The organism is Roseovarius sp. 10 (genome assembly GCF_033100315.1).
Taxonomy (GTDB): Bacteria; Pseudomonadota; Alphaproteobacteria; order Rhodobacterales; family Rhodobacteraceae; genus M30B80.
This window is the reverse complement of sequence record NZ_JAWLVH010000003.1, coordinates 232,493-347,835: the sequence shown is the minus strand read 5'-3', so window position 1 is coordinate 347,835 and position 115,343 is coordinate 232,493. Positions and strand designations below refer to the sequence as shown.

General features: G+C 54.6%; 106 protein-coding genes, 1 tRNA gene and 1 riboswitch (1 of these 108 cut by a window edge). Of the genes, 40 read left to right on the top strand and 67 right to left on the bottom strand.

Annotated elements, in window-relative coordinates:
* The 9 genes in view from puhB to bchF are tightly spaced (at most 30 nt apart) and all read right to left on the bottom strand, a layout consistent with a single transcriptional unit that may run on beyond the window.
* Window positions 1-53, bottom strand: partial view of a photosynthetic complex putative assembly protein PuhB gene (gene puhB / locus RYZ18_RS12120; RefSeq protein WP_317657114.1) — the 5' portion only. 586 nt of this gene lie to the left of the window's left edge; 53 of the gene's 639 nt are visible here — the first part of the coding sequence; it begins with the start codon at window positions 51-53; its stop codon lies off the left edge, out of view.
* A 30-nt stretch (window positions 54-83) separates the two neighbouring features.
* Window positions 84-845, bottom strand: a complete 762-nt coding sequence (gene puhA, locus RYZ18_RS12115) for a photosynthetic reaction center subunit H (RefSeq protein WP_317657113.1) — start codon at window positions 843-845, stop codon at window positions 84-86.
* A 26-nt stretch (window positions 846-871) separates the two neighbouring features.
* Complete coding sequence (locus RYZ18_RS12110) at window positions 872-2,293, bottom strand: PucC family protein (protein WP_317657112.1); 1,422 nt, start codon at window positions 2,291-2,293, stop codon at window positions 872-874.
* A complete protein-coding gene (gene bchM / locus RYZ18_RS12105; protein ID WP_317657111.1) occupies window positions 2,290-2,982 on the bottom strand; it encodes a magnesium protoporphyrin IX methyltransferase in 693 nt (230 codons plus the stop codon). Before bchM ends, RYZ18_RS12110 begins: the two co-directional genes overlap by 4 nt.
* Window positions 2,982-3,944 carry a ferredoxin:protochlorophyllide reductase (ATP-dependent) iron-sulfur ATP-binding protein gene (gene bchL / locus RYZ18_RS12100; RefSeq protein WP_317657109.1) on the bottom strand — a complete coding sequence of 321 codons (963 nt, stop codon included), beginning with the start codon at window positions 3,942-3,944 and terminating at the stop codon, window positions 2,982-2,984. The genes bchM and bchL overlap by 1 nt, the downstream gene beginning before the upstream one ends.
* A gap of 11 nt (window positions 3,945-3,955) precedes the next feature.
* Window positions 3,956-7,516: a magnesium chelatase subunit H gene (locus RYZ18_RS12095; protein ID WP_317657107.1), complete on the bottom strand. Its 3,561-nt coding sequence runs from the start codon at window positions 7,514-7,516 to the stop codon at window positions 3,956-3,958.
* A complete protein-coding gene (bchB, locus tag RYZ18_RS12090) occupies window positions 7,506-9,038 on the bottom strand; it encodes a ferredoxin:protochlorophyllide reductase (ATP-dependent) subunit B (protein ID WP_317657106.1) in 1,533 nt (510 codons plus the stop codon). Before bchB ends, RYZ18_RS12095 begins: the two co-directional genes overlap by 11 nt.
* Window positions 9,035-10,318 carry a ferredoxin:protochlorophyllide reductase (ATP-dependent) subunit N gene (locus tag RYZ18_RS12085; protein WP_317657105.1) on the bottom strand — a complete coding sequence of 428 codons (1,284 nt, stop codon included), beginning with the start codon at window positions 10,316-10,318 and terminating at the stop codon, window positions 9,035-9,037. Before RYZ18_RS12085 ends, bchB begins: the two co-directional genes overlap by 4 nt.
* Window positions 10,315-10,794, bottom strand: a complete 480-nt coding sequence (gene bchF, locus RYZ18_RS12080; RefSeq protein ID WP_317657104.1) for a 2-vinyl bacteriochlorophyllide hydratase — start codon at window positions 10,792-10,794, stop codon at window positions 10,315-10,317. The genes RYZ18_RS12085 and bchF overlap by 4 nt, the downstream gene beginning before the upstream one ends.
* A 412-nt stretch (window positions 10,795-11,206) precedes the next feature.
* On the opposite strand from bchF, the gene RYZ18_RS12075 reads away from it, so the two are divergent.
* From RYZ18_RS12075 to idi, 6 genes are all read left to right on the top strand, one after another.
* Window positions 11,207-12,025 (top strand): B12-binding domain-containing protein, encoded by an 819-nt coding sequence (locus RYZ18_RS12075; protein WP_317657103.1) that lies wholly within the window; start codon window positions 11,207-11,209, stop codon window positions 12,023-12,025.
* Between the two features lie 21 nt (window positions 12,026-12,046).
* Window positions 12,047-13,483 carry a transcriptional regulator PpsR gene (gene ppsR, locus RYZ18_RS12070; protein ID WP_317657102.1) on the top strand — a complete coding sequence of 479 codons (1,437 nt, stop codon included), beginning with the start codon at window positions 12,047-12,049 and terminating at the stop codon, window positions 13,481-13,483.
* A 98-nt stretch (window positions 13,484-13,581) separates the two neighbouring features.
* Window positions 13,582-14,496 carry a chlorophyll synthase ChlG gene (gene chlG / locus RYZ18_RS12065; RefSeq protein ID WP_317657101.1) on the top strand — a complete coding sequence of 305 codons (915 nt, stop codon included), beginning with the start codon at window positions 13,582-13,584 and terminating at the stop codon, window positions 14,494-14,496.
* Window positions 14,497-14,500: 4 nt separating this feature from the next.
* Window positions 14,501-15,793, top strand: a complete 1,293-nt coding sequence (locus tag RYZ18_RS12060) for a BCD family MFS transporter (RefSeq protein WP_317657100.1) — start codon at window positions 14,501-14,503, stop codon at window positions 15,791-15,793.
* A gap of 1 nt (window position 15,794) precedes the next feature.
* On the top strand, window positions 15,795-16,979 hold the full coding sequence (locus RYZ18_RS12055) for a geranylgeranyl diphosphate reductase (protein ID WP_317657099.1): 1,185 nt from the start codon (window positions 15,795-15,797) through the stop codon (window positions 16,977-16,979).
* Between the two features lie 14 nt (window positions 16,980-16,993).
* Window positions 16,994-17,515: an isopentenyl-diphosphate Delta-isomerase gene (idi, locus tag RYZ18_RS12050; RefSeq protein ID WP_317657098.1), complete on the top strand. Its 522-nt coding sequence runs from the start codon at window positions 16,994-16,996 to the stop codon at window positions 17,513-17,515.
* Here the strand turns inward: idi and dxs are convergent.
* From dxs to RYZ18_RS11985, 13 genes are all read right to left on the bottom strand, one after another.
* The gene (gene dxs, locus RYZ18_RS12045) at window positions 17,512-19,461 is read right to left on the bottom strand and encodes a 1-deoxy-D-xylulose-5-phosphate synthase (protein WP_317657097.1); all 1,950 of its coding nucleotides are present in this window, start codon (window positions 19,459-19,461) and stop codon (window positions 17,512-17,514) included. The genes idi and dxs overlap by 4 nt on opposite strands.
* A 165-nt stretch (window positions 19,462-19,626) precedes the next feature.
* Window positions 19,627-20,727, bottom strand: coding sequence for a photosynthetic reaction center cytochrome PufC (gene pufC, locus RYZ18_RS12040; protein WP_317657303.1), 1,101 nt, complete (start codon window positions 20,725-20,727; stop codon window positions 19,627-19,629).
* Window position 20,728: 1 nt separating this feature from the next.
* Window positions 20,729-21,730, bottom strand: a complete 1,002-nt coding sequence (gene pufM, locus RYZ18_RS12035; RefSeq protein WP_317657096.1) for a photosynthetic reaction center subunit M — start codon at window positions 21,728-21,730, stop codon at window positions 20,729-20,731.
* A 3-nt stretch (window positions 21,731-21,733) separates the two neighbouring features.
* A complete protein-coding gene (pufL, locus tag RYZ18_RS12030; RefSeq protein ID WP_317657095.1) occupies window positions 21,734-22,594 on the bottom strand; it encodes a photosynthetic reaction center subunit L in 861 nt (286 codons plus the stop codon).
* A gap of 139 nt (window positions 22,595-22,733) precedes the next feature.
* Window positions 22,734-22,889: a light-harvesting antenna LH1, alpha subunit gene (gene pufA, locus RYZ18_RS12025; protein WP_213674588.1), complete on the bottom strand. Its 156-nt coding sequence runs from the start codon at window positions 22,887-22,889 to the stop codon at window positions 22,734-22,736.
* 10 nt (window positions 22,890-22,899) lie between these two features.
* Window positions 22,900-23,052, bottom strand: a complete 153-nt coding sequence (gene pufB / locus RYZ18_RS12020; RefSeq protein WP_213674587.1) for a light-harvesting antenna LH1, beta subunit — start codon at window positions 23,050-23,052, stop codon at window positions 22,900-22,902.
* Between the two features lie 213 nt (window positions 23,053-23,265).
* The gene (pufQ, locus tag RYZ18_RS12015) at window positions 23,266-23,484 is read right to left on the bottom strand and encodes a cytochrome PufQ (protein WP_317657094.1); all 219 of its coding nucleotides are present in this window, start codon (window positions 23,482-23,484) and stop codon (window positions 23,266-23,268) included.
* Window positions 23,484-24,962 carry a chlorophyllide a reductase subunit Z gene (gene bchZ / locus RYZ18_RS12010; protein ID WP_317657093.1) on the bottom strand — a complete coding sequence of 493 codons (1,479 nt, stop codon included), beginning with the start codon at window positions 24,960-24,962 and terminating at the stop codon, window positions 23,484-23,486. The genes pufQ and bchZ overlap by 1 nt, the downstream gene beginning before the upstream one ends.
* A complete protein-coding gene (gene bchY / locus RYZ18_RS12005; RefSeq protein WP_317657091.1) occupies window positions 24,962-26,548 on the bottom strand; it encodes a chlorophyllide a reductase subunit Y in 1,587 nt (528 codons plus the stop codon). The genes bchZ and bchY overlap by 1 nt, the downstream gene beginning before the upstream one ends.
* Window positions 26,549-26,554: 6 nt before the next feature.
* On the bottom strand, window positions 26,555-27,559 hold the full coding sequence (locus RYZ18_RS12000; protein WP_317657089.1) for a chlorophyllide a reductase iron protein subunit X: 1,005 nt from the start codon (window positions 27,557-27,559) through the stop codon (window positions 26,555-26,557).
* On the bottom strand, window positions 27,556-28,491 hold the full coding sequence (gene bchC / locus RYZ18_RS11995; protein WP_317657088.1) for a chlorophyll synthesis pathway protein BchC: 936 nt from the start codon (window positions 28,489-28,491) through the stop codon (window positions 27,556-27,558). The genes RYZ18_RS12000 and bchC overlap by 4 nt, the downstream gene beginning before the upstream one ends.
* 133 nt (window positions 28,492-28,624) lie before the next feature.
* Window positions 28,625-29,776, bottom strand: a complete 1,152-nt coding sequence (locus tag RYZ18_RS11990; RefSeq protein ID WP_317657087.1) for a methyltransferase — start codon at window positions 29,774-29,776, stop codon at window positions 28,625-28,627.
* A 3-nt stretch (window positions 29,777-29,779) separates the two neighbouring features.
* On the bottom strand, window positions 29,780-30,652 hold the full coding sequence (locus RYZ18_RS11985; RefSeq protein ID WP_317657086.1) for a polyprenyl synthetase family protein: 873 nt from the start codon (window positions 30,650-30,652) through the stop codon (window positions 29,780-29,782).
* Window positions 30,653-30,784: 132 nt separating this feature from the next.
* Between RYZ18_RS11985 and crtD the strand changes: the two genes are divergently transcribed.
* Genes crtD through hslU form a run of 4 tightly spaced genes read left to right on the top strand, consistent with a single transcriptional unit; the run spans window position 30,785 to window position 35,109 of the window.
* On the top strand, window positions 30,785-32,317 hold the full coding sequence (crtD, locus tag RYZ18_RS11980) for a 1-hydroxycarotenoid 3,4-desaturase CrtD (RefSeq protein WP_317657085.1): 1,533 nt from the start codon (window positions 30,785-30,787) through the stop codon (window positions 32,315-32,317).
* Window positions 32,318-32,322: 5 nt separating this feature from the next.
* Window positions 32,323-33,198, top strand: coding sequence for a carotenoid 1,2-hydratase (gene crtC / locus RYZ18_RS11975; protein WP_317657302.1), 876 nt, complete (start codon window positions 32,323-32,325; stop codon window positions 33,196-33,198).
* 46 nt (window positions 33,199-33,244) lie between these two features.
* Window positions 33,245-33,799 (top strand): ATP-dependent protease subunit HslV, encoded by a 555-nt coding sequence (hslV, locus tag RYZ18_RS11970; RefSeq protein WP_317657084.1) that lies wholly within the window; start codon window positions 33,245-33,247, stop codon window positions 33,797-33,799.
* The gene (gene hslU / locus RYZ18_RS11965) at window positions 33,796-35,109 is read left to right on the top strand and encodes an ATP-dependent protease ATPase subunit HslU (protein WP_317657083.1); all 1,314 of its coding nucleotides are present in this window, start codon (window positions 33,796-33,798) and stop codon (window positions 35,107-35,109) included. Before hslV ends, hslU begins: the two co-directional genes overlap by 4 nt.
* A 3-nt stretch (window positions 35,110-35,112) precedes the next feature.
* Here the strand turns inward: hslU and RYZ18_RS11960 are convergent, their stop codons facing one another.
* Genes RYZ18_RS11960 through RYZ18_RS11950 form a run of 3 tightly spaced genes read right to left on the bottom strand, consistent with a single transcriptional unit; the run spans window position 35,113 to window position 37,317 of the window.
* On the bottom strand, window positions 35,113-35,697 hold the full coding sequence (locus RYZ18_RS11960) for a Smr/MutS family protein (RefSeq protein WP_317657082.1): 585 nt from the start codon (window positions 35,695-35,697) through the stop codon (window positions 35,113-35,115).
* A 3-nt stretch (window positions 35,698-35,700) separates the two neighbouring features.
* Window positions 35,701-36,636 (bottom strand): murein transglycosylase A, encoded by a 936-nt coding sequence (locus tag RYZ18_RS11955; protein WP_317657081.1) that lies wholly within the window; start codon window positions 36,634-36,636, stop codon window positions 35,701-35,703.
* A 21-nt stretch (window positions 36,637-36,657) separates the two neighbouring features.
* Window positions 36,658-37,317, bottom strand: coding sequence for a Tim44/TimA family putative adaptor protein (locus RYZ18_RS11950; RefSeq protein ID WP_317657080.1), 660 nt, complete (start codon window positions 37,315-37,317; stop codon window positions 36,658-36,660).
* Between the two features lie 146 nt (window positions 37,318-37,463).
* On the opposite strand from RYZ18_RS11950, the gene RYZ18_RS11945 reads away from it, so the two are divergent.
* Both RYZ18_RS11945 and secB read left to right on the top strand, forming a co-directional pair.
* Window positions 37,464-37,925 carry an FxsA family protein gene (locus tag RYZ18_RS11945; RefSeq protein WP_317657079.1) on the top strand — a complete coding sequence of 154 codons (462 nt, stop codon included), beginning with the start codon at window positions 37,464-37,466 and terminating at the stop codon, window positions 37,923-37,925.
* Between the two features lie 56 nt (window positions 37,926-37,981).
* The gene (secB, locus tag RYZ18_RS11940; RefSeq protein ID WP_317657078.1) at window positions 37,982-38,488 is read left to right on the top strand and encodes a protein-export chaperone SecB; all 507 of its coding nucleotides are present in this window, start codon (window positions 37,982-37,984) and stop codon (window positions 38,486-38,488) included.
* 3 nt (window positions 38,489-38,491) lie between these two features.
* Here secB and dnaQ read toward each other — a convergent pair whose 3' ends face one another.
* Genes dnaQ through RYZ18_RS11920 form a run of 4 tightly spaced genes read right to left on the bottom strand, consistent with a single transcriptional unit; the run spans window position 38,492 to window position 41,191 of the window.
* Complete coding sequence (gene dnaQ / locus RYZ18_RS11935) at window positions 38,492-39,178, bottom strand: DNA polymerase III subunit epsilon (protein WP_317657077.1); 687 nt, start codon at window positions 39,176-39,178, stop codon at window positions 38,492-38,494.
* Window positions 39,178-39,768 (bottom strand): dephospho-CoA kinase, encoded by a 591-nt coding sequence (coaE, locus tag RYZ18_RS11930; protein ID WP_317657076.1) that lies wholly within the window; start codon window positions 39,766-39,768, stop codon window positions 39,178-39,180. Before coaE ends, dnaQ begins: the two co-directional genes overlap by 1 nt.
* Window positions 39,765-40,598 (bottom strand): shikimate dehydrogenase, encoded by an 834-nt coding sequence (locus RYZ18_RS11925; protein WP_317657075.1) that lies wholly within the window; start codon window positions 40,596-40,598, stop codon window positions 39,765-39,767. Before RYZ18_RS11925 ends, coaE begins: the two co-directional genes overlap by 4 nt.
* The gene (locus tag RYZ18_RS11920) at window positions 40,595-41,191 is read right to left on the bottom strand and encodes a Maf family protein (protein ID WP_317657074.1); all 597 of its coding nucleotides are present in this window, start codon (window positions 41,189-41,191) and stop codon (window positions 40,595-40,597) included. Before RYZ18_RS11920 ends, RYZ18_RS11925 begins: the two co-directional genes overlap by 4 nt.
* 529 nt (window positions 41,192-41,720) lie before the next feature.
* Between RYZ18_RS11920 and rho the strand changes: the two genes are divergently transcribed.
* The 6 genes from rho to RYZ18_RS11890 are packed head-to-tail and all read left to right on the top strand — an operon-like array spanning window position 41,721 to window position 48,520.
* Window positions 41,721-42,992 (top strand): transcription termination factor Rho, encoded by a 1,272-nt coding sequence (rho, locus tag RYZ18_RS11915; protein ID WP_317657073.1) that lies wholly within the window; start codon window positions 41,721-41,723, stop codon window positions 42,990-42,992.
* 1 nt (window position 42,993) lies between these two features.
* A complete protein-coding gene (gene mnmE, locus RYZ18_RS11910) occupies window positions 42,994-44,295 on the top strand; it encodes a tRNA uridine-5-carboxymethylaminomethyl(34) synthesis GTPase MnmE (protein WP_317657072.1) in 1,302 nt (433 codons plus the stop codon).
* A gap of 19 nt (window positions 44,296-44,314) precedes the next feature.
* A complete protein-coding gene (gene mnmG / locus RYZ18_RS11905) occupies window positions 44,315-46,180 on the top strand; it encodes a tRNA uridine-5-carboxymethylaminomethyl(34) synthesis enzyme MnmG (RefSeq protein WP_317657071.1) in 1,866 nt (621 codons plus the stop codon).
* Window positions 46,177-46,803, top strand: a complete 627-nt coding sequence (gene rsmG, locus RYZ18_RS11900; RefSeq protein WP_317657070.1) for a 16S rRNA (guanine(527)-N(7))-methyltransferase RsmG — start codon at window positions 46,177-46,179, stop codon at window positions 46,801-46,803. Before mnmG ends, rsmG begins: the two co-directional genes overlap by 4 nt.
* Window positions 46,796-47,587 carry a ParA family protein gene (locus RYZ18_RS11895; RefSeq protein WP_317657069.1) on the top strand — a complete coding sequence of 264 codons (792 nt, stop codon included), beginning with the start codon at window positions 46,796-46,798 and terminating at the stop codon, window positions 47,585-47,587. Before rsmG ends, RYZ18_RS11895 begins: the two co-directional genes overlap by 8 nt.
* Before the next feature lie 9 nt (window positions 47,588-47,596).
* Window positions 47,597-48,520 (top strand): ParB/RepB/Spo0J family partition protein, encoded by a 924-nt coding sequence (locus tag RYZ18_RS11890; protein WP_317657068.1) that lies wholly within the window; start codon window positions 47,597-47,599, stop codon window positions 48,518-48,520.
* Here RYZ18_RS11890 and hemW read toward each other — a convergent pair.
* From hemW to rph, 3 genes are read right to left on the bottom strand one after another with little or no spacing between them, the layout of a single operon-like run.
* Window positions 48,517-49,680: a radical SAM family heme chaperone HemW gene (gene hemW, locus RYZ18_RS11885; protein WP_317657067.1), complete on the bottom strand. Its 1,164-nt coding sequence runs from the start codon at window positions 49,678-49,680 to the stop codon at window positions 48,517-48,519. The genes RYZ18_RS11890 and hemW overlap by 4 nt on opposite strands.
* Window positions 49,667-50,278: an RdgB/HAM1 family non-canonical purine NTP pyrophosphatase gene (rdgB, locus tag RYZ18_RS11880; protein ID WP_317657066.1), complete on the bottom strand. Its 612-nt coding sequence runs from the start codon at window positions 50,276-50,278 to the stop codon at window positions 49,667-49,669. Before rdgB ends, hemW begins: the two co-directional genes overlap by 14 nt.
* Window positions 50,278-50,991 (bottom strand): ribonuclease PH, encoded by a 714-nt coding sequence (gene rph, locus RYZ18_RS11875; protein WP_317657065.1) that lies wholly within the window; start codon window positions 50,989-50,991, stop codon window positions 50,278-50,280. The genes rdgB and rph overlap by 1 nt, the downstream gene beginning before the upstream one ends.
* 116 nt (window positions 50,992-51,107) lie before the next feature.
* Between rph and hrcA the strand changes: the two genes are divergently transcribed.
* On the top strand, window positions 51,108-52,172 hold the full coding sequence (hrcA, locus tag RYZ18_RS11870) for a heat-inducible transcriptional repressor HrcA (protein WP_317657064.1): 1,065 nt from the start codon (window positions 51,108-51,110) through the stop codon (window positions 52,170-52,172).
* A 10-nt stretch (window positions 52,173-52,182) separates the two neighbouring features.
* Window positions 52,183-52,755, top strand: a complete 573-nt coding sequence (locus tag RYZ18_RS11865) for a nucleotide exchange factor GrpE (RefSeq protein ID WP_317657063.1) — start codon at window positions 52,183-52,185, stop codon at window positions 52,753-52,755.
* On the opposite strand, the gene mutS is transcribed toward RYZ18_RS11865, so the two are convergent.
* Window positions 52,752-55,385 carry a DNA mismatch repair protein MutS gene (gene mutS, locus RYZ18_RS11860; RefSeq protein WP_317657062.1) on the bottom strand — a complete coding sequence of 878 codons (2,634 nt, stop codon included), beginning with the start codon at window positions 55,383-55,385 and terminating at the stop codon, window positions 52,752-52,754. The two genes, RYZ18_RS11865 and mutS, sit on opposite strands and share 4 nt — an antisense overlap.
* A 119-nt stretch (window positions 55,386-55,504) precedes the next feature.
* Between mutS and RYZ18_RS11855 the strand changes: the two genes are divergently transcribed.
* Entirely contained in the window at window positions 55,505-57,766 is a 2,262-nt protein-coding gene (locus RYZ18_RS11855) for an NADP-dependent malic enzyme (protein ID WP_317657061.1), read from the top strand.
* A gap of 30 nt (window positions 57,767-57,796) precedes the next feature.
* Here RYZ18_RS11855 and dnaJ read toward each other — a convergent pair whose 3' ends face one another.
* The 3 genes from dnaJ to RYZ18_RS11840 form a co-directional block, all read right to left on the bottom strand.
* Window positions 57,797-58,948, bottom strand: coding sequence for a molecular chaperone DnaJ (dnaJ, locus tag RYZ18_RS11850; protein ID WP_317657060.1), 1,152 nt, complete (start codon window positions 58,946-58,948; stop codon window positions 57,797-57,799).
* A gap of 76 nt (window positions 58,949-59,024) precedes the next feature.
* Window positions 59,025-60,923 (bottom strand): molecular chaperone DnaK, encoded by a 1,899-nt coding sequence (gene dnaK, locus RYZ18_RS11845; RefSeq protein WP_317657059.1) that lies wholly within the window; start codon window positions 60,921-60,923, stop codon window positions 59,025-59,027.
* 187 nt (window positions 60,924-61,110) lie between these two features.
* Window positions 61,111-61,932 carry an ABC transporter permease gene (locus tag RYZ18_RS11840; protein WP_317657058.1) on the bottom strand — a complete coding sequence of 274 codons (822 nt, stop codon included), beginning with the start codon at window positions 61,930-61,932 and terminating at the stop codon, window positions 61,111-61,113.
* Between the two features lie 131 nt (window positions 61,933-62,063).
* Here RYZ18_RS11840 and cysQ point away from each other — a divergent pair, with 131 nt between their 5' ends.
* From cysQ to RYZ18_RS11805, 7 genes are all read left to right on the top strand, one after another.
* A complete protein-coding gene (gene cysQ, locus RYZ18_RS11835; RefSeq protein ID WP_317657057.1) occupies window positions 62,064-62,861 on the top strand; it encodes a 3'(2'),5'-bisphosphate nucleotidase CysQ in 798 nt (265 codons plus the stop codon).
* A complete protein-coding gene (locus RYZ18_RS11830; RefSeq protein WP_317657056.1) occupies window positions 62,858-63,658 on the top strand; it encodes a 3-deoxy-manno-octulosonate cytidylyltransferase in 801 nt (266 codons plus the stop codon). Before cysQ ends, RYZ18_RS11830 begins: the two co-directional genes overlap by 4 nt.
* The gene (locus RYZ18_RS11825; protein WP_317657055.1) at window positions 63,655-64,848 is read left to right on the top strand and encodes a glycosyltransferase family 2 protein; all 1,194 of its coding nucleotides are present in this window, start codon (window positions 63,655-63,657) and stop codon (window positions 64,846-64,848) included. The genes RYZ18_RS11830 and RYZ18_RS11825 overlap by 4 nt, the downstream gene beginning before the upstream one ends.
* Window positions 64,849-64,984: 136 nt before the next feature.
* Window positions 64,985-65,878, top strand: a complete 894-nt coding sequence (galU, locus tag RYZ18_RS11820) for a UTP--glucose-1-phosphate uridylyltransferase GalU (protein ID WP_317657054.1) — start codon at window positions 64,985-64,987, stop codon at window positions 65,876-65,878.
* A 10-nt stretch (window positions 65,879-65,888) separates the two neighbouring features.
* Window positions 65,889-67,094 carry a glycosyltransferase family 4 protein gene (locus RYZ18_RS11815; RefSeq protein ID WP_317657053.1) on the top strand — a complete coding sequence of 402 codons (1,206 nt, stop codon included), beginning with the start codon at window positions 65,889-65,891 and terminating at the stop codon, window positions 67,092-67,094.
* A gap of 14 nt (window positions 67,095-67,108) precedes the next feature.
* Entirely contained in the window at window positions 67,109-69,379 is a 2,271-nt protein-coding gene (locus RYZ18_RS11810; protein WP_317657052.1) for a glycosyltransferase family 2 protein, read from the top strand.
* Window positions 69,380-69,382: 3 nt separating this feature from the next.
* Window positions 69,383-70,792: a nodulation protein NodH gene (locus RYZ18_RS11805; protein ID WP_317657051.1), complete on the top strand. Its 1,410-nt coding sequence runs from the start codon at window positions 69,383-69,385 to the stop codon at window positions 70,790-70,792.
* On the opposite strand, the gene RYZ18_RS11800 is transcribed toward RYZ18_RS11805, so the two are convergent.
* The 8 genes from RYZ18_RS11800 to RYZ18_RS11765 form a co-directional block, all read right to left on the bottom strand.
* The gene (locus RYZ18_RS11800) at window positions 70,789-71,253 is read right to left on the bottom strand and encodes a PTS sugar transporter subunit IIA (protein ID WP_317657050.1); all 465 of its coding nucleotides are present in this window, start codon (window positions 71,251-71,253) and stop codon (window positions 70,789-70,791) included. The genes RYZ18_RS11805 and RYZ18_RS11800 overlap by 4 nt on opposite strands.
* A gap of 39 nt (window positions 71,254-71,292) precedes the next feature.
* Window positions 71,293-71,859: a ribosome hibernation-promoting factor, HPF/YfiA family gene (gene hpf / locus RYZ18_RS11795; RefSeq protein WP_317657049.1), complete on the bottom strand. Its 567-nt coding sequence runs from the start codon at window positions 71,857-71,859 to the stop codon at window positions 71,293-71,295.
* Between the two features lie 204 nt (window positions 71,860-72,063).
* Window positions 72,064-72,825, bottom strand: a complete 762-nt coding sequence (gene lptB, locus RYZ18_RS11790; RefSeq protein ID WP_317657048.1) for an LPS export ABC transporter ATP-binding protein — start codon at window positions 72,823-72,825, stop codon at window positions 72,064-72,066.
* Between the two features lie 3 nt (window positions 72,826-72,828).
* Window positions 72,829-73,323: an LptA/OstA family protein gene (locus tag RYZ18_RS11785; protein WP_317657047.1), complete on the bottom strand. Its 495-nt coding sequence runs from the start codon at window positions 73,321-73,323 to the stop codon at window positions 72,829-72,831.
* 8 nt (window positions 73,324-73,331) lie between these two features.
* Entirely contained in the window at window positions 73,332-73,925 is a 594-nt protein-coding gene (lptC, locus tag RYZ18_RS11780; RefSeq protein ID WP_317657046.1) for an LPS export ABC transporter periplasmic protein LptC, read from the bottom strand.
* Window positions 73,926-73,934: 9 nt separating this feature from the next.
* Complete coding sequence (locus tag RYZ18_RS11775) at window positions 73,935-74,546, bottom strand: ribonuclease D (protein WP_317657045.1); 612 nt, start codon at window positions 74,544-74,546, stop codon at window positions 73,935-73,937.
* A gap of 150 nt (window positions 74,547-74,696) precedes the next feature.
* A complete protein-coding gene (locus RYZ18_RS11770) occupies window positions 74,697-75,074 on the bottom strand; it encodes a diacylglycerol kinase (RefSeq protein ID WP_317657044.1) in 378 nt (125 codons plus the stop codon).
* An 8-nt stretch (window positions 75,075-75,082) separates the two neighbouring features.
* Window positions 75,083-76,729, bottom strand: a complete 1,647-nt coding sequence (locus tag RYZ18_RS11765) for a phosphoethanolamine transferase (protein ID WP_317657043.1) — start codon at window positions 76,727-76,729, stop codon at window positions 75,083-75,085.
* A gap of 195 nt (window positions 76,730-76,924) precedes the next feature.
* Here RYZ18_RS11765 and RYZ18_RS11760 point away from each other — a divergent pair, with 195 nt between their 5' ends.
* The gene (locus RYZ18_RS11760) at window positions 76,925-77,449 is read left to right on the top strand and encodes a helix-turn-helix transcriptional regulator (RefSeq protein ID WP_317657042.1); all 525 of its coding nucleotides are present in this window, start codon (window positions 76,925-76,927) and stop codon (window positions 77,447-77,449) included.
* Between the two features lie 29 nt (window positions 77,450-77,478).
* Here RYZ18_RS11760 and RYZ18_RS11755 read toward each other — a convergent pair.
* Window positions 77,479-77,565 (bottom strand) — tRNA-Leu (locus tag RYZ18_RS11755).
* A 196-nt stretch (window positions 77,566-77,761) separates the two neighbouring features.
* Between RYZ18_RS11755 and RYZ18_RS11750 the strand changes: the two genes are divergently transcribed.
* On the top strand, window positions 77,762-78,742 hold the full coding sequence (locus tag RYZ18_RS11750) for a complex I NDUFA9 subunit family protein (RefSeq protein WP_317657041.1): 981 nt from the start codon (window positions 77,762-77,764) through the stop codon (window positions 78,740-78,742).
* Between the two features lie 3 nt (window positions 78,743-78,745).
* Here the strand turns inward: RYZ18_RS11750 and RYZ18_RS11745 are convergent, their stop codons facing one another.
* Window positions 78,746-79,549 (bottom strand): undecaprenyl-diphosphate phosphatase, encoded by an 804-nt coding sequence (locus RYZ18_RS11745; protein WP_317657040.1) that lies wholly within the window; start codon window positions 79,547-79,549, stop codon window positions 78,746-78,748.
* A 214-nt stretch (window positions 79,550-79,763) separates the two neighbouring features.
* Here RYZ18_RS11745 and RYZ18_RS11740 point away from each other — a divergent pair, with 214 nt between their 5' ends.
* The 3 genes from RYZ18_RS11740 to gltB are packed head-to-tail and all read left to right on the top strand — an operon-like array spanning window position 79,764 to window position 86,508.
* Window positions 79,764-81,197, top strand: a complete 1,434-nt coding sequence (locus RYZ18_RS11740; RefSeq protein WP_317657038.1) for an NAD(P)-dependent oxidoreductase — start codon at window positions 79,764-79,766, stop codon at window positions 81,195-81,197.
* 6 nt (window positions 81,198-81,203) lie between these two features.
* Complete coding sequence (locus RYZ18_RS11735) at window positions 81,204-81,911, top strand: hypothetical protein (RefSeq protein ID WP_317657037.1); 708 nt, start codon at window positions 81,204-81,206, stop codon at window positions 81,909-81,911.
* Window positions 81,912-81,969: 58 nt separating this feature from the next.
* Window positions 81,970-86,508 carry a glutamate synthase large subunit gene (gene gltB / locus RYZ18_RS11730; protein WP_317657036.1) on the top strand — a complete coding sequence of 1,513 codons (4,539 nt, stop codon included), beginning with the start codon at window positions 81,970-81,972 and terminating at the stop codon, window positions 86,506-86,508.
* Between the two features lie 42 nt (window positions 86,509-86,550).
* Here the strand turns inward: gltB and serB are convergent, their stop codons facing one another.
* Complete coding sequence (gene serB / locus RYZ18_RS11725) at window positions 86,551-87,426, bottom strand: phosphoserine phosphatase SerB (RefSeq protein WP_317657035.1); 876 nt, start codon at window positions 87,424-87,426, stop codon at window positions 86,551-86,553.
* A gap of 150 nt (window positions 87,427-87,576) precedes the next feature.
* Here serB and RYZ18_RS11720 point away from each other — a divergent pair, with 150 nt between their 5' ends.
* Window positions 87,577-89,082, top strand: a complete 1,506-nt coding sequence (locus RYZ18_RS11720; RefSeq protein ID WP_317657034.1) for an alpha/beta fold hydrolase — start codon at window positions 87,577-87,579, stop codon at window positions 89,080-89,082.
* Here RYZ18_RS11720 and RYZ18_RS11715 read toward each other — a convergent pair.
* The 16 genes from RYZ18_RS11715 to RYZ18_RS11640 all read right to left on the bottom strand — a co-directional run bounded on the left by RYZ18_RS11715 (window position 89,079) and on the right by RYZ18_RS11640 (window position 104,846).
* A complete protein-coding gene (locus RYZ18_RS11715) occupies window positions 89,079-90,155 on the bottom strand; it encodes a lipocalin-like domain-containing protein (protein ID WP_317657033.1) in 1,077 nt (358 codons plus the stop codon). The two genes, RYZ18_RS11720 and RYZ18_RS11715, sit on opposite strands and share 4 nt — an antisense overlap.
* Window positions 90,145-92,595, bottom strand: a complete 2,451-nt coding sequence (locus tag RYZ18_RS11710) for an ABC transporter permease (RefSeq protein WP_317657032.1) — start codon at window positions 92,593-92,595, stop codon at window positions 90,145-90,147. The genes RYZ18_RS11715 and RYZ18_RS11710 overlap by 11 nt, the downstream gene beginning before the upstream one ends.
* Window positions 92,592-93,260: an ABC transporter ATP-binding protein gene (locus RYZ18_RS11705; protein WP_317657030.1), complete on the bottom strand. Its 669-nt coding sequence runs from the start codon at window positions 93,258-93,260 to the stop codon at window positions 92,592-92,594. The genes RYZ18_RS11710 and RYZ18_RS11705 overlap by 4 nt, the downstream gene beginning before the upstream one ends.
* 64 nt (window positions 93,261-93,324) lie before the next feature.
* A complete protein-coding gene (locus RYZ18_RS11700) occupies window positions 93,325-94,077 on the bottom strand; it encodes a TonB family protein (protein ID WP_317657029.1) in 753 nt (250 codons plus the stop codon).
* Window positions 94,074-94,499 carry an ExbD/TolR family protein gene (locus RYZ18_RS11695; protein WP_317657028.1) on the bottom strand — a complete coding sequence of 142 codons (426 nt, stop codon included), beginning with the start codon at window positions 94,497-94,499 and terminating at the stop codon, window positions 94,074-94,076. The genes RYZ18_RS11700 and RYZ18_RS11695 overlap by 4 nt, the downstream gene beginning before the upstream one ends.
* Window positions 94,496-94,903 carry an ExbD/TolR family protein gene (locus tag RYZ18_RS11690; RefSeq protein WP_317657026.1) on the bottom strand — a complete coding sequence of 136 codons (408 nt, stop codon included), beginning with the start codon at window positions 94,901-94,903 and terminating at the stop codon, window positions 94,496-94,498. Before RYZ18_RS11690 ends, RYZ18_RS11695 begins: the two co-directional genes overlap by 4 nt.
* Window positions 94,900-95,514, bottom strand: a complete 615-nt coding sequence (locus RYZ18_RS11685; protein ID WP_317657025.1) for a MotA/TolQ/ExbB proton channel family protein — start codon at window positions 95,512-95,514, stop codon at window positions 94,900-94,902. Before RYZ18_RS11685 ends, RYZ18_RS11690 begins: the two co-directional genes overlap by 4 nt.
* Window positions 95,511-96,182, bottom strand: coding sequence for an adenosylcobinamide amidohydrolase (locus RYZ18_RS11680; RefSeq protein WP_317657024.1), 672 nt, complete (start codon window positions 96,180-96,182; stop codon window positions 95,511-95,513). Before RYZ18_RS11680 ends, RYZ18_RS11685 begins: the two co-directional genes overlap by 4 nt.
* Complete coding sequence (locus tag RYZ18_RS11675; protein ID WP_317657023.1) at window positions 96,179-96,943, bottom strand: ABC transporter ATP-binding protein; 765 nt, start codon at window positions 96,941-96,943, stop codon at window positions 96,179-96,181. Before RYZ18_RS11675 ends, RYZ18_RS11680 begins: the two co-directional genes overlap by 4 nt.
* On the bottom strand, window positions 96,940-97,929 hold the full coding sequence (locus tag RYZ18_RS11670; RefSeq protein ID WP_411567123.1) for a FecCD family ABC transporter permease: 990 nt from the start codon (window positions 97,927-97,929) through the stop codon (window positions 96,940-96,942). Before RYZ18_RS11670 ends, RYZ18_RS11675 begins: the two co-directional genes overlap by 4 nt.
* Before the next feature lie 5 nt (window positions 97,930-97,934).
* Window positions 97,935-98,714, bottom strand: coding sequence for an ABC transporter substrate-binding protein (locus RYZ18_RS11665; protein ID WP_317657020.1), 780 nt, complete (start codon window positions 98,712-98,714; stop codon window positions 97,935-97,937).
* Window positions 98,715-98,742: 28 nt separating this feature from the next.
* A complete protein-coding gene (locus RYZ18_RS11660) occupies window positions 98,743-100,569 on the bottom strand; it encodes a TonB-dependent receptor plug domain-containing protein (protein WP_317657018.1) in 1,827 nt (608 codons plus the stop codon).
* 142 nt (window positions 100,570-100,711) lie between these two features.
* Window positions 100,712-100,913, bottom strand: a riboswitch (cobalamin riboswitch).
* Between the two features lie 73 nt (window positions 100,914-100,986).
* Window positions 100,987-101,904 (bottom strand): metal ABC transporter permease, encoded by a 918-nt coding sequence (locus RYZ18_RS11655; protein WP_317657016.1) that lies wholly within the window; start codon window positions 101,902-101,904, stop codon window positions 100,987-100,989.
* The gene (locus tag RYZ18_RS11650) at window positions 101,901-103,079 is read right to left on the bottom strand and encodes a metal ABC transporter permease (RefSeq protein WP_411567116.1); all 1,179 of its coding nucleotides are present in this window, start codon (window positions 103,077-103,079) and stop codon (window positions 101,901-101,903) included. Before RYZ18_RS11650 ends, RYZ18_RS11655 begins: the two co-directional genes overlap by 4 nt.
* An 11-nt stretch (window positions 103,080-103,090) precedes the next feature.
* Complete coding sequence (locus RYZ18_RS11645) at window positions 103,091-103,882, bottom strand: metal ABC transporter ATP-binding protein (RefSeq protein WP_317657014.1); 792 nt, start codon at window positions 103,880-103,882, stop codon at window positions 103,091-103,093.
* A gap of 16 nt (window positions 103,883-103,898) precedes the next feature.
* Window positions 103,899-104,846, bottom strand: a complete 948-nt coding sequence (locus RYZ18_RS11640; protein WP_411567115.1) for a metal ABC transporter solute-binding protein, Zn/Mn family — start codon at window positions 104,844-104,846, stop codon at window positions 103,899-103,901.
* A gap of 181 nt (window positions 104,847-105,027) precedes the next feature.
* On the opposite strand from RYZ18_RS11640, the gene RYZ18_RS11635 reads away from it, so the two are divergent.
* Entirely contained in the window at window positions 105,028-105,834 is an 807-nt protein-coding gene (locus RYZ18_RS11635; RefSeq protein WP_317657012.1) for an alpha/beta hydrolase, read from the top strand.
* Here the strand turns inward: RYZ18_RS11635 and RYZ18_RS11630 are convergent.
* Window positions 105,831-106,265: a MarR family winged helix-turn-helix transcriptional regulator gene (locus RYZ18_RS11630; RefSeq protein WP_317657010.1), complete on the bottom strand. Its 435-nt coding sequence runs from the start codon at window positions 106,263-106,265 to the stop codon at window positions 105,831-105,833. The two genes, RYZ18_RS11635 and RYZ18_RS11630, sit on opposite strands and share 4 nt — an antisense overlap.
* Before the next feature lie 293 nt (window positions 106,266-106,558).
* Here RYZ18_RS11630 and RYZ18_RS11625 point away from each other — a divergent pair, with 293 nt between their 5' ends.
* From RYZ18_RS11625 to RYZ18_RS11615, 3 genes are all read left to right on the top strand, one after another.
* Window positions 106,559-107,713, top strand: a complete 1,155-nt coding sequence (locus RYZ18_RS11625; protein ID WP_317657008.1) for a phosphoserine transaminase — start codon at window positions 106,559-106,561, stop codon at window positions 107,711-107,713.
* A 78-nt stretch (window positions 107,714-107,791) separates the two neighbouring features.
* The gene (serA, locus tag RYZ18_RS11620) at window positions 107,792-109,387 is read left to right on the top strand and encodes a phosphoglycerate dehydrogenase (protein WP_317657006.1); all 1,596 of its coding nucleotides are present in this window, start codon (window positions 107,792-107,794) and stop codon (window positions 109,385-109,387) included.
* Window positions 109,388-109,524: 137 nt separating this feature from the next.
* Window positions 109,525-111,312: an ATP-binding protein gene (locus RYZ18_RS11615; protein ID WP_317657004.1), complete on the top strand. Its 1,788-nt coding sequence runs from the start codon at window positions 109,525-109,527 to the stop codon at window positions 111,310-111,312.
* On the opposite strand, the gene RYZ18_RS11610 is transcribed toward RYZ18_RS11615, so the two are convergent.
* A complete protein-coding gene (locus RYZ18_RS11610) occupies window positions 111,304-112,326 on the bottom strand; it encodes an asparaginase (RefSeq protein ID WP_317657002.1) in 1,023 nt (340 codons plus the stop codon). The genes RYZ18_RS11615 and RYZ18_RS11610 overlap by 9 nt on opposite strands.
* 173 nt (window positions 112,327-112,499) lie before the next feature.
* Between RYZ18_RS11610 and RYZ18_RS11605 the strand changes: the two genes are divergently transcribed.
* Both RYZ18_RS11605 and rlmN read left to right on the top strand, forming a co-directional pair.
* Window positions 112,500-113,030 (top strand): invasion associated locus B family protein, encoded by a 531-nt coding sequence (locus RYZ18_RS11605; RefSeq protein WP_317657000.1) that lies wholly within the window; start codon window positions 112,500-112,502, stop codon window positions 113,028-113,030.
* 73 nt (window positions 113,031-113,103) lie between these two features.
* Window positions 113,104-114,291 carry a 23S rRNA (adenine(2503)-C(2))-methyltransferase RlmN gene (gene rlmN, locus RYZ18_RS11600; protein WP_317656998.1) on the top strand — a complete coding sequence of 396 codons (1,188 nt, stop codon included), beginning with the start codon at window positions 113,104-113,106 and terminating at the stop codon, window positions 114,289-114,291.
* 63 nt (window positions 114,292-114,354) lie between these two features.
* On the opposite strand, the gene RYZ18_RS11595 is transcribed toward rlmN, so the two are convergent.
* Together RYZ18_RS11595 and RYZ18_RS11590 are read right to left on the bottom strand one after the other, a co-directional pair.
* Window positions 114,355-114,534, bottom strand: coding sequence for a hypothetical protein (locus tag RYZ18_RS11595; RefSeq protein WP_317656996.1), 180 nt, complete (start codon window positions 114,532-114,534; stop codon window positions 114,355-114,357).
* 148 nt (window positions 114,535-114,682) lie between these two features.
* Window positions 114,683-115,270, bottom strand: a complete 588-nt coding sequence (locus RYZ18_RS11590; protein ID WP_317656994.1) for a L,D-transpeptidase — start codon at window positions 115,268-115,270, stop codon at window positions 114,683-114,685.
* Between the last annotated feature and the right edge of the window lie 73 nt (window positions 115,271-115,343).

Below are 115,343 nucleotides of genomic sequence, written 5' to 3'. Positions count from 1 at the left end.
GGCTTTTCGGGCAAACCACGAACAGGCTCGGTCTGAAAGTCGTCATGTGGCATGGGTCGTCCTCCTTTAGAGGTGGTAAGAAATTACAAAAGCGGGTCTGTCCGCTCTTGGGAGGCGTAGAGCGTGCCGCCACCGTAGAAGCCTGAGATTTTATCTTCCTCAAGCAAGGTCACTTGATTGGGTGACTTGGTGACAGGGACTTTGGTGAACTGCTCTGCAAAGATCGAATTGACGACAACGCGGTCAGATTTGATCTTGGCCATCTGGATCGGAACCAAGCGGGCGGTTCCGTCAGCAACTTCAACCTCAAGATACCGCACCAATTGCTCGGGCGCATCGACCCACATATCAGTCACAGTGCCTGCTGCAGCGCCATCCCCCGCGATAACCGCAAGGCCACGCGGATCACGACCCGCTGAAACGCGGTAATCGTCCATCTGCCCCATAGGGACAATTTTCGGATGACCATGGCCGTCCAATTCGGGCAGGTCACGGCGCTTTGCCCAGCTTGCAGGGCCAACACCATCAACCATTGGATCGCCAGTGGGCTCAAACGGATAGCCATTCGCAGCATTGGTCTGACGCAGAGCCAGATTGTCACGCGCTTGCACATCCTTGCCTGGAACAGTGACTTCACCGCGGCCATGCATCAGTTTGAACGTCTTTTCCTTTGGCAAAGGAAAAGGCCCCTGATTGGCGGAAACGCTGCCATCATCATTCTCCAGCGGATAACCTTCCCGCATATTTTCAGTTTGCAGATAGTAAATCAGTAGGGCGAAGAAGATCCAAAACAGCCAAATAGACAGGCTGGCCAGATCAAAATTGCCGAAAAATGCATTTTCCATGGATTTTATCCTCCTAGGTTCGGCGGTTACGTGGGCAGGTCGGCGAGCCCGATCTTGCCGGCCTCCCCGCGCGAGTATGTGCTTTGCGTCCGCACAAGTGGGCCCAAAGCGACAAGGGTGAAAAACAGAAGCAAAATTTCAAAATGATAGACGACCGAATAGCCCGTGGCGGGGCTATTCAACGCCTCGCCCAAGCCGCCAGAGATGGCGATCTGGTTAATCGTGTCACGCAGGCCACCCCCGATTGCGATGGACAGACCTGCGGCCGTTGCCTGAGCCGCGCCCCATGCGCCAAGCGCCAAGCCACGGCCCGCGCTGCCCTCGGCGGGCATGGTCATTGCGGCGGTGAGCGTTGAAACTGAAAACAAGCCGCCGCCAAAACCAATGAGGCAGGCGCCCGAGAAGAACATAAATTCAGACGCCATCGGATTTGCAAAAATCACAGCGGAAAACGCGGCAAGCCCCGCCAATATCCCGCGCGCGCCCATCCGATAGGGGTTGATGCCATCTGACAGCCAACGCGCGGCCAACGCGAAACCAACTAAGGCCCCCGCTGACCATGTCGCGGTCAAAAGCGTTGTTTTTGATACGCTCAACCCAAGGATTTCGCCGCCATAGGGTTCGAGCAAGACATCCTGCATGTTGAAGGCCATGGTGCCAAGGAACACCACAACCAAAAGCCTGCCCGCAGGGCCACCGCGCGCAAAATCGCGCCATGCATCGCCAAAACTTGGCGCAGGCTCTTCCCGCTCGGCCTTGGTCATCGGGCGGACTTTTTCCTGCTTCCAAAGGGCAATCATATTCAGCACCAAGGTCGCAACAGCCGCGCCTTGCACGACACGGATCAGGGTCAAGCCCGAGAAATCGCGCAGCAGCCAGCCAATCACGAGGGCTGAAATCGCCATGCCCACCAAATACATGACATAGAGCAACGCCACGACCCGTGGCCGTGTGTCCTCGGTCGCGCGATCTGCAGCCAAAGCAAGCCCTGCGGTTTGGGTCATATGCATCCCCAACCCCGTCATGACAAAGGCAAGCCCCGCAAGAACCTCACCCGCAAAGGGCACCTCGTGCACAACATCACCGCCCAAAACCAACAGGCTTGCAGGCATGATCGCGAGACCACCAAACTGCCACAGCGTGCCAAACCACAAATAAGGTATCCGCTTCCACCCCAGCGCGCTGCGGTGGTGATCCGATTTGTGACCCAAAAAGGCACGAAACGGCGCAATCAACACAGGCAAGGCGACCATGATCGCCACCAATGTTGCGGGCAATGACAGCTCTACGATCATCACGCGGTTCAGCGTGCCCAAAAGCATGACCCCCGCCATCCCAACCGAGATCTGAAACAAGGACAAGCGTAGCAATTGTGCCAAAGGCAGCGCGTCACTTGCAGCATCTGCAAAGGGCAAGAATTTGGTGGAGATGCGAGACAAGGCGCTCATTTCACATACTCCAAACAAGAGGAGATATAAAACCCGCGCGAGACGCGCGCGACCTCGGAAATCGAGCCTGTTGCCCCTGTTTGTGACGTATGATGACGCAGATATTTCGCCGTGTGCGGGATCATCACAGGCGAGCGATCCGAGCGCGGGAACAATTTTCCCAAACCCCAAAAGGCCATCAAAAACGCTGTGCGCGGTGCAACTGTGAACACCACCTTACCAGAAACGCGCGGACAGAGCTGCGCCAAGGCGCGGCCCAAATCTGGCGCCTCGTAATAGATCATCGAGTCCATCGCGATCACATGATCAAAGCTGCCCAAATCAGGGGACAGCATATCGCCTGCGCGGAACTCGACCTGAGATTGCAAAGTTTCTGGAAGGCGTTTTTTCGCGATTTCAACCAAAGAGGGCGAGATATCAATCGCGACTACATATGCACCCCGCGCAGCCAGTTCAGCGGTCATCTGCCCCGCACCACAGCCCGCATCCAAAATGCGCAATCCCGTCAAATCCTCAGGCAATTGCCCAAGCATTATCGCGCGCATCTGATCACGCCCTTCGCGCACAGTTTGGCGCACGCGCGAGACAGGCGCGTCCGAGGTCAGCCGCTCCCACGTTTTGGTGGCGGTTCTGTCGAAATATTCTTCAACACGGGCGCGGGTCGCGCCATATGTCGGCGTTGCGACCATTAATCAAACCCTAGCAATTCGAAGATGCGCCGATCCTCCAAGGGTTCAGGCGCAAGTGGTTCTGTGCCGGCCCAAAGCGTTTCAGCCAAACGGATATATTCCGCACGGCATTGCACGATATCCTCATCATCGGGCATCTCGAACAATGTCTTTTTCTTGAGGCGGGAACGGCGAATGGCATCCACATCAGGCATATGGCCAATGCGGCGGAACCCGACCTCTGAACAGTAACGATCCACCTCATCGGTGTCGCGCGAGCGGTTCGCAACACACCCCGCAAGGCGGACGTTGTAATTCTTGGATTTGGCCTGCACTGCCGCAATGATGCGGTTCATCGCATAAATGCTGTCAAAATCATTCGCTGTGACGATCAAGGCACGATCTGCGTGCTGCAAGGGGGCCGCAAAACCGCCGCAGACCACATCGCCCAGAACATCAAACAAGACGACATCCGTATCGTCTAACATGTGGTGCTGTTTCAGCAGTTTCACTGTTTGACCCACAACATAACCGCCGCAGCCCGTGCCAGCGGGGGGGCCGCCTGCCTCGACACACATCACGCCATTGTAACCCGTGGTCACGAAATCCTCGGGGCGCAGTTCTTCGGCGTGAAAATCGACATCCTTCAAGATATCAATCACAGTCGGCTGCAAATGCCCCGTCAGGGTAAATGTGCTGTCATGTTTTGGATCACAGCCGATTTGCAGAACACGCTTGCCCAATTTGCTGAACGCAGCAGATAGGTTTGAGGAGGTTGTGGATTTGCCAATCCCGCCCTTGCCATAAACCGCAAAGACCTGCGCGCCTTCGATCTTCAGGCTTGCATCCTGATGCACCTGCACAGAGCCATCCCCATCCTCGCCCTTGCGCAAAATTGGGGGGGTGGCCAAGCCCCGCTTGGCCAGTCCTTCGGCCTCTCGCGCGTTCGCGCGGGCGGCTGGGGGATTTTTATGGTCAAGCATTGTGGTCTCTCCTATTCCGCTGCAACATCCAGGCCTTCGAGTCGGTCTTCCAACTCATCGGCACTGGCCTGAAGCGCGGCCAAAGTTTCATCATCGGGCTGCCAGTAATTGCGTTCAAACGCCTCAAGAAGGCGGTTTGCCATCCGCACAGAAGCCTGCGGGTTCAGCGCCGACAAACGCCGCCGCATCTCTTCATCCAGCACAAATGTTTCGGACAGGCGTTGATACACCCAAGGTTCGACCTGTCCCGTGGTCGCCGACCACCCAAGCGTGTTGGTCACTTGCGCTTCAATCTGGCGCACGCCTTCGTGGCCGTGTTTCAACATCCCTTCGAACCATTTCGGGTTCAGACTGCGCGACCGCGTCTCAAGCGCCACTTGGTCTTGCAGGCTGCGCACGATGCCCGCACCGCGGGTTTGATCGCCGATGAACACGGGCGCATCGCTGCCTTTTGCGCGTTTAACAGCACGCGAAATGCCGCCCAAAGTGTCGAAATAGTGATCAACCGTGGTGACCCCCAATTCGACCGATTCAAGGTTCTGATAGGCCAAATCAACATCGCCCAAAGCGGCCTGAAGGAGGCTCGCGTTTTTCTTGGCTTTCCCGTCACGGCCATAGGCAAAACTTTTGCGGGCCTCATAGGCATCGGCCAGTTCGTCCTCTTCACCCCATGCGCCACTATCAACCAAGGCGTTGACATTCGACCCATAGGCCCCTTCGGCGTTTGAGAACACGCGCAAGGCAGCGTCCTCGATATCGCAGCCCATTTTCTGTGCATAATCGAGGGCATGGGCGCGGATGAAATTTTCTGCGCAAGGCTCATCCGCCGTTGCGGCCTTATAGGCCGCTTCTGCCAACATCCGTGTCTGAAGGGGAAGAAGATCGCGGAAGATACCCGACAACGTCATCACAACGTCAATGCGCGGACGGCCCAATTCGGCAAGCGGGATCAAATCAGCCCCGCAGAGGCGCCCATATCCATCAAATCGGGGGGCAGCGCCCATCAGCGCCATCGCCTGCGCAATCGGCCCACCATCAGATTTAATGTTATCAGAGCCCCAAAGAACAATCGCCACCGAACGGGGTAAATCACCCGCCGCATCAAGCAAACGCTGCGCTTGTTTCGCACCGTCCTGCATCGCAAACGCGGTGGGCATACGGAACGGATCAAAGGCGTGAATATTGCGCCCCGTTGGCAAAACATCAGAGCTGCGGATGAGGTCGCCACCTGCAACAGGCGCGATATAGCGCGCCGATAGGGCGCGCATCAGCGCAGGCAATTCGTGATCCTCTTGCAGCAATTGATCGACCCGAGTCAGCGTTTCAGGGTCTGTTTCGGCCATCACGCGCAAATGTTCGGCCCGCTCCGCATCCCCCATGGGGCGGCCCATGACATGCAAGCCGTCTGGGATCAGCGCCGTTTCCGTCTCAAGCAGGGTCAACCACAGATGATCGGGGTCGCTGCCATCCAAATCAACCGCTTCGGCCTGCATCGCAATCAGCGCGGCAAGGTCGGCGCGCTCATGCGCATCAGGGGCAAGACTGCGATAGCGCGACAGGCTGTCTTTTAGCTCGGACAGGCCCTTATACAGACCCGAAGCCGCCAAAGGCGGGGTCAAATGCGTGACTGTAACAGCATTAGAGCGCCGCTTGGCCAAAGTTGCCTCGGACGGGTTATTTGACGCGTAAAGATAAATATTCGGCACTTCGCCAATCAAACGATCAGGCCAATCACGCGCGCCAAGCCCCGCCTGTTTTCCAGGCATGAACTCAAGCGCGCCATGCATGCCAAAATGCAAAATCGCATCTGTCTTAAACGTGTTGCGCAACCAAAGATAAAATTGCGCAAAGGCATGGGTGGGCGCAAAACCTGTCTCAAACAACAGGCGCATTGGATCACCTTCATAGCCAAAGGTGGGCTGCACACCGACAAAGACATTGCCGAAATGGGCGCCTAAAATGAACACACCGCGACCGTTTGATTGCACCTTACCAGGCGCGGGGCCCCACGCCGCCTCAATCGCGGCCAAGGGGGGCGTGTTGCGCAAGATCGTGTCTGCATCAACAATATCGGCTACATTGGCCTCTTGCCCATATTGCGCCGCGTTGCCCTTAAGAACCGCGGCGCGCAGATCATCAACCGAAGCGGGCAGGTCGACCTGATAGCCTTCGGATTTCAGGGTCGAAAGCGTATTATAGAGACTTTCAAAGACACTGAGATAGGCCGCGGTTCCCACAGCACCCGCGTTGGGCGGAAAGCCAAAGAGAACAACCGAAATCCGTTTGTCGCGGTTCGCCTTACGCCGCAAAACCGCCAGACGTGCGGTTTTTTCAACCAATGACGCGATACGCTCATGGCACGGTGCCATCGCCTTTTGACAGGCACTGGCTTGGCACATATGGCTGCACCCTTGGCAGCCGTCCGCACCATGGCGACCACCAAAAACAGTGGGATTTGTCGCGCCATCAATCTCGGGCAGCGCAACCAGCATCGTAGTCTCAACTGGGCCAAGCCCACCACCTGATGCGGCCCATTGGCCCAAAGTCTGAAATTCAATCGGATGCGCCGCGATATAGGGCAGATCGAGATCGCGCAGCACCTCAACCGCCGCCGCGCTGTCATTATAGGCGGGGCCACCAATGAGGCTAAAGCCCGTCAACGACACCATCGCATCCACGCGATCATTCGTGAAATACTCAGAAATTGCAGGGCGGCCATCCAACCCACCCGCAAAGGCGGGAACCACGGCCAAACCTGCGGCCTGCATTTGACGGATCACGCCATCATAGTGGGCGGTGTCAGACGCCAGAATGTAAGAGCGCATCATTAACAAGCCGACTGTCGCAATCGGATTTTCAGGCTGGGGCAAATCAGCGAGATCGGTGGTGATGCCATTATGCGGCAAGTCAGGGTGATAGAGCCCAAGTTCTGGGTAATCAATCGGCGCTTCAGCCTCTGCGCCATGGAGATCAGATTGGCTGGAATAGCGACCCACCAAGAAGCGGATCATTTGCTCGACATTATCATCCGAGCCACCCAACCAATATTGCATCGTCAAAAACCATGCGCGCAAATCCTGCGCCTTGCCGGGAATAAAACGCAGAATTTTCGGCAATCGGCGCAGCATGGTCATCTGCTTATGCCCAGAATTCGCGTTTGGTTTAGATGAGCCACGCAGCTTTTTCAAAAGCTTCATTGCGCCTGAGGCGGGCTTGAGCATATCCAACTCGCCCATACGGGTCAGCGATACGACCTCTTTAGCCGAGATCACCCCAATCATCGCATCACAGGCATCACGGCGGGCCTGCAAGTCGGGCAAGATTGCGGTGATATGTTCCTCAATGAACAAAAGATTGGCGACAATGATATCGCCATGGCGCACAGCCAAACGCGCCTCTTCCAAGGCGGCGGGGTTCTCGGCCCATTCGGCACTGGCATGGACGGAGACAGACAGCCCTGGAAACTCGCCCGACAACCGTTCGCTGACGCGAGCGGCAGGGCCTGCCGCGTGGCTATCCAACGTGACAATGACCACGCGATAGCCAGGGATATGATCGCCATCACCGCGCATAATGGGCCTTCGCCTCATAAAGCGTATCTACGCTGATCTCAGACATGCCGCGCTCGGCTGCGAATTTTTCGGTATTCCGCTTGGCCTTACCCCGCACAAAGAACGGGATTTTCTTCAATTCTTTTTCCGCACAAGCGAGCCAAACCATGACATCGGAGCCCGTGTCTTGTGCGCGCTCTTGAACCTCTGGCGTAGGGGCAGTGGGTGCCACAGCCTTACCCCCGTGGTGACTGGCGCCTGCGTCATCATGGAATTCGAAATCTTCGCGGAACATGGTCAGCAAATGTTCCTCAAGACCCATCACAAGCGGGTGGATCCATGTATCGAAAATGACATTTGCGCCTTCCCATCCCATTTGGGGCGAATAGCGGGCAGGGAAATCTTGCACATGAACCGGGGCCGAGATCACGGCGCAGGGGATACCCAAACGTTTGCCGATATGGCGTTCCATCTGCGTGCCAAGGATCATCTCGGGCGCGGCTTCTTCGATGGCTTGCTCAACGGCGAGATAATCGTCACTGATCAGGGCCTCTAGACCAAACTCTTTGGCCAAAGCACGGATGGGGCGGGCAAATTCGCGGTTGTAGCAGCCAAGCCCAACCACCTCGAACCCCATCTCATCACGGGCGATGCGGGCGGCGGCCTGCACATGGGTGGCATCCCCGAATAGAAACACGCGCTTGCCCGTCAGATAGGTGCTGTCGACTGACTTACTCCACCAAGGTTGGCGCAGGCGGGTTGTGTCGATTTTTGGCTCTACACCGCAGATTTGAGCCAGTTCATTCACGAAATCATGGGTCGCGCCTACGCCAATCGGCACAGTTTTTGTGTAAGGTTGATCGCAGACCCGCTCAAGATGCCGCGCCGCAGCCTCGGCATGTTCAGGATACATCAGGATATTGGCATGGGCCGCGCCCAATCGCGCGATATCCTCAGGCGTTGCACCAAATGGGGCAACAACATTCACGGCAATGCCCATTTGTGCCAGAAGATGTTTGATTTCTTCAATATCGTCTCGATGCCGAAACCCAAGCGCCAAGGGGCCAAGAAGATTGACCGAAACCTCCGCACTGCGCGGCATGGGTTTGGCCAAGGCTTTTACGATTTGAAAGAACGTCTCATCGGTGCCGAAGTTTTCTTTGCGCTGATAAGACGGCAGTTCCAATGGGATCACAGGGATAGGCAGACCCATGGTTTCAGCCAAGCCACCGGGATCATCTTGGATCAATTCCGCGGTGCAAGAGGCCCCAACAATCATGGCTTGAGGCACAAACCGCTCATAGGCCGCGCGGCAGGTATCGCGGAAGATGCCCGCGGTATCTGCGCCCAAGTCGCGCCCCTCAAATGTTGTATATGTGACAGGCGGGCGGTGGTCGCGCCGCTCAATCATCGTGAATAACAAATCCGCATAGGTGTCACCTTGCGGCGCGTGCAGCACATAATGCAGACCGCGCATCGCGGTTGCGACACGCATGGCACCAACATGGGGTGGGCCTTCATATGTCCAGACGGTCAATTTCATCGCGCGGCCCCCTGCTCGAGGATCGCGCGGCGGCGCAAGGGACGTGAAAAGAGCCCTGCCAAATCCCCCGCCTGTTCGTAGAAATGGACGGGGGTAAAGACCAGCTCAATCGCCCATTTTGTGCTCAGACCTTCGGCCTCAAGGGGATTTGCCAAACCCAGACCGCAAACCGTCAAATCGGGGCGCGCAGCGCGCACGCGGTCAAGTTGGACATCAACATCCTGCCCTTCTGAAATGCGCGGCCCCTCAGGGATCAACGCCAAATCAGGGCCAACCAAGCCACGATGGATATAGGGTGCGCCGATCTCAACGGCCTCCATTCCACATTCACGGGTCAAGAACCGCGCGAGTGGGATTTCCAACTGGCTGTCGGGCATGAAGAACACGGATTTCCCACGCAAAGCCGCGCTTGCATTCTCAATGGCCTTTCGGGCGCGCGCGCGCGGGGCATCCGTAACACGGGCAAATGTGGCATCATCTACGCCAAATTCATCGGCTATGGCGCGCAGCCATAGGGTTGTGCCCTCCTCCCCAAAGGGAAACGGCGCCGTAATCCGCCGCGCGCCGCGCCGCTCAAGTGCGGCTGTCGTATCACCCAGAAACGGTTGGAGGCACGCAAAGACGGTATTTTCACCAATCTCGGGCGCACCCTCAGCGCGCGAGGACGGCAAAACACGGATCGGGCCAATACCCATCTCCGACAAAAGCGTGATGGCCTGATCTTCGACCACATCGGGCAAGGCGCCAACCAAGACCAATTCCCGCGCAGGGCTATCCTTGAGAACAGGCACCATCGCGGCAAGGCATGCATCCTCGCCTTGGGTAAATGTGGTTTCGATCCCGCTGCCCGAATAATTCAGCACCCGCACATGAGGGGCGTGGGCGGTCGTCAGACGCTCGGCCGCGCGGGCAAGATCCAGCTTGATCACCTCAGAAGGACAAGATCCCACAAGGAAAAGCTGCTTGATATCAGGACGGCGCGACAACAGCCGTGCAACCTCGCGATCCAATTCGTCATTGGCATCTGCCATGCCCGCCAAATCGGTTTCTTCAAGGATTGCCGTACCAAAACGGGGTTCAGCAAAAATCATCACACCCGCGGCAGATTGCAAAAGATGCGCGCAGGTGCGGCTGCCGACAACGAGGAAAAACGCATCCTGCATTTTACGGTGAAGCCAAATGATGCCCGTCAGGCCGCAGAATACCTCGCGCTGTCCGCGCTCTTTGAGAACGGGCGCATCGGCGCAGCTTTGGGCCTTGATCGGTGCAGGGGTGTTCATCTGTCCCCCTCCAGCCGTGCTTGGCGCAGCTTATAGAGGAACTGCGCCGCGTTGATCACATAGGCCGCATAGGCCGCGAGCGCGATCCACATCTGCTGAACCGCAGGCACCTCTTGGATCAAAGCCGCCACATAGGCCAAATGCAATGCGATCACGAGAAAGCTGACCACATCCTCCCAAAAGAATGCGGGGGCGAAAAGATATTGGCCAAACACCACTTTTTCCCAAATCGCGCCTGTCACCATGATGGTCAAAAGCACCGCCGTTTTGGCAATGATGGAATATGTGGCGAGGTCATAGCCCGCGCCCGTGATCAAGAATCGTCCAACCAGCGCAAGCGACACAAGAAAGACAACAAACTGAATCGGCGCAAGAATCCCCTGAACCAATGTCCAGATGGTTGCGTCACGCCTTGCGCGCTCATCCACGCTGTAAAGCTTGCGTGACGGGCTTGCTGTCAGACTATCCGATGGCATTTGTCTTTGATTCCAGTCTGTCAATTAAGGAAAGGCTAGCCCTCAAAGGGGTAAAGTGTCAATTAAAACTTACAGTCTTGAACTTGACAGTCGCCAGTTTTGCAAGGGCAATGACCCTGTGGCACGAGCGCTAATTTCCCAATATTTTTTGCATCCAAGGCACCCATCGGCGCTTTGGCGCTTGTTGACGCAAGGGAATTGTCAATTTTCTTTGACAGATGCGGTCGTTTGCGAGACACTTGCAGGCGAAACAACTGCCCTTGAGACAGGGCAGCGGTTGTGCAACACACGCGGCAGACAGATGACGGGCCGCGACTATAGCGGCCAATACAAGGAAAAAGATCGCCCCGATCTTTTAACACAGGCCAGTAAGACTGCCTTCTCTTCAGTCTTGTTGGTGGTGAGGAGCCGAATGACCCAAGACGGTGACGCTACGTCCCGCAAAGGGACGGAAAAACGCACGGCAGAAATTACTTCGCTGGCCAAGGCCGCGATTTCTGTTTTGGCGCGTCAATCAGCACCCACGCCCGAGGGCCTCGCGCGCCGTCTTGAAACCTTATCAGAGGCATTCATCTCGCCCGAAGAGGCGCATCGTCACGATGCCCTCACCAAGCTGGCCCAAGAAGGTGTCAGCATCGAGGATACCATTGACTATGTCATTCCCGCGACCGCCCGTTTGATGGGTTTCCGATGGGCCAATGACAGTTTGAGCTTTGCCGAGGTTTCCATCGGCTCGGCCCGATTGCAGGAAACAGTGCGTGGACTGACCACGCAGCAACGCCGCGAAATTGTCAAAAACCGCGGCACGATTCTATTGGTTGTTCCGTATCCTGAGCATCATACGCTCGGTGTATTTGTTGTTGCCGATCAGCTTAGACGGCGTGGTTACGATGTTCATATTTCCGTGTCTCAACACGCACGGCAGGTTGCCGAGCGGGTGAAGCGTTTTAAGTATGACATGATAGGTGTCACGGCGGCTGGACGCAGAACGCTTGCATCCGTAAAGGATTTGGTGGAAATAATAAAGCAGAGCGTTCCTCGTATAACGCCCGTCATCGTGGGGGGGTCTATTATTGACTCTGGCCTCGATACGGTCGGCATCACAGGGGCGGACTTCGCGACCGCTGATATCGAAGCTGCGCTTGAATTTTGTGGGCTAACAAAAACAGACGTTGAGCCCGCCCAAGCGTCGCAAGGCACTGAACGAAACGATGCGACCGAGAACAGGTAACGGAAACGGACGGAACGTCGTATGAACACGCGCGGAACAGATTTTTGGGATCAGCCCGCAGGCCCGCCTATCGCGCCTGAGCATTTTAACGATATTGTCGCGACTGCGGCGGATTTAGCGATTGTGCTAGACACATCTGGTCTTGTCCGTTCGGTTATCACCAATCCCCTGAACCCCAGTTTGGGCCGACTCGACCATTGGAAAGACCGCGATATTCGCGAATTCATGGCCGAGGATTCGCTATCCAAACTAGAGGCACAGCTCGAGGCCTATCGGGGCGGCAAGAAAAACAAAGTCGAAGCGATTGAGGTCAATCACTACGACAATGCCAGTTGGGAATTCCCAATTCGCTACACGCTCCACAAAACGGGGCGGGATGATATTATTCTCATGCTTGGCCGCGATCTGCGCCCAATTGCGGAATTGCAGCACCGCTTGGTCAAAGCACAGCTTGCCCTTGAAAAAGATTACGAAACCCACCGCGATTACGAAACACGCTACCGCGTGATCATGGAAGCTGCGCGCGATGCGCTTATTTTGGTGGATGTGAATTCTGGTCGGATCACCGATCTTAACACCGCCGCCGCGCAGGCGCTGGGTGGTACAGCTGATAGTCTAACTGGCGCCACCTTTGCCACTGAATTCGAAGGCAAACGGCGGGTTGAATTCATCGAAACCTTGGTGGCGCGCGCAGGTGACAGCATCGGTGGGCCGATGATTGTCACGACCAAGCGACAGAATAAATCTGTATCGCTTTATCCATCGCTGTTCCGTGCTGCGGGCGACAATACATTGCTCTGTCGGATTGAAGTTGATGGCACCTCTGAGGTGATCGCTGCCGAGCTGTCTGAGGCGATGGCAATCCTCTATCAACATGGTGCAGATGCGATTGTCTTTACAGATAACCACGGCACCATAAAATCTGCGAATGACGCGTTCCTTGGCCTCTGCGATACTGCGCGGCTGAGCGATATTCGCGGAAAATCCCTCAGTGAGTTTTTGATCCGCGGCAGCGTTGACATGAAAGTGTTGATCGACAACGCCTCGCGCGCGGGGAAAATGCGGGTTTATTCCACGCGGCTTGAGGGCAGCTATGGCTCACAGCTTTCGGTCGAGATTTCAGCAACTCACATGATGGGTCAATCCATGGGCGGTTTTGCCTTTGTGATCCGTGACACATCTCGAATGGAAGTTGTGCGCGAGCCAAGCTCACCGGTTCCTGCAGGCGCGCCTGTAGGTGATGATGCGATGCGCAATGTGATGGACTTGGTGGGTTCCGCACCCCTCAAGGAAATTGTCGCAGCAACCACCGATGTGGTTGAGAAGATGTGCATCGAAACCGCCGTGGAATTGACGGATAACAACCGCGTTGCAGCCGCCGAGATGTTAGGCCTGTCGCGTCAGTCACTCTATGTGAAACTGCGCAAATACGGGCTTTTGAACAAGAACGGCCAGTAAATCCCCCCTTAAAACTTGGGCATCGCGCGTCTTTTGGTGCGTGCGTCAAGTATAGTTTACACTTGCCGAGTCGCTTACTGTCAGTGTAACTTGACAGTATGAGCGTAACGACCGACACGCATACCCGCCAGACCCCGCGTGCCTTTCCTGAACCACGCGCCGTCTTGACGCTCCTTAAACCCATTACATGGTTTCCCCCAATGTGGGCTTATCTTTGCGGGGCAATTTCCACAGGAATGGCTACTTCGGGCCATTGGTTGGGCTTGGCTTTGGGTATTATCTTGGCGGGGCCGATTGTCTGCGGGATGAGCCAAGCAGCCAATGATTGGTGCGACCGTCATGTGGACGCGATCAACGAACCCTATCGCCCCATCCCTTCGGGGCGCATCCCTGGAAAATGGGGATTGTGGATTGCAATTCTCATGTCAGGCGCTGCCGCCATCATCGGGCTTGCGCTTGGCCCTTGGGGATTTGGCGCAACGCTTGTGGCGATCGCCGCTGCTTGGGCCTACTCCGCCGAGCCTGTTCGCCTGAAACGATCAGGCATTTTGGGGCCTGGATTGGTTGGTCTGTCTTATGAAAGCTTGCCTTGGTTCACGGGCGCTGCGGTTTTATCGGCAGGTGCGCCGTCTTGGCCCATCGTGATAACGGCGCTGCTATACGGGATTGGCGCGCATGGGATCATGACGCTCAATGACTTTAAGGCCTTAGAAGGCGACCGCCAAATGGGCGTGAATTCGCTGCCCGTAACCCTTGGCCCACGCCGCGCCGCATTGGTGGCGGCATGGGTGATGGCCATTCCCCAATTCATCGTCATTCTTTTGATGTTCCACTGGGACAGGCCTTGGTTCGGCTTTTTCATCACGGCCTCGCTGTTGGCGCAAATCGCCGCGATGCAGGTTTTAATGCAAAACCCAAAAGAACGCGCGCCTTGGTATAATGCCACAGGCGTCTCGCTTTATGTCTCGGGCATGATGATCGCGGCCTTTGGCCTGCGCGGCTTGGGGGGATAGCGACATGAGCCTGACATGGGTGCAGATTATTCGACTTGGGTTTATTCAGCTGTGCCTTGGCGCAATTGTGGTTTTAACAACCTCGACCCTAAACCGCCTCATGGTTGTGGAATTGGCCCTGCCTGCGATCCTGCCCGGCCTCTTGGTTGGGTTGCATTACGCCATTCAAATCACTCGACCCCAATGGGGTTATCGCTCGGATACAGGCCGATCGCGCAGCCGTTGGATCATCGGGGGCATGGTGATTTTGGCGAGCGGCGCAGGTTTGGCGGCTTATGCGCTGTCACTTTTTGCAAGCCATTACATGCTCGGCCTATCCGTCTCCATCTTGGCCTATGTGATGATCGGTGTTGGGGTTGGGGCATCTGGCACATCACTATTGGCGCTTTTGGCAACCGCAACCGACCCTGCACGCCGTCCTGCTGCGGCCACCATCACATGGCTTTTGATGATATTCGGCATTGCCGTAACCGCTGGGGTCGCTGGTCAATTCCTCGACCCCTATAGCCATACGCGACTGATGGCTGTGGTCAGCGTGGTGTCATTTGGCGCTGTGGGTCTGACGATTTTGTCCATCTGGGGCATTGAAGCGAAGGTCACCGCCCGCGCCGAAGAACAATCCGCACCCTTTTTGGAGGGCTTGCGTGAAATTTGGGCCGAGCGCAAAGCGCGCCATTTCACGATCTTCGTGTTCCTCAGCATGTCTGCCTATTTCATGCAGGAATTGATCCTAGAACCCTATTCGGGCCTCGTGTTTCACTTCACCCCAGGTCAATCAACCTCCCTCTCTGGCGCACAAAATGGCGGCGTGTTTTTGGGTATGGTCTTAGTGGGCGTTGCGGGAACCGCGCTGCGCCTTGGCAGCCTCCGCCAATGGGTGGTGGGGGGGTGTTTAGGGTCTGCTGCCGCGCTCCTCGTGATTGCATGGCTTGGTCAAATCGGGCCAAGCGCACCACTTTTGCCCGCCGTGGTGGCCATGGGGTTTTTCAACGGCGTTTTCGCTGTTGCGGCCATCGGATCTATGATGGCGCTTGCAGGCGAAGGCCGCACCGCCCGCGAAGGCACGAGAATGGGCCTTTGGGGGGCAGCCCAAGCAATTGCCGCAGGGTTTGGTGGTCTGATCGGCGCCGCCCTTGTTGATCTGGCGCGCCCTGTGATGGGCGATGCCGATGGGTTTGCCGCCGTGTTTTTATTCGAGGCCGCGCTTTATATCGCATCCGCCCTTATGGCGGCACGCGTGATTGCAGGGCCCGCGCAACCAAGACTTTCCACGCCCCTTTCAGTGCCAGGAGAATAAAATGGATTATGATGTTGTTGTCGTAGGGGGTGGCCCATCAGGGGCGACCGCCGCACATGATCTGGCGCTGTCTGGCCATCGTGTTGCTTTGTTGGATCGCGCAGGACGGATCAAGCCCTGCGGCGGCGCAATCCCACCCCGCTTAATCGCTGATTTTGACATTCCAGACACGCAGATCGTTGCAAAGATCACAACGGCGCGGATGATCTCACCAACAGGGCGCAAAGTGGATATTCCGATTGAAAACGGCTTTGTCGGCATGGTGGATCGGGAAAATTTCGATGAATTCCTGCGTGTCCGCGCCGCTGATGCAGGGGCCGAGCGTTTCACAGGCACCTACACAAAGATCGAACGCGATGCACAAGGCACACATGTCATCTATCGCGACAAAGAAACAGGCGACACCCGCCGTTTGACCTGTGCGGTGGTCATTGGGGCGGATGGCGCGCGCTCGAACGTGGCGCGGGACGAGGTCAAGGGCGGTGATCGCATTCCTTACGTCATTGCCTATCACGAAATTGTCGAGGCCCCCGAAGGCGGCACCGATGCTTATGACCCGGATCGTTGTGATGTGGTCTATGACGGACGGATCAGCCCTGACTTCTATGGTTGGGTTTTCCCACATGGGAAATCCGCATCCATTGGTATGGGGTCGATGGATAAAGAGGTTGATTTGAAAAAAGCCACCGCTGATTTGCGCGCGTTTTCACATCTGGCCAATTGCAAAACCATTCGCCGCGAGGGGGCGCCTATTCCCCTCAAACCGCTCGACCGTTGGGACAATGGGCGCGATGTCGTGCTTGCGGGCGATGCAGCAGGTGTGGTTGCCCCCTCTTCGGGCGAAGGAATTTATTATGCCATGGTGGGTGGCCGTGTGGCGGCCACAGCCGCCGCAGCAAAGCTGCAATCAGGCCGTATCAAAGACCTAGATCTGGCGCGGCGGTTGTTCATGCGCGAACATAAGGGCGTGTTCAAAGTTTTGAGCGCGATGCAAAACGCCTATTACCGATCCGATGAGCGGCGCGAGCGCTTTGTCAGCCTGTGTCACGATATTGATGTGCAGCGCCTGACCTTCGAGGCCTATATGAACAAGAAACTGGTCAAAGCGCGGCCTTTGGCGCATATCAAGATCGGTGTTAAAAATCTGGCCCATTTGACGGGTTTAATTTCTGCGACACGTGTGTAGCGATGGATGATGTCATGATCCCCGCATGGATCGGGGATGAGCTAAAACCTGTAGACAAGCTGTTGGCGCATCAGCGCGGATTGCGTCATAAGGCGATTTCCGTCTTTCTGATGCGCGGGACCAAAGTATTGATGCAGCGGCGGGCCTTGTCGAAATACCATACACCTGGACTTTGGACGAACACCTGCTGCACCCACCCACATTGGAACGAAGATGCGCTTAGCTGTGCGCAACGCCGTTTGGGCGAGGAACTAGGCCTACCCATCATTGCGTTGGAAAAACGCGATCGCGTGGAATACCGCGCGGATGTTGGCGGCGGGCTCATCGAGCATGAACTTGTCGATATATTTGTCGGCGCGTTGCCCCCGCAGATTGAGCCAACGCCCAATCCCGATGAGGTGGTCGATATTGCTTGGATGGATCTCGATGGTCTATCCGCGCGCGTCAAAGCAGCGCCGCAGAGCTTTACCCCGTGGCTCAGGATCTATCTTGAGGAACACGCGGCAAAGATTTTTGGCGCTGACGCAAAGGTCTAGCGTTTCAATTTTGCGACTTTGCTGTCTTGCTCAAAATTCGGCGCGGCAATGCCAAGCGCGGCCAAGCCTGCGCGCATAATATCATCAGCCCCCAATCCCGCATCGCGATACATCGCCTTGGGACTTGCATGTTCAATGAACCGATCAGGCAGATGCATGGTGCGGATAGACACGCCACCATCCAAACGCCCTGTGGCGGCAAGATGATGTAAAACTAAGGCACCAAACCCTAGTGCAGAGCCTTGTTCGACTGTGACAATGGCCTTGTGATTGGCGACCAGATCATTGACCAAATCTGTATCCAGCGGCTTGGCAAATCTTGCATCCGCGATGGTGACAGAGATACCGCGCGCGGCCAAGGCGGCGGCAGCTTCCTGCACTTCGGACAAATGCGCCCCAAGGCTGAGCAAGGCAATATCACTGCCCTCTTGCAGAATACGACCCTTACCGATTTCCAATATCTGCCCGTTTTCAGGCATGGCAACGCCAGTGCCCTCACCGCGCGGATAACGCAGCGCAATTGGCCCATCGTCATAGGCGACAGCGGTCGCGATCATATCGACCAATTCCGCCTCATCCGCACAAGCCATCACCACCATATTGGGCAGGGCCGCGAGGTAATTGATGTCAAACGCGCCTGCATGTGTCGGGCCATCGGCGCCCACCAATCCTGCGCGATCAATCATAAAGCGTACGGGTAAATTTTGCAGCGCCACATCATGCACAATCTGATCATAACCGCGCTGAAGGAAGCTAGAATAAATCGCACAAAATGGCTTGAGGCCACCTGCAGCCAAAGCGGCGGCAAATGTCACCGCATGCTGTTCCGCAATGCCCACATCAAAAATACGGTGTGGCATGGCCTGCTGCATCACGTTCAGACCCGTGCCGCCTGGCATGGCGGCTGTGACACCCACAACCTTTGGGTCATTTTGCGCCTCAGCCAAAAGACGTTTGCCAAACACGCCCGTGTAACTGGGCGCATTCGCAGTAGCCTTTTGTTGAACACCGGTTTTCGGATCAAACTTCGCCACACCATGATAACAATCATCCGCCATTTCGGCAGGCGCATATCCTTTGCCCTTTACTGTCACCGCGTGGATCAAAACAGGGCCTGTTGCATGGGTTTTCGCATGACGCAGCGTCTCAAGGAGCGCGTCCATATCATGACCATCAATCGGGCCGATATAGTCAAAACCTAGATGCTCAAACAGGTTTTCCCCATGCGGCAAGTCGCCAATTTGCGCTTTTACCAACTCCCGCGCGCGGGTCGCGCCCGCACGAAATGGCTCGGGCAAGAGGGGCACCATACCATCGGCAATATCCTTTAATGCCGAAAGCGGCGAATGTTTCGCCAAATCTTGCAGATAGCGGGACATCGCCCCAACAGGGGGCGCAATGCTCATATCATTGTCATTCAAGATCACGAACAAGCGCCGCCCTAAATCGCCCGCGTTGTTCATGGCTTCATAGGCCATGCCTGCGGAGATCGAACCATCCCCGATAACGGCAATAGCATCACCAGTGGCCTCACCCAATTCACGCGCCATGGCAAAGCCCAGCGCCGCCGAAATTGAGGTTGAACTGTGCGCCGCACCAAACGGGTCAAAAGCCGATTCACTGCGTTTTGTAAAACCTGACAAACCGCCCTCTTGACGCAAGGTGCGGATGCGATCACGCCGACCTGTCAGGATTTTATGCGGATAACATTGATGCCCGACATCCCAGATCAGCTTATCATAGGGGGTGTTGAACACGGCATGGATTGCCACGGTCATCTCTACGACACCAAGGCTTGATCCCAGATGGCCGCCCGTTTCCGATACAGCGGAGATCGTTTCGGCTCGCAACTCATCCGCGAGGCGGGCCAATTCGTCATCACTCATGCGGCGCAAATCTGCGGGGCTTTGAATACGATTAAGAAGCTCGGTCGTTGGTCGTGTCATCTTTCCAGCCCTCCCAAGCCAGAAAAAACCACGGGTGGGGAAACCCCAAACCCGTGGCAAGGCGCACCTACGAAGGGACGATAGGTGAGTTCTGATGGTCTGATCTGTTCTGCGATATAGGGTCTATACCGCAGAACAGGGTCTTATTTTGGCCGCAGCCAAACATCACTGAAAGGCCGAATAGTCAGGCTCGCCCGATGTTGTGGCAAGCTCGGGCCAATTCGCGATCACGTTCAAGCCACGCAATGGACGCTGCTGCCCTTGGTGACAGGTGCGACAGGCCAATTTCGGCACGTCACCATGCACAGGCCCTAGTCGTTCTGCTGGCAGAACATCGGCCAATGGCAGGATGTAGAGGTCAAGCGCCTCTTGCACCATCTGAATGCCAAGCGTTGCGGTCGCCCATTGTGGGGTGACCTGTGCCGCATCGTAGAAAGCCCGCGTGTTGTGACAGAAGGTGCAGTTCACGCCCAAAGAATTCGCAATGTAATTCATGAAGGCATAAGTGCGTTCTGCATGTTGGATCAGCGGATCCCCCTCAATCTGCTGCACGCGCGAAGCCAGATCATGCACACCGATGCGGTTATACTGACCGTCTTCGTTCAAGAGCAGATAGGTTTCCAGATAATCCGAGGGCAAGGATGTCGAGTTTGACACAATCGTCACACGGTTCTGGTTTGCCGACCAACCGCCTGCGTTTTCATTCACAGGCGACACTTCGAACCAGATATTATTTGGCACGGGCTGACCACGGTGGCAGGTGTAACAGGTGACACCCACTTCCGCATTGGCGTTAACGTGCCCGCCCCAGAATTCGTTAATATTCTGGGTCATCTCGATCATATTCCGCGCCACCACGGTTTGGTAGTTTTCCTCGCCTGCAAAGAGGTCGGGGATACCTGTCCAAATACGCATTGCCTCGACCAATCGGTCATAGTTCTCAGGTGTCAAATAACCCAAGGTTGGCTCTGCATCGGCACGCACGATACGGATCGGGCGCGCATTGGCTTCGGGAACAATTGGCTCGGTGGTGTAGAAATTATCCGCGTCAGGATAAGAGGCCGCCAAGTCAGCTTGGAATTCAGGCACACCCATCCCTGTCCCGCGCGGGCCAGTTTGCAGCGTGTCTGTTTTGAACGGCTGACCGATGGTGACCAATGCAGCTGCGGCAAAGACCGCGGCACCCACCACCCCGACCAAAATGGCAGGGCCATAAATATTGGTCGGGTTTTTCGAGTTCCATTCATTGAACCATTTGGGGAACATCTCAGTTTCCTCCCGTGGTTTGGCCAAGGAAGCCTTCATAGCTGCCATAGGCCTCGTAGCCATAGGGTGCGAGGTATTCTGGTGCAAAGTTATGCTCTTGCGCCCAGATGAACCAATTATCCACCACGGTTCCTGTCAAAAGGATGCCGATGCCACCTGTGATCGGGGTCAAAACCGCGAACCACCAAGCCCAACGGTGAATCCCCTCCATTGTGGCGTTAAAGCCCATCGTCCAGCGCCAGAACAAGGCTGCGCGTTCAGATGCCGTGCCACGATCATAGATCTGTTCCAATTCGCGGTCGCCGCCAAAGCGCGATACCGCCAGAATGGTCGCGCCATGCATCGCAAAGAGCAGAACCGAACCATAAAGGAACACAATCGAAAGTGCGTGGAACGGGTTATAGTAGAGGTTCCCGTAACGGATGGAGAAGGCTGTCGTCCAATCAAGGTGTGGGAAAATGCCGTAAGGCACTGCCTCACTCCACTGGCCCATCAAGACAGGGCGGAACAAACCCAACACAAGGAACAACCAAATCGCTGCCAAAAAGGCCCAAGCGATATGTTTGCCCATCTTATGCTGTTCAGCCAAAAGATAGGTGCGCAACCACCAAGACATCACCGAAACAAGCAGAAAGAAGCTTGCGATGATATACCAGCCGCCTTCGTTCAGCGGTGGAATGCTTAGACCATATTCAGGCCCAGGAGGTTCAAGCGCCAACCAGAACAGTTGACGAATAAACTCGGGGATCGACCAACCCACTTGGGACAGCATGTTGAGGCCAACGATGTTGAACCACAGCAAACCTGTCGCCAAGCTGATCGTGCCTGCCCAACCCAAGTAGACGGGGCCAAGCTGCGCGTTGCCAATCAAACCTGCGAGGGTCGAGAAGGAGGCCGACTTCGTGCGCTCGGCCGCCAAGTTGTTTTCATTGTCCATCCCCATCTCGGGATGACCCTGCACCTGCACCTGCGTGAAGATGTTTTGATATTCGAAATAGGCCATGGTTTACATCCCTCCCGAAACCGCGTGGATCGGGCTTGGATCTGGCCAGATCGGCAGTGTTAGCCACCAATTCCACCATTCAGGCCAACCGCTTGTCCAAACGGGGCCAGAGATCACGATACAAACCGCGCTCCAGAAACCAGCATTCAAAGCCAGCAACAGACCTAGGCGGTGGATGCCCAAAGTGCCGATGGAATAGCCGATGAAATCACGGAAGAACGTGTCTTCGTGATCAGGGCTTTTCGCTTCTTCACCTTTTTCAGGGTTCGCCGCGGATAGGATCAAACCACCATGCAGCGCCAAGGCAAGGGTCGTGGTGAAGAAGAAGGTCACCGCGATCATATGGGCTGGGTTATAGTGGAAATGCAGATAGGAATACCCAACGTTGGATACCCAATCGAGGTGGCTAAAGATGCCATAGGGGAAGCCATGTCCCCATGCGCCAAGCAACAAGGGGCGCACAACAACCAATGTCACATAAGCCAAAATCGCGAAGCTAAAGGCAAATGGAACATGATAGCCCATGCCAAGCTTTCGGCTGATTTCAACTTCTCTTAAGGCCCAAGATACAAAGGCGCCAACGGCACAAATCGTGATGATTTGCCAAAGGCCGCCTTCAAGCAGCGGGGCCATGCCCAACCCGTATGAGAGGTCAGGTGGGGCAATATTGATCGTCCAAGGGTTGAACGTGCCTTGCATGGCCGCCCCCCAGAAGATCAGGATGGTTCCAAGGGCAGCGAAGAAGATCGTGGTCACCCCAAAGAAGCCCACATAGAAAGGGCCAACCCAGAAGTCGAACAGATCGCCGCCAATCAGCGTCCCTCCGCGGACGCGATATTTTCTTTCGAAGCTTAGCAAAGCCATGCGTCTGTCTCCGCGTTTGGCGGCTTTGGATCATCTCCACTTAGCCGTCCGTTATTGGTCGGTTAGCTGCGGGCGGGCAGCCCGCCCGCAGCGATGTCATAAGGCATATCAGGCGCGCCGCAGGCGGCGGGCCTAACTCTTACATGCCTGCTGCAGCTGCAGTCTCAAACCAGTTGAGACCCGAGCTCAGAACCACCAAGTGGATCATTGCAGCGAGCAAGAAGAGAAAGACGCCCTGGGCCACGAAGACGCGGCGCGGGTCGAAGATCAGCCAGATTTTGTAAAATTTGGACATGTCTTTCTCCTCAGCCGAACCACGGGCGCCAGATATACGTGGCGATATGAGCAAGCAGGGCGATGCCTGCGAACAGCCAAAGGCCGCTCATATACACCGAGTGGAGCTCTTGCGCCTGCTCGTCGGTCAGACCTGTAAAGGACAGATCGGTGTTACCAGCCATGAACTTTCCTCCGGAACGTTTGACTAGTGCCGCACACCCTGCGGCCGGGCCCCGACAAAACCTCATTGTCTTGTCGGCATTCCACCCACGCGGGTAGTCACCCCGCATTGGCGAACTTGTGTCGGCTCCGGTCGTCACGCCGAGAATGTTATCGTCTCACCTATGCGCCTCGACCGGGTCTAATCAGTCTCGAACGGCGGCTGAGTGAGAGGATCAGGCCGAAAAAATCATCGGCGTGATAATCCGCGCTTGGCTCCAAGCGCGCTTTACGGGGCCTTTTTCCGTCAAGCTTCCTGTGCGCAGCGCAGCCAAGCCCCAAGTGAGCGTGGCAAGCGGCAAGGTCGCGAGAAAAATGATCCCGAAGTAAATCATGAACTCCGTTTTGGGCGGCTTTGACCGCGCAATCTGGGTGTTGGAGCTAATATCTGTCATTATACGCCTCCCTCGTTCAGCGTCTCAAAACGGCGGGGCGCGAGTTGCGCCACCGTTTCTTTCACGACCCGCTCAGCCCCGCTTTCAAGCGCGGCTTTTTCTGCGGCATCGCGTAAAGTTTTGGCTGCCGAAATCCGTGTCAAAACGGGGTGTTCGGCAACAATTTTGTCGAGCAACGCCTGCGCATCAGCGTCCCATGGGAAATCGCGGCGCAATGTTGTCGGGGTTGCTTTGGCGCTGTCCATCTCGCTGCCAAGCGGAAGAATATGGAACAGGGCATCAAACAGACTGTTGCAGATTTCCTGCAAAAGATAAGTGGCACCTGCATATCCCATGAAGGGCGTGCCCGTGGCGCGGCGGATCGCAGCGCCAGGGAAACTTGCAGGGATGAAAGACGGGCGAGGGCCATGGCCCGCGCTCATTTCCGCGAGATACATCTTCTCGTTGATGGATCCCATCAAGACCAAGGGACGCTTTGCAGAAATCAGGCTGCGCACTTCGTCATTGTTGGTTTTTTTGCCTGCTGTGCGTGCCACCGCAAAGGCACAGGGCAACCCAAGATCACTTTCAAGGAAATGCCGAATGCCGCGGGTATAGGTTTCATTCGCCACGATGCCAAAATTGGCCGTTGCAAAGAAATCTTGCGTGACCGACCGCCACAGATCCCAAACAGGCTTGAGGGTCGAATGCTTTTCGCGGGTGATAAAAGGCTCGGGATCTAGGCCCAACATCTCGCCCAATTGGCGCAGGAATTTCGTGGTCGACTCAACCCCAATGGGCGCTTGCAAATAGGGCTTGCCCAATACCTCGGCCAAACCGCGCCCAAATTCGCGATACATCACGATATTGGCATCCGCGTTAACCAAGTTGCGCATTTCGGCCAAATGGCTGCCCAATGGCATGACCATATTCACTTCGGCCCCGATGCCTTCCACAAGGCGGCGAATTTCGTGCAGATCAGAGGCCGTATTAAAGGTGCCATACATCGGCCCAAGAATATTGACCCGCGGCGCAGACCCTTCGTCACGCTGTTTCTCGGGCGGCATACGCCCCTTGGTCATGCCAAATTCCGTGAAAATCCACGTCATGGCACGATCTGCGGCCTCCCATTGATCCTCATCAATGGTGCGCGGCAAAAAGCGTTGAATATTGGTGCCTTGGGGTGTGACCCCCCCGCCAATCATCTCGGCAATCGAGCCCGTGACAACAACGGCAGGAAGCGCGGGGTCTAGCGTGCCCCAAGCGCGTTTCATCGCGCCCTCAGTGCCATCACGGCCCAATTCTTCCTCGCCAAGACCCGTGGTCACAATCGGCAATTCATGGGGTGGCAACCCATCAGTGTAATGCAGAACCGATGTGACGGGCAGGTTTTCACAACCCACTGGGCCATCGATGATCACCTGCAATCCTTTGACAGCGGTAAAGGCGTAAACCGCCCCCCAATATCCGCCCGCGCGATCATGATCTTGGATCAACATCAGATCATCTCCTGCGCTTTGGCGGCACGGGCCGCTTTGTCGAGTTTTTTCTGATGCGTGGCGCGAAAATCAGGCCGCTCATTTGGGCTGCCTTCCCAAATGCCTGCTGTATCCGCGTGACCAACACCTTCAAAGAAGGCGCGCATATGATCCATGCGGTCTTTGTTTGACATGGCCGCGTTGACCACCTGCGCCAAAGACCCTGCACCCGCTGGCCCCATCAAAGGACGCGCGGAAATCAAATTGGTGAAATACAGGCTTGGGATGCCAAGCTCTTTGCCCTTCTGCACAACAGGGGTCGTGCCGATGGCAAGATCAGGCTTGATGGCTTCCATCGCGGCGCAGTCATCTTCAAGACTTGCGCGGAATTTAACCTTAACGCCCTTAGCTGTTAGCCAGTCCAAATCAGGCTCTGACCAAGGTGTTTTCGGGCAGGCCGTGCCAACATAGGGCACATCGGCCCCACTCTCGATCAACAGGCGCGCGACCAAAAGCTCTGACCCCTCATAGCCCGACAAGGTGATCGTTCCGTTGATCTTTTGGGCGGCAAGCGCACCCTTGATCGCGGGCAAAAAGGCGTTTTGCGCAGCAGCAATCTGATCCGCTGCAACACCATAAGCCGCACCAATCGCAGACAGCCATGCGGCTGTGCCGTCATATCCAACGGGGGCGCTGCCAATAATCGTGCGGCCTGCGGCCTGAAATTCTCGGATGGCGGATGTATAAAACGGGTGGATTGCTGCCACCACTTCGCTATCCAAGGCAGAATAGAGCTCGCGCCACTCACGGCAGGGAACGACCGGACCTGCCGCCAGACCGAGCGGCGCGAGCATCCCACCAATCCCAATGGGATCGGCTGGGAACATCTCGCCCAACAGGGTCACTGTCGGGCGATCTGATTTGCCCGAAACAGGGGCTTGGACGGGGCCAGCCTCCACCTCTTTACGGGCATAATTCAACATAGCGCCTGCAAGCACATCTTTGGCTTCGGCATGGGTGGGAATTCCAAATCCTGGCACATCAATGCCCACGATCCGAACACCGTTAATCTCCTGCGGCAGGAGACGCAGCGGAACACCAGAGGCGGTCGGAACGCAAAGATTGGTCACCACAATCGCATCATAGCGCGCGGGATCTGCCATCTCGTGAACGGCATCCCGAATATCCTCAAAGAGCTTGCCCGTAACCAAACTTTCCGAGTTGAAAGGCACATAGCCGACTGAACGGCGCGCGCCATAAAAATGGCTGACAAAGCTGAGGCCATAGACACAGCAGGCCGAGCCAGACAAAACCGATGCCACGCGGCGCATCCGCAACCCTACGCGCAAACTGCCAAAGGCAGGGCACATGCTTTGGGGTTTGTCATGCGGCCCCTGCGGGTAATCGCGGGCATATTGATCAAGGATTTCGGATTTCCCCGCCATGCGCGCGGCAGCTTCCATTTCGGCCGCCCCTGCGTGGCAACCCATACCCTGCCCCAATTCGGGGGGGGTCTGCCCATCCGAAGCGGCAGATGCATCAGCGCGATCTTGGCCGAGGATTACCTCGGCCTCATCGGCGGCATCATATCTCACTTCTTCGGACATTCTTCCTCAGACCTCGTCATAAATTACTTCAAGCGACTTTTTCGGCGCGGCGTTCTTGCCGCGCATATCGGCTTCGGTTGCGGGCTCTAGGACAATGCCCGCACCTGTATCCTTGCCATCGAAAAGACCGATCAATTCATCTTGGCTCAGTGCCGTTGGTCGCAACGGCGGCGCTTCGCCGACATTTTCACCCAAAGCCGCAAAAAGCGCGCCCCATTGGCTTTGGTGCGTCCCAACGATTTGGTAATTCGCAGATTTCTTGCGCAGATCATCATCCGCAGGGATCGAGGCCAAAACGGGAATATTCACCGCATCGGCAAAGGCCTGAGCCTCGCCCGTGCCGTCATCTTTGTTGATGACCAAACCCGCGACACCCACATTGCCGCCCATTTTGCGGAAATATTCCACTGCCGAGCAAACATTGTTCGCCACATACAGAGATTGCAGATCATTTGATCCAACCAGAATCACCTTCTGCGCCATGTCACGGGCAATCGGCAGGCCAAACCCGCCGCAAACCACATCGCCCAAGAAGTCGAGCAGGACATAGTCAAAATCCCAGTCATGGAAGCCTAGCTTCTCAAGCAGCTCAAAGCCGTGGATGATCCCACGCCCACCACAGCCGCGGCCAACTTCTGGCCCGCCAAGCTCCATCGCGTAGACACCGCCACGCTTGAAGCAGACATCCCCGATTTTCACCTCCTCGCCCGCCAATTTCTTTTTGGTCGAGGTTTCAATGATCGTTGGGCAGGCTTTGCCGCCAAAAAGTAGGCTGGTCGTATCGGATTTCGGATCACAACCAATCAAGAGAACCCGCTTTCCTTGCTCGGCCATGATATGGCTGAGATTGGCAAGGGTGAAACTTTTACCGATGCCGCCTTTCCCGTAAATCGCAATGATCTGCGTTTTCTTGGTGGGTTCGCCCTGAGGCACTTCGAGGGTCGGCTCTTGCTGCGCCTCATCGCGCAGGCGGGCATCGAAATCCTTGAGATTGGGAACATCGAGGGTCATTCTGGCTTCTCCCAATTCAAAATCATTTTCAGGCAAGCGGCATCCTCAAAGGCTTGAGGATAGGCGAGGCTTGCCTCTGCAGCGGGCAGTTGATGCGTGATCAAACCACCAAGGCTGAGCTGTCCCGCTTCGATCAAATCGCGGGTAGCGACCAAGTCGGCGCGCGTCCATTCCGCCGCGATCCGCAGCCGCGCCTCACGCATGAAGGCAGGCGGAAAGGCGAATTCGACAGATTCGGGATAGAAACCTGCCAAGACGACTTCACCGCCCTTGGTCAGGCGCCCGATCATTTCATCCAACAACGCCGCCACGCCCGAAGCATCGTAGATGCAGCGATAATCACGGCGTGTATCATCGGTGGAATTGGTAACAAGATATCCCTCTGCGCCTGTAACACGGGCAGGATTAACCTCCCATACAGTCGGGGCGGGGCCGCCCAGCGCCAAAGTAAGACGCGCCAAGAGACGACCAAATACGCCATGACCCACGATCAGATCAGGCAACTCATGGCCCGCGAGCGCATGATAGGCAGTGGCAGCCAAAGCCAAAAGCGCACCTTCAGGGCCGCTTGCACGATCAATGCGCACGGCGCGCTCTGGCGCTGTAACCAACATGGAAGACGCGCCGCCAAACAAGCCACGCACATCGCCGTAGCAATTCGCGCCCGGCACAAAAACATGATCACCAACCGAAAATTCGCAATTTTTCGGTGTTGAAACGACCTCACCAGCGGCTTCATAGCCGGGGATCAGGGGATAACCCATGCCTGGGAAGGGCGGCATGCGGCCAGACCAGAACAGTTTTTCGGTTCCCGTGGAAATGCCAGAGTGACACACGCGCACAACCATATCCTCAAGCGAAGGCGCCACGAGGCTAACCTGTCCGAGCCCTATTTTCTTTGGCCCTTCGAGTATGACGGCGGTCGCGTGCACGGTCGCACTTCCCCTTGGTTTTCGGATCAAATCACGCCTCAAGACGCAATGAGATTCCACTGTGAGTCATGTGTCAGTTTAATATTACAGCACTGTATGTCAATTAAAATGGACAGTTTATACAAAAAGATTGTCAGCTTTTGTTGACAGTCTTTTCAGCTGTAACGATCCGCGTCACAAATGGACGCCCCGTTTTGACGGGCGAAACCCGCGCAAACCCTGCTTTCGACAATAATTCGCCAATTTGGGCAGCACTGCGGACTGTGCCTGTGCCCATCGCCATACAATAAAGCGCAAAATACGCATCCGCGCTGCGATCTGGCGTTTGCCCGCCTGACATCGGCTCGGCAATGACGATCTTACCGCCTTCGGGCAAAGCGGCGTGAACCGATTTCAACAATCGAAGGACGGTTTCATCTTCGTGATCGTAAAGAACGCGGATAAGGGTGATGAGATCAGGCCCAATTGGCAAAGGATCATCGCGGAAACTGCCCGAGACAATCGTGGCCCGCGCGGCAATGCCTGCGCGCTCAAACCGATCTTGTGCCAGTGCCGCCACCTGCGGCAAATCAAAAAGGGTCACTTGAACATCTGGATGGGCCCTGGCACAGGCCGCCAAGAACACACCCGTGCCACCCCCGATATCCATGACATGCTGCGCCTTCGCAAAGGACAGGCTTGCGAGGATTTCGTCACTTACAAGATTTTGCGTCTCAGACATCAAATGCGAATAGCGCTCTGCCGTAGCAGGATCTTCCGCCGCGGCGGCCCCAAAAACATAGGGCCAAAACCGTGCAAGGTCTGGGTCTGTTTCTCCCCGAAAAAACCCTTCGGCAGGGCCCAAATCGCGATATAGAATATCATGGTGCAAGATCATATCGCGCAGACCACCCACGCCATTGATCGCGGCCCCTAACCGCGCCAAGGCATAGCGCCCATCCCGCAAGCGGGTCAAAAGCCCAAGACTGGCTGCGGCCTGACATAAGACAGAAATCCGTCTTTCGGGCGCATCAATTTTTGCGGCTAATTCGGCAGGATAAGCAGGGCGGGCGCGCAAGTGGTGTGGCAGATCAAGCGCAACAAAGGCCTGCAAAATCTGGCTATAGGTAAAGCCTGCCACCAAATCAAAAAGCCGCTCGCCATCCCGTTTTGCAGCCGCACGCGTAAAGAGGGAACGCGCGGCCCATGATTGAAATGCAGCCGAACCCACCAAATCCAAATAGCGCGCGCGCCATTTATCCCAAAATCTTGGGCGCGGTTCGTCACTTGGGGAGATAGCGGCCATATCTCATTCGGCCGCGTGATGTGCGGGCAAAACAGGCGTAAGCCGCTCTGCATATACGCGCACCATGTCACACAGCGCCGCTTCACCCGCACAAGACGGAATCGAGGCAATCGCGCCAGATAAAATATCCTCCAACCGCGAAACGGCGCCGCGCACACCCAGTTGTGAAACAGCATTAGGTCGCCCGTTAAGATCGTCCTGACCCACAGGCTTACCCAAGGTTTTTTCATCGTAAAGCGCGTCACGCAGATCATCGGCAACTTGGAACGCCTCACCAATCCGAGCGCCCAGTTCTGTCCAAGGCTCGGGATCTTCCCCCGCAGCAGCGGCACCCATTTTGGTGGCGGCGACAAACAGCGCGCCTGTTTTCGACCGATGATAGGCGGACAGGTCTATCTTATCTTCACTTTCCCAGCCTTGGCCTGCGCAAATTCCATTGGGCATGCCTGTGGCTTGGCTGAGGATTTTGATCATCTCAACTGCGCGCTGCGGATCATCCACCGCGGCACGGGCCAAGACCTCAAAGGCCAAAACAATCAGCGTATCACCTGCGAGAACCGCAATGGGTTGCGAATAAGCGATATGCACCGTGGGCTTTCCGCGCCGCAAATCCGCATTGTCAAAACAAGGTAGGTCATCATGAACGAGGCTGGCGCAATGGATAAGCTCAATCGCCGCGCAAGCAGCGTTTGAAAGATTCGGCTTATCATCCCCGCAGGCCTTCGCCACAGAAAGGGAGATGGTCGGCCTGATCCGCGCGCCGCCCGGATTGACGGCATGATCCAAGGCTTGCGCCAATTTGCGTGGCGCAGGCTCTTTCATGGCTAAAGAGAGGGCAGCAGAGATCGCTGATTCTATGCGGGCGGACAGGGACATGGTCACTCAGCCTTCATCGAGGTTTGCGCAGAGGATCCCACGCATATGTAAATTAGACTGGACAGTTTGCGGGAATATGTCAACAATATCTGACATATTCTCGAAAGTGGCCCAAATGAAAGACGCAACACTGTGACCCGACCTATTGCACCTGTCAGGCCCCGCGCCGTGGTGATCGGTGCAGGTATGGGCGGTCTTTCAACCGCGCTGCGCCTCGCGCATGCGGGATGTCAGGTTACAGTCTTTGACGCGATGCACCATGTCGGCGGCAAAATGCGGCAAGTGCAATCCGCTGCGGGGCCGATTGATGCGGGGCCAACAGTGGTGACGATGCGCCATGTGTTTGACGAGCTGTTTCAAACACTAGGTTTGAGGCTTGCGGATCAGGTGACGCTAACACAGGATGACATCCTCGCCCGCCATTTCTGGCCAGATGGCAGCGAGTTAGATTTTCGTGCTAATCTCGAAGAAACGCTTACAACCATTGATCGCTTTTCAGGTTCCAAGGCGCGCGGCGAGTTTCTCAAATTCCACCAAGATACGGCCGCGCTATTTTCAGCATTCGAGGGGCCAATGATGCTGCGCGCTCATCCGCGACAAACGGATTTGACGCTCACGGTTTTGAAATCACCCCATCTGCTGCGCGCAATGGCCCCGCACCAAACTTTGGCGCAGGCGGTCTTTAAGCGGTTCAGCGATCCCCGTTTGGCACAAGTTTTTGCGCGTTATTCCACCTATGTTGGCGGCAACCCTTATCTTAGCCCCGCGCTGCTTTCGCTGATTTGGCAATCTGAGGCAGGAGGCGTGTGGCGGGTCAAAGGCGGTGTGCATCAACTAGCCCGCGCGATGCAAAATATCGGGCAATCCATGGGTGTCGAGTTTCAGCTTGGGCAGTCCATCGAGGCCATTACAAAAGATGCGGATCATGTCACTGGCGTCACCCTTTCAGGTGGTCGGCATGTGGCGGCAGATATTGTGGTGTTTAACGGTGACCCACGCGCGATTCATATTGGGCTGCTGGGCCAAGACCACGCACCCTGTGTAACGCGCGCGCAGGTCGAACCGCGCAGCCTATCTGCCTATGTTTGGAGTTTCGCCTCCCGCGCTTGGGGCAAGACCCTTGCCCATCACAACGTATTTTTTGGTGATAACCAACGCAGCGAATTTGACCCTATCGAAAATGGTGCGCTGCCGCGTGATCCAACTCTTTATATCTGCGCTCAGGATGCTGGGCTCGAGTCCAACACTGACACGGCGCTGCAGAGATTTGAAATTATCATGAACGGCGCGCCAACCGAGGCCCCAACAGAAAGGGAGGTGGCCGCATGTCGTCATCTGACATTCCAAACATTAGCGGATCGCGGGTTGGTCTTTCCCGACCCGATTCCCGACAGCGCATTGATGACACCACAGGATTTCGCAACGATGTTTCCCGCCTCGCGCGGATCCCTTTACGGGCTGAGCCCACATGGAATGACGGCAGCATTGAAACGGCCACGGGCGCGGACGTCTCTCAAGGGTCTATACTTGGCGGGGGGCGGCACCCATCCGGGGGCGGGAATTCCGATGGCCTGCCTCTCAGGACGGCACGCGGCCGAGGCGATCTTGACGGACCATGCTTTAACCTTGCCGTCCCGCCCAACGGCTATGCGTGGTGGTACATAGACGGCATAAGCGATGACGGAACAAAGGCTATTTCAATCATCGCGTTCATCGGGTCAGTTTTCTCGCCATGGTATCGTTGGTCGGGGCGCAAAGACCCCGAAGATCATTGCTGCTTGAATGTTGTCACCTATGGCAAAGGGGGCCGTTGGACGATGACAGATCGCGGCCGCGATGCGCTCGAACTTTCAGAAACGCACATGAAAATAGGCCCTAGCCACCTGTCTTGGGACGGTTCAGCCCTCACCATTCATATTGATGAACGCACAACACCACATGGCGGGCGCTTGCGCGGAAAAGTGACACTAACCCCGCGTGCAGTGACGAATGTTGAATTGTCGCTCTGCGATGATGGCGCGCATATCTGGCGCCCTTTCGCACCCGTTGCCGATATCGATGTTCGTCTCAAAAATGCAGGTTGGTCATGGTCTGGGCATGGATATTTTGATGCCAATTTTGGCACTCGCGCCTTGGAGGAGGATTTTGATTACTGGACATGGGGCCGCTTTCCAACGCGAGACGGCGCTTGTTGTTTCTATGATGCAACGCGCTGCGATGGCAGCAATCTTGCAGCCGCCATTGCCTTTGATGAAACGGGCAAGGCATCACCCGTTGATGCGCCGCGCACTGCAAGGTTCAAATCCGCGTTTTGGGGGGTGCGCCGTGAAACCCGCGCGGATCCAGATTTTGCACCACATGAGGTTCAGCCCATGTTAGACGCCCCATTTTACAACCGTGCCATGGTGCGAACCAAAATCAATGGTGAGACCGTGACAGGTGTTCATGAATCGCTTGATCTTAATAGATTTCGCAAAGCATGGATGATGCCGATGCTGGCCTTTCGTGTGCCCCGCCGCAAAAATTGGCCGAAGCGGTGGTTGTGATCTGATCGTGTCGCTTCCATATTGGGCGGAACATGAAAGGGTAAACATGTCGAATAGTTTTCCAGATTGGCATGGCACAACCATTATCGGTGTGCGCAAGGGTAACGAGGTTGTGGTTGCAGGTGATGGTCAGGTCAGTCTTGGCCAAACCGTGATCAAAGGCACAGCACGCAAAGTGCGCCGCCTTTCCCCGGGTGGATATGAGGTGGTCGCAGGATTTGCAGGATCGACAGCAGATGCGTTTGCCTTGCTTGAGCGTCTCGAAGCAAAGCTTGAGGCAACACCAGGCCAATTACAGCGCGCCAGTGTTGAATTGGCGAAAGATTGGCGCACGGATAAGTATCTACAAAAGCTCGAGGCGATGTTGATCGTCACAGATGGATCCGAGCTCTATGTCATCACGGGCGCGGGCGATGTTTTAGAACCAGAACATGGTATTGCCGCGATTGGGTCGGGTGGAAATTACGCATTGGCCGCGGCTCGCGCGATGATGGACAGCGATAAATCCGCCGAAGATGTGGCCCGCCGCGCGATGGAAATTGCGGCTGATATTTGCGTCTATACCAATGGCAACCTCACAGTAGAGCGGATCGCAAAATGACCGACCTGACCCCCCGCGAAATCGTATCGGAATTGGATCGTTTCATCATCGGGCAAGCCGATGCAAAACGCGCGGTGGCGGTTGCCCTGCGCAATCGGTGGCGGCGCAAGCAACTTGGGGATGATTTGCGCGATGAAGTTTACCCAAAAAATATTCTGATGATCGGGCCGACTGGGGTGGGAAAAACAGAAATCAGCCGCCGTTTGGCGAAACTTGCCCGCGCCCCGTTTCTCAAAGTTGAGGCGACAAAATTTACAGAGGTGGGCTATGTAGGTCGTGATGTCGAGCAGATCATCCGTGATCTGGTAGATGCCGCGCAAATTATGGTGCGCGACCATATGCGCGAAGAAGTTACCTCCAAGGCGCATAAAGCCGCCGAAGATCGTGTGATCGAGGCGCTTGCGGGCGCCGATGCGCGCGACCAAACCCGCGAAATGTTCCGCAAGAAACTCCGCTCAGGGGAATTGGACGACACTGTCATTGAATTGGAAGTTACGGATCAATCCAACCCAATGGCCATGTTTGAAGTTCCAGGTCAGCCCCAGATGGGGCCAATGGGCGGCGGCATGAACCTTGGCGATATATTCGGCAAGGCCTTTGGCGGGCGGAAAATCCGCAAGAAGATGACTGTGGCGGCGAGCTATGAAATCCTTATCGGTGAAGAAGCTGATAAGCTTTTGGATCAAGAAACCGTCACGAAAGAGGCCATTCGGGCCGTTGAAGAAAATGGCATCGTCTTTATTGACGAAATTGACAAGGTCGCGGCGCGCGCGGAAACCCGCGGGGCGGATGTCAGCCGCGAAGGGGTGCAGCGTGATCTATTGCCTCTGATAGAAGGGACAACAGTCTCAACAAAACATGGGCCTGTGAAAACAGACCATATCCTGTTCATTGCCTCTGGTGCATTTCACATCGCAAAACCCTCTGACCTGTTGCCAGAACTTCAGGGGCGCTTGCCCATTCGGGTGGAATTACAGGCACTCACCGAGGACGACTTCACCCGCATTTTGACAGAAACTGATAATGCGCTGACGCGCCAATACTCTGCTTTAATGGCGACCGAAAACGTGGCTGTTGATTTCACCGAAGATGGGATCAAAGCCTTGGCCAAAATCGCGGCAGATGTGAATAAATCGGTCGAGAATATCGGTGCGCGGCGGCTTTATACCGTGCTGGAGCGTGTTTTCGAGGAGCTCAGCTTTACCGCACCTGACAGAAGCGGCGAAAGCGTGATCGTTGATGAAAAATATGTGCAAACCTATCTCGCGGACTTGGCAGGTAAGGCCGATCTTAGCCGCTATGTGCTCTAGTCTCTATTTCCTGAGATAGACATAGAGCGCACCCGCCCCGCCATGGCGGATATGCGCCTCACGAATATCAAGGATATAGCCCGCGATTGATGGGTGGCGCAGCCACCGCGGCACGTTTTGCCGCAATACCCCACGGGCAGGTGCAATCGGGTCATAATGGGGGCCGCTAGACAGATTGCCCTTGCCCGTAATCACAAGGGCCAAACGATATCCGCGCGCATGGCAGTCAAGGATAAATCGCTGCAACGCAGGATGGGCTTGGGCCTGTGTCATGCCGTGAAGGTCAATTTTCGCCTCTGGCTGCAACTTTCCCCGCACCATGCGGCCATGCAATTTTTTATCCATGCGAACGGGGCGCTTTTCAGGCGCGTTTTGCGGTTTTTCAGATGGGGCTGTCAGCCCAATGTCAAAGTCACTGAGATCCAACTTTGGCGTGAGATCGACAATTTCACGCGGGGGAATTGTCGCCGTGTCGGGTTTTGCAAGATAGAAATTGGCGGCGGCACGTTTCAATGGCTTAGCGCTGCGTGCAACGCGATCCCATAAAACGCGGTCTTCACTGCTTAGGTTTTTTGTTTTTTTTGCCATGGCTTATCCTGCCCATCCATTGGGCAAATCATGACCCTTGGGCCAAAGCACGGTCAAGCTGGCAGGTTCATTTATTGCACCCGCACTCCTACCCGCAGCATCACCTGATCCACAGAAAATATCGGCGCGCTGCGCGCCTTTAATGGCAGATCCACAATCTTGGGCAAAATAAATCCGCGCCGCGCGCGTCTCACCCGCAACCATGACGGGCATTCCATAAGGGATATATGCAGGATCAATCGCGATCGAGCGGTTCGCGGTCAAAACCTGCCCTGCGGCACCGACCGCGCCATTTTCGTGACGCGGTTCAAAGAAGATATAGGAGGGGTTTTTTTGTAAAAGCGCATCCATTTTGTCAGGATGGTGTCTAAGCCAATCCTTGACCCAATCTGCGGTGATCTCTTTTGCACTGATCTCACCCATCGCGACCAATTCAGCCCCAATCGAACGATAGGGATGCCCGTTTTTTGCCGAAAACCCAAAGCGGCGCGTCTCACCATCTGGATAGGTCACGGCAACAGATCCTTGGATATGGCAAAAATACTGGTCTATGCGCGAATTGAGATAGACCAGTTCCAATCCTTGCCCCGAAAGCAAATTGCCCGTTTCGATTTCCGCGCGTGTTGCCCAAATTTCAGGCATATCTTTAGGGGCGGCGTAAAGTGGGAACCTGTATTCGGCATCTGGCGTGGCGCGGGCGGGCAAAACGGGTTCGTAATATCCCGTGATATGCCCAGAAAGAGCGGGGCCAAATCTGAGAGGCTGAAAATTTGATTGAAAAAACGCGCGGTCCTGTGAGCGGTTAACCTTGCGGGCGATTGTCACAAGATCGGATATCGCCAAATCCGTTTGAGATTGGAAAATTGAAAGGATTTCGGCGTAATCCTCGTCATCCCAACCCAAAAGATCGGAAAATCCTATGGGTTGGGGATAAGTCACCACGCAGTCCTTACGCTAGGATCAGCCGCCTGTAGCAACCAAAACCCAATTTGGATTGCGGCTGCCCATTTCGCGGGCGAAGGTCCAAACGTCCCGCTGGCGTTTGATTTCAGTTGCGCTGCCTTCGACAATTTCACCATCGGAATTGCGCACCACAGAGGTCAGTTCTGCAGCGAAACGAACCGTGACCTCACCTTCGCGCGAGCTGGCGTCAAACTGGGCTTCTTGAACAGCGATATCGTTGAGGCCCACAAAATTTGCTTCAATCTCGAGGCCTTGCGCACGGCGCGCTTCGATAACCTCGTCAAAGCTCTCGGCAACCTCAGGCGATAGGAAATCGCGCACTTCGGAAATATCGCCACGTTCAAACGCCATGAGAATCATTTCATAGGCGCCGCGCGCACCAGTCAAAAATTCGCCCACTGCGAAACTTGGCTCTGCGGATTTCATCGCGGCCAAGGCACGGGCGCTTTCTGATCCTTCGGGAACATGATCGGTGATATCCCGATCAGGGCCGCCCTCGATCACCTCAAAATTACGGGATTGTGCGGATTTTGCGGTTTTTACAACTTCGGGCGATTTCTCAAACCCCTCACGCGTGCCGAGAACGGCGCGCAACCGCAGGATCAAAAAGATCGCGATTGCCGCGAGAACCAAAAGGGAAAGAAATGATGAGTTCATGTGAGTCTCAATCCAGTTTTGATACAGGCTAATGTTGCCGCAGGGGTTTTAGACTGCGCTTGAGGTTCATATGTAGGGAGGGAAGGGGGCCAAGTCCATGAAGCTGGGCGCGGTTTTGCCGACTATCTGCGGGAAAGGCTGAAAAAATGTGGTTATTTGTTCTTTTTCTGGCGATTCCGCTGATTGAGATTGGCTTGTTCATACAAATTGGCGGATTTATTGGGTTATGGCCAACCTTGGCTGTGGTTGTTGTAACGGCAATTTTGGGAACATGGCTGGTCAGATCGCAAGGGTCGCTGGCGCTGTCGCAAATCCGCGCCAGCTTTAACGAATTAAATGACCCAACCGAGCCGCTGGCCCATGGGGCCATGATCCTAATTGCGGGCGCCCTGTTGCTAACACCTGGATTTTTCACCGATGCGATTGGATTTTCCTTGTTGGTGCCGCCCGTTCGACAATTTTTGATCCTTCAGGTCAAATCACGCATAAAAACCACTAGTTTTCAAAGCCGAGCCAATTTTGGTAGCCAATCTGGCACAATCATAGATGAAGATGGCGAGATCTTAGATACAGACCCGCATGGCCCATCGGGATGGACACGGCATTGAGGCTTTTGGATCAGGCTGTTAAGACGCCTTAAAAATTTGCCTTTGGGAGATGAAAGATGGCGAAAAAAGATGCGGATGCCGCGCAGGACAGCGCAGCACAACAACAACCCGTAATGCCGCAAATGAAAATCTTGGGCCAATTCGTGCGAGATTTGTCGTTTGAGAACATCGCAGCGCAAAAATCGGTTCAAGGTGCGGGTCAGCCCGACATTCAATTGCGTGTGGCGCTCGATGGCGGAAAGCGGCCCACGGAAAAGCAGTATGACGTCATCGTAAAAGTTACGATTGAAGCAAAAACCAAAGGGGACGCCCCCGAACCAATCTTTCGCGTAGACCTTGATTATGCTGGCATCTTCCACATCGATAACGTGCCCGAAGAACAGCTTCACCCGTATCTGATGATCGAATGCCCTCGGATGCTTTTCCCGTTCATCCGCCGCATCGTTTCAGACGTCACGCGAGACGGTGGGTATTTGCCGCTGAACCTTGAAACGATTGATTTTGTTGCGCTTTATCGCAATGAATTGGCGCGCAAAATGACCGAACAAAAGGCAGATGCCTAAGCGTTAACGCATCCAAACAGCCTTGTCGCCCATCTCGGAGATGAAGTCTTGATGGGCGGCGATTTCTTCATCCGTCAAACGCGGCTTGAGGGGTTCTGGCCGTGCAGAGGCGCGGCGCATTGGCCGCACAACATCACGATCTTTGTCCTGATCATCTGGAGAGAGGGCAAAATCAGGCTGCTTGCCCCCAATCAACTCGAGATAGACTTCGGCCAAGATTTCCGAATCCAAAAGCGCGCCGTGTTTTTCGCGCATAGAATTATCGACACCAAAACGGCGACATAGGGAATCAAGACTTGCGGGTGATCCAGGGAATTTGCGCCGCGCAATAGCCAGCGTGTCGATCGCCTGATCATTCGGCAAAAGCGGTTTGTTCACCCATCCAAGTTCTGCATTCAAAAACTTCATATCGAAGCTTGCATTATGAATGACCAGCTTTGCATCACCGACAAAATCCAGAAAATCTTGCGCAATGGCGGCAAAAACTGGTTTATCAGCTAAAAACTCATCGCCCAATCCGTGGACATTAAACGCTTCTTGCGGCATCGCGCGTTCGGGGTTGATGTATTGGTGATATGTCTTGCCTGTTGGCAGGTGGTTCCACAATTCAACCGCGCCAATTTCGACAATACGGTGCCCTTCGGACGGCTCAAAGCCTGTGGTTTCGGTGTCTAGAACAATCTCGCGCATCACAATGTCCTTGCCGTTAAATCGTTGATCAAATCATGCACAGCTTTGCGCGCACCCTCAAAGCTATTTGTTTCTATGACATAATCCGCGCGGGCAATTTTTTCAGAATTTGGCATCTGGCGCGCAAGAATTCGATCAAATAGCGCAGGATCCATTCCCGCACGTCCCATGACGCGGGCTTTCTGCGTTTCGGCATCAGTTGTCACAACCAAAACGGCATCGAGCCATTGATCCGCACCTGTTTCATAAAGAAGCGGAATGTCGCAAACAATCAGGGACTGTTCCGCATGGTCGTCAATGAATTCGGCCCGATCTGCAGCCACAAGGGGATGAATAAGTGATTCAAGCCGATTAAGCGCGTTCGGGTCTTTTTTGACCCAATTTTTCAATGCTTCCCGATCCACCGCATCATTTTGGATCAACCCCCTATTCAACGCTGAAAGCGGTGCCACCGCGGCGCCACTTTTGCCATATAGTTTGGCAACTGTTGCATCGGCATCCCACACAGGAACACCCGCCTCACGAAACATATCTGCGGTGGTGCTTTTGCCCATCCCAATTGAGCCCGTAAGACCAAGAAGAAAACTCATTTTGCCAAAACCGCGCGGCGCAGCTCATCGGTAACAGCGGGCTCTGTTCCAAACCATTTCGCAAAGCCAGGCGCCGCTTGGTGCAACAACATGCCCAAACCATCAACCGCGACTGCGCCCATGGCACGCGCTTGTTTTAAGAGATCTGTTTCAAGAGGGGCATAAACGATATCGTTCACAACGGCGGTTTTTGGTAAGTTGCTCAGATCCACCGCAAGAGGTGGCTGCCCTGTCATGCCTAGGGATGTGGTGTTGACCAGAAGATTACAATCCCCAAGAAGGTTTGGAAGATCTGACATCTGATGCACAGAAACACGATCCCCAAATCGGGCAGATAGGTTTTTCGCTCGGTCAAGATTACGGTTCAGCACCCGAACCTGCGGTGTACCTGCCTCTAGCAATGCATAGATGACTGCCTTTGCCGCCCCGCCCGCACCCAGAATAACAGCAGGGCCATCCTTTGCATCGAATGCGGGCGCGTTTTGTTGAATATTGGCAAGAAATCCGTGGCCATCTGTATTATCAGCCTCGATTTTGCCGTCTTTGTGAAAGGTTAGGGTATTCGCAGCGCCAATTGCACGCGCGCGATCGGTCACAATATCGGCCAAATCCAAAACCGTTTCTTTATGGGGAATCGTCACATTTGCGCCGACAAATCCCATCCGCGGCATCGCAGCCAGAACCTGTTCTAAGTCGCCAGATGTTACATGCAGCGGCACATAATGGCCTGAAATCTGATAGGCCCGCAGCCAAAACCCATGCAACACGGGCGATTTGCTATGACCAATTGGGTCACCAATAACGGCCGCAAGTGGCACCGATGCTGTCATCTTTCTATAAACCCTCGCAGCGCCAAGAAGTTCAGAACTTCGGTTAATGGCAAGCCCAAAACATCGAAATAGCTGCCCTCGACCCGAGAAAACAGGCGAATGCCCTCGGATTCAAGCATATAAGCACCAACTGATTGTGCGATATCGGGCCAGTTGCGGGCAAGGTAAGCGTCAAGATAGCTGTCACTAAATTCTGCCATAAAGAGACGCACGACACCGATATAGCGCCAAATTGGTTGCGCCTCGTGATAAATCACCGCGGCGGACATAAGTTTGTGCGATTTTCCACGCAGCATCGTCAATTGCGCGCGCGCGTCTTCCAGGCTATCTGGTTTTGAGAGAATATTACCCTCAAATTCCAGAATCTGATCGCAGCCTATAACAACAGCATCAGGATTTTTTCGGGCAAGTTTAGCGGCTTTCGCCTCGGCCAATTGATCTACCAAATCGCGCGGCGGGGCACCTTCGGCCAACAATGATGTCTTTAATAACGATTCATCGATTCGTGCATTTTCTGCGATAAATGATACCCCAGCATTCTGCAAAAGCTGCTGTCGGACTGCCGATTGAGACGCCAAGATGATTTTTTGCATTGGATAATTCCGTGGGAAGTCTTGGGGATAAGCCCTTGGATCAAGTGATGACATAGTCACATGCACCGCTTCAACCACAGGTCATTGTGACGTAGCAGAAAATTATCTGTCGGTTATCCACGGGTGTAATTTCTATCCGAGCGGGTTGGAGAAGATGCAACAAACACAGAAATATCCCAAAGTTTTCCACAGTTTTTCATTCTTAATTTTTCATTAACTAATTGATATTATTGATTTTTTTAGAATTTCGCTTTGTGGGTGTAAATATCATCCCCAACGGAAAGCCTGTTGATAAAGTGTTGATAAATAAGTTTCCAAGGTTTTGCACTGCACAACCAAATCATCATCCTTTTCTTAAATTTATTATTTTCTTTTTTAACACCGATAAAATTTTACGTGCTGTGCTTCAGATTGACTTGGGTTCCATCTGTGCGTAGAAGACAGGCTGAGTGATCGTCCGATCATCATCCTTCCCAATTGTGCAAAAGCCCTTAAACGCGATGCGTCTCAAGAGGCATATGGAACCCTCATGACAGTTAACTCTCTCAATCTTGCTGATCTAAAGGCAAAATCACCTAAAGATCTTCTGTCCATGGCAGAAGAGCTGGAGATCGAGAACGCCTCGACCATGCGCAAAGGCGACATGATGTTCGCCATTCTCAAAGAGCGCGCAGAAGAAGGGTGGGATGTTTACGGTGATGGTGTGCTGGAGGTGTTGCAAGACGGGTTTGGGTTCCTACGCTCGCCTGAGGCAAATTACCTTCCAGGCCCAGACGATATTTATGTCTCTCCTGACATGATCCGGCAGCATAGCTTGCGCACGGGTGACACGGTCGAGGGTGTGATTGCAGCACCACGCGAGACAGAGAATTACTTTGGTCTGACCAAGGTTTCCAAGATCAATTTTGAAGTGCCAGAAAAGGCACGCCATAAGGTTGCCTTTGATAACCTCACGCCGCTTTATCCTGATGAGCGGTTGAAGATGGAAATCGAAGATCCAACAATCAAAGATCGTTCCGCACGCATCATTGATTTGGTATCGCCCATCGGTAAAGGCCAACGTGCCTTGATTGTTGCCCCGCCACGCACGGGTAAAACCGTTCTTTTGCAGAACATCGCGCATTCTATCGAAACGAACCACCCAGAGTGCTATTTGATTGTTTTGTTGATTGATGAACGCCCCGAGGAAGTGACGGATATGCAGCGGTCAGTGAAGGGTGAGGTTGTATCCTCGACCTTTGACGAGCCTGCAACGCGTCACGTTGCGGTAGCGGAAATGGTTATCGAAAAAGCAAAACGCCTTGTCGAACATAAGCGTGACGTTGTTATTTTGCTCGACTCTATTACCCGTTTGGGGCGCGCATATAACACCGTTGTGCCATCATCGGGTAAGGTTTTGACAGGCGGCGTTGATGCAAACGCCCTGCAACGGCCCAAGCGTTTCTTTGGTGCGGCCCGTAATATCGAAGAAGGTGGATCGCTGACGATTATCGCAACTGCCTTGATCGATACAGGCAGCCGTATGGACGAAGTGATCTTTGAAGAATTTAAGGGCACGGGTAACTCGGAAATCGTGTTGGATCGTAAGGTGGCGGATAAGCGGGTCTTCCCAGCTATGGATATTTTGAAATCTGGCACCCGTAAGGAAGACCTGTTGGTCGATAAGGGCGATTTGCAGAAAACCTATGTTTTGCGCCGCATCTTGAACCCAATGGGCACAACAGACGCGATTGAATTCCTGATTTCTAAATTGAAACAGACCAAAACGAACTCGGAATTCTTCGATTCCATGAACACCTAACATGTCAGGCTTCATTGCGGATACCATCTTCGCGCTCGCCTCGGCCAATGGTCGGGCGGGCGTTTCCGTTATTCGGGTATCGGGAGCGGAGGCTGTCGATTTATGCTCCAAATTTCTTGGCGGTCTTCCAGATGTTGGTCAATTTCGGCTTCGACCTTTCAAGGATAAAGACCAGATTATTGACCATGTTTTGGCGTTGCGATTTCAGGCGCCACATAGTTTTACAGGCGAAGATGTGATTGAGCTGCATTGCCATGGCAGCCCCGCAGTTGTGAAAGCCGTTCTTGCGGCTTTATCCGAGAGTGGCCGCGCCCGTATGGCCGAACCTGGCGAGTTTACGCGCCGCGCCCTTGAAAATAACAAGCTTGATCTCGCTCAAGTTGAAGGGCTGGGTGATCTGATCAATGCAGAAACAGAGGCGCAAAGACGCCAAGCCAGCCGTGTTTTTTCGGGACATTTGGGAAAGCTGGTTGAAGAGTGGCGGCAGCATTTGTTGCGCGCGACAGCATCGATCGAAGTGACGATTGATTTCGCGGATGAGGAAGTGCCCACTGACGTGACCCCTGAGGTGCAGGGCCTTATCACGCAGGTGGTGCAGAGTTTGGATGTCGAAATTGCAGGCAGTTTGGTGGCTGAACGTATCCGTGACGGGTTTGAGGTCGCTATAATTGGTGCGCCAAACGCGGGGAAATCCACGCTGTTGAACGCTATTTCTGGGCGGGATATTGCGATCACCTCAGAAATCGCGGGAACAACCCGCGATGTGATTGAGGTGCGCCTTGATCTTGGTGGCCTGCCTGTGACGTTACTCGATACTGCTGGCATCCGTGACAGCACAGACACGATTGAATCCATCGGTGTTGAACGTGCGATTGATCGCGCAAAATCTGCAGATTTGCGGGTTTTTCTGAAATCTAACCCAGAGGAACAGCCGCCCTTTGATTTAGATGCTGATGATATATCCATATTGGGTAAGGCCGACATGCAGAACGGCAGCGGGATTTCTGTGTCAGGACAGACGGGTCAGGGCGTGGATGAGTTGATCGCGCTAATTTCAGCGCGCTTATCGGATCGCGCCGTGAATGTGGCCACCGCAACCCATATGCGCCATCGCCAAGCGATGCTAGATGCGCGGCAAGGTCTGGATGACGCACGGATTGCCCTTGCAAAAGGCGACAGTCACACAGACATAGCTGCGGAATATGTGCGATATGCTATAAGAAAGCTGGATTCGCTGATTGGCCGTGTCGATGTTGAAATGGTCTTGGGCGAAATCTTTTCGCAGTTTTGCCTCGGTAAATGAGAAAAGCGGAGTGTTTCACGTGAAACATCATGATTTCGATGTTGTTGTGATTGGGGGTGGCCATGCAGGTGCAGAGGCCGCTCATACAGCCGCGCGGGCGGGTGCAAAAACCGCGCTCGTTACATTATCCTTCGATAATATTGGGGTTATGTCCTGTAATCCAGCCATTGGCGGCTTGGGTAAAGGCCATCTGGTGCGTGAGATTGATGCACTAGGGGGCGTTATGGGTTTGGCTGCGGACCGCTCAGGTATTCAGTTTCGCTTGCTGAATCGCCGAAAAGGCCCCGCGGTTCAGGGCCCGCGCACGCAATCTGACCGCAAACTATACCGTGCTGCGATGCAAGATCTGCTCGCCCGAACCGAGAATTTGACAGTTATTGCAGGCGAGGTGGCCGATTTTCTTGGCACAGACGGGGCCGTGTCAGGCGTTGTTTTGGCGGATGGAGCCGAGATTTCAGCGAAATCAGTGGTTTTGACAACAGGCACATTCCTGCGTGGGGTTATCCATATAGGCGACAAAAGTATGCCTGGCGGACGGATGGGTGATAAGCCTTCGGTTAAATTGGCGCAGCGGATCGACAGTTTTGCCTTGCCACTTGGCCGTTTGAAGACAGGCACGCCGCCGCGTTTGGATGGGCGTACGATTAATTGGGATATTTTGGAAACCCAACCCGCGGATGATGACCCTGTTCTATTCTCTTTCCTATCGGATAAGCCACATGTGCGCCAAATTGCGTGCGGTATTACGCATACCAATGAAAAAACACATGAGATTATCCGCAACAATCTAGGCCGCTCTGCGATGTATGGCGGGCATATTGAGGGGATCGGGCCACGGTATTGCCCCTCTATTGAAGATAAGATTGTGCGCTTTGCCGACAAAACCTCGCATCAAGTGTTCCTTGAGCCTGAGGGTCTGGCGGATCACACTATTTATCCAAACGGGATTTCAACCTCGCTTCCCGCTGATGTTCAGGTGGATTATGTTCGCTCGATGGTTGGGTTAGAGGCGGTTGAGATCCTTCAACCTGGATATGCGATTGAATATGACTTTGTAGATCCCCGCGCGCTTGGAGCCGATTTGCAGGTTAAGACTGTAAAAAACCTTTATTTCGCAGGTCAAATCAACGGCACAACGGGATATGAAGAGGCGGCCGCACAGGGGTTTGTGGCGGGTGTTAATGCAGCACGTTCCGCACAGGGGCGGGATGCCGTGATATTCTCGCGCCGTGAAAGCTATATCGGCGTGATGATTGATGACTTGGTGACCCGTGGTGTCAGCGAACCCTATCGCATGTTCACCTCGCGCGCTGAGTTTCGTCTTTCTTTACGCGCGGACAATGCGGATCAACGTCTTACACCGCTTGGTATTGATCTTGGCACAGTGGACGAGACGCGAAAGCGTTTATTCGAAGATAAGATGGCCCAGATTGACGCCTGCTACACCGTACTGCGGAACCATAATCTGACGCCATCTGAGGGTAAGAAGCACGGGCTGAATATGAACCAAGATGGTCAGCGCCGCAACGGGGTCGAGCTTTTGGCCTTCCCGGACGTAGAATTCTCCGATCTTGAGGCCATTTGGCCCGAATTAATCGACCACAGCGCGGCGACAAAGGCGCAGATCAACCGAGAGGCGCAATATGCCGCCTATATTGAACGCCAAGAGCGCGATGTTCAGGCGCTCAAGCGGGACGAGGCGCAATTAATCCCCGAAACCCTTAATTTTATGGAGATCGAGGGGCTATCAACAGAATTGCGGCAGAAACTGACCAAAGTGCAGCCACGCGATTTGGGGCAGGCGGGCCGAATTGATGGCATGACCCCAGCCGCCTTGACGTTGATCCTGACAAAACTGCGCCAAATTCAACGGAAATCCGCATGACCGAAGGCGAAGCGCAGGCATATCTTAGCACCTTTGTTTCACGTGAAACATTGGATCGATTGCAGATTTACGTTGATATGTTGGTGAAATGGCAAAAGGCGATCAATTTGGTCGCCCCTGCAACATTACCTGATGCGTGGTCGCGCCATATCGTAGATTCTGCACAAATCTTTCCATTGGCAGAAAAATCCAATGGAAAATGGCTAGATATGGGCAGTGGCGGCGGTTTTCCTGGATTGGTTTGCGCAATTATTGCAGCTGAAACATCCCCAGACCTCAGCTTTCATTTCATTGAATCCGATTTGCGCAAATGCGCGTTCTTGCGGGATGTCGCACGTCAGGTCGGGATATCAATTAATGTGATGTCCCGCAGGATCGAAGACGCGCCGCCCCAAAATGCCGACATCATTTCAGCCCGTGCGCTTAGCGATTTATCCAAGCTTTGCACGCTGTCCTATCGCCATTTAGCAACAGATGGCCAATGTTTGTTTTTAAAGGGCCAATCTGCCCCGCAAGAAATCGACACGGCAAAGGAATCGTGGCAGATGTCGATCAAGACTCATCCGAGCGTAACCAGTGACGACGGTCAAATCATAGAAATAAAGGAATTACGCCGTGTCTGAACGCGCCTCACCACGAATTATCGCGATTGCCAACCAAAAAGGCGGGGTTGGAAAAACAACCACAACAATCAATCTTGGCGCTGCATTGGCCGCAATGGGCAAGCGCGTTTTGCTGATTGACCTTGACCCACAGGGCAACGCTTCGACTGGGTTGGGTGTCGAGGATCGCGATCTCTCAAGCTATGATTTGCTGATTGAGGGTGCGAAACTTGCGGATGTGACCCAGAAAACCAAGGTTGATGGCATTGATGTTGTCCCCGCAACAACCGATCTCAGCTCGGCTGATGTTGAACTCAGCGATAATGAAAAACGTATTGTCCTGTTGCGTAATGCGTTTAGCGCGGCGGATCTGCGTGCCTATGATTATGTTTTCATGGATTGCCCGCCATCCCTAAGCCTTCTGACAGTGAACGCTTTGGTCGCTGCGGATTCTGTGTTGGTGCCGCTTCAGGCTGAATTTTTTGCATTGGAAGGTTTGTCACAGCTTATGTTGACCGTGCGCCAAGTGCGTGAAGGTGCAAATTCGGAGTTGCGCATCGAAGGTGTGGTTTTGACGATGTATGATTTGCGCAATAACCTTTCAAAATTGGTTGAAGATGATGCACGGCAAACCTTGGGGGAATTGGTTTATGAAACCAAAATCCCGCGCAATGTTCGCCTGTCCGAAGCGCCATCCTTTGCGCAAACTGTTTTGGATTATGATGCAACCTCAACGGGCGCTCTGGCCTATAAGGCGCTTGCAGAAGAAATCGTGGCGCGCCACGATGCGATAAAGTCGCGCTAGGAGAAGATAATGAGTAAACGGGATAAACGCGGTTTGGGGCGTGGTCTGTCTGCATTGATGCAAGACATTGATGTGGGGACGAGCCCAACCCCGAATGCCGCGCCAGCGCAAGATATCGAGGGATCGCAACCCGCTCCTGCGCGCCGTGCGGATACCAAACTGCCGATTGAGCGTATTCGCCCCAATCCCGAACAGCCGCGCCGCAATTTCACCCCAGAAGCGCTGGAGGAACTTGCCGCATCGATTAAGGAAAAGGGTATTATTCAGCCCCTTATTGTGCGTGCCGACCCAAACCATGATGGTGATTATCAGATTGTTGCTGGCGAACGCCGCTGGCGCGCCTCGCAAATGGCGCAATTGCATGAATTGCCCGTCATTATTCGGGATTTCACAGATGTTGAGGTTCTCGAGATCGCGATTATCGAGAATATTCAGCGCGCTGATCTCAATCCAATCGAAGAGGCGATGGGGTATCGGCAGCTGATTGATCGTTTTGGCCATACCCAAGAAAAACTGGCTGAGGCGATGGGGAAAAGCCGCAGCCATATTGCAAACTTAATGCGTCTTTTGCAGTTGCCTGATGATGTGCAGGCCATGCTGCGCGAAGGGCGCCTGTCAGCGGGTCACGCGCGTGCCCTGATCACAACGCCCAATGCCTCGGAACTGGCACGCGAGATCATTGCCAAAGGTTTATCGGTGCGTGAGGCAGAGAAACTGGCAAGCGCGGCAGGCGATAAATCTAAATCTCCGCGCCCAACAGCACCAACCAAAGACGCTGATACCCGCGCGATTGAGGCGGATTTGTCAGCCGCTTTGGGCATGAAGGTGGATATCAGTCATGATTCAGGGTCTGGGGCTGGTAAGATTTCAATCAGCTATAAAGATCTCGAAGCCTTGGATGAGCTGATGCGCCGTTTGGGTGGCGGGGCCTAGGCCAATAAGCCGCGCAACACCCCATTCAGCACGGGCCGTCCAGACGCAGTGCAACTTAGCCTGTCTCCATCTATGTTGATTAACCCTAAGTCTTTGAATTCATTCAACTTTTCTAGATTAACCGCAGTATTTGATAGGTTTTTGATCCTTGCAAGAGATACGCCTTCGCTGAGGCGTAACCCCATCATTAGCGCCTCAACGGCTTGATCATACGAGGAAATTTCTTCCCGTGCGGTTTCACCTGAACCCGTTTGGTTCACTTGATCCAGCCACAGACTTGGCGAAAGCGGTGTCGCTGTCGCGTATTTCACGCCGCCGAGCGTTAAACGCCCATGGGCCCCAGGCCCTATGCCGAGATAATCGCCGTAGCGCCAATAAACCAAGTTATGCCGAGATTGCGCCAAATCGCTGGCATGGTTGGACACCTCATATGCCGGCAATCCCGCATTATCGCAGAGTTCTTGGGTCACATCATACATATCAACGGCCAAGTCTTCAGTTGGTAGGCCATCGAGCTTGCCGATCTTGGCGCGTGCGCCAAAGGCGGTGCCCTCTTCGATTGTGAGCTGATAGGCGGATAAGTGATCTAACCCCAAGGATAGGGCGCGGCGCAACTCCGCGCGCCAATCCTCTAGGCTTTGATGCTGCCGCGCATAGATCAAATCAAAACTGACTCGGGGAAAGATGCCGCGCGCGATGTCAAAGGCGCGCAAGGCTTCCTCGGCGCTATGTAGGCGACCGAGTGCTTTGAGATCAGGGTCATTGAGGGCTTGTATGCCCATAGATAGTCTCGAAACGCCCGCTTCGTGATATTGTTTAAATCGACTTGCCTCCGCCGAGGTCGGATTGGCCTCTAGGGTAATCTCTAGATCATTTGCCGCGGGCCAGTGCTGTAAAATCCGCGCGATAATGGCGTTGACCAGATCCCCATCCATCAAAGATGGCGTGCCGCCGCCAAAAAACACCGACTTTAGAACGCGCCCGCCGCATTCAGCGGCCAATCGATCAATTTCACTCAGATAGGCATGTTTCCAGCGTGACTGATCAATGGATTGCGATACATGCGAGTTAAAATCGCAATAGGGGCATTTGGCCTGACAGAAGGGCCAGTGGATATAAATCCCAAAGCCGCCATTTTCCCAATCGTCACGCTTGTTCAAACAGGCTCACCAATTTTGCAAATGCATCAGCGCGGTGACTGATTTTGTTTTTTTCCCAACGATCCATCTCACCAAAGGTGATATCATAGCCTTCGGGTTGGAAAATCGGGTCATAGCCGTGACCTTGGTCACCGCGCATTGGCCAAACCACCTGACCCGCCATAACGCCTTCGAATATCTCGTCATGGCCATCGGGCCATGCAAGCACAAGCGTGCAGCAAAACCGCGCAAGGCGTGGATGTGGGGCGTTTGCAGCCTCTAGCTCATCATGGGCGCGCTGCATGGCCATTACAAAATCGCGCCCGTTCGGGGTTTCGGCCCAATCAGCCGTATAAACACCAGGTGCATTGCCGAGCGCGTCAATTTCAATACCGCTGTCATCGGCCAAAGCGGGTAGACCTGTTGCCTTGGCGGCAGCATGGGCCTTGATCCGCGCGTTCTCGATAAAAGTTGTGCCTGTTTCTTCGGGCTCAGGCAGATCGTGATCTTTGGCGGATACGGTCTTGATGCCAAATGGCGTCAAAAGCGCCGATATTTCCTCAAGTTTGCCTTGATTATGGGTGGCCACAAGCAAAGTGTTTGAGGTGAATTTCCGCATCACGCAACCGCCGCGTTTTGCGCCAAAACAAGCTCTGCAACGCCTTTTTGCGCAAGTTTTTGCAATTCTGCGAACTCGTCCAAGGAAAAAGTCGCTGACTCTGCGCTGGCTTGAATCTCGATCAGCTTGCCTGCGCCAGTCATAACAAAGTTACTATCGGTTCCAGCCTCTGAATCTTCGGGATAATCCAGATCAAGAACAGGTTGTCCCGCGTAAATGCCGCAAGAGACGGCGGCGACATTATCCAAAATCGGGTCAGATGTAATGGCGCCAGAGGTAAGCAGCTTGTTCACAGCAAGTCGCAATGCGACCCAACCCCCTGTTATAGAGGCGCAGCGCGTTCCACCATCCGCCTGCATAACATCGCAGTCGATGGTAATTTGACGTTCACCCAACGCGGAGCGATCCACGCCTGCCCTTAACGCGCGACCAATGAGACGCTGAATTTCCTGTGTGCGGCCCGATTGTTTGCCAACCGCAGCCTCACGCCGCCCCCGCGTATGCGTGGCGCGTGGTAGCATCCCATATTCAGCGGTGACCCATCCCAACCCTGAATTTTTCAAAAATGGCGGCACGCGCTCTTCGATTGTGGCGGAACACAGAACATGGGTATCGCCGCATTTGATCAAACACGACCCTTCCGCATGGCGCATCACGGCAGTTTCAATAGAAATTTTCCGCATTTCATCTAGGTTTCTGCCTGAAGGACGCATAAATATCTCCTTGTGATCCACCTCTGTGGGATAGTCGCAGTAAAGGGGCAGTTGCAAGCAGGATTGACCATCTGCGGCCCATGCGGCGAAATTAGGTGATGATTTGGGGCTGAAGAATGAGTGAAACATCACAAATTCTCGCTGAATTGAACGAGAGATCGCGCGAAGTTTTTCGCCGCGTGGTTGAGGGCTATCTTTCCACTGGTGAGCCCGTTGGATCACGCAGCCTGACCCGCAACATGACCGAACAGATTTCAGCGGCCACTATTCGCAATGTGATGCAGGACTTGGAATATCTCGGCCTGCTCGACAGCCCGCATATTTCGGCGGGGCGTGTTCCGACCCATTTGGGACTGCGCATGTTCGTGGATGGGCTGCTTGAGGTTACCGAACTCGGCGAAGACGACAAAACCCACCTTGATGCGACAGTTCAAAGCAATTCCGACACGGTTTCAACGGCTTTGGACAGGATTGGCAAGGCATTGTCGGGCATCACCCATGGCGCGAGTTTGGTGCTTGCCCCGAAACACGAGGCGCCGATCAAACATGTTGAGTTTGTATCCCTCTCAACGGAAAAAGCCCTTGTTGTTTTGGTGTTCGCCGATGGCCATGTTGAAAATCGGCTATTCACCCCACCGCCTGGATTGACGCCAAGTGCGATGCGCGAGGCTGCGAATTTTGTGAACGCATGGGCAGAAGGCCGCACCGTTACAGATTTACGCGCGGTGATGGAGCAAGAGGTCAAAACACGCCGCCGCGAGATTGATGAAATTGCAAAATCGCTAATTGAGCAGGGTTTGGCGATTTGGGAAAATTCTGGTCATCGGGGCGAGCGCCTCATTGTTCGCGGGCGGGCGAATCTGTTGGACAATGCGCCAGAAATTGCAGATCTCGAACGGATCAAATCCTTGTTTGATGATCTCGAACGCAAGCGGGACATCGCGGAATTCCTTGATTTGACCGATCGCGGCGATGGTGTGCGCATTTTTATTGGGTCTGAGAACAAGTTATTCTCACTTACGGGTTCCTCTTTGGTTGTCTCTCCCTATATGAACTCGGAACGGAAAATTATCGGCGCTGTGGGCGTGATTGGGCCAACGCGCATCAATTACGGTCGGATCGTGCCGATTGTGGATTACACGGCACAGTTGGTTGGGAAATTAATCTCTGATCGTGCATAAGAGGTGAAAGATGGCAGAGCCACAGGAAGAGCAATTCCTTGATGATATTGACGCGCCTGAGGAAGATATCGACCTTGCCGAAGGCATTGGCGAAGATGTTGATACCAGCCCCGAAGGCGTTATTGCTGCGCTGACTGAGGAGCGGGATCAACTGCGCGATCGTTTGTTGCGCGTCATGGCGGATTCCGAGAATCTACGCAAACGTGCCGAGCGGGATCGCCGCGAAGCCGAGCATTATGGCGGCACCCGTCTCGCCCGCGATTTGTTGCCTGTTTATGACAACCTCAACCGCGCTTTATCGGCTGTTGGCGATGAGCAACGTGATGTTGCGGGCAGCGTGATCGAAGGTATTGAGCTGACCTTGCGCGAGCTTCTGAATGTTTTCTCAAAACATGGCGTGACAGTCGTGAAACCCGAAGAGGGCGACCAATTCGACCCGCAAATGCATCAGGCGATGTTTGAGGCCCCCGTTCCAGGCACGACAGCGGGCCAGATCATTCAGGTTATGACCGAAGGATTCCTGTTGCATGATCGCCTTTTGCGCCCTGCGCAGGTGGGTGTGTCATCAACACCGAAATCCTAATCTTTCATCAACGCCTTTAGGTCGTAAATTAAATCAAGCGCCTCGCGCGCCGTCATCTCATCTGGATGCACGGCGTGCAGGCGATCCTCAAGCGGGGATGATTTGGGGGCCTGTGGCGCAGGCTGTGCGGTAAAGAGCGGTAAATCATCAATCAGCGATTTCTGCGCGCCGCCCTCACGATCATTCTTTTCCAATTTCTTCAAAACTTCTTCGGCGCGATGGATCACCGCAGGCGGCAATCCTGCAAGTTTCGCGACCTGAACCCCATAGGATCGATCTGCGGCGCCTTCGCGTAATTCGTGAAGAAAGACAATCTCACCTTCAAATTCTTTGACTGCCACGGTTGCATTGCGCGCGCCCGATAGCGTGCCCGCAAGCGCGGTTAATTCGTGGTAATGGGTCGCAAAAAGTGCGCGGCACTTATTAACATCATGTAGAAATTCCAACGTGGCCCATGCGATCGACAGCCCGTCATAGGTGGCTGTCCCGCGCCCTATTTCATCAAGGATAACTAAGGCGCGATGATCGGCTTGGTTCAAAATCGCGGCTGTTTCCACCATCTCGACCATGAAGGTCGACCTGCCGCGCGCAAGATCATCAGAGGCTCCAACGCGACTGAAAACTTGGCTGACCAACCCCAGTTTTGCCGATCTGGCAGGCACGAAACCGCCCATTTGAGCCAAAATCACAATCAACGCGTTTTGCCGCAAATAGGTTGATTTACCCGCCATATTGGGGCCAGTCAGCAATTGTATAGCGGCGGCATCACTCTGCGGGGATAGCGCGCAGTCATTTGGAACAAAGCGATCTTTACTGCCGCGAAGCGCGTCCTCAACCACGGGATGGCGACCTGCGACAATATCAAAATCGCGATTTTTTGTGATCTCTGGTCGCGCCCAATCTTGTGCCCGCGCGATATGTGCTAAGGCCAGATAAAAATCCGCTGATGCGAGGGCAAATGCGGCACGCATAACCGGATCAAACTGTGCTAAAATCTCGTGGCGCAGCGCCTCAAAGATTTGTTTTTCAATCTCAATCGCCCGCGCGCCAGAATTCAGGATCTTTGTTTCAAGTTCTGACAAGTCGACTGTGGTAAAGCGCACCGCATTGGCCGTGGTCTGGCGATGGATAAACTGCTCGGACAGGGGGGCAGATAGCATCTTTTCCGCGTGGGTGGCGGTCGTTTCGATGAAATAGCCAAGCACATTGTTGTGTTTGATTTTAAGGGATGGAATGCCTGTCGTGCTAATATAGTCAGCTTGCATTTTTGCGACAATTCCACGCCCCTCATCTCGAAGGGCGCGCATTTCATCCAGCTCAGGGTGATAGCCTGACGCAACAAATCCCCCATCGCGGGCGAGGAGGGGCGGCTCCTCAATCAGGGCATCTGTCAGCAGCCCAATCAGGGGTTCATGACCGACCAAATCAGTCACTAAATCGCGCCATAACGAGGAAAGCTCTATACCGCCAAGCTGAGCTGCCACCTCCTGCGCTTGGCGTAGACCCGAACTGATTGCGGCCAAATCCCGTGGACTGGCCCGATCCAAGGACAGGCGCGACAGCGCGCGTTCCATGTCAGGAACTTTTCGCAAAATCTCACGCAGTCTTTCCGAAATCGAAGAATTCGTTAGCGCGAAGGTCACCGCATCATGTCGGGCTGTGATTTCATCAAAATCTGTGGACGGGGCGGAAAGGCGCCGCTCCAACAAACGCCCACCTGCGCTGGTCACAGTTTTGTCGAGCACGCCCAAAAGACTGCCTTTGCGCCCGCCCGACAGAGATTGTGTAATTTCCAAATTTTTTCGCGTTGCGGCATCAATCAACATCACCCGCGTCAAAGATTGCCGCTGTGGGCGTTGCAAGCGGGGCAGATTGCCTTTTTGCGTGATGTCCAAATAATCGACCACCGCCCCCATAGCGGAGAGATCAGGACGTTCAAACTGGCCAAAGGCCTCTAGGCTGTCGACTTTGAACAAATCGGTAAGCCGTGTTTCTGCGGATCTGCTGTCAAAGCTTGACGGTGCAAGGCGTGTCACGCTTGCGCCTGTTTCTTCGATTAAGGCAATGCGGCTAGGATCAAGGTTTTCCGAGATAAGAATTTCGCGCGGTGCAAGGCGTGCCAATTCTGGGCCAAGCCGCGCGGGGGTCACAGGCATCACCCAAAACCCCCCAGTCGACATATCGCACCATGCAAGCGCGGCTGATCCGTCCCGTGATTCAAAATAAGCCGTTAGATAATTGTGACGCCGCGCGTCCAGCAGGCTGTCTTCGGTCAAAGTGCCCGGAGTGACAACGCGCACAACATCGCGCTTAACAACTGATTTTGACCCCCGTTTTTTCGCCTCGGCGGGGTCTTCGAGCTGTTCACAGACGGCCACGCGAAATCCTTTGCGGATCAATGTCAGCAAATAGGTTTCAGCGGCATGAACGGGGACACCGCACATAGGAATGTCTTCACCCAGATGTTGGCCGCGCTTTGTTAGGGCGATGTCCAATGCCTCGGCGGCGGCGACAGCATCATCAAAAAACATCTCATAGAAATCGCCCATGCGGTAAAACAATAACGCATCCGCGTGGCGGGCTTTCACCTCAAGATATTGCGCCATCATTGGCGTGACTTGGCCTGTCATTCCTGCCCCCTTCTTTGGGCTTACCCTACTGTCTCTGCGGCATTGTTTGAAGGGACAAAAGAGATGCGTTGTCGCCACGGTCAAGGGATTGTAAACCGAATGAAAGAGGAGGCGAATTTATGGCAAATAAACCAAAGGTCACGCGTGAAGAGGCTTTGGCCTATCACTTGGAACCCCGCCCTGGAAAAATTGACATTTCCGCGTCAACGGCGATGTCGACCCAACGGGATCTCAGCCTTGCCTATTCGCCAGGTGTGGCCGTTCCCTGTGAGGTGATCGCACAAAACCCCGAAACCGCATATGATTATACGACCAAGGGCAATCTGGTTGCTGTGATCTCAAACGGGACAGCCGTTCTAGGTCTTGGAAATCTAGGCGCACTCGCCTCAAAGCCTGTGATGGAAGGTAAAGCGGTCTTGTTCAAACGCTTTGCCGATATCAACTCGATTGATATCGAGCTTGCCACGGAAGATGTCGATGAATTCGTGAACGCCGTGCGCCTCATGGGGCCCACCTTTGGCGGGATTAATCTTGAGGATATCAAGGCCCCCGAATGTTTCATGATTGAACAGCGTCTCAAGGAAGAAATGGATATTCCTGTCTTTCATGATGACCAACACGGAACAGCGGTGATCTGTGCGGCGGGTTTGATCAACGCGCTGCATTTGACGGGCAAAAAAATCGAAGATGTCCGTATCGTTTTAAACGGTGCAGGCGCGGCAGGGATCGCTTGCCTTGAGCTGCTGAAATCCATGGGGGCGCAGCATCAGAATTGTATTATTTGCGACACGAAAGGTGTGGTTTACCAAGGCCGCACCGAAGGGATGAACCAGTGGAAATCGGCCCATGCGGTGAAAACCGATTTGCGCAGTCTTGAAGACGCGATGCGCGGCGCTGATGTTTTTCTTGGTGTTTCGGCAAAAGGGGCGGTCACGCAAGACATGGTCAAATCCATGGCCGAAAACCCTGTGATTTTCGCCATGGCAAATCCTGATCCAGAAATCACGCCAGAAGAAGCCCACGAGGTGCGCCCGGATGCGATCGTGGCCACGGGGCGCAGTGATTACCCCAATCAGGTGAATAACGTTCTTGGTTTCCCGTATTTGTTCCGCGGTGCGTTGGATATTCACGCCCGCGCCATCAATGATGAAATGAAAATCGCCTGCGCGCGCGCCTTGGCCGAACTTGCGCGCGAAGATGTGCCTGATGAGGTCGCAATGGCCTATGGTGAAAAGCTGTCTTTTGGCCGCGATTACATCATCCCCACACCTTTTGACCCGCGATTGATCTATACGATTCCGCCCGCTGTTGCACGCGCGGGTATGGATACGGGCGCAGCACGGCGGCCAATCTTGGATCTCGATGCCTATGCCAATGATTTGCAGGCGCGGATGGATCCGACCTCCTCCATCATGCAGGGCATTTATGCCCGCGCCCGTAATGCGCAGGCGCGTATGATTTTTGCTGAAGGGGACGATATTCGCGTCTTGCGCGCCGCGGTGGCCTATCAGCGCAATGGTTTGGGCAAGGCACTGGTCGTTGGGCGTGAGGCTGATGTCGCGGAAAAACTCTCAGCGGCGGGTTTGGCGGATGCAGTGCGCGAGCTTGAGATCGTGAATGCCGCAAAAACGCGCCACTTAGATGCCTATAAAGATTTCCTTTACAACCGCCTGCAACGTAAAGGCTTTGATCGGCATGACATCCATCGTCTGGCCGCGCGGGATCGTCATGTGTTCTCGGCTTTGATGCTTGCACATGGGCATGGGGATGGTTTGGTCACAGGGGCCACGCGAAAATCCGCGCATGTTTTGGGCTTGATCAACCATGTATTTGACGCCTCCGCCAAGGATGGCGCGGTTGGTATCACGGTGCTGATGCATAAGGGCCGTGTTGTTTTGGTGGGCGACACGCTTGTCCATGAATGGCCCGAAGCCGAGGATCTGGCCCTGATTGCCAAGCGCGGTGCAAATGTTGCGCGTATCTTGGGCCTTGAGCCGCGTGTCGCTTTTGTCAGTTTTTCAACATTCGGCTATCCAGTCTCTGAGCGCGCGGTGAAAATGGGGGATGCCCCTGCGATTTTGGCGCGCGAAGGGGTCGATTTCGAATTTGATGGTGAAATGGCGGTGGATGTTGCGCTTAATCGGGACGCGATGCAGCAATATCCATTCTGCAAACTCTCTGGCCCTGCCAATGTTTTGGTTGTTCCTGCGCGTCACTCCGCCTCGATTTCCGTGAAATTGATGCAAGAAATGGCGGGGGCTACGGTCATTGGCCCGATTTTGACAGGGCCAGATCGGCCTGTGCAGATCTGTTCAACTGTTTCCACCGCCAATGACATTTTGAATATGGCTGTCATGGCGGCCTGCGAAATCGGAAAATAACAAAAACCCCCGCAACAGCGGGGGTTTACGTTAGTTTTTCAGATCATCGAAAAAGCTTTTGACCTTGTCGAAAAAGCCTGACGCGTGGGGATTATTCCCCTTATTCAGGCTTTCCTCGAATTTCCGAAGCAGGTCTTTTTGCTCGGAATTCAAGTTCACAGGCGTCTCAAGCGCCAATTCGATATACATATCCCCTGTGCCATTGCCGCGAAGTGCGGGCATACCTTTGCCGCGCAAACGCATTTGGCGACCAGATTGCGCGCCTTCGGCCACCTTCACGCGGCTGCGTCCGCCATCAATGCAAGGCACCTCGACATCGCCACCCAAGGCAGCGGTGACCATCGACACGGGCACGCGGCAGTAAAGATCAACGCCATCGCGTTTGAAAATTGGGTGTTCGGCCACTTCGATGAAAATATAAAGATCACCCGCTGGCCCGCCGCGCAAACCTGCCTCACCTTCGCCCGAGCGCCGAATGCGTGTTCCTGTTTCAACACCAGGGGGCACTTTGATGGAAAGATGACGATCTTTTTGTTCGCGACCCGCGCCCCCGCATGATCGACAGGGGTTTTTCACAATTTGACCCACGCCTGAACAGGTGGGGCAAGTGCGTTCCACAGTGAAAAAGCCTTGTTGCGCGCGGACTTTGCCCATGCCTGAACAAGTTGGGCAAGTGACGGGTTCAGATCCGCCCTCTGATCCGCTGCCAGAGCAGCTTGAACACGTTACGGCTGTGGGAACGGTAATCTCGCGGCTGAAACCCGCATAGGCTTCTTCCAAGGTGATCCGCATATTATAGCGCAGATCAGAGCCGCGCGTGCTGCGTTGACGCCCACCGCGGCCACCGCCACCGCCCATGAAATCGCCAAAAAGGTCTTCGAACACATCTGAAAAGGCGCTGGCGAAGTCACCGCCTGCGTGAGGGCCGCCCGCACGGGGGCCGCCTGCCATACCGCCATCAAACGCCGCATGACCAAAACGATCATAAGCCGCTTTTTTATCGGCATCTTTCAGAACTTCGTAGGCTTCATTCGCTTCTTTGAACTGCGCTTCCGCATTCGGATTGTCAGAATTGCGGTCGGGGTGCAGTTCTTTCGCCTTTTGACGATAGGCTTTCTTGATTTCTTCAGGCGAAGCGCCACGCGCCACACCCAAAACATCGTAATAATCGCACTTCGACATCGGTAGACACCCTTTTCTTAACGCATAGACCAGCCAAGGCGCACCCCAGCTGGTCTATCGGGATCAAATTTCCCGATTAGGAGCGCTTTCTGTCGTCCAGATCTTCGAAATCGGCATCTACGATGTCATCATCGACACCAGATGGCTCATCACCGCCTTCGCCATCCTCGGCTTGGGCTTTGTAAATCGCCTCGCCAAGTTTCATCGCGGCTTCGGTCACGTTTTGGATGCCAGATTTGATCTTGCCCGCATCATCGGTCGCGATCTGTTCTTCCAAGTTTTTGATGGCTAACTCGATTGCTTCGACTGTGGTCGGATCAACCTTGTCGGAGTGTTCTTCCAAGGATTTCTGGGTCGAGTGGATCAGGCTTTCCGCTTGGTTCTTGGTCTCTACCAATTCCTTGCGCTGCTTATCGGCATCAGAGTTTTCCTCAGCCTCTTTGATCATACGATCAATATCCTCATCGCTGAGGCCACCCGATGCTTGGATGGTGATCTTTTGCTCTTTGCCTGTGCCTTTGTCTTTCGCAGAAACCGAGACAATCCCGTTTGCGTCAATGTCAAACGTCACTTCGATTTGTGGCATGCCGCGCGGCGCCGGTGGGATATTCTCCAGATTGAACTGGCCCAACATTTTATTGTCAGCGGCCATTTCCCGCTCGCCTTGGAAGACGCGGATTGTCACCGCATTTTGATTGTCCTCAGCGGTCGAGAAAATCTGGCTTTTCTTGGTTGGGATGGTCGTGTTGCGGTCGATCAGACGGGTAAAGACGCCGCCCAAGGTTTCAATCCCAAGGCTTAGCGGGGTGACGTCCAGAAGAACAACATCCTTCACATCGCCCTGCAAAACGCCCGCTTGAATGGCCGCGCCCATGGCTACAACCTCATCAGGGTTCACGCCTTTATGGGGTTCCTTGCCAAAGAAGTTAGACACTTCTTCGATTACTTTGGGCATACGGGTCATGCCGCCGACCAAAACCACCTCGTCAATATCACCTTTTGAGAGGCCCGCATCTTTCAACGCAGCCTGACATGGTTTCAGCGAGCGTTTGATTAGATCACCCACAAGGCTTTCCAATTTCGCGCGGGTCAGTTTCAGCACAAGGTGCAAGGGCTGGCCGTTTGACCCCATCGAGATGAACGGTTGGTTGATCTCGGTCTGGGTCGAAGAGGAAAGTTCGATCTTTGCTTTTTCCGCCGCTTCTTTGAGACGCTGAAGCGCCATTTTGTCTTGCGTCAGATCTACATTGTTTTCCTTTTTGAATTCCTGCGCGAGGTAATTCACAATCGCCATGTCGAAATCTTCACCGCCAAGGAACGTGTCGCCATTGGTGGATTTTACCTCAAACAGGCCATCGTCAATCTCAAGAATTGTGATGTCGAATGTGCCGCCACCAAGGTCATAGACCGCAATGGTCTTGGTGTCTTTTTTGTCCAACCCATAGGCCAATGCGGCCGCTGTTGGTTCGTTGATGATGCGCAGCACCTCAAGGCCTGCGATTTTACCCGCGTCTTTGGTCGCCTGACGCTGTGCATCGTTGAAATAGGCAGGAACGGTGATCACGGCCTGCGTCACATCTTCGCCCAGATAATTCTCGGCGGTTTCCTTCATCTTGGTCAGGATTTGTGCAGAAATTTGGCTGGGGCTGAATTTCTCGCCCTTTACCTCGACCCATGCGTCACCATTGCCGCCGTCAATGATTTTGTAGGGAACAAGGTTCTTGTCCTTTTCCACTTCGGCATCGGTCAAACGACGCCCGATCAGACGTTTTACAGCAAAAATTGTGTTTTCAGGATTGGTAACAGCTTGGCGCTTTGCCGATTGACCCACCAGACGTTCGTCATCGGTGTAGCCAACAATCGATGGGGTGGTGCGCGCGCCTTCAGCGTTCTCAATCACGCGCGGTTGCGCGCCGTCCATAATCGCAACACAGGAGTTTGTGGTGCCGAGGTCAATGCCAATTACTTTAGCCATCTTTTCTGGTCCCTTTTCTTCAAGCGAACATGCGGCAACGGCCCGATCTCGGCTCCGTCACTGCTTATGTATAGGCCGTTCAGAACAGCCTGTTTCGGTGGCTATATAGGCAGGCACATCGCCCCCTGCAAGCAGCGCAACGCTAGGAATTTGGGAAAGATCACAAGGAATTCTACGAAATTCTTGGCTAGCGCCCCATATCCCACGACATTGAGGCCCGCTTGGTTGTGAAAAACTCAGCCATCAGGCCAACAATCAACAGGCCACAGGCCACATAAAGCGGGTATTCCCAATTCGTATGATGCGGAAAGTAATTCACGAACACGGCGCCGCGCATTTGGTCGACAATGTGAAACAAAGGGTTCCAATCAAACATCGAAATAATGAATCCCGGCACCATATTGGCGACAAACATCTTGCCTGACGCGACCATATTGATCCGCATATAGGCCTGTTGCGCAAATCGCGTTACTTCGGGCGACCATGGGCGCATGGCGCGAAACACCAGCCCAACGCCAAAGCCAGAAAACCACGCCAAAAGGTAAATCATCAAAGCGGCTTTCCAGTTATGGAAGGTCACCGTGCCGCTGAACGTGTGCAGCGCGAATAAAATCACCAAGAGCGAAATGGTTTGCACGTAAAATGCCGAGATCAGTGAGGATGCAATCGCCACAATTGGATTCATCGGCCCATGTTGCATCAGGGATGAGGTGCCGCCTTCTGCGGCAGAGACAGCAGCCACCGCGCGGATATGGCAGAGGTATAAATAAATCCCTGACAAGAGATACATCATGAAATCGCCGCGCAGTTTTGCCTCGCGCGCGCCGATGAAATAGAACATCAGATAAAATCCGCCGACAAACATGCCCGCCTGTAAAATGCTGGTCATGATGGCCCAAACGGCGTTGCGGTGCGATGAACGCACCTTTTGAACCGAGGCGTGATAGGTCACCTCAAGCATGGAAAAGAGGCTACGCCTCATCGTGTTCGTTTGTCGCGCTTCAAACATGGATGCTGGCCTTGATCCATAGATGTCGGTTTGTTTGGCAAGATATATATGATCTACTTGCCCCATCCAACGAGACTAGGATAACCGCAAACGGCCATTTAAGGCAATCTGGTTAAGGAAATTGTTACAAAATGGATTTTGACAAGATCGAGCGCGTGTTTCGAAGCCTCGCCTTGGGGGCAGGCGAAAAAATCATGGAGGTTTATGCCTCGGATGATTTTGGTGTTGAAAGCAAATCAGATGACAGTCCCGTAACCCGCGCTGATCAGGCGGCGGATGCCTATATCTCTGCGGGCCTACGCGCAGCTTTTCCCGATCTTGCGCTTGTGACCGAAGAACAGGCTGAAACCCATCGGCAATCCTTGCGGGATTTCATCATTGTTGACCCGCTTGATGGCACAAAGGAATTTGTGCAGCGCCGTGGGGATTTTACGGTCAACATTGCCCTTGTTTTGGATGGCCGCCCTCAGCGTGGTGTTGTTTATGCGCCCGCGAAGCAGCGATTGTTTTACACCCGTGCGGATGGCCAATCGGTTGAGGAATTCATGCCCTTTAACCACGATGAAATTGGCCCGCAGAAATTGCTTTCCGTGGCAGAGGCCGACAATAGCGCCTTGCGCGTAGTCGCCTCAAAATCACATCGCGATGCCGCCACGGATGCCTATATCAGTGCCTATGAAATTTCAGATTTGCGCAGCGCAGGCTCATCTTTGAAATTCTGTTTGGTTGCTTCGGGTGAGGCGGATTTCTATCCGCGTCTTGGCCGCACGATGGAGTGGGATACGGCCGCGGGCGATGCAGTGTTGCGCGGTGCGGGCGGCCAGATGGTGGAGTTTTCGACCCATCAGGAATTTACCTATGGCAAGGCAGGTTTTGAAAATAGCTTCTTCATCGCCTATGCCCCAACCGTGGAGTTGATCGAGCCATGAGCGTCATTTGTGTAATACCCGCGCGGTATCAATCCTCACGCTATCCGGGCAAACCCTTGGTTCAGTTGCGCGGGGTTTCGGGCAAATCTATGAGCCTGATTGAACGCAGTTGGCGCGCCGCTTGTGCCGTAAGAGGTTTTGACGCGGTCTATGTGGCCACGGATGATGATCGTATTCGAGATGCCGCCCAAGGTTTTGGCGCGCAGGTTGTGATGACCTCGTCCGATTGTGTGAATGGGACGGAGCGCTGCGCAGAGGCCCTCAATAATCTTGGACAAAATGTTGAGATGGTGGTGAACCTTCAGGGGGATGCGCCGCTGACGCCTGCATGGTTCTTGGAGGAGTTGATCACAGGCCTGCGCGCTGATCCGTCTGCGGACATTGCTACGCCCGTTTTGCGCTGTGATGGTGAAACCTTGGCCGCATTCAAAGCGGATCGTAAGGCAGGCCGCGTTGGCGGGACCACGGCCGTTTTTGGCAGCGCGCACCAAGCACTCTATTTTTCAAAGGAAGTGATCCCCTACACCACGGGTATTTCTGAGGACGCCGAAGAAACCCCCGTCTTTCATCATGTGGGTGTTTACGCTTATCGCCCCGAGGCGCTATTGGCCTATCCGACATGGCCGACAGGGCCGCTAGAGACACTTGAGGGGTTAGAACAATTGCGCTTCCTCGAGTCTGGTCGCCGTGTGTTATGTGTCGAGGTCGAAGCGCAAGGGCGCAAATTCTGGGAATTGAACAACCCTGAAGATGTGTCACGGATCGAAGCCATGCTTGCGGAGATGGGCCAAGAATGAGCCAGCCGCGCGTCAGCGTGATCGTGGTCAGCCACGGACGCCCTGATCTTTTGTGTCGCGCCGCGCTGTCTGTATTTCATCAAAACCACCGCCCTGTGGAATTGATCATTGTGGCTGATCACTTGGGTTTGGCGGCGATTTCGACTTTGCCCTTTGTAAGCCGCATTAAGCGGGTTTTGTTCGAAAATGAAAATATCTCAGCCGCCCGAAATATCGGGATTGATCATGCGGCGGCGGAATATATCGCCTTTCTAGATGATGACGCGGTGGCCGAGCCGATGTGGCTATCACTGATGCTGAAAGAGATGTGTCAGCACCCATGGGCCGCGCTCACGGGCACTGTTTTGGGGCGGAATGGAATTTCGGTGCAATGGGGCGATGTTGGCTTTGATGACTTGGGGCGGGATCAGCCCAAATCTGATGCAGGCCCACGCAATTTACACGGCACAAATATGCTGTTCAGAGCCGATATTCTGCGCCAAATAGGCGGCTTTGATGAGGCCTATCGTTTTCTCTATGACGACACAGATCTTGCGATGCGATTGCATCATGCGGGGCATGAAACAGGCTATCTTGATGGGGGATTGATCCATCATGGTTTCGCACAAAGCGCGCGCCGATCTGCCCGCCGCGCGCCGAAAACCCTGTTTGAGATTGGTGCAAGCTATGCAGGATTTTTGCGCCGCTATGCACCCCCAGCGTCAATGGATGCTGCATTGTTGGATTTTGAATATACGCAAAAACGGCGTATTGAGCGGTTCGCGCTGTCAGGGGATCTGTCGCCTTTTCGTATTGCGCCCCTTTTAGCAGAGCTGCGTTCAGGGTTTGAACAAGGGCGAATGCGGCCTCTCCTGCTGCGCCAATCCTTTGACCAAGCCCCCCCGTTTCAGCCCTTGCGCGATGATGATCCACAGCCGCCTGTCATTCTACATGGCCCGTGGCGTGATCGTCACCGCTTGCGCATCCAAGCGGCGCAGCATGCGGCAGCGGGCGAAAACACCTCCTTGTTTCTGTTTCATCCAACCGCCGTTCCGCATTGGGTGCGGTTTCATCGCCAAGGATATTGGGAACAGGTCGGGGGTCTTTATGGCCCCTCCCGCCGCGATCAGAAGCGGGTTGTCTTGTGGCGCTTTGCGGGCCGTGTTCAGGCCGAGACGGCGCGCGTTGCATCGGCACGGGGTCTTCCATGAAATCATAGGCGCATCACACTGGCCCCTAGGATTTAGCGAGAAAATTCGTTACACAATTCTTCAATACATACCAAGTTGGGGTGAGGCGGCATGTCTTAATGGGCTTGGGTGTAAAAATTGGCCAGAGAGAGCGAAGATGAAGAAAAAAATTACAAAAGCAATTTTTCCCGTTGCAGGACTAGGCACGCGATTTTTGCCCGCGACCAAATCAATCCCGAAAGAGATTATGACTTTGGTCGATCGTCCCTTGATCCAATACGCGATTGACGAGGCGCGCGCGGCAGGGATCAAGGAATTCATCTTTGTTACATCGCGCGGAAAAAGCGCGCTTGAGGATTATTTTGACCACTCCCCCGAGTTAGAGGCGACCCTGCGCCGCAAGGATAAAAATGATCTTTTGGATTTGCTGAAAAGCACCAATATGGACAGCGGCGCGATTGCATATTTGCGCCAGAACCGACCCTTGGGATTGGGCCATGCAGTGTGGTGCGCGCGGCGCCTGATTGCGAATGAACCTTTCGCGGTTATTTTGCCTGATGATGTTATTGCGGCTGAAACGCCATGTTTGCAGCAAATGGTTGAGGCCCATGCGGAAACTGGCGGCAATATGGTTGCCGCAATGGAGGTGCCCGCAGATAAGGCCTCTTCTTACGGGATCTTGGACGTGAAGGAAGATCATGGCGCGATGGTGTCGGTCAAAGGCATGGTTGAAAAGCCGAATGAAGGCGCCGCCCCTTCAAACCTTGCCGTGATTGGGCGCTATATTCTAACGCCTGAAATCATGACCAATTTGAACAAGATCAAATCTGGCAAGGGTGGTGAAATTCAGCTGACCGATGCGATTGCGCATGAGATCGAAAATTCTGACAATGTTTATGGCTTCCGCTTTAAAGGTCAGCGTTATGATTGTGGCTCAAAGGCGGGTTTCTTGCAGGCCACAGTGGCATTTGGGCTGTCTCGCCCAGATCTTTGCGATGAATTTGGCGATTTCTTGCAAGATTTGATGTCGATGCGCGCCGCAGCCCAGTAAACGCCACCTCATGCATATTTTGCTAGACGTGACGCGGCTGGTGTCGCGGATCGGGCAAAGCCAGTTGACGGGCGTGGATCGTGTAGAGCGGGCCTATTTGGATTTCGCCCTAGGCCTGCCACGCCCGTTGTTTTTTTATCGCAGCACGCGAGGTTATGTCTTGCTTGGGGCGGAGGGCGGGCGCGCCTTGGCGCGCTTTGCCGATGGTGAAGATTTGCCTGCACGGGGCGATATCCTATCGCATTTGATCTGGCGCGGCCGCCATCCGCGGCATCGCCTTCAAGCGGCCTTGCGAAAATTTGCTTTGGCGCGCTGTCCGCATTTCACGGGCTTGTCGCGGATGATTTCAGCCCATGTTCCAAGTGAGGCTGTCTATTTGAATGTTGGTCACGCCAATCTGTCCCCCGCTGTGTTTGAGGCCGTTCAGCCGCGCAAGGTTCTGGTTTATGTTCATGATGTCATCCCCTTGACCCATCCCCAATTCACACGCGCTGGGATTAGCGCGCGGTTTGAACAGAAACTGTCGCAGGTGGGGCGCTATGCGGATGCAATTTTGACGAATTCAAACGTCTCTAAACAGGCGATTTGTGACTGGTTTTATCCAAACCCTTCGCCGCCCTGCCACGTTCTATACCCAGGCTTGGATCACGCAAAAAACCTGCCATTGCCCCGAAATCCGCAGCGGCGTTTTTTGATGATTGGCACGATTGAGCCGCGCAAAAACCACGCCCTTCTGCTAGATACATGGGACGCGCTTTTCGCGGAAATGGGGCCAGATGACTGCCCTGAATTGCATCTTGTGGGCCAGCGCGGTTGGGCTGCGCCTGATCTTTTGCAAAGATTGGATCAGCATCTGTTGCGTAATACCAAGATATTCGAACATGGCGCGCTGCCCGATGCCGAATTACGCGATTTGATGCAAAGCGCGAATGCGCTTCTCTTTCCAAGTTTGGCCGAAGGCTTTGGCTATCCGCCGCTTGAGGCGTTGCAGGTTGGGCTGCCGTGCATCGTTTCAGATTTACCTGTTCATCGAGAAGTTTTGAAAACTTATGCAATTTTCCTTTCCCCGCTTGATCCGCAGGCTTGGAAAACGCAAATTAAGGAAATACTGCTATCTGGATCATCGGGTCTGGCCAGTCCTATGGATGATTTACCAAATTGGAAGGATCACTTTCGCGCGGTGCAGGCCGTTATATCTGACGATGTGCGGGAGTGAGATGGGGATCGAGTATGAATGCGCTCAGCCGGTATCGGCTCAGGCTGCAACGAAAGCGGTTTTTGGTGCGCGCTTGGCGAAAGTCGCGTGCGCTGAAACCTGTGCAAAATCGCACGGCACAGATTAAATCGCGTGATCTTTTGTGCTTTTGCACAGTGCGCAACGAAGTTCTGCGCCTGCCCTATTTCCTTGAATATTACCGATCTAAGGGCGTCCGCCATTTCCTTTTTGTGGATAATGATAGCGATGATGGCTCGCGCGATTATTTGGCCGCGCAAACGGATTGTTCAGTCTGGCTCAGCACGGAAAGCTATAAGCGATCCCGATTTGGGATGGATTGGTTGAACCATTTGCTGGGCAAATATGGGCACGGTCATTGGTGCCTCACAGTCGACCCTGATGAATTTTTAATTTACCCGTTTGTCGACACCCGCCCTATTAACGCTTTGACGGATTGGCTTGAGGCATCCTCGATCAAAAGCTTTGGGACGATGCTGTTGGATATGTATCCCAAAGGCCCTATTGGCACTTTCACCTATGAGGCGGGGCAAGACCCGTTCGCGCAATGCTGTTGGTTTGATAGCGGCAATTACATGATCCAGAAGAACCCAAGTTTTGGAAATCTTTGGATCCAAGGCGGGCCGCGCGCGCGGGTGTTTTTTGCAGATGATCCAAAATCTGCACCCGCATTGAATAAGATCCCTTTGGTGAGATGGCAGCGGGGAAATGTCTATGCCAGTTCAACCCACATGCTTTTGCCGCGTGGATTGAACCTTGTTTATGACGAATGGGGTGGTGAAAAAACTTCAGGTGTGTTGCTGCATGCAAAATTCATCGATGGCTTCCAACAAAAAGCCCAAGAAGAATTGCAGCGGCGAGAGCATTTCGCAAATTCAAAAGAGTATCGCGCCTATCTCAAACAACATCCGCAAACCGATTTTATCGAAAGCGTGACCATCCATGATGTGCAATGGACAGTCGGCGGCCTAAACGAGGAGCGATTTATCTTCCGTTTCCCCTTTTCTTGGAAACGCAATCGCCGCCTGTTTGATCAATATGTGGCGTTTCAACGCCGTATTGGATTTCGGCGGAAAATTCCGAATGATTTGACCCCCCATTTGGGTAGCCAATGGTGGTGTTTGACCCGTCAGACCCTGACGGCGATCCTGACCGATCCTGATGGTGACACCTATGATCGCTATTTCAAACGGGTTTGGATCCCTGATGAAAGCTATTTCCAATCATTGGCCCGCCGCTATGCGATTAACATAGAAAGCCGCTCGCTGACCTTGTCGAAGTTTGATTTCCAAGGAAAACCTCATGTTTTCTATGATGATCATCTGCGGCTTTTGCGCCGGTCTGATTGCTTTGTGGCCCGCAAAATTTGGCATGAGGCCGATTTGCTTTACCAAACCTTCCTCTATCAGGAACAAGAAGCCTGCCTCAAAACAGAGCCAGCCCCAGGCAAGATTGATCGCGTCTTTGCAAAAGCGGTGGAGCGGCGCACGCGTGGCAGGCCGGGCCTCTATATGCATAGCCGTTTTCCAAATTGGAATTGGGAGAATGGGAAAACGGCAGTTGAATATTCCGTATTTCATGGATTTTCAGACCTTTTTCCAGATTTTGAGCCATGGCTTGCGCGGCGCAGCAATGCTCATGTCCACGGCCATCTCTTTGCGCCTGATCGCGTGGAATTTTCTGGCGGTGGTAGCGTTGGGCCAGGCGGCCTGAGCGACAGTTCGGTGTTACGGGATTACAATCCAGAAGCCTTTCTCACCTCGTTGATTTGGAATGCGCGCAGTGAACGGCAAGTGTTTCAATTTAGCCCGCGCGACACTCAAAAAATCACCCCATTTCTGGCTGCAGATGGAAATGCCCGTATCCATATCATCACGGGCGCGTGGGCGTTGCGCCTGTTCGCATCGAATGGAAATTTTGACGATATTCGCAACGAGGCCGCGCGCCTACAGCGCAATGAAATGGATTTTTTGGATGAATTGCGCGCGCTTTACGCACGCGCCCATGTCAAGATTTGGACGCTCACAGAATTTCTGGAATATCCGATCGAGCATCTCTCTGAAGCGATCCAACATGTGCCTCAGGCGGGCGGGCCTGTGCATCTCGAAACGGTGCCGCGGATGGTGAAATTTGCAGGATTTGCCAAGTTTTTGCAGACCCTTAAGAATCAGGGAATGCGCGCCCATGTGGTGGGCGATTTCCCATCCGATGATATGGAGATGATGTCGTCAAAACCTTCGGCCATTCGGCCTTATGTGGTGCGATAGATCATGACGACATTCAAAGGATTTGTCATTTTTGCTGAAATGCGCACGGGCTCGAATTTCCTAGAGGCTGCGCTGAATGAATTTCCAGATATTTGCTCGCATGGCGAGGTGTTTAACCCCAGCTTCCTTGGGCATCCCAAGACGGAAACTCTTTACGATTACGACCTTGCGCGGCGCGAAGATGATCCTTTGGGATTGATGCAGGCGATTTTTGATAACCCGCCCGCGATGGCTGGCTTTCGTTTGTTCCATGACCATGACCCCCGTGTGACCGAAGCCGTTTTGGGTGACCCTACGATTGCGAAGGTGATTTTGACACGAAACCCGCTTGATAGTTATGTGTCGCGCAAGATTGCCGCTGAGACGGGGCAATGGATGCTGCGCGATATGCGCCATCAACGCAGTGCGGAGATCACCTTTAAACTGGGAGAGTTCCAAGATTTATTGGCCCGCCTTCTGGCCTTCCAGTCTAAAGTAACACGGGCGCTGCAGGTGACTGGGCAGGTGGCCTATCGCATCAGTTATGATGAATTGTTCGACATGTCAGTGATCAATGGATTGGCCCGATTTTTGGGATCAGCCCATCAGGTCGACACCCCACCTGCGAAAATCAAAAAGCAAAATCCCGAAGCGCTCTCAAAAAAGGTGATCAATTATGATCAGATGGTGGCAGATTTACAGGGACTAGACCCATTTGGCCTATCCGATATTCCGCTTTTTGAGCCAAGCCGCCATGCCGCTGTGCCATCCTTTGTGGCGGCCCCCAAAACAGGCCTATTGTTTCAACCGATGCGTGGCACCTTATCTGAGGCTGTGATTGATTGGATGGGGGCGCTTGATGGGGTGGGGCGCGATGGGCTGTATCGGCGCATGAGCCAAAATCAATTGCGTCAATGGATGCGGGCGCATGTCGGCTATCGCAGTTTTGCGGTAATCCAACACCCGTTGGAGCGGGCCTATGATGTCTTTACCCGTTATATCCTGCCACAGGATCGCCCTCATTTTGCAACGGCGCGGCGCGTTTTAAGCAAAACCTACGGGCTTGTTTTGCCAAGTCAAAGCGGGGCGCAAGATTGGTCACTTGAGGCGCAGCGCGCAGGCTTCTTGCAATTTCTGAAATTTCTACGGGGCAATCTGGCGGGGCAAACGAGCCTTCCTGTTGATCCTGGTTGGGCCAGCCAGACTGCAATTTTGCAAGGTATGGCGCAGGTGAAACTGCCTGATCTCTTGTTGCGGGCCGAAGAATTGCCAAATGCCCTTCCTGCTTTGGCAGGGCAAGAACAGGCCTTCGTTCTGCCCAATCCCTGCGATCCAATTTCGCTTTCCGAGATATACACGACCGAAATTGAGGATGTCTGCGCCGAAGCCTATCGGCGCGACTATGTCAGTTTTGGATTTGGGTCTTGGGCCTAGGCCGCTTGGCTTTCTGCGCCGCCTGTCAACAAGGTGTGCAGTGTCATTGGGTCAGAATTTGCCCGCAATTTTTCGCAAAGTTCCGCATCCCGCAATGTGCGCGACACGCGCGCCAGCGCCTTGAGGTGATCCACGCCCGTATCGGCAGGCGCAAACAGCGCAAAAACCAGATCAACAGGCTGTCTGTCTGCGGAATCAAAGTTGACGGGACGTTCAAGACGGAAAAATACGCCTGTGATTTTCGTGAGCGCCGACAAACGCGCATGGGGCAAGGCCACGCCATGCCCCACGCCTGTTGGCCCTAGGCTTTCACGCTCCTGCAGAGCTTCGAAAATTTCCGAGGCGCTGACGTCAAGCAAACCCTCAGCCACATCTGCAAGAGATTGCAGAAGCCGCTTTTTGCTTGTCACATCAGAAACAACCTTCACGCCTTGCGGCTCAAGGAGCATCGAAAGTTCCATTCGCGTGTATTCCTTACCCGTCAGGGTCTTTATTTCGGTCTAGCGGGGATCAATCCAGCCGATATTTCCGTCTTCGCGGCGATAGACGATGTTTACGCCTGCGCTCGCTTCGTTTCGGAATACCAAGACAGGGGCGCCCGCCAATTCCATCTGCATTACCGCCTCACCCACAGAGAGCGAAGGGATTTTAGTTTCGGTTTCTGCGATGATGATGGGCTGCAAGGTGTCATCCGCATCATCTTCGTCTTTGTCTGTTGACGCGAGGATATACGAGGCCGCAGCGAAATGTTCAACGGGTTCTGCGCGTTCGCGGTGATGATCTTTCAATCTGCGCTTGTATCGGCGCAGTTGCTTTTCCATTTTCTCACAGCACTTATCAAAGGCCGCGTAGATTTCTGTATCGCTGCCCTTGGCAGATGCGCTGAGTCCAGTGGAAAGGTGAACATTGGATTCGCATACGAACTCATGCCCACTTTTTGAGAAAACGACATGTGAATCTGTTGGTCTTTCAGCATATTTTGCAACAGCCGCGCCAAGCCCGTCTTTCACATATGTTTGGAGTGCTTCGCCAATATCGATTTGTTTCCCACTGATTTGATAGCGCATGTTACCTCCATTACGTAAAGATAGCGTTGAAGCGAGGCTGCAACGCTACACTATAAAATAAGATGTCAGGGATACCGCCTGCCCAAATCTATTTCTGCCTGCGGTCAGCAGCGCGACAGGAAAGAAGAGGGTGTTGGCTCTGTCAAACATCACCCCTATTTGGCGACGAATCCCCGCCATCTGTCAACGTAAAGCAGAAGACGATCAGCCGATTTTGAAATTTTGGCCCAAATAGACGCGGCGCACATTCTCGTCTTGCACGACATCTTTGGAGGTGCCGCTCATTAAGATTTTGCCGTCATGCAGGATATAGGCGCGATCCACGATTTGCAGCGTCTCACGCACATTATGGTCGGTGATCAAAACACCAATGCCGCGCGTTTTGAGATCGGCAACAAGGCTGCGGATATCGTTGACTGCAATCGGATCAACGCCCGCGAAGGGCTCATCCAGCAACACATAGCGCGGATTTGATGCCAAGCAGCGCGCGATCTCCACCCGCCGGCGTTCCCCACCTGACAAGGATAGGGCGGGCGCGCGGCGCAAATGTTCAATCGAGAAATCGCTCAGCAAATCTTCAAGCCGTTTGCGCCGTGTTGCGCCATCTTTCTCGGATATCTCCAAGATTGATAGAATGTTTGCCTCAACTGATAGGCCGCGGAAAATCGACATTTCCTGTGGCAAATATCCGATGCCCGCCCGTGCGCGGCGATACATTGGCAACCGCGTCACATCGTGGCCATCCAACATTACTTTGCCACCATCAGGCGTGACCAAGCCCGCAATTGCATAGAAACTTGTGGTTTTGCCTGACCCGTTTGGGCCAAGCAAGGCCACGACCTCGCCTCTGCGCAATTCCATGGAAACATCACGAATGACGGGTCTGCGGCGATAGCTTTTGCGGAGGTTTGAAACGATCAAACCCGCTGCGCCCTCTTCGACCTTTAATGACACCCGCTTTGCCATGACTTACTGGTTTGCCCCCTGCAAAGTTGTGCGCACACGCCCATCCACCGTGCCTTGCCCCGTGGCAATATCCAGTAGCATCCGCTCGCCCGCAATAACACCGCTTTGTTGACTGACCAAAACATTGCCAACCATTTCCATTTCGTTGCGAGCTACGAAATAGGTGGCGGTTTCAGCCTCGGCCGCGTCCACACCGCGGGTAATCAAAACCCCACCTAGAGCTTGCACTTGGTCGATATCGTTTTGACCGCCGGTTTCGGCATTGGTTTGATAGAGGACGTGGATTTCAGCCGCAGAGATGCGCAAATCGCCCTGCACAGCAATCACATTGCCGCGAAATATTGCATTTCCGTTAGTGTCATCGACCTCAAGACTGTCGGAGACAACTTCGATTGGGGCGCTGCTGTCATGCGGGGTGCCGCCAAAGCCCACTTGTGTCTGCGACTGCGCAGGCAGGCCCATGGCCAGCAAGAAAATAGCGATGAAGAATTGCCGCATATGCCCCCCTATTTCCCTTCGTATAGCAGCCGCACGCCACCCTGAAAATGCACAACCTGATGATCTGACGGGCCAGTGATTGCCATTTGCCCCGCTTCAAGGCGAATCCCGTCCGATGTGATCAAAACCGCCGCAGGCGCGATAATGTCACCAGATGCGGCAATTATAGATAATTCCTCAGTATCTAGCCTATAGCCTTCGGGTGATGTTGCAACAATATTTCCAGTTAATCGTGTGTCAGAGCTTTGGCTATTCCATAAGGCTTGATCAGCCGTGATTTGATCGCGCCCGCCCGTTAACCGCGTTATTTCTGCCGTTACATTGGTGGCGAGAATTTGATTGGCATCTCCATCACTAGGCTCTGCGGAAGATGCGATCAATTCCACCGCATCGCCAGATCCTGTAACCATCGCAAAGCGGGGGTTGGTCATCCCTTGCTGGCCCAATTGGCCATCGGCGCTTCGCGTGGCAAGAGGCAAAGCTTGGTTCGGATCAGGGCGCCCTGAAAACAGAAACATCAGAGACAACACCACCAAAGCAGCAAGCGGCAGAACCAACTTGCTGAATGTTATGATCCGAGAATAGGTGGCACCTTGGGGCATGGGGTTGGATCAATGCGCAAAGATGTCAATCTCTGGCCATCCCGCCAAATCAAGCTTGGCACGGGTTGGCAGAAAATCAAAACAGGCCTGCGCCATCTCTTGGCGGTTCTCACGGGCGAGCATGGCGTCAAGTTTATCTTTGATCTGGTGCAGATACAGCACATCCGAGGCCGCGTAATCCTTTTGGGCATCGGTCAAATGGCTTGCCCCCCAATCGGAGGTTTGTTGATATTTTGACATATCCACGCCAATCAATTCTTGGGCGAGGTTCTTCAGACCGTGCCGATCTGTGAAGGTGCGCACCAGTTTTGAGGCGATTTTTGTGCAATAGACAGGGGCGGCCAAAGCACCAAAGCGATGATACATCGCCGCGATATCGAAACGTCCGAAATGAAATAATTTCAGCGTGTTCGGATCCGTCAAAAGCGCGCAAAGATTTGGGGCTGCTGTTTGATCTTGGGTGATCTGCACCAGATGCGCGTTTCCATCCCCGTCAGACAATTGCACCAAACACAGGCGGTCACGATGTGGGTTTAACCCCATTGTCTCGCAATCAATCGCCACAATCGGCCCCAGTTTTAGACCGTCAGGAAGGTCGCCAAGATAAGTATGGATGGTCACGTGTCTAGCCTTTCACGGGCGGATATGGTGATGCCCTCTTGCGGCCATCTTTGCCCATTTCCCATCTGATTACGAATAAAAATTGGGTATAGGCGGTGCCCATTGGGGTCAAGGCAATGATCTGTGAATTTATGCTCAGTGATGCAGGGGCTACAGGCTGAGGAAGATGAACGCGATATAGCCAGCCACGACCAAAGACACGAGGCCAACGGCGAGCGATCCCAAATCCTTGGCATTGCGTGCAGCCAGCGACCATTCTGGAGAAATGCGATCAACAATTTCTTCAATGGCTGTGTTCAGCGCCTCTGTCGCGAAAAGCATTAAGAATAAACAGCCAAGTGTAAAAATTTGCGCAGACGCCGCGCCAGAAAAGCCAACCGCCCCAATCGCAAGAACGGCGGCGCCGACCTCTAATTTGAAGGCGGTTTCGCGCCAAAGGCGGCGCAACCCCGCCATAGAAAAACCCGCCGCGTCAATGATATGCAAAAGACCCTGTCGGTTTTGGATCTGTTTTTCAGGCTTGTTCATAAATGTCCTCATCCCGCATCTGCACTGCACGCTGTTGTGATATCAAGGCGAGGGTTGCGCGCTTCGGTGTCCAAATTCAACAGGCCGAGCATAGAGTGAAAAACCATATCTTGCGATGTGCCTGAGTTGCGGTTGCTTTCCAAACAAGTCTGATCAATTCCAAAGCGTGATTGATAGGATTGCCCAAGCCAAACAAGAAACGGCACATGGGTCTGAACATCAGGGGCCATGAATCTGGGCAACCCGTGCAAGAATACGCCACCCTCGCCAAGACTTTCGCCATGATCGGAAATATAGAGCATGGCTGTGTCGACATTCTGCGCTTGGCTCAGGCGTTCGATGGCACCTGCAAGGACATAATCCGCTTCTATGATGGTGTTATCATAAGCGTTGATAATCTCTTGGTCCGTGCAATCCGCAAATTCAGCAGATCGGCAATCTGGCGTAAACTGCGCGCGACTTTCTGGATAGCGCATGAAATAGGCGGGGCCGTGGCTGCCGATCATGTGCAGAATCAACAAAGTATTGCCTGTGGCAGTCTCTAATACCTGATCAATGAGGGGCAAAAAGATGGCGTCTGTGCATTCACCGGCTGCACAGGCATCGGGGTCCCATGTCGCGTCAACCTTGGCCCAGTCTAGGCGCTGCATCACGGTTTGATCGCCCGTGTTATTGTCCCACCATTGCACATCGAAACCCGCGCGCGAGATCACATCCACAAGGTTTTCCGATGCAAAATACTGATCCCGCGAATAGTCGTCTTGGCTGAAGGGCGAAAACATACAAGGCACAGAAACGGTCGTGACGGTGCCGCAAGATGTGGTGTTCGGAAAATAGATTACATCCTCGCGAGCAGCCAGATTGGGCGTTGTGTTTCGTTCATATCCTTCAAGGCCGAAATTCGCGGCCCGTGTCGTTTCACCGACAAACAGGACAAAAACCAGTGGTTTGTCCGAATTTGAAAGCTGCGCCCCTTGCGCCACATCTTCGCCAAGGGGGGCCACCTCAATTCTGCCCGTAGCATATTCATTTTTGATAAACTTAGCCACCGATAGCAGCGTTGCCCCTGGCTGATAGGATTGCATCAGCGCATGATTTTCCCGCAACACGGATGAGTAGGTTTTATAGTTGGTAAAGAGAAACCCAATCACCAAGGCAAAGCTAACAACGACCCCGAGCGGATATCGCCAAAGTTGATGGATAACCCGCGCCCGCCGCACGGGAATTTTCCACAAAATCAAAACGGGCAGGACGCCTGTCAGCCCGATCTTCAGAACCATAGATGCCGTTATAAGATGGCGCGATTCTGCGACTGTCGTTTCCAAAGTGCTGCGCACCATTTCTTCATCAATGAACACGCCAAAGGTCGTTTGGAAATAATTTGCTGAGGCGGAAATCAGGATCAAGACCGCCAGAACGGGCTTTTGCAGAACGCTTGGCCCGATCAATTCAAGCAGCAATAAGGTCAAGGCGCCTACAGCCGCGGCCAAGCCGATGGCGGCAAGAAGATCTCCCTCGAACAGGGTCATCAGTCTTTGCCAAAAGGCGGTATTGAGCAGCGCCATAATATAGGTCGCCCCAGCTAAGTTGAGGGCAAAATGGGGAAGGCCGTTGCGCAACATAGTATTGCGCGTCTCTGGTGTCGGGTCTTGCACGGGCTGCACCTTGCATGGTCGTTTCAGGATGGGGCGTGTCGCAGGCTTGCAGATACTTATGGCTTTTGGTCACGCCAACTGAACCACGGTCGTAAAACCCATGGATTATATCTTTGGTTTAGTCCGAACTTAGGCTACCGATGGCAGCAAGATTTCAGTATACAGAAGACGTCGCACAGAGTTTCGGGATCCCTTATGCCAAAACCCATGTTTCAAGAAGAAAAGACCCTGAAATTTACGTCTTTATTTCTGTTTGGCAGCGTTTTGTTTTTCCTATTCGACATCGTAAGTGACCTTTACGAGCGGTTGATAGCCCGCAACGCGCCGAGTTTTCTTGATTTGGTGCATCTCACCTTCGAAGTTGCATCGGCAGCCGCATTGATCTTGGCCATTCGCGTTTTGTTGCGGCAGCTGCGCCTGTTGCAGGAGCGCAATATCGCTCAAACAGAATCACTGCGCCTACTACGCGGTGAAATGGATCATTTCGTGCGCAATAAATTTACGCATTGGGGGCTTAGTCCCGCAGAGCGTGATATCGCAATGTATATGCTGAAAGGTTTGAGTATTTCCGAGATTGCCACCGCCCGCGCCACCGCTGAGGGCACAATCAAGGCGCAAAGCTCGAGTATTTTTCGGAAAACGGGCGTAAATTCCCGCACCGAATTGATGAGCCTGTTTATGGACGAATTTCTAGACGTCGCACCAGAGAGCAATCTCTGAGCGGTTTGCGGCATTTCAATTTTTGGGATTGGTGCCCAGGAGAGGACTCGAACCTCCACGTCCATACAGACACTAGCACCTGAAGCTAGCGCGTCTACCAATTCCGCCACCTGGGCCAGTGTCGTGAGGCTGTCTGTTATATATCGGCATGGGTGCTGTCAACGGCTGTTGCATGGCTGTGGCGGATTTGGATGGGGTGATGTGGATTGCGCGCATGTGACGCTTGAGCGTGATATAATTGCGCCTTGTTTCGCTTGGGTTTGCCGCGTATCAATCGCGCAAATCCAGACCAGACGACCGAAAGGCAGAACGATGTCCAAGCTTGTGACAATTTTTGGCGGCTCAGGTTTTGTGGGGCGCTACATCGCAAGACGTATGGCTAAGGAAGGTTGGCGCGTGCGTGTTGCCGTGCGCCGCCCTAATGAAGCAGGTTTTGTGCGCCCTTATGGTGTGGTTGGTCAGGTCGAGCCTGTCTTGGCCAATATCCGCGATGATGCTTCGGTGCGTGCCGCGATCAAAGGGGCCGATGCGGTTGTGAATTGCGTGGGTATTCTCGTTGAATCAGGGAAAAACAAGTTTGATGCCGTTCAGGCCGAAGGGGCTGCACGCATTGCGCGGATTGCGAAAGAGGAGCGCGCCGCGCGGCTTGTCCATGTGTCCGCTATCGGTGCGGATGCAGACAGCGATAGCCTTTACGCGCAATCCAAAGCCCAAGGTGAAGCAGGCGTTAAGGCGGCTTTCCCAAAGGCGGTGATCTTGCGGCCTTCGATTGTGTTTGGGCCTGAAGATCAGTTTTTTAACCGCTTTGCCGCCATGGCGCGGCTGTCGCCTTTCGTGCCTTTGATGGGGGCGGGCAGCAAATTTCAGCCTGTCTATGTGGATGATGTGGCCCAAGCGGCTGTGACCGCCATTCTTGATGATCGGTTTAGTGGAATTTACGAATTGGGCGGGCCAGAACAGCTGAGCTTCCGCGCGTTGATTGAGAAGATGCTCAAGGTGATTGTCCGCCGCCGTGTGATCTTGAGTGTCCCAAGCCTTGCTGCGGCGCCTTTAGCCTTTGGCCTTGATATGGCGCAGGCGGTGACATTTGGCCTTTTCACCAATGGTGTCCTCACCCGTGATCAGCTGCGTCAGCTCAAGCGGGATAATGTCGTGTCGCCGAAGGCAAAAACCTTGGCAGATTTTGGCATTACACCGACTGCGCTTGATACGGTTTTGCTAGAATATTTGTGGCCTTATCGCGATGGCGGCCAATATGCAGCAATCCGCGATAGTGCATCTAAGCTGCGATAAGCCCTAGCTATACGCGGTCACCAACAGCACCACGCCCAAGATCACCCGATAGATCACATAGGGCGTGTAGCTGATGGTTTTCAAAAGGCGCATCATCACAGACAGGGCCAAAAGTGCCGCGACAAAGGCGAACCCTGCGGCGATGGCACCATCGCGTGCGGCGGCCATGTCTGCGGTTCCAATGACCTCAAGCCCCAATAGTGCGCCTGATGCGATGATCACTGGAATTGACATGAGCATCGACAACCGCGCCGCATCTTCGCGCCCGTATCCTAGTTTTCGTGCGGCAGTGATGGTAATCCCTGAGCGCGATGTGCCGGGGATCAGTGCAAGAATTTGCGCACACCCCATAACCAGCGCATCTTTTAGCGTCCATGCCGTGGCAGGCTTCGTTTCTGTGCCTGTGCGGTCTGCCCAATAAAGCACAATTCCGAATCCAAGCATCGTCCACCCGATGACCGCCGTTGAGCGCAGCAGGTCAGAGAGGCCTGTAAGCTTGAACACCAATCCTGCCACAACCACGGGCACTGTGGATATGATGAGGCACAGCGCGAGAAACGCGCCGCGTGTGTCAATCTGGCCGCGCAGGAGGCGGAAAAATCCAAACAGCGCCTCTTTTACATCGGCCCAGAAATACAAGATCACGGCGCCCAAGGTGCCGACATGCACGGCGACATCAATCACCTGACCTTGGTCGGCATGATTCATCAGCGCGGGCAATAGAATCAGGTGACCAGAGGAGGATATCGGCAGAAATTCCGTGATCCCTTGGATGGTAGCGAGAATAAAAAGATAAAACAGGCTCATGAGTTCTATGTCCCAATAAAAACGAGTCTTCTCTAAAGACTTGAATTAATGTGATATTTTTTGAAATAGGTAATGGTGCGATACCTATTTTCGTAAATCAAAGTTGCAAATTGGCCGCCAGAAATGAAAACAGCATTATATAGGTCAGTATTGCTGTCTTTTATGTGGTGCGCTTTCGGAATATGAGAAGCGCGTTGAAGATGGGAGAAGTTCCGTGGCTAAGCAACCGATGTTAAAATTTGTCTCCGTGGCTAAAGAAACGCCCGAGAAGAGATCCGCCGAAGAACGCCGTGCGGATTTTCGCGAGATCTATGCCGAGTATGCCGAGCAAAAAGCCGCGGAGCAAGCAGGCCGTTGCAGCCAATGTGGCGTGCCCTATTGCCAGTCGCATTGCCCGCTTCACAACAATATTCCCGACTGGCTCCGCCTGACTGCCGAAGGGCGCTTACGCGAGGCCTATGAGATCAGCCAAGCCACAAACACTTTCCCTGAAATCTGTGGGCGTATCTGCCCGCAAGATCGCCTGTGCGAAGGCAATTGTGTAATCGAACAATCTGGGCATGGCACCGTCACCATCGGCTCGGTCGAGAAATACATCACCGATACCGCATGGGATGAAGGTTGGGTGATGCCCATTGCCCCCACAACCGAGCGGGCAGAATCCGTGGGCATCATTGGCGCAGGGCCAGGCGGTTTGGCTGCCGCAGATCGTCTGCGCCGCGCGGGGCTTCAGGTGACAGTCTATGATCGTTATGACCGCGCAGGCGGGCTTTTGACCTACGGGATTCCAGGGTTCAAATTGGAAAAGCCCGTGGTGATGCGCCGCAATGAGCTTTTGGAAAAAGGCGGGGTCAAGTTCGAGTTGAACACTGATATTGGCCGCGACATCACCTTTGAGGCGCTGCGCGAAAAGCACGACTTCATCGTGATCGCGACAGGCGTCTATAAATCGCGCGACTTGGACGTTGCGGGGCATGAGGCTTCGGGGATCGTCAAAGCATTGGATTATCTTACCGCGTCCAACCGCAAAAGCTTTGGCGACGCTGTGCCTGATTTTGACACTGGCGCATTGAATGCCGAAGGCAAAAAAGTTGTCGTAATCGGCGGTGGTGATACTGCGATGGACTGTGTGCGCAGCGCGATTCGTCAGGGTGCGACCTCTGTGAAATGCCTGTATCGCCGTGACCGCGCGAATATGCCTGGCAGTCAACGCGAAGTTCAGAACGCCGAAGAAGAGGGCGTGGAATTTGTCTGGTTGTCCGCGCCAAAAGGTTTTGTTGGCAACCCTGTAACAGGTGTCGAGGTTCAGAAAATGCGCCTCGGCGCGCCTGATGCGACAGGCCGTCAAAGCCCCGAGGTGATTGAGGGTGCCGATTATGTTGAGGACGCGGATTTGGTGATCATGGCCTTGGGCTTTGAGCCAGAAGATCTGCCCACGCTTTGGAATTGCGCGGATTTGCCTGTCACCCGTTGGGGGACAGTAAAGACCGATTTCCGTAGCCATGAAACGGCATTGGAAAACGTCTATGCCGTTGGCGATATTGCGCGCGGGGCGAGCCTTGTTGTTTGGGCGATCCGTGATGGTCGTGAAGCAGCGGAGGCGATCCTCGCAAAAGTTGCAGGCCACGGCGTGATAGCGGCTGAGTGATCCGATATGGCCCGTCTTGCGCATAGCATCGCACGTCACTTGACCCTTCTCGCATCGGCGGGCGGGGTCATTGGTGTTGCGGCGATGGCGCAAGCGGCGCAAATCACACCGCCCGCCGGGTGCGAAGCTTTCCTCACGGTTCAAAGCCGCGGATGCATGGTCTCGCATTATTGGACCTGTGAAGGTGATGCTGCGGGCGAGCATTGGCGCCTCAGCCTAGATGTCGATGGGCCCATGTCATTATCCCATACGGATCGAGAGTTTCGGTGGCTTGAATCGCTTGATCTTCGCACGGGCCTTCGGTCGCGCTTGGTCCAACCTGAAATTGACCCCGCAAGCCTTAGCGAATTGCTTGAGACAGGGCGGGACAGTTTCACCTTTTCGCTGTCTGTCTCAGAAGGGGACGCGCCCTTTACCCGCGATTACAGCGGTTTTGACGCTCTTACGGGCGACACAGTTGAGATTGACGGTGAGGTTTTGGCACGCACGGAATTTGCCTATACCGAAACCACGCCAGACGGCGCACGCAGCACTGTGGGCAACCAATATGTAAGCCCCTCTTTGCGGATGTTCTTTGGCGGCACCGAGACGCTGACCCTGCCCAGCGGGGAAGAAATCTCCTATGACGCAAGCCCCGTTGATTTTGCCCGTCCCAATGAGGCGGGATTTCTGAATGCACTGCCGCTTTATGATTGCGGTGATGTTTTATCCTAGGGCCTCGGCCCGTTTCGCGCATCCCGAAGATGCCCCTTCCGAAAGAAAGGTATGAGTGATGACCAAGTTTGATGCCGAATGGGTGGCTGCAGAAGAGGCCAAGCGCGCGTTTATGGCCGAGCATGGTATGTATTCCCTTGAGGAGGAACATTCCTCTTGTGGTGTGGGTTTGGTCGTTGCTGTCGATGGCAAACCTTCACGCCGCGTGGTGGAAAACGGGATCAACGCGCTTAAGGCCGTTTGGCATCGCGGCGCTGTGGACGCGGATGGAAAGACAGGCGATGGCGCAGGCATCCATGTGCAAATCCCTGTGCAGTTTTTCTATGATCAAATTCGCCGCACAGGCCATGAGCCTGCCTCTGACAAATTGATTGCAGTCGGTCAGGTGTTCTTGCCGCGTTCGGATTTTGGTGCGCAAGAGCGGTGCCGCACGATTGTCGAAACCGAAGTTTTGCGGATGGGGCACTATATTTACGGCTGGCGTCATGTGCCTGTTGATACCGCTTGCCTTGGTGAAAAGGCCAATGCAACGCGGCCCGAGATTGAGCAAATCTTGATCCGGAACGAAAAGGGCATCGATCACGAACAATTCGAGCGCGAGCTTTATGTCATCCGCCGCCGTATTGAAAAAGCTGCTGCGGCCGCAGGCGTGGGGCAACTGTATCTGTGCTCTCTTTCCTGCCGTTCCATCATCTACAAAGGTATGATGTTGGCGGAACAGGTGTCGGAATTCTATCCCGACCTTCAGGATGAGCGGTTTGAATCCGCCTTCGCGATTTACCACCAGCGGTATTCAACCAACACATTCCCACAATGGTGGTTGGCGCAGCCATTCCGCATGTTGGCCCATAATGGCGAAATCAACACGCTCAAGGGTAATGTGAACTGGATGAAGAGCCATGAGATTCGCATGGCATCCACCTATTTCGGGGATATGGCCGAAGATATTAAGCCGATCATCCCGCAAGGGTCGTCTGACTCTGCCGCTTTGGACGCTGTGTTCGAGGTTTTGGTGCGCGCAGGTCGCAACGCGCCAATGGCAAAAACCATGCTCGTTCCCGAGGCTTGGAGCCAAACTGCCAGCGAATTGCCGCAGGCATGGCAGGATATGTATTCCTATTGCAATTCGGTGATGGAGCCATGGGATGGCCCCGCCGCCCTTGCGATGACCGATGGACGTTGGGTTTGTGCGGGTCTTGACCGAAACGGTCTGCGTCCAATGCGCTATGTGGTGACGGGCGATGGGATGCTGATTGCGGGTTCCGAGGCGGGCATGGTGCCTGTTGATGAGGCGCGCGTGATCGAAAAAGGCGCGCTTGGGCCTGGTCAGATGATTGCGGTAGATATGGAAACGCAAAAGCTATTCCACGATACCGAGATCAAGGATGCTTTGGCTGCGGCGCGCCCGTTTGGCGACTGGGTCGGCAAGATCACGGATTTGGCCAAGGAAACCGAAGGGCTTACAGAAACGGCGATTTTCTCAGGCGAAGATCTGCGCCGCCGTCAGGTGGCTGCGGGCTACACGATTGAGGAATTGGAACATATCCTTGCACCAATGGCCGAAGATGGCAAAGAGGCCTTGGCCTCTATGGGCGATGATACGCCAAGCGCGGTTTTGTCGAAGAAATATCGTCCCTTGAGCCACTTCTTCCGCCAGAATTTCAGTCAGGTGACGAACCCCCCGATTGACAGTTTGCGCGAATATCGGGTGATGAGCCTTAAGACGCGCTTCGGCAACCTGAAGAATGTGTTGGACGAAGATAGCAGCCAGACAGAGATTTTGGTTCTCGACAGTCCTTTCGTGGGCAATGCGCAATTTGACGCGATGGTAAAGCATTTTGGCGATGCCGTGGTGACGATTGACGCGACCTTTGCTGCGGGTGCGGATAAAAATGGCTTGCGTGATGGGCTAGAGCGCATTCGCCAAGAGGCCGAGGATGCAGTGCGTTCGGGTGCAGCGCATATCGTGCTGACCGACCGGTTCCAAAGCGCAGACAAAGTCGCGATGCCAATGATCTTGGCGACAAGCGCGGTGCATTCGTGGCTGACGCGCAAGGGCTTGCGCACATTCTGCTCGCTCAACATCCGATCAGCGGAATGCATTGACCCGCATTATTTTGCGGTTCTGGTGGGCTGTGGGGCAACCACAGTGAACGCCTATTTGGCCGAGGATTCGCTAGCAGATCGCATTGAGCGCGGTCTGTTGGAGGGCACTTTGACCGAAGCGGTCGCACGCTATCGCAACGCGATTGACCAAGGCTTGTTGAAAATCATGGCCAAAATGGGGATTTCGGTGATCTCCTCATATCGTGGTGGTTTGAACTTCGAGGCTGTGGGTCTGAGCCGCGCCATGGTTGCGGAATATTTCCCCGGCATGACGAGCCGCATTTCGGGCATTGGCGTTTCGGGTCTTCAGAAAAAATGTGAAGAAGTCCACGCGCTTGGTTGGTTGCAGGGCGATGGAATCCTTCCAATTGGCGGTTTCTATAAATCCCGCCGTTCGGGGGAAACCCACGCTTGGGAAGCGCAGTCGATGCATATGATGCAGATGGCATGCAACAAAGCCTCGTTTGAATTGTGGAAACAATATTCCGCCAAGATGCGCGCCAACCCGCCCATTCATTTGCGCGACTTGTTGGACATTAAGCCTTTGGGTCAGCCTATCGCGATCGAAGAAGTGGAATCCATCACTTCAATCCGCAAGCGCTTTGTCACGCCAGGCATGAGCCTTGGGGCGCTTAGCCCCGAGGCCCATAAGACGCTCAACGTGGCGATGAATCGCATTGGCGCGAAATCCGATAGTGGTGAAGGCGGTGAAGATCCCGCACATTTCACACCAGAGCCCAATGGCGACAACCCAAGCGCCAAGATCAAACAGGTCGCATCGGGCCGCTTTGGCGTTACTGCGGAATATCTGAACCATTGCGAGGAGTTGGAAATCAAGGTCGCACAAGGCGCCAAGCCGGGTGAAGGCGGTCAGTTGCCTGGTATGAAGGTGACAGATTTGATTGCGCGCCTTCGTCACTCGACCAAGGGTGTGACGTTGATCTCGCCGCCGCCGCATCACGATATCTATTCCATCGAAGATTTGGCGCAGCTGATCTATGACCTCAAGCAGATCAACCCCCGCGCTAAAGTCACCGTGAAATTGGTGGCCTCATCGGGCGTTGGCACGATTGCGGCGGGTGTCGCCAAGGCAAAGGCGGATGTCATCCTAATCTCGGGCCACAATGGTGGCACGGGTGCAAGCCCCGCGACCTCGATCAAATATGCGGGTCTGCCATGGGAGATGGGCCTGACCGAGGCGCATCAGGTCTTGTCGATGAACAACCTGCGCGATCGAATCACCTTGCGCACCGATGGTGGCCTGCGCACAGGTCGTGACATTGTCATGGCAGCCATGATGGGGGCCGAGGAATATGGTATCGGCACGGCTGCGTTGATTGCCATGGGATGTATCATGGTGCGCCAGTGCCAGTCGAACACATGCCCCGTGGGCGTTTGCACGCAAGACGAAAGCCTGCGCGCAAAATTCACAGGCAACGCAGATAAGGTTGTCAATCTGATCACCTTCTACGCGCAAGAAGTGCGCGAGATTCTGGCAGAGATTGGCGCGCGCAGTCTTGATGACGTCATTGGCCGCGCCGATTTGTTGACACAGGTCAGCCGTGGTTCGGCACATTTGGATGATCTTGATCTTAACCCCATGCTGATCACAGTCGATGGGGCGGATAAGATTGTTTATGATCGCAATAAGCCGCGCAACTCTGTGCCTGACACGTTGGACGCACAGATCGTGGCGGATGCCGCGCGCTTTTTGCAAGATGGCGAAAAGATGCAATTGTCTTACGCTGTGCAGAACACGCTACGCACCATTGGCACGCGGACATCTAGCCACATCGTGCAGAAATTCGGGATGCGCAACAGCCTTCAACCAAATCACCTGACGGTGAAATTGGAGGGTTCGGCAGGGCAGTCCTTAGGGGCCTTTGCCGCGCCTGGATTGAAGCTTGAGGTGTCGGGTGATGCCAATGACTATGTGGGTAAGGGCCTGTCAGGTGGCACGATTGTCGTGAAACCCGCTCAAGTCAGCCCTCTGAAGGCCTCTGAAAACGTCATCATCGGCAACACTGTTCTTTATGGCGCCACCGATGGCTATCTCTTTGCAGCGGGTCGCGCGGGTGAGCGCTTTGCGGTGCGTAACTCAGGCGCCAAAGTCGTGGTCGAGGGCTGTGGCTCGAACGGGTGTGAATATATGACGGGCGGCGTTGCCGTGATCCTTGGGTCAATTGGGGCCAATTTTGGCGCGGGTATGACGGGCGGTATGGCCTATCTCTATGACCCAAGCGGTGAGGCTTTGATCAATATGAACCTTGAGACATTGGTGACTTGCCCCGTCACAGTCGCACATTGGGAAGAGCAGTTGCGTGATCTGATCACCCGCCATCATGCGGAAACGGCCTCGCAGAAAGCAGATATGATCCTCAAGAATTGGGAGAGTGAGAAGGCAAACTTCTTGCAGGTTTGCCCCAAGGAAATGCTCAATAAGCTGCCCCATCCGATCAGCCTTGAAGCGGCGGCTGTGCCTGCTGAATAAACCAAAAAACCGCGCGCAAAGAGATTTGCGCGCGGTTTTACTTTAGGCCTTGATAAAATCTGTTGCGGCGTAGCCTTGCATGTAAAGAAGCGCCGTTAGATCACCGTGATTGATCCGATGCTTGGCTTGCGCTTGCACTGTAGGTTTCGCGTGTAATGCGACCCCCGCCCCTGCAAGTTGCAGCATCCCCAAATCATTTGCGCCATCGCCGACCGCCAAGACATCGGCAGGGGTAATCCCAAGCCGTGCTGTGATGTCATTCAAGGCCTCCACTTTGGCCTCGCGTCCCAAGATTGGGTCAGTCACCTTGCCTGTCAGCTGACCGCCTTCGGCGCAAAGCGTGTTTGCGCGGTGTTCGTCAAACCCAAGCCTATCTGCAATGGCCGCCGTGAAGGCCGTAAACCCTCCAGATACAAGCGCGGCATAGGCCCCATTTGCCTTCATAGTAGCCAAAAGAACGGGGCCGCCCGGCATAAGGTGAATGCGCTTTTCCAAAACATGGCTGATCACCGCGACATCGAGGTCCTTGAGCAGGCTCACACGTTCGCGAAGCGCGCCTTCGAAATCCAATTCGCCATTCATCGCGCGGGCGGTAATCTGGGCCACGCGCGGGCCAACACCCGCCTCGGCGGCCAATTCATCAATGCATTCTTGACGGATCATGGTCGAATCCATATCCGCCAGCAGCATTTTCTTGCGCCGCCCCTCTTGGGGTTGCAAAACCATATCCACACCTTCGGCCTGAAGGCTGGCCCAGATGTCTTCGAAATTGGTGGGCGCTTGCGGAATGGTGAATTCTGCCGCTGTGTTTGGGTTCAGCCACACAGCATCACCGCCGCCCAATGCATTGCGGAGGCTTGCCACCAATTCTGGTTCCAAATGGATTGCGGGATTGGTGATTAATGTGACAACAAACATGGCTTTGTCCCTTTGGGGATATGGCGAAAGTCCATTGATCATATAGGAAATGTCCTTGGTCTTGGCCAGTCAACAATCACTTTGGGTGCGCAAGCGGCAATTTTGCGTTAGCTTGGGCCAAAGATTGGCTTGGTAAGGGGCAGACTTGGCATGATCCGCGCTGTGATTGGCCTGATACTGGGCGCGCTTCTCGCATTGAGCGCCGTGATCGTCCTCGAGCGGGATCGCGCAGATATCGTGCAGCAGCAGATGCTATGGGGTGACACCCCAGTGACATGGATGCAGCGCCCTGCATCCACGGGGCCGGTCATTATAATTGCGCATGGTTTTGCAGGGTCACGCCAACTGATGCAGGCCTACCAAATATCTTTGGCCAAAGCGGGTTATGTGACCTTTAGCTTCGATTTTGAGGGGCATGGTCGCAATCGCCAACCGATGCGCGGCGATGTCACCGCGATAGATGGCACAACCCGTTATTTGATGCAGGAACTGGCCCGCGTCACGGATCGCGCCATTGACGCGGTCGGGCAGGCAAACGGGCTGGCCTATTTGGGCCATTCGATGGCCAGTGATATCATCATCCGCCAAGCGATAGAGGATCCGCGTGTTGCGACCACCGCTGCATTATCGGTCTTTTCCTTGGCGATTACGCCTGACGAGCCGCGCTCGCTCCTGATGATCAATGGTCAATGGGAGGCAGGATTACGCGCGGCTGCGCAATCAGTGATGCAACAAATCGGCGCAAGCGAAGGTGATCGCATTCGCGATGTGACAGGTTTTGCCCGCGCGGCCCTTGTTGCGCCGATGACCGAGCATGTCGGCATTCTCTATTCTCGCGCGGCCATTGCCGAGGTGATTGCGTGGTATGATGCAGAATTTGGCATCACCCGCGCAAGCCCGCCCTCTATCGCACCCTATGGCGCAATAATTTTGAGCGGGTTTGCGGGGATTGTGATGGCCCTCGGCGGGCTTGCGACATTGGGATTTAGCGGCAAACCAAGGCGGGTTTTGCCAATTGCGCCGCGCGCCTTTTGGTTGGCCGCGCTTCTGCCCGCGCTGATAACGCCTGTGGTTTTACGGGGGGCATCTCTGCCATTTTTGCCTGTCATTCTTGCCGATTACCTCGCGCTGCACCTTGCCCTTTATGGGGGGCTTGCGATTGCGATTTTGCTGATCACAGGTCATGGTTCGGTGATTTTTCCAACGCCGCGCCGGGTTTTGCGCAGCCTGTGGATTGGGATCGGGTTTGGCGCTGTCGCACTTGGTCTTATGGGTCTTTATCTTGATCGCTATGTCGGCAGTTTTTGGGCAGGGGGCGCACGCCTGCTGCCATTTGTGATGATTTTAATCGGCGCATTGCCCGCGATGATTGCGGATGCGGCGCTGATTTCCGCCGCCCGCGCGCCGATATGGAAACGGATTTTGGTGCGTTTTGCCTTTTTGGCATCGCTTGGCCTTGCGGTCGCATTGGATTTTGATCGGATGTTGTTTTTGATCCTGATCTTGCCTGTGATCCTATTGTTTTATGCCAGTTTTGGCTTTGTCTATGGCCGATTGGGGCGGGGACAGGCGGCAGTTCTTGGCATGGGTTTGGCGCTTGGGCTGTCTTTGGCTTGGGCGCTGGCAGCCAGCTTCCCGCTGTTTCAGGCGGGTTAATACCCCGTCATCTCCAAATATCCGCGCCCTAAATGGCTGCCTGTGCTAAAAATCGGCCCTTCCCAATAGGGGATTGTGCCGCCCATCCATGCATCGGGATTGAGCGCGTTCGTGCGGATATCTAGACCCTGTTCTGGCAGGCTGATGTGCCACCCGACAGGCAAAACCCGCCCTGCCACCTCATGTGTCACAATAGGCGTCATGCGGAGTGCGCCATCACCATAAGCGGTGGGTTGGCCATTTGCCGAGATCCATGTGGCCGAGGTAAATCGGGTTTCATCGCGGCTGCGCAATGAGAAACCCATGAGCTTTTCACCCGTTTCAAAATGAAGCGACACCCAATCCCATCCCGCTTGATCCGCCGCCAATGGTTGCGATGACCATTCGCGATCAAGCCATGCTTGTCCTGACACTTGCCGTGCCCCATCGGGCAAGGTGATGGTTCCGCTGACCTGATAAAATGGTTGGGAGTAGTAATAGCTTGCCTGACCTTCATTCGATTTCACCGAAAACCCATTCACCCCGTGGCGCACGAGCGGGCCATGAGCCGTGAGGGTGAGGTCATATGCGAATGTATCGCCGCGCGCGCTGACAATGATCTGGTCAAGTGCATCTGTCTCTGATGCAGTGTTTAGAGACTGTAACCCCCAATCATCAATCCAGACCTCAAGCAGATTTTCGGTTAGTAAAGCCCCCGCTTGGCCTGTGCCACCACGGGCATAGCGTTCGCTGTGGTAATGCTGATCAGGCAGGGTAACAGCGGCATGGCCGAGCCAGATTTGCCCGTCTTCCCAGGCATTGCTTTGGCCATCAGCGGGGCGGGTTGCATTGCGAAACACAGTCCATTGCGCCCCAAGCGGGTTTCCTGCGGCATCGGTTAGATTGGCGGTCAGATACCACCACTCGATTCGATAATCGGGGTGGGCCGTGTGATCCTGGGGAAATGTGATCGGTCGGTTCGGATCGACCGCCGCATATCCTTCGGCGCTGAGGCCAAGCCCCGCGAAACCCTGAGCATGGGCGACAGGGGCAATCCATATAAAAACCAATGCAAGTAGCGACCTAGCGTTCATGGGCGAATAGTCCAAGCAATCGATGGGGTGAGAGACGCGCCAATTGCCATGCGGGCCATAGGGCGGCAATCGCCGCAGCCGCTGCCGCCAAAACGCATAGTTTGATCAGATCCGCAGGAAAGATTTGCAGTGGCAGGCGCCATCCAAAGGCCTCAACATTGATGATGGCCAAAAGGTAATGTGCCAAAGCAAGACCCAAAGGCAGCGCGAAAATGGCGCAGAAGCTGGCAAAGGCGATAACCCGCAAAAATTCGGCCCAGGCAAGGTTCCGCCGCCGCTGTCCCGCAGCCCAGATCGGGGCTATTTGCGCAAGACGCATTTCAGACAGGGTCAAGAGGCTCGTGAACATGGCGAACCCTGCCACCCCAAGGGTCAGCGCATTCAGCGCGTAGGTCACTTGAAAAGTTTGTTCAAACACCCGCAGCGAGATGTCTTTCACCGCCGCTTGATTGATCATGGATTGCGGAGAGAGGCCTGTAGCCTCTGTGATGTCAGCCGCTAAATCTGTGACCGTTGCAGGATCAGTGCGCAGCGCAAAGCGCAAAGGCGGGGATTCGGGGAAGAGCGTCTTAAACAGATCAAGTCCAATGATCGCCTGCCCCTCGGGGTTTCCATAATCTGAATAAATCCCAAGGATTGGCAGGGTGAGGCTTGGGGTTACATTAAAATCTTGACCCAGTTCCAACCTTTCGCGGCGGGCGAGTTGTTCGTTGATCACAACAGCTTGACCTTCGGCCATCTGTGACCACGCGTCAGGCAGGGCCTCGAGAAATGGCCAGTGATCCCGATATGTGGCGTGATCCACCAGCCCATGCAATTCGGCGGGCAATCCACCAAATCGCGTGTCTACTAGGGCGAAGGGCAAAATCGCGTCAACACGCGGTGTAAGATAGTCGGTGACACGCGCCGCTTGTTCGGGGGAAGCGGTGGTCAAATACAGCTCGGACGCAAGCCGTTGATCCAACCAGCCTGTAAAGGTTGCTCGAAACGAGCCAACCATGGTGGATACGCCAATATTCGTTGAAAGCGCCAATAAAAGCGCCATCAAAGATAGGGATAAGGCAGGCAAAGACAGACGCATATCAGCTAAGGCCCAGTGCATAAACGGGGCCCTGACCCGTGTTGCGATGCCCGCCAAAAGCACCGATAGGCCAAAGGGCAAAACCAATGCGCCCCCCAATAAGAGCGCAGCCAAACCGATAAAACCCATCATCAGGCCGCTGCCAAAGATCACAACAAGGCCAGACAGGGCCAAAAGGCCTAGGCCTAAAAGGGCTTGGATAAGGCGTAAGGCGGCACTGGTTTGCGCCCATGAATTCGGTGTCGCTGATCGCAAGATCGGCAAGCGCGCCACCCGCCAAAGCGCAGATGCCCCCGCAATCGCGGCCCCGATCACGGACATGGCTAGGGCAGCAACGGCCCACATCGGATCAAATTGTAACACTGCGCCGATATCGGCGCCGTATAGCCCCCGAAGGCTTGCGGAAACCTCTGGCAAAAGAGTTGCGGCCAAACCATATCCTAAACCAAGACCAAGGATGCCTGAAACAAGTGCGAAAATCCCAATTTCCGCAGCCAAAAGCACAATCAACCCACCCAATGGCACGCCAAGCGCGCGCAAGGCCCGCAGGCTTGTGCGGCGTTGCTCAAAGGCCAGACCAATGGTGGCGTGGGTGATGAACAAACCCACGGCAAAGGCAAGAAAGCCAAAGGCCGTTAGGTTGAGATGAAAGCTATCTGTCAGCCGTGCCAGATCATTGCTGGTTTCTGCCTGCTGAAGGATCAAGTCACCGCGTGAGGCAAGCCAAGTGTCAATCGGCGCAAGTCCAAAAGGCTGGGGTGCTGAGACAATTAACGCGGTTGGCCCTATCTCACCCACAAGCTGTGCGATTGTTGCGATGTCGCCGATGACCAAGCCCGTTGCGAGCGTGTCATCATAGCTGGCATTGGCCAAGATTGTGCGCGCGTGTTCGGTCAAATCAGGGGGCAGGCCGCGGGATGCCGTGTCTGATGTCATCAACACCTGACCGCCCAGAAGAATATCCGTCACGGGGATGCTGCCAGATTGCAGCCGTTCGGGAAGTGCTGCGACTGGCAAGGTTAGAGGGTCAATCCCAAGCACACGTAAGGCATTCGGGCCAGAGCCAAGCCGTGCCTCAAGAAGCGGTGAAACAAGATAGCCCGCGCGGCGCAATTCGGAAAAGATCGCTTGATCCATAGCGCGGCCATCTTGGCGCAAGATGCGGTCAAATTGATCTTGTCCCAATAAATTCGCGGCGCGGGCATAGCTTGCGCGCGCTTCAGCGTTGAGGGCCTGAACCCCCGACCACAGTGCCGTTGCCAGTGCAAGCCCCGCAATCAGCGCAAAAACCTGCAAAGGATGTCTGCGCCAATGGCCCAAAAGTGCCGATAGGGTGGTCAGGATCAAGGCGCGGTTCATGGATCGAATGCCTGCAACTGCCCGCGTGAGAGATGTCGGCGCGTCTCGCAGGCGGCGGCAATGCGCGCCGAATGGGTGACCATCAAAAGACCCGCCCCGCTTTCCGCGATCAGTCGTAAAAAAAGTGACAGCACCGCTTGGCCATTTTCTTCGTCAAGGTTTCCCGTGGGCTCATCCGCAAGGATAAGGTCAGGGCGCAGTGCCAAGGCACGGCCAACGGCAACGCGCTGTTGTTGTCCGCCTGAAATCTCCTCTGGATAGCGCGCCAAAAGCGTCTCTAAGCCTAGGTTTTGTGACAGATGCGCGATCCAATCGCGATCATATCGACCCGCGAGCCGCGCTTGAAAGGAAAGGTTGTCACCAATGGTCAAAGCGGGGATCAGGTTGAACTGTTGAAAGACCAGACCAATCGACTGACGCCGAATGGCGGCCAAGCCCCCATCATCCAATTTCGTAATATCTTGGCCCTTGATCAGAATTTCGCCGTGATCGGGCCGTTCTAGACCTGCCACCAAGTGAAGCAGGGTAGACTTTCCCGCCCCGCTTTCCCCCGTCAATGCAAGGCTCTGGCCTGCGCCCAGTTGTAAGGACAGGTCGTTTAAGACAGTGACCCGACCTTCACCGCTCTCAAAGGATTTTGAGACATTGCGCAGTTCTAATAGCATAATTCACCCGTGAGCTGTCGTGACAAAACATAGGCCGTTTTGCCCCGTTGCACAGCGCGGCGGGCTAGCGCAGGCGCAAGGGCAGATCGAAATTATATCGTGCGGCGCTAATCCCATCTGGGGCGGGTGGATATGGGCTTGCCTCTGCCACAAAAGCCAAGAGGGCTGTGTCCAAATCAGCTTGGCCCGTGCCCGCTAGAATTCGAACATCATGAAGGCGGCCATCGGCATCAATCACAAGCCGCAAGGTTGCCGCGCCGCGCCCGCGTGGGCGGCTAGGGCTGCGTTCTAATTGACGTAAAATTCCGCTGCCCCAATGGGACATCAAGCGCATGATCACATCCTGATCTTCGCTGTTTGTGGCGGCGGTTGTGGTGGTTGGCGCGGCCTCGGCCCCACCGCTTGCGCGTGTTGCAGGGCGCGGTGCGGGGGCGGTGGGCGTTGGCGCGTTTGGAACCTCAGGTTCCAGCGCGGGTGCCGCCTCTTGCAGTTGCGGTGCCAATTCAGGACGGCGTTCGGTTAGGTTTGGCGGTGCAAGCGGTGCAATTTCTGGGCGCATGGGCGCAAGTGGGGCAGCCATCGGTGGAACGTCTGGTATGACTTGGCTGTGTTCGGGCGGCCGTGACCATTGATCAACAAGGGCCGCCAAATCTTGCGGGGCCGCGGAAAGCGACAGTTGCGCATGCCCGTGATCGCCTGCTGCTTCATCCCCGACCATGTTTTGCGGCGCCCCTGCGCCAATCCAAGTGGCAGCACCCAGATGCAGCCCAAGCGATAGGGTAAGAAACCCAAATATTTGCGCGCCAAGTCGGATCATGGGGCACCCCCTGCGCGGGTGATGAGGTCGACACGCCCCACACCAATCGCGGAAAAATCCGCCAAAGCGCGCGCCAGATCTTGGGCGGGTAAGGTGGCATCCAGCGCAAGTTTCAGGGTAAATTCAGTCTCTGCATCCCGTAACAGAGCCGATTGAAGTTCCGCCAACACTGCCTCGCGGCCCTGTTCGGCACCGTAGTGCCACAAACCATCCGCCGCGATATACAGCACCGCATCACGCGCGGGATCTGACGCTTCGGCTAAGGGTGACACGGGCAGGGTCAGTTCCACAGGCGGCTTAGCGCGTAAGGTTGCGCTGGTGAGAAAGAAGATCAAAAGCAAAAAGACGACATTGATCATCGGCACCATATCAAGATCGGCCAAGTGTCGTCTGCTGCGGCTTTGTGGGGGGATAAGTCTCATTCAATCACCGCAAGATTGTCTAAACCGCCCGCCCGCAACGCGGCCATCAAGGATAACAACTGTTGAACTGTTGCACCCGCCTCAGGACGCAGAATGATTTTTTGTGCGGCTTCTGATCCATCTTCTTGGATCAGGTTGTGCAATGCGGGGATGAGATCAGCGGCATCTATGACCTGCCCATTGAGCATTAGATGATCGGCCCCGAGTGTAACCAAACGCGGTGGGCCTTCATAAATCACGGTGGTGCTTGCGTTGGGCGTGGCGGGACGCATAGATACGGTGCTGTCGCGGCCCATTTGTGCGGCGAGCATGAAAAAAATCAACAACAGGAACACCACATCAATCATCGGCGCAAGGCTAGCCTTGCGTCTGCCGATGCGGGGTTGGTGAAAGTCTAACCTCATGCCGCGGGGCCTTTGATTGCAAAAATACGCGTGGCTATATCTTCAAAGCTGTGGCGCATTTTGTCATGGATGGTGTCGAACCATGTCAGGCACATCGCAACTGGGATCGCCACGGCCATGCCTGCGGCGGTGGTTAAAAGGGCGGCCCAAATCCCCCCTGCAAGCGTGGCAGGGTCGGCATTCCCGCCCTCAAGCTGAAGGGCTTGGAACGCGTCAATCATGCCCAAAACCGTGCCCAACAGGCCCAATAGTGGCGCAATCGTCACAACCAGTTCCAAGGCACGCAACCCTGCGCTGATCTCTTGAAGCCGCGCGCGGGCGATGCGGGCAATTTCTTCCTTTCGGCTGCTTTCATCCCAGTCGGCGCTTTCGCGCAGGCGGATCGCATCACGGGCAAATTCTGCGCGCATCCCGCTGCGCGCCGCAAGCACGGCGCTGACATCCTCACCTGCGCACCACCGCGAGATTGCCGCATCGGTGTTTTGCCCTGAGCGAAGCGCGCCAAGGCGCAAAAGCTGACTGATCTTCCACAGGATGACCGCAAGGCTGATCACAGAAAGCGCTGCAATCAACATAAGGATTGGGCCGCCTTTGAGAAGTAATTCGATCATGCCGTTGCCTCTTCGCTGAGATAGGTGTCGCAGGCTGTCCGCACAGCATCATAAACCACGCGTCCCAATGCGTGACCGATTTCTGTGTGCAGTCCTGCATAGGCGTGGTGCCGATCTTCGCCTTGGACGCAGGCCAAGGTCAGGCAATCCGTGCCTGTTCCTGTGGCAATGACGGGCGCGCCGCTGACCATGACCTCATAGCGCGCCTCCATGACGGCGGCTGTGCGCGCCTCGGCCATGATGGTCAGTGCTTCAATCATCGCGGTTTCGCTTAGGCACTGATTGAGACGGGCAGCAATGTTGATCGTGCCATACTCTTCAGGGCGGGCAAGGCGGCGGTGGCCGATGCGTTCGGCATTTGAAAGGCCAAGGGTCACCAATGCCTCTACTTTTGTCTGACCAACCACTGCCGTGTCAAAATGGTGAAAGCGGATATCACGCGAAGTTAGCATCGCAATTGCCTGATCCGCGTGGTCAAGTCTCTCATTAACTTGGCCCTCCAACCACGAGATCACATCAAAATCGGGCGGCAAATCGGCATTGCGCACCTCGCGCCACGCAATCTGTTGGGCAGAGACGAAACCGCCCCGATAGGGGGCAAAGCTGAGACAGGCATGCGGTTTGCCGAGATCCCAAATCAGCCATGGATGAGTCAGGGTCGCGGTCATTCGACAACCTCCAAGGCTTGGAAGATCAGGCCCTGTTCTGATTGGGTGATATGCGCGGTGATGCCGAAAACGCTGCGAAGATGATCTTCGGTCAACACATCCTCGGGCGGGCCTTCGGCAATTTTTTGGCCGCGATCCATGAGAATCAATCGATCACAAAACCGCGCCGCAAGGCCCAGATCATGCAGCGAGACCAGCGCGGCCTTGCCGCTTTGCGTCAGGCTTTGCAGATGCGCCAGCGTGGCAATCTGGTGACGCGGATCAAGCCCTGCAACGGGTTCATCGGCCATGATCAGCGGGCAGTTTTGTGCAAGTGCCCGCGCCATAAGCACGCGTGCCTGCTCACCGCCTGACAGCGCCGTGGCAGGGCGGGTGGCAAACCCCGTCAAATCCATTGCGGCCAAGGCGTCAGAGACTGCGGCGTGATCTTCGGCCCGTGGGGATTGCCCCGCGCCTAAATGTGGAACGCGGCCCAGCATGACCAAGGTTTCCACTGATACAGGCCATGCAATTTCGCGGGTTTGCGGCAGCCATGCGACAGCACGGGCGCGCGCATTGGCGGGCAATGCGCTCAGCGATGAGTGGCCTTGATGGGGCAAAAGTCCAAGCGCGCCACGCATCAAGGTGGTCTTTCCTGCGCCATTGGGGCCAATCAGGCCAACCAAATCGCCTGCCCGCAATTCAGTGCTGACCTGATCCACAACGGGACATTCCCCGCGATGGACAGTGAAATCCTGCAAGCTGAGACATGATGTGGTCATAGCTCGGCCCGCCTTGTGCGATAGATCAAATGCAGGAAAACGGGTGCGCCGATGATGGCCATGACCACACCCAATTTTAGGTCACGATCAGGTAAGATGATGCGCGCGGCGATATCGGCGGCCAAGACAAGTGCCGCGCCGCCAAGCGCGGATGCGGGCAAAAGCCGTGAGGGGCGTGCGCCCACAAATGGCCTAAGGATATGCGGGACAACAAGACCAACAAATCCAATCGCCCCAACCACGGATGTCGCCGCCCCTGTGCAGGCTGCGACCCCCAAGACCAAAACCCACCGCAAGCGGGTCAGGTTGATGCCCAAAGATGCGGCCGCATCTTCGCCCAAGATCAGCGCATCTAACCCGCGTGACGCGGACAAGATTAATATCCACCCCAACACCATAAAGGGCAGGGCAATGGTGATATGAGAAAAGCTGCGATCTGCCAATGATCCCAACATCCAAAAGACGATTTCAGACGTTGCAAAAGGGTTTGGCGACAGGTTCAACACAAGTGACGTCAGGGCCGCAGCTAACGCGCTGATTGCGATCCCCGCAAGGATAAGGGTAAGTGACCCACCCCGTGGTCCCGCCAAAAGCAGCAGCAGCACCACGGCAACGCCTGCCCCGAACAGGCCAAAAAACGGCAAAGCAAACATCACCTGTGCGGCCAGACCCGTTTGCAAAGTGACCACTGCCCCCAATGCGGCCGAAGAGGATACACCAATCAATCCAGGTTCGGCCAAGGGATTGCGCAGATAGCCCTGCAAGGCCGCCCCTGATAGCCCCAAACTTATCCCAACCATGATCGCAAGTAAGGCGCGCGGCAGGCGGATTTCTTGCATCACAAGGCTGACAGCATCGCCTGTGCCGTCGAAGAGTGCGGCAAGGCTATCGGCAATAGAAAACCCAGCGGGGCCGATCAAGAGCGAGGCTAAAGTCAAAAGCCCCACCATCAGGCCAAGACCTGTGAAAAGCAGTTTTTGCGACACCCCGCTCATCCCTCCATCCTCGCGCGAAGGGCGCGCAAATCTTGGATCGCGCGCAGGACGACAGGGGTGCCACAGACCCAATCCGCATTGGATTGCGTGCGCATCGCGCCAAGATGGGCGAGGGCGGGATGTGACATGACCTCTTCGGAACGGGAGTTGCCTGAATAAAGCTCGGCATGGATGATCAGATCGGGCTGCGCCAATGTTAACAATTCCAGATCAAGCCGCCCTGATCGGCTGCGCCCCATTTCTTCGGCAATGTGACGAAACCCTGCAATCGTGATGATTTCATGGCTGAGCGTGCCTGTGCCAAGGCTATAGCTGTTGGGGTAGTAAAACGCTGCACGCGGGCCAGTCGGGGCCGCGCGCAATCGTGCCAAATCTGCCTCGAATGCATCTGCCAACTCGCCCGCGCGGGCAGTTTGGTGAAGAATTTCCCCCATCTCGCGAATGCGGTCGCTGACCTGATCAAGATTGGAGACAATATCAATCTGCGCTGTGGCAATGCCAAGGCGGCGCAGCATATCCAAGACCACAGGATCGGAATATCGCCCCGCCACAACCAGATCAGGGCGCATGAGGAAGATTTCCTCTGCCTGCCCGTGGTTGATGGGATAGGCCCGCGCCGCCTCTGCCATAGGTGACATATTGGGATCGGTCGCAATATCGGACACCGAGATCAACTGCCCCTCATCGGCAAGCATCATGGCCAGTTGATCGGTACAAAGGTTCATAGACACCACACGCAAAGGTGCGGTTTGGGCATCGGCGGCACTGGTAACCATCAGCGCCGCCATGCAAAGCGATATGAGCCTAAAACGTGCCACGAACCCCGATATAAAATGCGCGGTCGGAAGCACCGTAACCGCGGGTGGTTTGGTATTGCTCATCTGTTAGGTTATCAATGCGCATGAACAGATCAGCACCATTGGCCAAGGTATAGGTCAGGTTAGCGTTGAGAACTGTGTAGTCTTCAAGCGGTGTTGTCGTATCAAGGCGATCAGAGACTGATTGCAGCGACAGGCCCGCAGTGGTTCGTTGCCCCAAGGGCGTGGACGCGCTCAACGATACATCATGGCGCGGCACGCGGGCGAGCCTTGCGCCATCTGCCGCGCGGGCATCTGTGGATGTATAATTCAGATCAATTTCTGCATCATTCAGGAAGATGTAAGAGAGGCCCAACTGATACCCATCGGTGCGACTTGTTCCAGGCACTTGGTTATAACCTGTGGTATATTGGATCAAATCCGTAATGCGGGTCTGAAACAGCCCTGCTTCAAAGGTTACTCTGCCCATCACGTGTTCAAATCCGATTTCAGCGGATTGACTGGTTTCTGGCTGCAAGGCGGCGTTCGCGCCAAATGGCCCATATAGCTCGTTTAATGAAGGTGCGCGGAATCCCGTGCTAAGGGAGGCGCGCAGAAGGCTTGATGGGCCCGCTTGCCATGCAATCGCAACGCGACCAGTGGTTTTTGACCCATAGTCGGAATTGTCGGTCAACCGCGCAGAGATTGAGATATCAAGGTCTGTCAGGGGTGAGGTGAGCCATTCTGTAAAAACAGAATTGCTTTCGTAATCGGCGTGGATGGGGCTTGTATTATCGGTAGAAAAATACCGCTCCGTCATGGCCTCCGCGCCAAAGCTGATCGTGTCACCATTGTCTAGCGATTGCACCCCCAAATAGGTTAGCTTCTCGCGCTGCCCCTCAAACAAGAAGCGCCGTCCAGCGGGCGCAGAGGGATCAGTGCGGGTTGTGCGCGAGGCTTCAATTCCAAATTCATGGGTGCTGCTGCCAAAATCAGCGAGCGCAAAAAGACGCGCTGCGAGCAGTTCATACTCGCTGAAACGTGCAGCGTCCCCACCAACACCGCCCGATGCGTCAAATTCAAAATTGGCATTCTGCGCCAAAACACTGGCGCCAAATGTTAGAGTATCTGTCGCCTGATACTCGCCGCGCAGGCTCAAGTCGATCGATTCAAATCCATCCGCCTCCGCGTTGCCTGCGTTCTCATCTGCGGCTGAATAGCCTTCTGTATTTGTATTGCTCAGGCTCACGGCTAAGAACCCGCGCTCAAATCGGGTTCCATAAGTCAAACCTGTGCGCATTGTTTCGAAGCTGCCCACCTCAAGATTGTAACCAATTTCGCTGCCAATTTCGTCAGGCGCATCGACTGTCGTGATGTTAACCGCGCCGCCAATGGCCCCAGAACCAAGAATTGCAGACTGTGATCCGTAGAGAACCTCAGCCGAGGCGATGCCGGAAGAGGTCAACTTTCCAAAGTCAAATTGCGTCTGCGTTGAGGACGGATCTGTCACGTCAATTCCATTGATCCGGACAGGGATATATTTGCTGTCCAAACCACGAATGCGGAGGGTTGCGCTGGTTCCGATGGGGCCTGATTGCGTTACGTTGACACCGGCCAGCGTTTCGAGAAATTCAGAGAATTGCAGACGACCTCCATTGGCCAAGTCGCGCGCGGTTAAGCGACTCACTCTAACCCCCGTCCGATCCCGCGCGACATCGGTGAGGCTTGCGGAAAAGACCAGTTCATCAAGGGTGAATACATTTTGTGCGGCCAAGGGTGTGGCGGCGAGACCTGCGCACAGCGCGGCGAGGCTCAGAGTGGAAGAGGGGCGCATTTTTGCTCTCCAATTACGAATGGGTGGCAAGGCACATGCCTTGCGCAAAAGTGAATGGTCATTGGAGGGTTGGCCCTTCCGCAGACGGCGATTTGTGCCACCACTACGGAATTGTCCGTTGCCCGCTGCGCCCACCGCGCTTGGACAGGGTGATCACCTCGGCAGGTCTCCTGACTCGCGGGTCGTTGTTTGATCGGGCCTTCCCGTGGCCCATCTGGGGCCGCAGTGGCATATGCCAATCGCACTCGCCGCTTACAGTTGCGGGGGCAGTCGCGGATTTACACCGCGTTCCCTTTTCACCCAATGTTGTCACCAACACTGAGACCGAAGCGAGATCGGTGTAACCTTTGGGGCCCTGCAACTCAAGGGTGAAAGCGACTGTCTGCCTCGGGAAAGCGGCGGCAAACTGTCTTAGGCTTAGGCGGTGGCTGCGCGCCGTTTTGGGCCGAACACGGCGGTAAGCGCCAAGATCAATCCCGAAACTGCCGCAATCATACCTGCGGCGCTGACGGAGTTCTCGAGGCCGATCCAAAGCGGGCCATATCCCGCCAAAACATATCCCAAACTTGCCGAGAGCGTGGCAAAACCCACGCTCCACATAATTTGACTGCGCAAACGATCCGTCATCAAACGTGCGGCGGCGGCGGGGCATATGAACATTGCGATCACGATGATAGAGCCCACGGCATCAAAGGCCGTGACGGCGGCCAAAGCCGCGACCATCACAAGGCCAAGACTAATGGCGCGCACGGGTAAGCCAAGGCTTTCGGCATAGCCTTCATCAAAGGTTGATAGGGTCAAAGGCCGCCAAAAGATGATTAAAAGCACCACAATCAGCACCAAAGTCAGGGCCAGACGGGGCAGTTCTGGTGGCAGGCCAGCAAGCGCCACAGGATCAAGCAGCGAGGCCCATCCCCGCGCCTCAAGCCAGATCAGGCTTTCAAGGTTTCCCATCAGAGCGTGTTCGACATCCAAATGAACCGAAGACGCGCTGCTTTGCTCGAGAAGTAAAACACCAAGCGCAAATAAGGTGGTGAAGACCACACCCATGATTGCGCCCACCTCAATGCGCGAGACACGTTTGATCACATCAATCATCACGACTGCGAAAAGGGCCGCAGCACCTGCACCCAAAAGCATCGCCCAAGCGTCTAGGGCTTGTGTCACCAAAAAGGCCAGCACGATCCCTGGCAGAACCACATGGCTGATGGCATCGCCAATCAAGGCCTGCTTGCGCAGCACCAAAAAATTTCCAGGCAGGGCGCAGGCGATTGCCGCCAAAATGCCGATGAGAATCGGCGGAAGCGAAAGGGGCACGAATTCAGCGCCGCTCATGACGCGTCCTCCAATCTTGTGTCGATATGGGCTAACTCATCGCGGGTGAAGGCGCGGGATAGGTCGCTCAACCCGTCATGGCGCGACAGAAATTCGGCATAATCGGGTTTGCTGCGCAAATAGGCCAGACGCGCCTCATCGCGCTGTGCTGCTATGGCTGCAGACTGGCCGCGTTCGGTCATCACCCCATCGGCACGCACATAACCTTCGCGCTGTAGAAGCTTGCGGGTATAGGGCTCCAGTATGCGATAGCCTTGGGCCAAGGCAAGCAAGCCCTGTCTGCGATGCACGCGGCGTTGAAATTTGCGGTGCCGCATCGCGGAGGCCAAGACCCCGCGTGCGGGCGCAACCAAAAGCGAAATGAGAAAAAATCCGGCTGCCACCAAAACGATAATGGCGCCAGTGGGCAAATCGGGGGCAAGGCTTGAAAGGCCTGCGCCAATCAGGCCCGATGCCCCGCCAATTGCGCCCGCAATGGGCCAGATATAGGCGGCGCGGTTGCTCCAGAGACGCGCGGTGACAGGGGGGATGATCAGCAAGGCAACGATCAAAATCAGACCCACGATTTTCAACCCCGCAACGGTTACGGCTAAAACCAATGCCATGGCCGCCGCATCAATCAGGGGCACGTTCAATCCCAACGCGCGGGCAAAGTTTTCATCGAACGCCGTGAGGGTCATCGCCCGATGCAGAACAAGACCCACCATGAAAACCAACGCTGCCCCGATTGCAATCATTTCAGCATCTTCACGCAGCATTGCAGCGGTTGAGCCGAGTAAAAGTTGGTCTAAGCCTGCTTGGCGGCCCGCGCTCATGTTTTGGATCAGGGTCAACATGACGACCCCCAACCCAAAGAAGCTCGACAAGACCGCCCCAATTGCGGCGTCCTCGGATAATCTTGTTCGGGATTTCAGGAAATTAACTGCCAATAGGCCAAGTGCCGCGCTGATCGCAGAGCCAAGCAATAAGCCCTCTAATGCGCGCCCAGTGCCGCCTAAGGCGACCATCACCATAAACCCCCCGCAGAGGCCAGGTAGGGTGGCGTGGCTGATCGCGTCCGATAGCAAGGCGCGTTTGCGCAGAAACATAAATGTTCCTGTCACCCCTGCGGCAACGCCCAAAACGCCTGCGCCAAACATGACCAAAGCGACATTATAGGTCAGTGTGAAGGCCATGATACCCATGTCTAATAGTGACCCGCTTCCCGCAATCGATCGATTTGCGCTGTCGCCAATCGCCCGCCATAGGCCTCTTGCAAATGTGCGGTGGTAAAGGCTTGGGCCACAGGCCCTTCTGCAATGAGGCGTGTGTTGATCATCGCGACATGGTCAAAATATGCGGTTACAGTTGAAAGATCATGATGCACCGCAACAACCGTTTTTCCCTCATCTTTCAGCTTTTTGAGAACGGCAATGATGGCCGCTTCGGTCGCTGCATCTACGCCTGCAAAAGGCTCGTCCAAAAGGTAAAGATCAGCATTCTGGGCCAAGGCGCGGGCCAGAAAGACCCGCTGTTGCTGTCCACCTGACAACTGGCCGATTTGACGATGGGCAAAGTCCTGCATCCCGACCCGTGCCAAAGCATCCTCGGCTATGGCCTGATCGTCACGGCTGATACGGCGCAGAAGCCCTATTTTCCCATAGAGGCCCATCAAGACCACATCGCGCACACTCGCAGGAAAATCCCAATCGACACTGGCGCGCTGTGGCACATAGGCAATGCGGTGGCGTTCAGAGGCCAGAGCGCGTCCGAAAATCGATACTTGCCCCGAGAGACGCGGAACGACCCCCAGCGCCGCTTTAAGTAAGGTCGATTTGCCCGCGCCATTTGGCCCGATGATGGCCGTCATTGAGCGGGGCGCCACCGTAAGATCGACCGAGAAAAGCGCGGGCTTTTCCCCATAGCTGACGCTGAGGCCGCGTATGGCCAGCGGGCTTTGCGGATCGAGGGGTTGGTCGTTCTGATGAAGCCGTAACATGGCCAATTCCTTGCCGCTAAGGGGTTAACGCGCCATTCATCCCACCTTCAGGGGCTGTGCCCCCAAGGGCGCGGGTGATGGTGGTGATGTTATGATCCAACATCCCGATATAGGTGCCTTCATAGCTGCCTTCTGGCCCCATCGCGTCTGAAAAAAGCTCGCCCCCGATGGCGACCGCGTGACCTTGGGCAGCCGCACCTTCTTGGAGGGCGCGAATATTGCGGTCAGATACAGAGCTTTCAACAAAGATGGCCCCAATTTGGCGCGCCACCAGCGTGTCGACCAAGGTTGAGATTTGCAAAAGCCCTGCTTCTGATGCGGTCGAGATGCCTTGGATGCCCAAAACCTCGAAATCAAAAGCGCGGCCAAAATAGCCAAAGGCATCATGGGCTGTGACCAGAACCCGTGCTGCTTCGGGAACGCTTGAGAGGCTGCTTTGGGCATAGGCGGCTAGGCGATCAATTTCGGCCAAATGCTGTGCGGCATTCGCTTCGAAAATGGCAGCGCCTTCGGGATATGACGCACTCAATGCATTGCGCACGGCTAAAACAACTGTGCGCCATAGGGTCGGATCCATCCAGACATGGGGGTCAAATCGATCCTCATACTCTGGATGACTGCGCAATCTGTCTTGTGGGATAGCCTCTGCCACCGCGACAACAGTGCGGGATTGCCCAAGATCAAGCAGGAGCGGCTCAAGTTGCGCCTCAAGATAAAGCCCATTCCATAGGATTAGATCCGCATTCATTAATGCCAGAATATCCGAACGGGTTTGCCGAAAAGAATGCGGATCAACGCCCGCACCCATGAGGGTCTTTAATTCGATCAAATCCCCCCCGATCTGACTGGCGGCATCTGCGATCATCCCTGTGGTAGCGACCACTTTGATGGGTGCAGATTGCGCAAGGGCGGGTGCGGCCAGAACGGGCAGCAGCATCACTGTCAAAATGCGTAGGAAACGCATGAAAGCTTCTCCAATATCGAAAGACATAGGCCCTTGCGGGCCATCATTGCCGCCACAAAGATGATATTGATAATCATTCGCAAAAAGTCAAGAAGTTGCGAATGACTCGCAACTAGTGCTTGCCCTTGCCAATTTCTTATCCTGTGCAAAAGTGAGGCGAATTCACGCAGACGAGGCGGCCATGGTTAAGATTACAGATTTCGATGATGCCTATCAAAACGGGGCCTATATCCCCGATGCAGATGGGTTCATCACACGTTGGACAGAAGCCGCAGCCAGTTTTCGCGCGACCCATCCGCCGGTCACGCATCACTATGGGACAGGCCCGCGCCAGTATTTTGATCTATTCATGCCTGATGGCGCGCCCAAAGGTCTGACTATTTTTATTCACGGTGGCTATTGGCGGCGGTTCTCGCCGCGCGAATTTAGCCATTTGGCCCGCGCCCTGCGAGACGCGGGGCAAGCCGTGGCCCTGCCGTCATACACACTCGCACCCGAGGCGCGGATTGCTCAAATCACCGATGAAATGATGCGCGCTGTTTGCCATGCGGCGGGTTTGGTGGAAGGGCCAATCCGAATCACGGGCCATTCGGCAGGCGGGCATTTAGCCACTCGCATGATGTGCGAAGGCGTTTTGCCTGACGCGGTCGCCTCTCGCGTGGTTCAGGTGATGTCAATCTCGGGCGTGCATGATTTACGGCCTTTGCTGAACACAGAAATCAACCAAGACCTGCGTTTGACCTTAGAGGAAGCCATGCGGGAAAGCCCCGCATTGTTGCTGCCGCGAAAGACCGCGCGATTCGTTGCCGCCGTGGGGGGCGATGAGCGGCCCGAATTCATCCGTCAAAATGATCTTTTGGCGAATATTTGGTATGGCGCTGGTGTTGAAATTGAAGCGATGCATCTAGCGGGCTTGCATCACTTCGATGTGATCGAGGAATTGGAGCGGCCAGACGGGCGGCTGTTGCAGCAAATCTTGGCTGATTAGCCGCGCGCGTAAAGATCAGAGACGACTGTGCGCAATTGGGCGCGTTCATCTGGGCCGAGGCGGTCTAGAAGATCGGTTTCCGCTTCTAGAGCGGCGGCTTGAAGGCGGCGGATTTCCTCATTCCCTTTTTCGGACAGGCGCACCACCAAACGGCGGCGATCCACTGCATCGGTCGAAACATTGATCATATCGAGATCTTCGAGGCGGCGCTGTGCGCGGCTGACCCGTGCGGCATCCATCGCGGTCAAAATGCACAGATCATGCGAGGAACAGGGTTGATTCTCAGGCAAAGCCATCATGATGCGCCATTCTGGAACCTGTAAATCTGCATCCCGCATCAGGTTCTGAAACAGGGCGCTTGCGATGACAGCCATTTGAAAAGGCACAAAATCCTTGAGGCTGAACTGGCGTGTTTGTGAGAAATCTTCCACTTTGCACCCAAGGCGTGAATAAGCATTTACCACTCATCTTTAGCGCGAAATACCCCGTTGGCGCAAGGAAAACCTGTAAATTAAATCTGACATATGATTGTCACAATTTAAAGACATTGGGTTACTTGTTTATTTTTGCGCTGCGCATCTCCGCCTTTGGCCGTTTGAGCCAGTCATCAACTGCGACTCTTTTGATTTATTTTCCGACTTGCGCGCCGTGCAACATAGGTATAGCAGCGCAGATGGGACACCCCTCCCCAACGAGGGGCATATATCTGTGAGGGTATCACATCATGGCTTTGACCACTCCGGCAACGCGGCCGGCTAATCCGCGTTTTTCGTCTGGCCCCTGCGCCAAACCCCCCGTCTGGACATTGGATAAACTGGCTGACGCCCCTTTGGGTCGGTCGCACCGCGCTGCGATTGGCAAGGCAAAGCTTGCTGCCGCGATTGACCAGACTCGTGAAATTCTGGGCGTGCCTGCTGACTATCGCATTGGCATCGTGCCCGCTTCTGACACAGGCGCGGTTGAGATGGCCATGTGGTCGCTCTTGGGTGCGCGCCCCTGCACAATGGTCGCTTGGGAAAGCTTCGGTGCAGGTTGGGTCAGTGATGTTGTCAAACAACTGAAACTCGATGCGACTGTTCTGAACGCCGATTATGGCCAGATCGTTGACATGGGCGCGGTCGATTATGACACGGATGTTGTGTTCACATGGAACGGCACGACCTCGGGTGTAAAGATGCCCAATGGCGACATGATCCCTGCCAATCGCGCAGGCTTGACCATTTGCGATGCAACCTCGGCGGCCTTTGCGCAGGATTTGCCATGGGACAAGCTCGATGTCACCACCTTCTCTTGGCAGAAGGTCATGGGCGGTGAGGCTGCCCATGGCATGTTGATCCTCAGCCCGCGCGCGGTTGAGCGGCTTGAAAGCTACACACCTGCATGGCCGTTGCCCAAGATTTTCCGCATGACAAAAGGCGGCAAATTGATTGAGGGCATCTTTAAGGGGGAAACGATCAACACCCCGTCCATGCTCGCCGTTGAAGATTATTTGGTCGCGCTTGATTGGGCCAAATCCATCGGTGGATTGCCTGCCTTGATGGCACGGGCCAACGCGAACGCGCAGGCGATTTTCGATTTCTGCGCGTCTCGCGATTGGATTGACAATCTGGCCGAAGATCCCGCGACACGCTCGAACACCAGCGTTTGCCTGAAATTCACGGATCCGCGCATTACGGATGGCGCAGCCTTCGCCAAGGCGGTTGCAAAACGTCTCGAAGGCGAAGGTATCGCGCTCGATATCGGGGCCTACCGAGACGCACCTGCGGGTCTGCGTATTTGGTGCGGTGCCACGGTGGAAACCGCCGATATCGAAGCCATGCTGCCATGGCTTGATTGGGCGTTTGAAACCGAAATCGCGGCGCTTTCTGCTGCGGCTTAAACCCCTTTTTCTGGCCGCAATGCGGGTGTGATCCCTGCGGCCAGACCCTTTCCCATTTCGAACATATGAGGCCCTATCATGGCTCCTAAAGTATTGATTTCCGATAAACTCTCGGATGCAGCCGTTCAGATTTTCAAAGATCGCGGCATTGATGTGACCTTTGACCCAAGCATTGGCAAAGACAAAGACAAGCTGCTTGAGGTCATCGGCCAATATGATGGTTTGGCAATTCGTTCTGCGACCAAAGTTACGGAAAAGATCATCGCGGCTGCCGATAACCTAAAGGTCATTGGCCGCGCAGGGATCGGCGTAGATAATGTGGATATCCCCGAAGCCTCGAAAAAAGGCATCATCGTGATGAATACGCCGTTCGGCAACTCCATCACCACCGCAGAGCATGCGGTTGCGATGATGTTTGCCGTTGCGCGCCAAATCCCCGAGGCCAACGCCTCGACCCATGCGGGCAAATGGGAGAAATCCCGCTTTATGGGGGTTGAGCTGACAGGCAAAACCTTGGGCGTTATTGGCGCGGGCAATATTGGGGCGATCGTCTGCTCACGTGCGCTTGGCCTCAAGATGAAGGTTGTGGCTTATGACCCGTTCCTCTCTGAAGAACGCGCCACGCAAATCGGTGTCACCAAGGTAGAACTGGACGAGCTGTTGGCGCGCGCTGATTTCATCACGCTGCATGTGCCCTTCACTGAAAAGACGGCAAATATCCTATCGGCTGAAAATTTGGCCAAAACCAAGAAAGGGGTGCGCATCATCAACTGCGCCCGCGGTGGTTTGGTGGATGAGGCTGCTTTGGCTGAATTGATTAAATCAGGCCATGTGGCAGGCGCCGCCTTTGACGTTTTCAAAGAAGAACCTGCAACCGAGAACCCATTGTTCAATCTTGAAAACGTGGTCGTGACCCCGCATTTGGGCGCTGCCACGACCGAGGCACAGGAAAATGTGGCGCTGCAAGTGGCCGAACAAATGGCGGATTACCTGCTGACAGGTGCCGTAACCAACGCGCTGAACATGCCCTCTGTGACAGCGGAAGAAGCGCGTGTCATGGGGCCATGGTTGAAGTTGGCCGAGCATTTGGGCAGTTTTGTCGGTCAGTTGACCGAAGACGCGATTGAGACAATCGAGATCACCTATAATGGCGTTGTCAAAGATATGAACCTCAAGGCGCTGAATTGTGGCGCGATTGCAGGTGTCATGAAGGCGACCAACCCTGACGTGAATATGGTGTCCGCACCGATTATCGCCAAAGAGCGCGGGATTGAATTGTCGACTGTCACACAGGATAAATCAGGTGTGTTTGATGGCTATATTCGCCTCAATGTGAAATCAGCCTCGAAAGAGCGGTCTATTGCAGGCACGGTGTTCTCGGATGGCAAGCCACGCTTCATTCAGATCAAAGGCATCAACATTGATGCCGAGATCGGTGAACACATGCTCTATACCACCAATGAGGACGTTCCAGGCATCATCGGCACATTGGGCCGCACGATGGCTGAGATGAACGTCAACATCGCTAATTTTACCTTGGGCCGTGCCTCAAAAGGGCATCAGGCGATTGCGATGCTGTATCTGGACGAACAACCCCCCGTTGCTGCGGTTGACGCACTCAAAGCGACTGGGTTGTTCCAGCAGGTGCGCCCGCTTCGCTTTAGCGCCCATTAATCTACGCCAGATATTTAGGAATTCCTGACCCGCCTCCCCTTATGGGGGGCGGGCTTTTTAACATTCTGTTCACTCTGATTTGCGAGATTGGCCTAGAGATCCATGAGGGCAAAGCGGTGACGATCTACGGATTCGGGATGGATAAAAGCCTGACGCAGGAACGGCGCTTGCGCCTTCAGGCGGAACGGTTGCTTGCCCAACGATCAGAGGAACTTTACGCGGCGCATCGCAAACTGGCCCAGCACGCCGACCATTTAAGCCATCAGGTCATCGCACAACGCGCGCGGGAACAGCAGCTTGAGGGGCGGGCTGAACGGGTGGAGGCCAAGTTGGAACTTGTCACATCCAAAGCTGAGATAGCCGAACGCCGCCTTTGGGATTCACTGCGCGCAATCACCGATGGCTTTGCGGTGTTTGATAGCGATTGGCGCATGGTCGCGGCAAATCCCGCATTTTTAGGCGCCTTTGATGGCGTGGTTGATGTGGGGCCAGGCGCCGAATATGCGGCCGTTTTGAAGGTGGCCGCTGATGAGGGTCTGGTAGATCTTGAGGGGGTGCCCCCCAGTGATTGGGTCGCCAAGATGCTTGATCGGTGGTGTCAGCCCATTATCCCTGACCAAGTTCTGCGGCTTTGGAACGGGGCCTATATCCGACTTGTTGATCGACATACGCCCGAGGGTGACATCGTGACCTTGGCGCTGAACATCACCCAAACCATGCGCCGCGAGGCCAGCTTGCGAGAGGCGCGGGATCGTGCCGAGGCGGCAAATCGGGCAAAATCGGCATTTCTGGCAAATATGAGCCACGAGTTTCGCACGCCCATGAATGGCGTAATGGGCATGACGGAGTTGTTGCGCGATACGGCACTAGACAGCGAGCAAACCCACTTCGTGGATACTATCCGAAGTTCCGCACAAGCGCTTTTGGCGGTGATTAACGATGTTCTGGATTATTCAAAAATCGAGGCGCATCGCCTTGAGATTCACAATTCAGATTTTGATCTGATCGCGCTGGTCGAGGATGTGATCAAGCTTTTGCAGGCGTCTTGTGTAGAACGCGATTTAAAGCTTTTAACTGAGATTGAGTCAGATTTTCCTAAGCTGATTCATGGGGATCCCGCCCGAATTCGCCAGATTTTGATCAATCTGGTGGGAAATGCGGTGAAGTTTACCGAAGCGGGCCATGTCCGTGTTGGCCTGTCTTGGGTCGCTGAGGGTGACGAAAACACGCCTGCGCTCACCCTATGGGTCGAGGATACGGGCATCGGTATTGCCGAGGATATGTTGGATCATATCTTTGGCGAATTTAATCAGGTTGAGGATCAAAATAATCGCCGTTTTGAGGGGACAGGCCTTGGTCTGGCGATCACACGCAGCTTGGTAACGCTGATGGGTGGGGATGTTTCGGTGACGTCAACCCTCGGTCACGGCAGCCGATTTACCGTCACCTTGCCGCTTTCCGCTGCACAGGTTGTGGTTGATGCACCGCCGATTGCCCCGATTGAGCAGGCCCCCGACCAAACCCCCGCGCTGCCCTATATTCTGGCCGCTGAGGACAATGCGACCAACCAGATGCTTTTTCGCAAACTGATCGACCCATTGGGGGTTGATTTGGTTTTGGTCGCCACGGGTGCCGCGTTGGTCGCGCAGTATGAGGCGCGCCGCCCTGATATGATTTTCACCGATGTTTCTATGCCGCAGATGGATGGGATAGAGGCCACAACCCATATCCGTGCCTTGGAAAAATCCGAAGGTCTGCCGCCCGTGCCGATTGTCGCCATGACAGCCCATGTCATGGAGGATGACCGCGCTAAGATGAGCGCGGCAGGCGTAAACCATCACATTCCCAAACCATTAAGCCGCGCTGATCTGCGCGAAGCGATGGAGATCTTTCTGCCAAAAGAGGCGGCACAAGGCTTAGGATAATCGCCAATCTCGCACGCTTGCGACAGGGCGAATAAAACCTGTTTCAACATCACGGCGATTGGTGATTGGCCCATAGGTTAAGCGTTTTGCAACGGGGCTGGCTGCATCCAACACACCCGCCCCGATCAGCAATTGCGTGATTACGGCTTCTGAGGCGCGGGTGCCGCCATCTTCGATTTTCAGGGCAATGCCGATTTTCTTTTCGGGAATGATTGCCACAAAAACGGCCTCGGCCCCTGTTTTCACCGCAACGCGGCCCCCCATCGCCGCCATCAGGTCGGTGCAGGCGCGCCCTTCACCCGCAACCAAAATGGGGTGGGTGGCCATAGCGCGATGCAGTTTTGCCATTGCCGCCTCGCGGGTCGCGCCATCAGGGTTTGCACCTGCATAACGCGCCATCGCCCGACCAAGCCCCAAAAGGGAGCAGGCAAAATTTGGTGCAGAGCAGCCATCAATCCCATAGCCTGCACTGGTTTCGCCTGTCACATCTTCAAAGGCTTCAAGAACCGCTTTTTGCACGGGATGATCAGCTTCAATATATTCGCTGCCGCCGCCCAAATGTTTGTTCAGCGTCAAGAATCCTGAATGTTTGCCCGAGCAATTATTATGCCCCTGATCTGGTGCACAGTCGCATTTGATCAAATCCTCTCGCGCGGCGCGATCATCGGGCATTTGTGGGCCACAGCGCAAATCTGCCTCTTGAAGGCCCAAATGATCCAACCATGCTGCGACCATATCCGTATGCACCTTTGCCCCATTATGGGAGGCACAAGGCAAAGCCAGCTGCGCTTGGCTCAGACCAAAGTGATCCGCCGCACCGCTTTCAATGAGAGGTAAGGCTTGGATCATCTTGCTGCTTGAGCGGGGTAAAATAATTTTGGACGGATCGCCCCACGCCCCCAAAATTGTCCCTGCATGATCCACCACAACAGCATGGCCGCGATGTTGGCTTTCGGCAAAAGGGCCGCGATGCAATTCAACGAGAATTTCCGCCGTATCATCTGGCTGGGGCATGAGCGCTTCCTTTTGATCAAGATTTTGGAGTTTCACGCGCGAAGGGCTTTCGCGGGATCGTGATTTCAGGTTATTCTGCGTCCGAGTAATGGTAAAGGCGCAATAGAAGGGATGATGGCGACATACATCTCGCGCTTGAGGCAGTAACAAGCAGATCAGGAGGCGTATCGGCAATGGCTGGTCGTAGAATAGCAGTTTTGGTGGCAGCAGCATTGGCTTTCACGCCCGCAGCCATCGCACAAGAGACATCGGATAACCGCGTTAACGCGCAAACGGATTGGAGTGTCTTTGTCCAATCTGACCCTGCCGTGTGTTGGGTTGTGAGTGCGCCGCGCGAAACCGTCAATACGCGTGACGGAAACCCAGTTTCGGTGAACCGCGGCGAAATTTTGCTGTTTGTCAGTTTCTGGCCGAATCAAGATCGCCGGTTTGAGGTATCCTTTACTGGTGGCTATCCTTTTGCCGAAAATTCCACTGTTGAGATGGAAATTGGCGATGCGTCCTATTCGCTGTTTACCCAAGGTGAGATGGCATGGGCCGCGTCCCCGCAGGATGATCAATCCATTGTAACCGCGATGAAGCGCGGCGCAGAAGCGGTTTTGACCGCTCGCTCTAGCCGCGGCACGCAGACAGAGGATACATTCTCGCTCCTGGGCTTTACCGCTGCGGTTGAGGATGCGGAAACACGCTGCCAAGGCAATTAAGCCAAACATGTTCTTTGATTTGCTTTGAGGCGGATTTGCGGCTATGTGTGCGCCGCCTCAAAGGACAATGAAAATGACCCAAGCCAGCGCCCCGATCACGCAGGATGTTTTGACCATTCCGCGCAAACTGCCCGAAACAGGCCTGACGAATATCGTTGGCCTCAGTCGTGATGCATTGCGCGCGGCGTTAATCGCAGCAGGCACGCCCGAGAAACAGGCCAAGATGCGGGTTAATCAAATCTGGCAATGGGTCTATGTCTGGGGGGCGCGGGATTTTGACGGGATGACCAACCTCGCCAAGTCTTATCGCGCTGAATTGGCAGAAAATTTTTATATTGGTCTGCCTGAAATGGTCAGCCGCCAAATCTCAAGCGATGGCACGCGGAAATATCTGGCGCGGATTGCGGGCGGCCATGAGGTTGAGGTCGTCTATATCCCCGAAGAAGATCGCGGCACATTGTGTATTTCAAGCCAAGTTGGCTGCACCCTGACATGTTCTTTCTGTCACACGGGCACGCAGAAACTGGTGCGCAATCTGACGGCGGCTGAGATTGTCGGGCAGATCATGATGGCGCGCGATGATTTGGATGATTGGCCGCGCCCAGGCGAGGCCTATGGCGAGCGGCCGCGTTTGATCTCAAATATCGTGCTGATGGGCATGGGTGAGCCGCTCTATAATTTCGATGCGGTGCGCGATGCGATGAAAATCGCAATGGACGGCGAAGGGATCAGCCTCAGCCGCCGCCGTATTACCCTTTCGACCAGTGGCGTTGTGCCAGAAATTGCACGTTGTGCCGAGGAAATCGGCTGTATGTTAGCCATCAGCTTTCATGCCACGACAGACGAGGTGCGCGATCGTCTTGTTCCGATTAACAAGAAATGGCCTATCGCGGAGCTGCTTGAGGCCTTACGGCAATATCCAAAAGCCTCAAATTCTGAGCGGATTACGTTTGAATATGTGATGCTCAAGGATGTGAACGACAGTGACGAAGATGCGCATCGGTTGATCAAGCTGATCAAAGGCATCCCCGCGAAGATCAATTTGATCCCGTTCAACGAATGGCCTGGCGCCCCCTATCAGCGGTCAGATTGGGCGCGGATCAAGCGGTTTGCAGATATTATTTACAAGGCGGGCTATGCCAGCCCCATTCGCACGCCCCGTGGTGAAGACATCATGGCGGCCTGTGGTCAGTTGAAATCTGCGACTGAACGCGCGCGCAAATCACGCGCTGAAATTGCTGCCGAGATTGGCGAAGCCTGAGGCACAAAAAAAGACGGCTCCCTGACCAGGAAGCCGTCCTTTGTTCTGCAGCCGAAGGCTAAATTAGTTTGCAGCTGCTGCTGCAAGCAAAATCAGAGCAAGAACTGGAACGAGAACGCCACCAGCAGAAGACGAAGTGTCGCCTGCGATAGTTGCGGGTTCCATTGCCGGAGCAGCGGTGCCACCAGCGAAAGCGCCAGTTGCGGCAACCGAGAGAACGGCGGCGAGTGCGAGTTTCTTCATTGTATCCTCCAAGATACGCCCAAATGCGCATTATTGCGCTTTATACGGGCACCCAAGACTGTACCTCGTAAATATGTCTATATTCAGGATTGCACGCAAAATGCAATGGAATCCGCATCTGTTCGTCTTTGCGATTTTTGTGGTGTCGTCAAATTAGCAACACTTGCGTGCCAATGCGCGCCAAATTGTAAAGTTCTGCAATATGTTCGTTATAAAGCCCAATACATCCGTTTGACGACCGCCGACCAATCTTGCGCGTGTCATGCGTTCCGTGGATGCGATAGAATTGCCACGACAGATAAAGTGCGTGTGTTCCTAATGGGTTATCTGGGCCAGGTGGCACATAATCGGGCCATTCTGGGTTGCGTTCCTTCATGGCTGGGGTCGGGCTCCAATCGGGGCCTTCGACACGGCGCACCACCTCCGTGCGACCACGGCGGGTCAGGTCTTCGCTCATTGGAACCGATGTCGGATACAGCCGATAGATAGATTGATCGGCGCTCCAGAAGTGCAGTGCGCGCGAGGTCAAATCCACCAAAATCGCCCCGTTTTGGGTATTGGTGAAATAGGGCCGCCAATCCAAGGTCCGAAAACTAGAGATATTTCGTGGCACAGAATGCGAGATATCCGCTTCAATTTCGGTGCTATCCGCAAGGCTTTGCGCCAAGGCGGGATTACCTGCGCTCAGCGTCAATGCGCTTGCGCCAAGCCCCACCATAAATGGCCTTCGTTTCATAGGCTTTGACTTTGCCATGATGCTCTACCTCTTGCGAAACTGCTTATTTATATTTTAGGTATGATTTACTTCT

Coding starts and splice junctions, on each gene's coding strand:
- puhA (WP_317657113.1), bottom strand. CDS start 845: ATGGAAAATGCATTTTTCGGCAATTTTGATCTGGCCAGCCTGTCTATT.
- RYZ18_RS12110 (WP_317657112.1), bottom strand. CDS start 2,293: ATGAGCGCCTTGTCTCGCATCTCCACCAAATTCTTGCCCTTTGCAGAT.
- bchM (WP_317657111.1), bottom strand. CDS start 2,982: ATGGTCGCAACGCCGACATATGGCGCGACCCGCGCCCGTGTTGAAGAA.
- bchL (WP_317657109.1), bottom strand. CDS start 3,944: ATGCTTGACCATAAAAATCCCCCAGCCGCCCGCGCGAACGCGCGAGAG.
- RYZ18_RS12095 (WP_317657107.1), bottom strand. CDS start 7,516: ATGCGCGGTGATGGCGATCATATCCCTGGCTATCGCGTGGTCATTGTC.
- bchB (WP_317657106.1), bottom strand. CDS start 9,038: ATGAAATTGACCGTCTGGACATATGAAGGCCCACCCCATGTTGGTGCC.
- RYZ18_RS12085 (WP_317657105.1), bottom strand. CDS start 10,318: ATGAACACCCCTGCACCGATCAAGGCCCAAAGCTGCGCCGATGCGCCC.
- bchF (WP_317657104.1), bottom strand. CDS start 10,794: ATGCCATCGGATAGTCTGACAGCAAGCCCGTCACGCAAGCTTTACAGC.
- RYZ18_RS12075 (WP_317657103.1), top strand. CDS start 11,207: ATGACCCAAGACGGTGACGCTACGTCCCGCAAAGGGACGGAAAAACGC.
- ppsR (WP_317657102.1), top strand. CDS start 12,047: ATGAACACGCGCGGAACAGATTTTTGGGATCAGCCCGCAGGCCCGCCT.
- chlG (WP_317657101.1), top strand. CDS start 13,582: ATGAGCGTAACGACCGACACGCATACCCGCCAGACCCCGCGTGCCTTT.
- RYZ18_RS12060 (WP_317657100.1), top strand. CDS start 14,501: ATGAGCCTGACATGGGTGCAGATTATTCGACTTGGGTTTATTCAGCTG.
- RYZ18_RS12055 (WP_317657099.1), top strand. CDS start 15,795: ATGGATTATGATGTTGTTGTCGTAGGGGGTGGCCCATCAGGGGCGACC.
- idi (WP_317657098.1), top strand. CDS start 16,994: ATGATCCCCGCATGGATCGGGGATGAGCTAAAACCTGTAGACAAGCTG.
- dxs (WP_317657097.1), bottom strand. CDS start 19,461: ATGACACGACCAACGACCGAGCTTCTTAATCGTATTCAAAGCCCCGCA.
- pufC (WP_317657303.1), bottom strand. CDS start 20,727: ATGTTCCCCAAATGGTTCAATGAATGGAACTCGAAAAACCCGACCAAT.
- pufM (WP_317657096.1), bottom strand. CDS start 21,730: ATGGCCTATTTCGAATATCAAAACATCTTCACGCAGGTGCAGGTGCAG.
- pufL (WP_317657095.1), bottom strand. CDS start 22,594: ATGGCTTTGCTAAGCTTCGAAAGAAAATATCGCGTCCGCGGAGGGACG.
- pufA (WP_213674588.1), bottom strand. CDS start 22,889: ATGTCCAAATTTTACAAAATCTGGCTGATCTTCGACCCGCGCCGCGTC.
- pufB (WP_213674587.1), bottom strand. CDS start 23,052: ATGGCTGGTAACACCGATCTGTCCTTTACAGGTCTGACCGACGAGCAG.
- pufQ (WP_317657094.1), bottom strand. CDS start 23,484: ATGACAGATATTAGCTCCAACACCCAGATTGCGCGGTCAAAGCCGCCC.
- bchZ (WP_317657093.1), bottom strand. CDS start 24,962: ATGTTGATCCAAGATCATGATCGCGCGGGCGGATATTGGGGGGCGGTT.
- bchY (WP_317657091.1), bottom strand. CDS start 26,548: ATGTCCGAAGAAGTGAGATATGATGCCGCCGATGAGGCCGAGGTAATC.
- RYZ18_RS12000 (WP_317657089.1), bottom strand. CDS start 27,559: ATGACCCTCGATGTTCCCAATCTCAAGGATTTCGATGCCCGCCTGCGC.
- RYZ18_RS11990 (WP_317657087.1), bottom strand. CDS start 29,776: ATGGCCGCTATCTCCCCAAGTGACGAACCGCGCCCAAGATTTTGGGAT.
- RYZ18_RS11985 (WP_317657086.1), bottom strand. CDS start 30,652: ATGTCCCTGTCCGCCCGCATAGAATCAGCGATCTCTGCTGCCCTCTCT.
- hslV (WP_317657084.1), top strand. CDS start 33,245: ATGTCGAATAGTTTTCCAGATTGGCATGGCACAACCATTATCGGTGTG.
- hslU (WP_317657083.1), top strand. CDS start 33,796: ATGACCGACCTGACCCCCCGCGAAATCGTATCGGAATTGGATCGTTTC.
- RYZ18_RS11960 (WP_317657082.1), bottom strand. CDS start 35,697: ATGGCAAAAAAAACAAAAAACCTAAGCAGTGAAGACCGCGTTTTATGG.
- RYZ18_RS11950 (WP_317657080.1), bottom strand. CDS start 37,317: ATGAACTCATCATTTCTTTCCCTTTTGGTTCTCGCGGCAATCGCGATC.
- RYZ18_RS11945 (WP_317657079.1), top strand. CDS start 37,464: ATGTGGTTATTTGTTCTTTTTCTGGCGATTCCGCTGATTGAGATTGGC.
- secB (WP_317657078.1), top strand. CDS start 37,982: ATGGCGAAAAAAGATGCGGATGCCGCGCAGGACAGCGCAGCACAACAA.
- dnaQ (WP_317657077.1), bottom strand. CDS start 39,178: ATGCGCGAGATTGTTCTAGACACCGAAACCACAGGCTTTGAGCCGTCC.
- coaE (WP_317657076.1), bottom strand. CDS start 39,768: ATGAGTTTTCTTCTTGGTCTTACGGGCTCAATTGGGATGGGCAAAAGC.
- RYZ18_RS11925 (WP_317657075.1), bottom strand. CDS start 40,598: ATGACAGCATCGGTGCCACTTGCGGCCGTTATTGGTGACCCAATTGGT.
- RYZ18_RS11920 (WP_317657074.1), bottom strand. CDS start 41,191: ATGCAAAAAATCATCTTGGCGTCTCAATCGGCAGTCCGACAGCAGCTT.
- rho (WP_317657073.1), top strand. CDS start 41,721: ATGACAGTTAACTCTCTCAATCTTGCTGATCTAAAGGCAAAATCACCT.
- mnmE (WP_317657072.1), top strand. CDS start 42,994: ATGTCAGGCTTCATTGCGGATACCATCTTCGCGCTCGCCTCGGCCAAT.
- rsmG (WP_317657070.1), top strand. CDS start 46,177: ATGACCGAAGGCGAAGCGCAGGCATATCTTAGCACCTTTGTTTCACGT.
- RYZ18_RS11890 (WP_317657068.1), top strand. CDS start 47,597: ATGAGTAAACGGGATAAACGCGGTTTGGGGCGTGGTCTGTCTGCATTG.
- rdgB (WP_317657066.1), bottom strand. CDS start 50,278: ATGCGGAAATTCACCTCAAACACTTTGCTTGTGGCCACCCATAATCAA.
- rph (WP_317657065.1), bottom strand. CDS start 50,991: ATGCGTCCTTCAGGCAGAAACCTAGATGAAATGCGGAAAATTTCTATT.
- hrcA (WP_317657064.1), top strand. CDS start 51,108: ATGAGTGAAACATCACAAATTCTCGCTGAATTGAACGAGAGATCGCGC.
- RYZ18_RS11865 (WP_317657063.1), top strand. CDS start 52,183: ATGGCAGAGCCACAGGAAGAGCAATTCCTTGATGATATTGACGCGCCT.
- mutS (WP_317657062.1), bottom strand. CDS start 55,385: ATGACAGGCCAAGTCACGCCAATGATGGCGCAATATCTTGAGGTGAAA.
- RYZ18_RS11855 (WP_317657061.1), top strand. CDS start 55,505: ATGGCAAATAAACCAAAGGTCACGCGTGAAGAGGCTTTGGCCTATCAC.
- dnaJ (WP_317657060.1), bottom strand. CDS start 58,948: ATGTCGAAGTGCGATTATTACGATGTTTTGGGTGTGGCGCGTGGCGCT.
- dnaK (WP_317657059.1), bottom strand. CDS start 60,923: ATGGCTAAAGTAATTGGCATTGACCTCGGCACCACAAACTCCTGTGTT.
- RYZ18_RS11840 (WP_317657058.1), bottom strand. CDS start 61,932: ATGTTTGAAGCGCGACAAACGAACACGATGAGGCGTAGCCTCTTTTCC.
- cysQ (WP_317657057.1), top strand. CDS start 62,064: ATGGATTTTGACAAGATCGAGCGCGTGTTTCGAAGCCTCGCCTTGGGG.
- RYZ18_RS11830 (WP_317657056.1), top strand. CDS start 62,858: ATGAGCGTCATTTGTGTAATACCCGCGCGGTATCAATCCTCACGCTAT.
- RYZ18_RS11825 (WP_317657055.1), top strand. CDS start 63,655: ATGAGCCAGCCGCGCGTCAGCGTGATCGTGGTCAGCCACGGACGCCCT.
- galU (WP_317657054.1), top strand. CDS start 64,985: ATGAAGAAAAAAATTACAAAAGCAATTTTTCCCGTTGCAGGACTAGGC.
- RYZ18_RS11815 (WP_317657053.1), top strand. CDS start 65,889: ATGCATATTTTGCTAGACGTGACGCGGCTGGTGTCGCGGATCGGGCAA.
- RYZ18_RS11810 (WP_317657052.1), top strand. CDS start 67,109: ATGAATGCGCTCAGCCGGTATCGGCTCAGGCTGCAACGAAAGCGGTTT.
- RYZ18_RS11805 (WP_317657051.1), top strand. CDS start 69,383: ATGACGACATTCAAAGGATTTGTCATTTTTGCTGAAATGCGCACGGGC.
- RYZ18_RS11800 (WP_317657050.1), bottom strand. CDS start 71,253: ATGGAACTTTCGATGCTCCTTGAGCCGCAAGGCGTGAAGGTTGTTTCT.
- hpf (WP_317657049.1), bottom strand. CDS start 71,859: ATGCGCTATCAAATCAGTGGGAAACAAATCGATATTGGCGAAGCACTC.
- lptB (WP_317657048.1), bottom strand. CDS start 72,825: ATGGCAAAGCGGGTGTCATTAAAGGTCGAAGAGGGCGCAGCGGGTTTG.
- RYZ18_RS11785 (WP_317657047.1), bottom strand. CDS start 73,323: ATGCGGCAATTCTTCATCGCTATTTTCTTGCTGGCCATGGGCCTGCCT.
- lptC (WP_317657046.1), bottom strand. CDS start 73,925: ATGCCCCAAGGTGCCACCTATTCTCGGATCATAACATTCAGCAAGTTG.
- RYZ18_RS11770 (WP_317657044.1), bottom strand. CDS start 75,074: ATGAACAAGCCTGAAAAACAGATCCAAAACCGACAGGGTCTTTTGCAT.
- RYZ18_RS11760 (WP_317657042.1), top strand. CDS start 76,925: ATGCCAAAACCCATGTTTCAAGAAGAAAAGACCCTGAAATTTACGTCT.
- RYZ18_RS11750 (WP_317657041.1), top strand. CDS start 77,762: ATGTCCAAGCTTGTGACAATTTTTGGCGGCTCAGGTTTTGTGGGGCGC.
- RYZ18_RS11745 (WP_317657040.1), bottom strand. CDS start 79,549: ATGAGCCTGTTTTATCTTTTTATTCTCGCTACCATCCAAGGGATCACG.
- RYZ18_RS11735 (WP_317657037.1), top strand. CDS start 81,204: ATGGCCCGTCTTGCGCATAGCATCGCACGTCACTTGACCCTTCTCGCA.
- gltB (WP_317657036.1), top strand. CDS start 81,970: ATGACCAAGTTTGATGCCGAATGGGTGGCTGCAGAAGAGGCCAAGCGC.
- serB (WP_317657035.1), bottom strand. CDS start 87,426: ATGTTTGTTGTCACATTAATCACCAATCCCGCAATCCATTTGGAACCA.
- RYZ18_RS11720 (WP_317657034.1), top strand. CDS start 87,577: ATGATCCGCGCTGTGATTGGCCTGATACTGGGCGCGCTTCTCGCATTG.
- RYZ18_RS11715 (WP_317657033.1), bottom strand. CDS start 90,155: ATGAACGCTAGGTCGCTACTTGCATTGGTTTTTATATGGATTGCCCCT.
- RYZ18_RS11710 (WP_317657032.1), bottom strand. CDS start 92,595: ATGAACCGCGCCTTGATCCTGACCACCCTATCGGCACTTTTGGGCCAT.
- RYZ18_RS11705 (WP_317657030.1), bottom strand. CDS start 93,260: ATGCTATTAGAACTGCGCAATGTCTCAAAATCCTTTGAGAGCGGTGAA.
- RYZ18_RS11700 (WP_317657029.1), bottom strand. CDS start 94,077: ATGATCCGACTTGGCGCGCAAATATTTGGGTTTCTTACCCTATCGCTT.
- RYZ18_RS11695 (WP_317657028.1), bottom strand. CDS start 94,499: ATGAGACTTATCCCCCCACAAAGCCGCAGCAGACGACACTTGGCCGAT.
- RYZ18_RS11690 (WP_317657026.1), bottom strand. CDS start 94,903: ATGAGGTTAGACTTTCACCAACCCCGCATCGGCAGACGCAAGGCTAGC.
- RYZ18_RS11685 (WP_317657025.1), bottom strand. CDS start 95,514: ATGATCGAATTACTTCTCAAAGGCGGCCCAATCCTTATGTTGATTGCA.
- RYZ18_RS11680 (WP_317657024.1), bottom strand. CDS start 96,182: ATGACCGCGACCCTGACTCATCCATGGCTGATTTGGGATCTCGGCAAA.
- RYZ18_RS11675 (WP_317657023.1), bottom strand. CDS start 96,943: ATGACCACATCATGTCTCAGCTTGCAGGATTTCACTGTCCATCGCGGG.
- RYZ18_RS11665 (WP_317657020.1), bottom strand. CDS start 98,714: ATGGTTACCAGTGCCGCCGATGCCCAAACCGCACCTTTGCGTGTGGTG.
- RYZ18_RS11660 (WP_317657018.1), bottom strand. CDS start 100,569: ATGCGCCCCTCTTCCACTCTGAGCCTCGCCGCGCTGTGCGCAGGTCTC.
- RYZ18_RS11655 (WP_317657016.1), bottom strand. CDS start 101,904: ATGAGCGGCGCTGAATTCGTGCCCCTTTCGCTTCCGCCGATTCTCATC.
- RYZ18_RS11650 (WP_411567116.1), bottom strand. CDS start 103,079: ATGGCCTTCACACTGACCTATAATGTCGCTTTGGTCATGTTTGGCGCA.
- RYZ18_RS11645 (WP_317657014.1), bottom strand. CDS start 103,882: ATGTTACGGCTTCATCAGAACGACCAACCCCTCGATCCGCAAAGCCCG.
- RYZ18_RS11640 (WP_411567115.1), bottom strand. CDS start 104,846: ATGCGTTTCCTACGCATTTTGACAGTGATGCTGCTGCCCGTTCTGGCC.
- RYZ18_RS11635 (WP_317657012.1), top strand. CDS start 105,028: ATGGTTAAGATTACAGATTTCGATGATGCCTATCAAAACGGGGCCTAT.
- RYZ18_RS11625 (WP_317657008.1), top strand. CDS start 106,559: ATGGCTTTGACCACTCCGGCAACGCGGCCGGCTAATCCGCGTTTTTCG.
- serA (WP_317657006.1), top strand. CDS start 107,792: ATGGCTCCTAAAGTATTGATTTCCGATAAACTCTCGGATGCAGCCGTT.
- RYZ18_RS11615 (WP_317657004.1), top strand. CDS start 109,525: ATGGATAAAAGCCTGACGCAGGAACGGCGCTTGCGCCTTCAGGCGGAA.
- RYZ18_RS11610 (WP_317657002.1), bottom strand. CDS start 112,326: ATGCCCCAGCCAGATGATACGGCGGAAATTCTCGTTGAATTGCATCGC.
- RYZ18_RS11605 (WP_317657000.1), top strand. CDS start 112,500: ATGGCTGGTCGTAGAATAGCAGTTTTGGTGGCAGCAGCATTGGCTTTC.
- rlmN (WP_317656998.1), top strand. CDS start 113,104: ATGACCCAAGCCAGCGCCCCGATCACGCAGGATGTTTTGACCATTCCG.
- RYZ18_RS11595 (WP_317656996.1), bottom strand. CDS start 114,534: ATGAAGAAACTCGCACTCGCCGCCGTTCTCTCGGTTGCCGCAACTGGC.
- RYZ18_RS11590 (WP_317656994.1), bottom strand. CDS start 115,270: ATGAAACGAAGGCCATTTATGGTGGGGCTTGGCGCAAGCGCATTGACG.